This is a genomic window from Parabacteroides goldsteinii (assembly GCF_020091425.1).
In the GTDB taxonomy this organism is placed as follows: domain Bacteria; phylum Bacteroidota; class Bacteroidia; order Bacteroidales; family Tannerellaceae; genus Parabacteroides; species Parabacteroides goldsteinii.
Genome location: NZ_CP081906.1, coordinates 6574542 through 6689884, shown reverse-complemented (window position 1 = coordinate 6689884; position 115343 = coordinate 6574542). Strand labels below are relative to the sequence as shown.

At 48.2% G+C, this 115343-nt stretch carries 99 protein-coding genes and 3 pseudogenes (1 of these 102 only partly in view); 44 read left to right on the top strand and 58 right to left on the bottom strand.

Annotated features, from left to right (window positions below):
* The gene (locus K6V26_RS27430; protein ID WP_009859610.1) at positions 1-774 is read left to right on the top strand and encodes an ABC transporter ATP-binding protein; all 774 of its coding nucleotides are present in this window, start codon (positions 1-3) and stop codon (positions 772-774) included.
* Between the two features lie 119 nt (positions 775-893).
* Here the strand turns inward: K6V26_RS27430 and K6V26_RS27425 are convergent, their stop codons facing one another.
* The 23 genes from K6V26_RS27425 to K6V26_RS27315 all read right to left on the bottom strand — a co-directional run bounded on the left by K6V26_RS27425 (position 894) and on the right by K6V26_RS27315 (position 32799).
* The gene (locus K6V26_RS27425) at positions 894-3806 is read right to left on the bottom strand and encodes a M16 family metallopeptidase (RefSeq protein WP_224264347.1); all 2913 of its coding nucleotides are present in this window, start codon (positions 3804-3806) and stop codon (positions 894-896) included.
* Positions 3807-3954: 148 nt separating this feature from the next.
* Complete coding sequence (gene metK, locus K6V26_RS27420) at positions 3955-5241, bottom strand: methionine adenosyltransferase (protein ID WP_009859617.1); 1287 nt, start codon at positions 5239-5241, stop codon at positions 3955-3957.
* 247 nt (positions 5242-5488) lie between these two features.
* The gene (locus tag K6V26_RS27415; protein WP_009859618.1) at positions 5489-5680 is read right to left on the bottom strand and encodes a hypothetical protein; all 192 of its coding nucleotides are present in this window, start codon (positions 5678-5680) and stop codon (positions 5489-5491) included.
* 55 nt (positions 5681-5735) lie between these two features.
* Positions 5736-6185: a 2-amino-4-hydroxy-6-hydroxymethyldihydropteridine diphosphokinase gene (gene folK / locus K6V26_RS27410; RefSeq protein WP_046146293.1), complete on the bottom strand. Its 450-nt coding sequence runs from the start codon at positions 6183-6185 to the stop codon at positions 5736-5738.
* Positions 6186-6195: 10 nt separating this feature from the next.
* Entirely contained in the window at positions 6196-7245 is a 1050-nt protein-coding gene (queA, locus tag K6V26_RS27405; RefSeq protein ID WP_010800578.1) for a tRNA preQ1(34) S-adenosylmethionine ribosyltransferase-isomerase QueA, read from the bottom strand.
* 114 nt (positions 7246-7359) lie between these two features.
* Entirely contained in the window at positions 7360-8067 is a 708-nt protein-coding gene (truB, locus tag K6V26_RS27400; RefSeq protein ID WP_010800579.1) for a tRNA pseudouridine(55) synthase TruB, read from the bottom strand.
* 6 nt (positions 8068-8073) lie between these two features.
* Entirely contained in the window at positions 8074-8874 is an 801-nt protein-coding gene (locus K6V26_RS27395; RefSeq protein ID WP_009859622.1) for an undecaprenyl-diphosphate phosphatase, read from the bottom strand.
* Positions 8871-9113: a DUF3098 domain-containing protein gene (locus tag K6V26_RS27390; RefSeq protein WP_009859623.1), complete on the bottom strand. Its 243-nt coding sequence runs from the start codon at positions 9111-9113 to the stop codon at positions 8871-8873. The genes K6V26_RS27395 and K6V26_RS27390 overlap by 4 nt, the downstream gene beginning before the upstream one ends.
* A 13-nt stretch (positions 9114-9126) precedes the next feature.
* A complete protein-coding gene (locus K6V26_RS27385; RefSeq protein ID WP_010800580.1) occupies positions 9127-10005 on the bottom strand; it encodes a cell division protein FtsX in 879 nt (292 codons plus the stop codon).
* A 267-nt stretch (positions 10006-10272) separates the two neighbouring features.
* A complete protein-coding gene (locus K6V26_RS27380) occupies positions 10273-10788 on the bottom strand; it encodes a hypothetical protein (protein ID WP_046146291.1) in 516 nt (171 codons plus the stop codon).
* A 13-nt stretch (positions 10789-10801) separates the two neighbouring features.
* On the bottom strand, positions 10802-12115 hold the full coding sequence (locus K6V26_RS27375) for a hypothetical protein (RefSeq protein WP_224264346.1): 1314 nt from the start codon (positions 12113-12115) through the stop codon (positions 10802-10804).
* Positions 12116-12270: 155 nt separating this feature from the next.
* Positions 12271-13782, bottom strand: coding sequence for a RagB/SusD family nutrient uptake outer membrane protein (locus K6V26_RS27370; RefSeq protein ID WP_224264345.1), 1512 nt, complete (start codon positions 13780-13782; stop codon positions 12271-12273).
* 287 nt (positions 13783-14069) lie between these two features.
* Positions 14070-14378 (bottom strand): hypothetical protein, encoded by a 309-nt coding sequence (locus K6V26_RS27365; RefSeq protein WP_007657317.1) that lies wholly within the window; start codon positions 14376-14378, stop codon positions 14070-14072.
* On the bottom strand, positions 14375-15328 hold the full coding sequence (locus tag K6V26_RS27360; protein ID WP_010800681.1) for an IS110 family RNA-guided transposase: 954 nt from the start codon (positions 15326-15328) through the stop codon (positions 14375-14377). Before K6V26_RS27360 ends, K6V26_RS27365 begins: the two co-directional genes overlap by 4 nt.
* Before the next feature lie 115 nt (positions 15329-15443).
* Positions 15444-18401, bottom strand: a complete 2958-nt coding sequence (locus K6V26_RS27355; protein WP_173012309.1) for a SusC/RagA family TonB-linked outer membrane protein — start codon at positions 18399-18401, stop codon at positions 15444-15446.
* A gap of 657 nt (positions 18402-19058) precedes the next feature.
* Positions 19059-21320 carry an alpha-N-acetylglucosaminidase gene (locus K6V26_RS27350; protein ID WP_224264344.1) on the bottom strand — a complete coding sequence of 754 codons (2262 nt, stop codon included), beginning with the start codon at positions 21318-21320 and terminating at the stop codon, positions 19059-19061.
* Between the two features lie 140 nt (positions 21321-21460).
* Complete coding sequence (locus K6V26_RS27345) at positions 21461-22168, bottom strand: DUF4998 domain-containing protein (RefSeq protein ID WP_224264343.1); 708 nt, start codon at positions 22166-22168, stop codon at positions 21461-21463.
* Between the two features lie 21 nt (positions 22169-22189).
* Positions 22190-23371 (bottom strand): DUF5000 domain-containing lipoprotein, encoded by a 1182-nt coding sequence (locus K6V26_RS27340; RefSeq protein WP_224264342.1) that lies wholly within the window; start codon positions 23369-23371, stop codon positions 22190-22192.
* 27 nt (positions 23372-23398) lie between these two features.
* Positions 23399-25291, bottom strand: a complete 1893-nt coding sequence (locus tag K6V26_RS27335; protein ID WP_224264341.1) for a RagB/SusD family nutrient uptake outer membrane protein — start codon at positions 25289-25291, stop codon at positions 23399-23401.
* A gap of 11 nt (positions 25292-25302) precedes the next feature.
* Positions 25303-28734: a TonB-dependent receptor gene (locus K6V26_RS27330; RefSeq protein ID WP_224264340.1), complete on the bottom strand. Its 3432-nt coding sequence runs from the start codon at positions 28732-28734 to the stop codon at positions 25303-25305.
* A gap of 146 nt (positions 28735-28880) precedes the next feature.
* Entirely contained in the window at positions 28881-29954 is a 1074-nt protein-coding gene (locus tag K6V26_RS27325) for a FecR family protein (RefSeq protein WP_224264339.1), read from the bottom strand.
* A gap of 415 nt (positions 29955-30369) precedes the next feature.
* The gene (locus K6V26_RS27320; protein ID WP_149959086.1) at positions 30370-32031 is read right to left on the bottom strand and encodes an IS1182-like element ISBf3 family transposase; all 1662 of its coding nucleotides are present in this window, start codon (positions 32029-32031) and stop codon (positions 30370-30372) included.
* A gap of 162 nt (positions 32032-32193) precedes the next feature.
* Positions 32194-32799, bottom strand: a complete 606-nt coding sequence (locus K6V26_RS27315) for an integrase core domain-containing protein (RefSeq protein WP_009291525.1) — start codon at positions 32797-32799, stop codon at positions 32194-32196.
* 484 nt (positions 32800-33283) lie between these two features.
* Here K6V26_RS27315 and K6V26_RS27310 point away from each other — a divergent pair, with 484 nt between their 5' ends.
* The 10 genes from K6V26_RS27310 to K6V26_RS27270 all read left to right on the top strand — a co-directional run bounded on the left by K6V26_RS27310 (position 33284) and on the right by K6V26_RS27270 (position 46595).
* Complete coding sequence (locus K6V26_RS27310) at positions 33284-33748, top strand: beta-barrel fold lipoprotein (RefSeq protein WP_009040585.1); 465 nt, start codon at positions 33284-33286, stop codon at positions 33746-33748.
* Between the two features lie 87 nt (positions 33749-33835).
* Entirely contained in the window at positions 33836-36832 is a 2997-nt protein-coding gene (locus K6V26_RS27305; protein ID WP_009040584.1) for a SusC/RagA family TonB-linked outer membrane protein, read from the top strand.
* Between the two features lie 19 nt (positions 36833-36851).
* Entirely contained in the window at positions 36852-38456 is a 1605-nt protein-coding gene (locus K6V26_RS27300) for a RagB/SusD family nutrient uptake outer membrane protein (protein WP_009040583.1), read from the top strand.
* Positions 38457-38868: 412 nt separating this feature from the next.
* On the top strand, positions 38869-39273 hold the full coding sequence (locus tag K6V26_RS27295) for a hypothetical protein (RefSeq protein ID WP_005805232.1): 405 nt from the start codon (positions 38869-38871) through the stop codon (positions 39271-39273).
* The gene (locus K6V26_RS27290) at positions 39270-40550 is read left to right on the top strand and encodes a DUF3440 domain-containing protein (RefSeq protein WP_009040581.1); all 1281 of its coding nucleotides are present in this window, start codon (positions 39270-39272) and stop codon (positions 40548-40550) included. The genes K6V26_RS27295 and K6V26_RS27290 overlap by 4 nt, the downstream gene beginning before the upstream one ends.
* Before the next feature lie 5 nt (positions 40551-40555).
* On the top strand, positions 40556-41077 hold the full coding sequence (locus K6V26_RS27285; protein ID WP_005798034.1) for an IbrB-like domain-containing protein: 522 nt from the start codon (positions 40556-40558) through the stop codon (positions 41075-41077).
* 106 nt (positions 41078-41183) lie between these two features.
* Positions 41184-41516 (top strand): hypothetical protein, encoded by a 333-nt coding sequence (locus tag K6V26_RS28670; protein WP_009040580.1) that lies wholly within the window; start codon positions 41184-41186, stop codon positions 41514-41516.
* A gap of 97 nt (positions 41517-41613) precedes the next feature.
* A complete protein-coding gene (locus K6V26_RS27280; RefSeq protein ID WP_009040579.1) occupies positions 41614-43950 on the top strand; it encodes a TonB-dependent receptor in 2337 nt (778 codons plus the stop codon).
* A 41-nt stretch (positions 43951-43991) separates the two neighbouring features.
* Entirely contained in the window at positions 43992-45008 is a 1017-nt protein-coding gene (locus tag K6V26_RS27275; protein WP_007485339.1) for a hypothetical protein, read from the top strand.
* Between the two features lie 372 nt (positions 45009-45380).
* Positions 45381-46595, top strand: coding sequence for a tyrosine-type recombinase/integrase (locus K6V26_RS27270; protein WP_007485338.1), 1215 nt, complete (start codon positions 45381-45383; stop codon positions 46593-46595).
* A gap of 579 nt (positions 46596-47174) precedes the next feature.
* Here the strand turns inward: K6V26_RS27270 and K6V26_RS27265 are convergent.
* Positions 47175-48020, bottom strand: a complete 846-nt coding sequence (locus K6V26_RS27265) for an AraC family transcriptional regulator (protein ID WP_005805222.1) — start codon at positions 48018-48020, stop codon at positions 47175-47177.
* 493 nt (positions 48021-48513) lie between these two features.
* Here K6V26_RS27265 and K6V26_RS27260 point away from each other — a divergent pair, with 493 nt between their 5' ends.
* The 11 genes from K6V26_RS27260 to K6V26_RS27210 all read left to right on the top strand — a co-directional run bounded on the left by K6V26_RS27260 (position 48514) and on the right by K6V26_RS27210 (position 62985).
* Positions 48514-49125 (top strand): DUF3575 domain-containing protein, encoded by a 612-nt coding sequence (locus K6V26_RS27260; protein WP_005823195.1) that lies wholly within the window; start codon positions 48514-48516, stop codon positions 49123-49125.
* 55 nt (positions 49126-49180) lie between these two features.
* The gene (locus K6V26_RS27255) at positions 49181-50683 is read left to right on the top strand and encodes a hypothetical protein (RefSeq protein ID WP_009040577.1); all 1503 of its coding nucleotides are present in this window, start codon (positions 49181-49183) and stop codon (positions 50681-50683) included.
* A gap of 55 nt (positions 50684-50738) precedes the next feature.
* Positions 50739-52172, top strand: coding sequence for a hypothetical protein (locus tag K6V26_RS27250; RefSeq protein ID WP_009040576.1), 1434 nt, complete (start codon positions 50739-50741; stop codon positions 52170-52172).
* 194 nt (positions 52173-52366) lie between these two features.
* Entirely contained in the window at positions 52367-53281 is a 915-nt protein-coding gene (locus tag K6V26_RS27245) for a FimB/Mfa2 family fimbrial subunit (protein WP_100721775.1), read from the top strand.
* Positions 53281-54693 (top strand): DUF5042 domain-containing protein, encoded by a 1413-nt coding sequence (locus K6V26_RS27240; RefSeq protein WP_032536714.1) that lies wholly within the window; start codon positions 53281-53283, stop codon positions 54691-54693. The genes K6V26_RS27245 and K6V26_RS27240 overlap by 1 nt, the downstream gene beginning before the upstream one ends.
* Before the next feature lie 36 nt (positions 54694-54729).
* Positions 54730-57972 (top strand): fimbrial protein, encoded by a 3243-nt coding sequence (locus K6V26_RS27235; RefSeq protein ID WP_224264337.1) that lies wholly within the window; start codon positions 54730-54732, stop codon positions 57970-57972.
* Between the two features lie 211 nt (positions 57973-58183).
* Positions 58184-59017 carry an RteC domain-containing protein gene (locus K6V26_RS27230; RefSeq protein WP_008640868.1) on the top strand — a complete coding sequence of 278 codons (834 nt, stop codon included), beginning with the start codon at positions 58184-58186 and terminating at the stop codon, positions 59015-59017.
* A gap of 234 nt (positions 59018-59251) precedes the next feature.
* Positions 59252-59662 (top strand): helix-turn-helix domain-containing protein, encoded by a 411-nt coding sequence (locus K6V26_RS27225; RefSeq protein WP_008640869.1) that lies wholly within the window; start codon positions 59252-59254, stop codon positions 59660-59662.
* Positions 59625-61751 carry a bifunctional DNA primase/helicase gene (locus K6V26_RS27220; RefSeq protein ID WP_032573024.1) on the top strand — a complete coding sequence of 709 codons (2127 nt, stop codon included), beginning with the start codon at positions 59625-59627 and terminating at the stop codon, positions 61749-61751. Before K6V26_RS27225 ends, K6V26_RS27220 begins: the two co-directional genes overlap by 38 nt.
* Positions 61726-62085 (top strand): helix-turn-helix domain-containing protein, encoded by a 360-nt coding sequence (locus K6V26_RS27215; protein ID WP_008640871.1) that lies wholly within the window; start codon positions 61726-61728, stop codon positions 62083-62085. The genes K6V26_RS27220 and K6V26_RS27215 overlap by 26 nt, the downstream gene beginning before the upstream one ends.
* A 414-nt stretch (positions 62086-62499) precedes the next feature.
* The gene (locus tag K6V26_RS27210; protein ID WP_009040572.1) at positions 62500-62985 is read left to right on the top strand and encodes a dihydrofolate reductase family protein; all 486 of its coding nucleotides are present in this window, start codon (positions 62500-62502) and stop codon (positions 62983-62985) included.
* A gap of 136 nt (positions 62986-63121) precedes the next feature.
* Here K6V26_RS27210 and K6V26_RS27205 read toward each other — a convergent pair whose 3' ends face one another.
* The 7 genes and pseudogenes from K6V26_RS27205 to istA (K6V26_RS27175) all read right to left on the bottom strand — a co-directional run bounded on the left by K6V26_RS27205 (position 63122) and on the right by istA (K6V26_RS27175) (position 72523).
* Positions 63122-64252 (bottom strand): PDDEXK nuclease domain-containing protein, encoded by a 1131-nt coding sequence (locus tag K6V26_RS27205; protein ID WP_009040571.1) that lies wholly within the window; start codon positions 64250-64252, stop codon positions 63122-63124.
* A 239-nt stretch (positions 64253-64491) separates the two neighbouring features.
* Positions 64492-66469: pseudogene (locus tag K6V26_RS27200) on the bottom strand (DNA topoisomerase).
* An 89-nt stretch (positions 66470-66558) separates the two neighbouring features.
* Entirely contained in the window at positions 66559-68079 is a 1521-nt protein-coding gene (locus K6V26_RS27195; protein WP_009040569.1) for a DUF4099 domain-containing protein, read from the bottom strand.
* A 345-nt stretch (positions 68080-68424) separates the two neighbouring features.
* Complete coding sequence (locus K6V26_RS27190) at positions 68425-69612, bottom strand: clostripain-related cysteine peptidase (protein WP_009291509.1); 1188 nt, start codon at positions 69610-69612, stop codon at positions 68425-68427.
* Positions 69613-69729: 117 nt separating this feature from the next.
* A complete protein-coding gene (locus K6V26_RS27185; RefSeq protein ID WP_008760199.1) occupies positions 69730-69921 on the bottom strand; it encodes a hypothetical protein in 192 nt (63 codons plus the stop codon).
* 281 nt (positions 69922-70202) lie between these two features.
* Entirely contained in the window at positions 70203-70994 is a 792-nt protein-coding gene (gene istB, locus K6V26_RS27180) for an IS21-like element helper ATPase IstB (protein ID WP_224263458.1), read from the bottom strand.
* Positions 70991-72523 carry an IS21 family transposase gene (istA, locus tag K6V26_RS27175; protein ID WP_224263457.1) on the bottom strand — a complete coding sequence of 511 codons (1533 nt, stop codon included), beginning with the start codon at positions 72521-72523 and terminating at the stop codon, positions 70991-70993. The genes istB (K6V26_RS27180) and istA (K6V26_RS27175) overlap by 4 nt, the downstream gene beginning before the upstream one ends.
* Before the next feature lie 138 nt (positions 72524-72661).
* Here istA (K6V26_RS27175) and K6V26_RS27170 point away from each other — a divergent pair.
* The 4 genes and pseudogenes from K6V26_RS27170 to K6V26_RS27155 form a co-directional block, all read left to right on the top strand.
* A pseudogene (locus K6V26_RS27170) lies at positions 72662-72868 on the top strand (ParB/RepB/Spo0J family partition protein); the annotation flags it as partial.
* Positions 72869-72977: 109 nt separating this feature from the next.
* Positions 72978-73580, top strand: a complete 603-nt coding sequence (locus K6V26_RS27165) for a hypothetical protein (protein WP_009041241.1) — start codon at positions 72978-72980, stop codon at positions 73578-73580.
* Entirely contained in the window at positions 73577-73798 is a 222-nt protein-coding gene (locus K6V26_RS27160) for a DUF7688 family protein (RefSeq protein WP_009041240.1), read from the top strand. The genes K6V26_RS27165 and K6V26_RS27160 overlap by 4 nt, the downstream gene beginning before the upstream one ends.
* A gap of 377 nt (positions 73799-74175) precedes the next feature.
* Positions 74176-74619: a JAB domain-containing protein gene (locus K6V26_RS27155; RefSeq protein ID WP_009041239.1), complete on the top strand. Its 444-nt coding sequence runs from the start codon at positions 74176-74178 to the stop codon at positions 74617-74619.
* Between the two features lie 149 nt (positions 74620-74768).
* Here K6V26_RS27155 and K6V26_RS27150 read toward each other — a convergent pair whose 3' ends face one another.
* The 18 genes from K6V26_RS27150 to K6V26_RS27065 all read right to left on the bottom strand — a co-directional run bounded on the left by K6V26_RS27150 (position 74769) and on the right by K6V26_RS27065 (position 88201).
* Entirely contained in the window at positions 74769-75617 is an 849-nt protein-coding gene (locus K6V26_RS27150; RefSeq protein WP_009041238.1) for a hypothetical protein, read from the bottom strand.
* A gap of 34 nt (positions 75618-75651) precedes the next feature.
* Positions 75652-76473: a hypothetical protein gene (locus K6V26_RS27145; RefSeq protein ID WP_009291494.1), complete on the bottom strand. Its 822-nt coding sequence runs from the start codon at positions 76471-76473 to the stop codon at positions 75652-75654.
* Positions 76448-76909 (bottom strand): DUF3872 domain-containing protein, encoded by a 462-nt coding sequence (locus K6V26_RS27140; protein ID WP_009291495.1) that lies wholly within the window; start codon positions 76907-76909, stop codon positions 76448-76450. Before K6V26_RS27140 ends, K6V26_RS27145 begins: the two co-directional genes overlap by 26 nt.
* 22 nt (positions 76910-76931) lie before the next feature.
* Positions 76932-77513 carry a conjugal transfer protein TraO gene (locus tag K6V26_RS27135; protein WP_009041276.1) on the bottom strand — a complete coding sequence of 194 codons (582 nt, stop codon included), beginning with the start codon at positions 77511-77513 and terminating at the stop codon, positions 76932-76934.
* Between the two features lie 3 nt (positions 77514-77516).
* Positions 77517-78455 carry a conjugative transposon protein TraN gene (traN, locus tag K6V26_RS27130; protein ID WP_009041277.1) on the bottom strand — a complete coding sequence of 313 codons (939 nt, stop codon included), beginning with the start codon at positions 78453-78455 and terminating at the stop codon, positions 77517-77519.
* A 37-nt stretch (positions 78456-78492) separates the two neighbouring features.
* Entirely contained in the window at positions 78493-79869 is a 1377-nt protein-coding gene (traM, locus tag K6V26_RS27125; protein WP_009041278.1) for a conjugative transposon protein TraM, read from the bottom strand.
* 9 nt (positions 79870-79878) lie between these two features.
* The gene (locus tag K6V26_RS27120) at positions 79879-80049 is read right to left on the bottom strand and encodes a hypothetical protein (RefSeq protein ID WP_162470352.1); all 171 of its coding nucleotides are present in this window, start codon (positions 80047-80049) and stop codon (positions 79879-79881) included.
* Positions 80050-80334 (bottom strand): TraL conjugative transposon family protein, encoded by a 285-nt coding sequence (locus tag K6V26_RS27115; protein ID WP_009041279.1) that lies wholly within the window; start codon positions 80332-80334, stop codon positions 80050-80052.
* Positions 80335-80339: 5 nt separating this feature from the next.
* Entirely contained in the window at positions 80340-80963 is a 624-nt protein-coding gene (gene traK, locus K6V26_RS27110) for a conjugative transposon protein TraK (RefSeq protein WP_005647497.1), read from the bottom strand.
* A gap of 49 nt (positions 80964-81012) precedes the next feature.
* Complete coding sequence (gene traJ / locus K6V26_RS27105; RefSeq protein ID WP_009041280.1) at positions 81013-82017, bottom strand: conjugative transposon protein TraJ; 1005 nt, start codon at positions 82015-82017, stop codon at positions 81013-81015.
* Positions 82018-82066: 49 nt separating this feature from the next.
* Positions 82067-82696 carry a DUF4141 domain-containing protein gene (locus K6V26_RS27100; RefSeq protein WP_009291497.1) on the bottom strand — a complete coding sequence of 210 codons (630 nt, stop codon included), beginning with the start codon at positions 82694-82696 and terminating at the stop codon, positions 82067-82069.
* A gap of 4 nt (positions 82697-82700) precedes the next feature.
* Positions 82701-83063 (bottom strand): DUF3876 domain-containing protein, encoded by a 363-nt coding sequence (locus tag K6V26_RS27095; RefSeq protein WP_009291498.1) that lies wholly within the window; start codon positions 83061-83063, stop codon positions 82701-82703.
* Between the two features lie 216 nt (positions 83064-83279).
* Complete coding sequence (locus K6V26_RS27090; protein ID WP_224264336.1) at positions 83280-85781, bottom strand: TraG family conjugative transposon ATPase; 2502 nt, start codon at positions 85779-85781, stop codon at positions 83280-83282.
* On the bottom strand, positions 85778-86101 hold the full coding sequence (locus tag K6V26_RS27085) for a DUF4133 domain-containing protein (protein ID WP_005647508.1): 324 nt from the start codon (positions 86099-86101) through the stop codon (positions 85778-85780). The genes K6V26_RS27090 and K6V26_RS27085 overlap by 4 nt, the downstream gene beginning before the upstream one ends.
* 10 nt (positions 86102-86111) lie before the next feature.
* Positions 86112-86411, bottom strand: coding sequence for a DUF4134 domain-containing protein (locus K6V26_RS27080; RefSeq protein WP_005647510.1), 300 nt, complete (start codon positions 86409-86411; stop codon positions 86112-86114).
* Between the two features lie 18 nt (positions 86412-86429).
* Positions 86430-87017 carry a DUF4122 family protein gene (locus K6V26_RS27075; RefSeq protein WP_009291501.1) on the bottom strand — a complete coding sequence of 196 codons (588 nt, stop codon included), beginning with the start codon at positions 87015-87017 and terminating at the stop codon, positions 86430-86432.
* A 19-nt stretch (positions 87018-87036) separates the two neighbouring features.
* Entirely contained in the window at positions 87037-87441 is a 405-nt protein-coding gene (locus tag K6V26_RS27070; protein ID WP_009291502.1) for a DUF3408 domain-containing protein, read from the bottom strand.
* Positions 87422-88201 carry a ParA family protein gene (locus K6V26_RS27065; protein WP_014299615.1) on the bottom strand — a complete coding sequence of 260 codons (780 nt, stop codon included), beginning with the start codon at positions 88199-88201 and terminating at the stop codon, positions 87422-87424. Before K6V26_RS27065 ends, K6V26_RS27070 begins: the two co-directional genes overlap by 20 nt.
* Between K6V26_RS27065 and K6V26_RS27060 the strand changes: the two genes are divergently transcribed.
* The 14 genes from K6V26_RS27060 to istB (K6V26_RS26995) all read left to right on the top strand — a co-directional run bounded on the left by K6V26_RS27060 (position 88186) and on the right by istB (K6V26_RS26995) (position 104362).
* Complete coding sequence (locus K6V26_RS27060; protein WP_100721088.1) at positions 88186-88401, top strand: hypothetical protein; 216 nt, start codon at positions 88186-88188, stop codon at positions 88399-88401. The genes K6V26_RS27065 and K6V26_RS27060 overlap by 16 nt on opposite strands.
* 575 nt (positions 88402-88976) lie before the next feature.
* Positions 88977-89405, top strand: coding sequence for a conjugal transfer protein MobA (gene mobA / locus K6V26_RS27055; protein WP_009291504.1), 429 nt, complete (start codon positions 88977-88979; stop codon positions 89403-89405).
* Complete coding sequence (gene mobB, locus K6V26_RS27050) at positions 89402-90697, top strand: conjugal transfer protein MobB (protein WP_224264335.1); 1296 nt, start codon at positions 89402-89404, stop codon at positions 90695-90697. Before mobA ends, mobB begins: the two co-directional genes overlap by 4 nt.
* A 22-nt stretch (positions 90698-90719) precedes the next feature.
* Positions 90720-92726: a conjugal transfer protein MobC gene (gene mobC, locus K6V26_RS27045; RefSeq protein ID WP_009040563.1), complete on the top strand. Its 2007-nt coding sequence runs from the start codon at positions 90720-90722 to the stop codon at positions 92724-92726.
* A 340-nt stretch (positions 92727-93066) separates the two neighbouring features.
* Positions 93067-93426: a hypothetical protein gene (locus tag K6V26_RS27040; RefSeq protein WP_014299618.1), complete on the top strand. Its 360-nt coding sequence runs from the start codon at positions 93067-93069 to the stop codon at positions 93424-93426.
* Between the two features lie 459 nt (positions 93427-93885).
* A complete protein-coding gene (locus tag K6V26_RS27035) occupies positions 93886-96177 on the top strand; it encodes a collagen-like protein (protein WP_224264334.1) in 2292 nt (763 codons plus the stop codon).
* Between the two features lie 22 nt (positions 96178-96199).
* A complete protein-coding gene (locus tag K6V26_RS27030; protein ID WP_025813753.1) occupies positions 96200-97438 on the top strand; it encodes an OmpA family protein in 1239 nt (412 codons plus the stop codon).
* Positions 97439-98002: 564 nt separating this feature from the next.
* Positions 98003-99163, top strand: a complete 1161-nt coding sequence (locus K6V26_RS27025; protein WP_025813754.1) for an OmpA family protein — start codon at positions 98003-98005, stop codon at positions 99161-99163.
* Positions 99164-99248: 85 nt separating this feature from the next.
* A complete protein-coding gene (locus K6V26_RS27020) occupies positions 99249-99941 on the top strand; it encodes an MIP family channel protein (RefSeq protein ID WP_008766545.1) in 693 nt (230 codons plus the stop codon).
* Between the two features lie 82 nt (positions 99942-100023).
* Positions 100024-100446: a large-conductance mechanosensitive channel protein MscL gene (gene mscL / locus K6V26_RS27015; RefSeq protein WP_008760197.1), complete on the top strand. Its 423-nt coding sequence runs from the start codon at positions 100024-100026 to the stop codon at positions 100444-100446.
* 125 nt (positions 100447-100571) lie between these two features.
* Positions 100572-100859 (top strand): HU family DNA-binding protein, encoded by a 288-nt coding sequence (locus K6V26_RS27010; protein ID WP_008760198.1) that lies wholly within the window; start codon positions 100572-100574, stop codon positions 100857-100859.
* 176 nt (positions 100860-101035) lie between these two features.
* Positions 101036-101728: an SIMPL domain-containing protein gene (locus K6V26_RS27005; protein ID WP_008640895.1), complete on the top strand. Its 693-nt coding sequence runs from the start codon at positions 101036-101038 to the stop codon at positions 101726-101728.
* A gap of 313 nt (positions 101729-102041) precedes the next feature.
* Entirely contained in the window at positions 102042-103574 is a 1533-nt protein-coding gene (istA, locus tag K6V26_RS27000; protein ID WP_224263457.1) for an IS21 family transposase, read from the top strand.
* Complete coding sequence (gene istB / locus K6V26_RS26995; protein WP_224263458.1) at positions 103571-104362, top strand: IS21-like element helper ATPase IstB; 792 nt, start codon at positions 103571-103573, stop codon at positions 104360-104362. The genes istA (K6V26_RS27000) and istB (K6V26_RS26995) overlap by 4 nt, the downstream gene beginning before the upstream one ends.
* 99 nt (positions 104363-104461) lie before the next feature.
* Here istB (K6V26_RS26995) and K6V26_RS26990 read toward each other — a convergent pair.
* The 6 genes and pseudogenes from K6V26_RS26990 to K6V26_RS26965 all read right to left on the bottom strand — a co-directional run.
* A pseudogene (locus tag K6V26_RS26990) lies at positions 104462-105730 on the bottom strand (ParB/RepB/Spo0J family partition protein); the annotation flags it as partial.
* 143 nt (positions 105731-105873) lie between these two features.
* A complete protein-coding gene (locus K6V26_RS26985) occupies positions 105874-106422 on the bottom strand; it encodes an SLOG family protein (protein ID WP_009041244.1) in 549 nt (182 codons plus the stop codon).
* A 22-nt stretch (positions 106423-106444) separates the two neighbouring features.
* On the bottom strand, positions 106445-106639 hold the full coding sequence (locus K6V26_RS26980; RefSeq protein WP_008640960.1) for a hypothetical protein: 195 nt from the start codon (positions 106637-106639) through the stop codon (positions 106445-106447).
* A gap of 3 nt (positions 106640-106642) precedes the next feature.
* Positions 106643-106852, bottom strand: coding sequence for a hypothetical protein (locus K6V26_RS26975; protein WP_009041245.1), 210 nt, complete (start codon positions 106850-106852; stop codon positions 106643-106645).
* 42 nt (positions 106853-106894) lie between these two features.
* A complete protein-coding gene (locus K6V26_RS26970; RefSeq protein WP_014299605.1) occupies positions 106895-107545 on the bottom strand; it encodes a hypothetical protein in 651 nt (216 codons plus the stop codon).
* A gap of 71 nt (positions 107546-107616) precedes the next feature.
* Positions 107617-108591, bottom strand: coding sequence for an ArdC family protein (locus K6V26_RS26965; protein WP_009041247.1), 975 nt, complete (start codon positions 108589-108591; stop codon positions 107617-107619).
* Between the two features lie 163 nt (positions 108592-108754).
* Between K6V26_RS26965 and K6V26_RS26960 the strand changes: the two genes are divergently transcribed.
* From K6V26_RS26960 to K6V26_RS26945, 4 genes are all read left to right on the top strand, one after another.
* Positions 108755-109150, top strand: coding sequence for a hypothetical protein (locus K6V26_RS26960; protein ID WP_153257578.1), 396 nt, complete (start codon positions 108755-108757; stop codon positions 109148-109150).
* Between the two features lie 210 nt (positions 109151-109360).
* A complete protein-coding gene (locus K6V26_RS26955; protein ID WP_224264333.1) occupies positions 109361-111241 on the top strand; it encodes a P-loop NTPase fold protein in 1881 nt (626 codons plus the stop codon).
* Positions 111242-111586: 345 nt separating this feature from the next.
* Positions 111587-111880 (top strand): helix-turn-helix domain-containing protein, encoded by a 294-nt coding sequence (locus K6V26_RS26950; protein ID WP_008640965.1) that lies wholly within the window; start codon positions 111587-111589, stop codon positions 111878-111880.
* A gap of 1 nt (position 111881) precedes the next feature.
* A complete protein-coding gene (locus K6V26_RS26945) occupies positions 111882-112199 on the top strand; it encodes a helix-turn-helix domain-containing protein (protein ID WP_008640967.1) in 318 nt (105 codons plus the stop codon).
* Positions 112200-112290: 91 nt separating this feature from the next.
* Here K6V26_RS26945 and K6V26_RS26940 read toward each other — a convergent pair whose 3' ends face one another.
* The 3 genes from K6V26_RS26940 to miaB all read right to left on the bottom strand — a co-directional run.
* Positions 112291-113586, bottom strand: coding sequence for a site-specific integrase (locus K6V26_RS26940; protein ID WP_224264332.1), 1296 nt, complete (start codon positions 113584-113586; stop codon positions 112291-112293).
* Between the two features lie 277 nt (positions 113587-113863).
* Positions 113864-114466 (bottom strand): RNA polymerase sigma factor, encoded by a 603-nt coding sequence (locus K6V26_RS26935; RefSeq protein ID WP_224264331.1) that lies wholly within the window; start codon positions 114464-114466, stop codon positions 113864-113866.
* 269 nt (positions 114467-114735) lie between these two features.
* Positions 114736-115343, bottom strand: the end of a protein-coding gene (gene miaB / locus K6V26_RS26930) for a tRNA (N6-isopentenyl adenosine(37)-C2)-methylthiotransferase MiaB (RefSeq protein ID WP_046146288.1). 763 nt of this gene lie beyond the right edge of the window; only the last 608 of its 1371 coding nucleotides appear in the window; its start codon lies off the right edge, out of view; the stop codon is at positions 114736-114738.

The window sequence follows — 115343 nt, the reverse complement described above, 5'->3', positions numbered from 1 at the left end:
ATGATAGAAGTAAAAAACATAACGAAATCATTTGAAGGCCGCACAGTGCTGAATGATATCAGCGCCGTTTTTGAAACAGGGAAGACCAATCTGATCATCGGACGAAGCGGTTCCGGGAAAACGGTCCTGATCAAAAATATCATCGGCCTGATGAAACCGGATTCGGGTGAGATCCTGTATGACGGGCGCGACCTTACCTCCATGGATAAATTAGAATTGAACATGCTTCGCAGGGAAATGGGCATGCTGTTCCAGGGGTCTGCCTTGTTCGACAGCATGACGGTTCTTGAAAATGTGATGTTCCCGCTCAATATGTTCTCTAATGATTCTTATAAAGAAAGAGAAAAAAGAGCCATGTTCTGCCTGGAACGCGTGAATCTTTCGGAAGCGGAACATCTGTATCCGTCAGAGATCAGCGGTGGTATGATGAAACGTGCCGCTATTGCCCGTGCGATCGCATTGAACCCTAAATATCTTTTTTGCGACGAACCCAACTCCGGACTGGACCCTAAAACGTCCCTGCTGATAGACGACCTGATCCACGATATTACAACGGAATATAAGATGACCACGGTTATCAACACCCATGACATGAACTCCGTAATGAATATCGGGGAAAACATCATCTTCATCAAAGAAGGTGTTAAAGAATGGCAGGGAACAAAAGACCAGGTCATCACCTCCAACAACAAAGCCCTCAACGACTTCATCTTCGCATCCGACCTGTTCCGGAAAGTCAAGGAGGTGGAGATGCATCAGGATGATGGAATTTGAGAATTGAAAATTAAAAATTGAACATTGAAAATTATTCGATAGGAAAAGAAAGACGGTTGTTAAATCAAATGAGTATTTAACAACCGTCTTTTTAATTTCTAATTTTTAATTTTCAATTCTCAATATCCAAATATCTCTTCTTTACTCAGTTTCGTTACCGGTCCGTACTGTTCCAGGGACTTCAGATCCAGATCCTTTTCATCTCCCAGTACACAATAGGTATAGGTACGTCCTTTCACCCACTTCTCCTGGAAGGCTTTGATATCGGCAAGGGTCATGGAAGGTACTTTTTCAAACAGTTCCTTCCTGCTGTCGGTATTCAATCCCAAATCCTGTGCATTCAGATACGACCATAAGACTCCGGATTTTGTGATACGTTCCGTACGCATACGGGTTATCAAAGCTTCTTTTGCCAGATTGAACGCTTTTTCTGACTCCGGCATATTGTTGATAATATCATCAAAGGCTTTCATTGCGTCGATCATTTTATCATTCTGTGTAGCAATAAACGTACGGTATACATACGGATATTTCAATTTCGAAGGAGTGATAAGATATGCCCCTGCAGAATAAGCCAGTCCGCGGGCTTCACGCATTTCCTGAAATACGATCGCATTCATTCCGCCGCCGAAATATTCATTGTACATGTTTAATGTCGGCTCGATCGACGGATCGAATTTCTCGCCACGATTGGATACGGCTGAGAAATAAATCTGTTTGGCATCATATTGTGCCAACAAAACTTTATTTTTCGGTGTTTCCTGTTGCTTGAACTCCGTTGCGGCCGGAACAGGAACAAGTTTTTCCGGAACATTATGATACTGTTTAACGATATCCAGTAAAGCCTGCGGTTTTTCAGGCCCGTAATACAGTATCTTATGTTCATAAGTATTTATCTTATGGATACGGTCGACCAATTCCTGAGGATCCATCTGTTGTAATTCAGCTGTAGAAAGGACATGTGTAGCCGGAGATTGCGGTCCCCAGATAGCATATTGAATCAGTTTATTGAAATTCTGTCCCTGGTTCAATTTAGCATCCGTCCGTTTTTTCAGAATATCGTCAGCCAGATTACCGTAAGTATCCTTGTCCACTTGGGCATCAGCCAGAATCTCCTCAAAGAGAGCCATTGCTTTCGGCATATTTTCCTTTAGGCCTTCCAGCATAACATACGTGCGATCCGCTCCCGGGAAAACATTGAAGTAGCATGCCAAACGATAAAATTCTTCATTGATCTCTTTCAGGCTTTTCTTTGAAGTACCGAGATATTTCATATATTCGAAAGCCGTACCCATCGCCTTATCGTTGTTCGTTCCCATCTCAAAGACATACATCAGAGAAAAAACATCGTTCGTCATATTCTGTTTGTAAAGAACAGGAATATCCGACTTTGCTGTCAGCTTCTGCAAATCCTTGTCATAATCGAGAAATACAGGTTCTATCGGAGCGACCTCTACTGCCTGTATTTCCTTAAGGAACGCGCTTGAGCTGTCGCGGTTCATTACGATAGGAGTAATTTTAGGTTTGTCGATTTTCTTCTCATTCGGATCCTTGCCCTCTCTTTTGTAGATCAAAGCATAATTATCTCCGAAATACTTATTGGCAAAGTCGACGATCTGTTGTTTGGTCACTTTACTTAAACGTTCCAACTGAGCCACCTCGTCTTTCCAGTCAACACCATTTATAAAAGCAGAAACAAACATATCTGCCCGGCTACTGTTATTATCCAGGCGATACATTTGCATCAGTTTATAATTATTGATCGCAGCCTCCAGCAAACCTTCATCGAAATCTCCCTTTTTCAGTTTATCTATCTCTGCAAGGAAAAGATCTTTCACATCGTCCAGTGTTTGCCCTTGTTTCGGACGGCCACTCATTACAAATGCATTATAATCGGCCATACCATAAGTGCCTGCATAACAACTCAGTACTTTCTGCTGTTGAACCAGATCCACATCCAGCAAACCGGCTTTGCCGTTATTTACGATTTCGCCGGTGAGGTTCAGCAAATCTTCTTCCGGAGACGATGCGCCCGGGAAACGCCATCCCAAAGTCACATTTTCCGCATCCACGCCTAATACTTCTTTCACAACCGGAGCCTTGACGGGTGATTCATGGGTTACCGGCAACTTCGGTAAATTCGGGTTCGGTTGCAGATGACCGAAATATTTATTGATAACCTCAATTGTTTTATCCGGGTCAAAGTCGCCCGACATACAAATTGCCATATTATTCGGCACATACCAGGTATTATGATAGTTCTTTATATTGGTAATCGAAGGATTCTTGAGGTTTTCCTGAGTACCCAGTACTGTCTGGGTTCCATAAGGATGATCCGGGAAAAGAGCGCTCAAAACGGCCTCATATACTTTACGACCATCGCTGGTTAAAGACATGTTCTTTTCTTCATAAACGGTTTCCAGTTCCGTATGGAAACCACGGATTACATTGTTTTCAAAGCGGTCCGCCTGGATTTTAGCCCAGTTGTCGATCTGATTGGAAGGAATATCTTCTGTATAGACAGTCATATCAAATCCCGTATAAGCATTGGTGCCATTGGCTCCGATAGCAGCCATCAGCTTATCGTACTCATTGGGAATAGCATATTTGGACGCTTCATACGAAATACTGTCGATCTGATGATAGATTTCTTTCCTTTCGGCCTCATCGGTAGTCTTCCGGTAAACTTCAAACAGTTGTTCGATTTGATCGAGCAGCGGCTTTTCCATTTCATAATTCTGAGTACCAAACTTTTGTGTACCCTTAAACATCAGATGTTCAAAGTAATGCGCTAACCCGGTTGTTTCAGCCGGGTCGTTTTTTCCACCAACTTTGACTGCGATATAAGTCTGGATACGCGGTGTCTCTTTGTTCACTGTCAAATAGACTTTCAAGCCGTTGTCCAACGTGTAGATACGTGCTTTCATAGGATCGTTAGGGACTGACTCGTACTTAAACGGGGAGGTCTCCTTACATGCTGCCGCCAGTAATATAATCACGGCCAGCGAAAGAAACGAAATAATTTTACGCATAAGATTTAGATTTAGGAATTCTATGGCGCCAAATATAGGAAAATATACTCTAAAAAATCCTGTAAGTGATAAAATACTTAAGGTCTATATAAAAAAACCGGTTATGGCATTGTTCCATAACCGGTTTTACATTTTATATCTTCAGAAATCAGATTCCGAATGCTTCTTTCACTTTATCTACATAATCCAACTTTTCCCAGGTAAACAACTCTACTTCGCAGACTGTCGGCTGTGGGTTATAGCGGGATATAAACGTTTTGGTAACCGTTTCCGGCTTACGCCCCATATGACCGTAAGAGGCTGTTTCCAGATAGATCGGGTTACGCAGTTTCAGGCGTTCTTCAATGGCTTTCGGGCGCATATCGAAAAGATCCCAGATCTTTTCAGCGATTTCGCCGTCTGTCATTTTTACATTTGCACGGCCGAAGGTATTCACGAAGATGTTCATCGGTTTGGCGACACCGATTGCATAAGATACCTGTACCAGCATTTCATCAGCCACACCGGCAGCCACCAGGTTTTTGGCGATATGACGGGCAGCATAAGCGGCAGAACGGTCAACCTTCGAAGGGTCTTTACCGGAGAATGCTCCACCACCGTGAGCACCTTTTCCACCGTATGTATCCACAATGATCTTACGTCCGGTCAATCCGGTATCACCATGAGGGCCACCGATCACGAACTTGCCGGTCGGATTCACATGGTAAATGATATCATCATTGAACAAAGCCTGTACATGAGCCGGATACTGGGCTTTTACGCGCGGTACCAGGATACTCTTTACATCGGCTGCAATCTTCTTCTGCATAGCGATATCGGCTTCTTCCTGGCTAATGCCTTTCGGACCGATAAACTCGTCATGCTGAGTCGATACAACGATCGTATCGATGCGCAACGGCTTGCCGTTGTCATCATATTCAATAGTGACCTGGCTCTTTGCATCCGGACGGAGATAAGGCATCAGGTCGTTTTCGTTCTTGCGGATCTTAGCCAGTTCCCATAACAGGCTGTGTGAGAGATCGAGAGCCAGAGGCATGTAATTCTCTGTTTCATTGGTCGCATAGCCGAACATCATACCCTGGTCGCCGGCACCCTGGTTATAAGGGTCTTCGCGTTCCACACCACGATTGATATCGCCACTCTGTTCATGGATAGAAGAGAATACGCCACATGATTTCGCTTCAAACTGGTATTCACTCTTGGTGTAACCAATTTTTTCGATCACGCTGCGTGCAACATCCTGCACATCTACATAAGCACTTGATTTAACTTCTCCAGCCAAGACAACCTGTCCGGTTGTAACAAGGGTTTCGCAAGCAACTTTCGAGCTCTTGTCATACGCAAGAAACTCATCCAGCAAAGCATCCGATATCTGATCGGCTACTTTATCGGGGTGCCCTTCGGACACCGATTCGGAGGTGAATAAATAACTCATTACTTTTTAATTGAAAATTGAAAATTGAAAATTGAAAATTAGTAGGGACTAAAGAACGATGTTCAATTAACAACGGGTTATTAATTAATAATGAATTGATAACGGAAGGACCATATATGCCGAACGGCTAAGAAAAGTATCTTGTTTTTAGCATTTTTTCCTGTGGTTGCAAGCAATACAAATCTATCCACATCAATTCGGATGCAAAGATAAGAATAATTGACAATTCAAAATTGAAAATTGAAAATTATTTTTTCTTTTTAGTATTCCGAAGTGCTTTCTTGTACTTATACTCGGCTTTCATTTTGGCAGAGCCTGATTTATGGGTACCTCTCAGAAAGTCAGAATATTTGATTTTCTTGTCGCCGGTATTTTCGTCGCTGGCTTTTTTCTTGAAAACCATTCCTCCACCGGTCAGGATTTTTTCTATATCGTTCATTGCTTTATCTTTTATATTTATGTGAAAACAGTGCGAAGTTACAAAATGTTGCCTTTTATAACAGAGATATAACAGGCTTTTTAAATACGGGATGAATTACATTCGGGGCAATTTCGGCCAAAGGTTCCATCACGAACAGACGCTCATGCATCAGCGGATGCGGCAAAGTCAGCTCCGGAGTTTGCAGGACCAGGTCTTCATACAGCAGAATATCGATATCGATGATACGGTCATGATAGGCACCGTTACTTTTCTGCGTACGCCCCATCTCTATCTCGATCTCCTGGGTCGCTTTTAAAAGTTCAAGCGGAGACAGGGATGTATCAAGCTGTAAAGCTGCATTCAGGAACGTATTTTCGGACTGAAACCCCCAGGGTTCGGTTTCATAAAAACCGGAAAGGGCGAGAACGTCTCCCACCCTTTCAGCTAACAGCGCTGCGGCCGTTATCATATTCCGTCTTTTATTCCCTATGTTCGTACCTAAAGCCAGGTATGCGATAGCCATAAACCTTGTCTTAGATAATCAACATTGCGTCACCATAGGCACCGAAACGGTATCCTTCTTTCAGGGCTACCTCATAGGCATCCATAATCAGATCGTATCCTCCGAATGAAGCAGTCATCATCAGAAGAGTCGACAGCGGCATATGGAAGTTGGTGATCATGCTGGTAGCCACACTGAAATCGTAAGGAGGGAAAATGAACTTATTGGTCCATCCTTCGAATTCTTTCAGATGTCCGTCGGTACTTACTGCCGTTTCAATCGCACGCATCACGGAAGTTCCGACAGCACAGATCTGACGACCGTCGTCCTTACCCTCGTTCACAATACTCACAACATCTCCGTTCACGACCATCTGTTCGGAATCCATCTTATGCTTTGTCAAATCTTCCACGTCGATTTCACGGAAGTTTCCTAATCCGGAATGAACGGTCAGGAAAGCAAAACGGCAATCCTTAATCTCCAGACGTTTCATCAATTCGCGGCTGAAATGCAGACCGGCTGCCGGAGCAACCACCGCACCTTCTTCCGTAGCGAAAATGTTCTGGTAGCGGTCTTCATCATCGGCTTCCACCGGACGGTCGATATATTTAGGTAGCGGGGTTTCACCCAACGCATACAATGCTTTTTTAAATTCATCATGATTACCGTCATACAAGAAACGCAGAGTACGACCACGGGAGGTTGTATTGTCAATCACTTCGGCAACCATCGAATCGTCTTCTCCGAAATAAAGTTTATTACCGATACGGATCTTACGGGCCGGATCGACCAACACGTCCCAAAGACGAAGATCTTCGTTCAGTTCACGCAACAAAAACACTTCAATACGTGCACCGGTCTTTTCTTTGTTACCATATAAACGGGCTGGGAAAACTTTTGTGTTGTTGAAGATAAATACATCTTTTTCTCCAAAATATTCCAACAGGTCTTTAAATACTTTGTGTTCGATCTCCCCGGTGTTGCGGTGTACAACCATCAAACGGGACTCATCCCTGTTCTTTGCGGGATGAAGAGCGATCAGTTCCTGCGGCAAGTTAAATTTGAATTTAGATAGCTTCATAATGTTACTTTATTTATTTTCTTTTTATTCTTATCATTTATCAGACTAATTCCCGTGCCCGACACGGGATCGCATTGGAACAGACCATATCGCTTGTTCCTTTGCGGCCTCGCATCAAGTGCGGGGACAAGCCTCTTCTACCGCTTCATCCAGAAAAGCATCGATATCTTCCGGATTCATGCACTTATCCAATGTTATATCTCCGATCCGGGTACGTTCCAATCCGATCAGATGGGCACCCGAATTCAGGGCTACACCGATATCGCGCGCCAAAGCACGGATATAAGTACCTTTACTACACACCACACGGATCTTAATGACCGGCAGGTTGCATTCCAGCAACTCCATCTCATCGATCACCAGTGTCTTCGACTTCAACTCCACTTCTTCACCTTTACGCGCCAGTTCATAGGCACGTTTCCCATCCACTTTGCAGGCCGAAAAGACCGGCGGAATCTGCTGTATCGTTCCTACAAACGAATTCAGTACCTCTTCCACCCTCTCCCGGGTTATATGTTCCGTCGGATATACGGCGTCTATCTCCTTTTCCAGGTCAAAAGAAGGGGTCGTTTCTCCCAGCTTCAGGGTAGCGACATATTCTTTCGTCTGATACTGGAATTCGTCGATCCTTTTGGTTGCCCTGCCGGTACAAACGATCATCACTCCGGTAGCCAGCGGATCGAGCGTTCCGGCATGTCCGACTTTTATTTTTTTTACTTTCAGCTTCCGCGATAATTTATAGCGGAACTTGTTCACCAGATCGAACGAAGTCCACGTCAGCGGCTTGTTAAAATATAATACCTCTCCTGCAATAAAATCCATTCTAATTTACTTCATCAATGTGCATGCAATAGTAACCAGACCGGCTATTGCACAATAAATAGCAAAGTAGATCAACTTTCCTTTCTTCACGATATTGATCATCCACTTACAAGCCAGACAACCGGACAGGAAAGCCGCTACAAAACCGACAACCAGCGAAAGCGTCGGGATATCCCCGGCGATATCTTCACCTTTTACCAGCTTCAATACATCCAACAGGGCTTCTCCCAAAATCGGAGGAATCACCATCAGGAAGGAGAACTGAGCCAGTTTCGCCTTATTATTACCCAGTAACAAACCTGTGGCAATCGTTGTTCCGGAACGTGAAAGTCCGGGCAAGACGGCACAAGCCTGAGACAAGCCGATAATAAAAGCATCTTTCATCGAAATACTTTCTTTCTGCCGGGGTTTTGCATAATAAGAGAAGGCCAGCAACGCCGCTGTCACCAACAACATGCAACCGACTATCAGCAAACCCGATCCGAAAATAGATTCGACCGTATCTTTGAAAAACACTCCGACAATACCGATCGGTATCATGGAGATCAGGATATTGATCGCATAACGTGTCTCACTGTTCATCTGAAATTTGAACAAGCCGCGAAATATCCATTCGATCTCTTTCCAGAGTATAACTAATGTACTAAATACCGTAGCCACATGGACTACGATTGTAAATGCCAGATTCTCTTCTCCTTCAATTCCAAACAGCGCCGATCCGATAGCCAGATGTCCGCTGCTGCTTACGGGAAGATACTCCGTCAGTCCCTGTACAATCCCCAGCACCAAGGCTTCCAACCAACTCATTCTGCGATTTCTTTACCTTTGCTGTTTTTCAGGATTCCTACAATCATCAGGCCGAACCCGATCACAGTTACTACCGGAGCAACAACGATACGACGTGTACTGAATATTTCCGGGTTAAAACTGGTCGTATCACCAGAACCGCCGCCACTCATCAACATAAAACCCACAATGATCACCGCCACTGCAACCGCGATCAGAATAAAATTTTCTTTTCCGAAAGCAAAATCTCTCTTAGCCATCTCTCTTTGTTTATTATATATAATACAACTTATCAACACCCATACGGAGGTACTTGTTTACAGCAAATACGGTAGCCGTTACCGACAACAGGATTCCCAGCAGGAACACCGCCGCATATACAACCAGTAAAGCCTTCACATCCAATAGCTGGATAAAACCGTCCAATTCGTGTTGTAAATAATATAACGAACCGGTCAGCATTAATATTGCCAGGATGGATGCAAAAATACCGCTTACCACATTATAGCGCACAAAAGGGCGCCGGATAAACCCGGAAGTAGCTCCCACCAATTTCATTGTATGGATCAAAAAACGTTTGGAATAAATCAGCAAACGGATCGTATTGCTGATCAGGACAAACGATATAGCCATCAGCATAACAGCCAATGTGAGCAGGATAATGCTCAAGCGTTTCATATTATCGTTCACCATCTGCATCATATCCTTCCGGTAAAGCAGGTCGGATACAGAGGTATATGTTTTGATTTTCTTTTCGATATGCTGCAGGCTGTCCGGGTTTGCATATTCGGAATGCAGCTTCACTTCGATAGATGCCTGCAACGGATTAAAGCCGAGGAAAGTTTCCGGATTCTCACCCAATTCTTCTTCCAGTTCCTTCGCAGCCTGTTCTTTCGATATATATTCGGTAGATTTGATAAAAGGAAGCGCGTCCAGGCTCTTCTGCATCCTCTTGATATCAGCTTCTTTCTGATTGTCTTTCAATACAATAGAAAATGATATATTTTCCCTGACATAAACCGACAACTGGTTTCCAAGCAACCCCATCAACAAAATCAACCCGAGCAGGAAAAGCACCAGGGCGATACTTATGATGGAAGTAAGACGAGAATTAAAGAAAGAAACCGAGTTAACCTTATTATTTTCAGCCATCAGACGTAACCTTATTATTATTCAATAAATTGGGGAGATACGCACAGGGTGCATACCTCCCAATTTTTCTGCAAAGAAAAAAAGAATTTATGGAACAGCCTCTGGTTTATAATTATTTAACCAATTAAAGACAATTACCAAAAGAATTCCAAATGATTCTAGGCATGCAAACCTACCGATTAAAAGCATATAGAAACTTGAAAAAACGGGAAATGGCGAGATTCACATCTGACCATTCCCTTATCAGTGTGTTTATAAAAATGTATGTCACTTTCTTTCCCTGTATCGTATAGCAACCCAGACATGCACTGCTCCCCAGGTAAAAGTCTCCTTATCTTTTTCCTCTATTTCAAAATAAGGGCGAAGATCCATTTTCATCAATTCCTCCCCAAAACCTTTAAGATACTCTTCAGACATTTGCGTAAATACCTCCGGCTTTAACATAATGCTATACGCAAATATCTTCATGTTCTTATCGAAATAAATTGAATAAGATGGTCCATATTTCTTTAACCAATCTCTTTTATCACTCCAATCCCGATCCGTGAAATAAGATTCCAGCATTGAATGCATTTTCTTGCCAAACAACCCATGAATGTCAGATTCAGGTGTGCTACGAAAACTTCCGGAATTACCTTCCGGTTTTGGAAAAGACGGAACGCGTAGAACAATACGTTTTTCAAACTTCTTAGATACCTCAAAATATCTCAAATCAGGAATATTCTGAGCATTCATACTACATATTCCGATCAAACAAATTAATATAAGATTAAGTCTCTTCATATTTTCAATATATTTAAAATAATACACTATACGTAATCAATAATTGCGGCAGAATAGATTTATCTACAATGCCAGGATAACCTGTCCATCGCTCCAAAAAATCGAAATAGAGTTGAATATCTATATCAGATATAGATTTTCGATCACACATATCAAGTATAAAATCCTGATATTGACCCATAAACTGGTCATCCATATTAAAACTACCAATAAAAGCTCCACCTTCTGCACGATGTGCCACCAAGTCCCTTAACACTTTTGCTTCAAACTCAAAATTCTTATATTTATTCAACATTCGATCACCATACTCTATCGCTTGAGCCGCATGTATAAGTTCTTCATCAAAATATATATTGAGTATATCTGTCTCCGTTCTATAAGAAATCGTATTTGTTGACTTATCATATTGTGCATTCACACCTATCATAGGATCCATTTTTATATACAACGTTTTACGACTAAGAAGAAAATACAGTCTTTCAAAAACAGGAGTTGTTGCAAACTTATCAACAACAGATATTATTCTGTCCCGTTCTTGATCTCTAACTTCTGTAACAATTTTACAAGTCCTATTAAATCTCTCGGTCGGGGTATTACCCATCGGATGAGTGTCACCGCCTCCTCCCCCCCATGCTTGTTGATTTGATACATATATATCATCAACAACGACATTTGCCGGAGAATCTACATGATCTATAAACTCAAATTCATGAGTTCTATAGTATTCATTCCAACAATGAGTGCCGGAACTGGTAGCCTTTTTCCCTTCAAACTCTATTTCGATTGTATAGTTTACACAATATGTAACTAAAACACCAGAGCGCGTTTGTAAATCATCACTTAGTTCATGAAAATGATATTGATAATTCATTTCTTCCGAGAACATTTTTTGATTAAAATAATCAAATCCCCATTCTAAATCCATTTTAGTTTTAGAAAGCATCTCTTTAGTAAGAACTATATTGGAAACGATATTATTATGAGCAAAAAACACCCAAAGCGTATTTATCTGTTTCTGCTGTCCTAATTTAATCGGTGTAATAATTATAGTTTCTTCTTTATCAATAGTAACAACTATAGATTCTTGCCACACAGGTTGTCCATAATTAGCTATAAATGCTGAAGAAAAGTTCTTTTGTTCATTTAGGTCTTTCAGTCCCAGTGTAATTTCACTAATAGCAGGTGCTGTTCCGCTATATGTAAAAAAAGCGTTTTCAGCAACTGTTCTCAAATTTATATCCTCTTCATTTTTACATGTTAACATCAATCCTAATAGAAGCAGACACTTGATGAAAACAAATAATTTTAAACTTTTTATTTTTTTCATAACAAACTCGATTTAGGTTTACAACACTTAAAAATAATCTTGTAACTTTTATTACAAGAAAAAACACGAACAGCCAACAAACACTTTTTAGATATTCTATTTTAATCAGTCTTATCGGAAATTCATTTCCAATAAGACTGACTCCAATTTATAACTTAATACCCAGCATTCTGCTGCCCTTTGATCTGCGGATTCGCATCGATCTCATCTTTAGGGATCGGCCATACCCACATATGATCGTCGGCAGACTTTACCATATCCGTACCTAAAGCAGGCAGGTAAGAAATATCCTGAGCTTCGCTTGAAGAACGATTCAGCCCTTTCTTCCAACGTTTCAGGTCAAAGAAATAAGGCTGTTCACCGAATAATTCGCGTACATACTCATCCTGAATTTCTTTTATCAAAGCATCCCCTTTATAAGATTTATCGCTCCATCCTTTCACACGGGCAGTCTTCAGTTTATTCAACATCGCGGAAGCGTTCGTTTCATCTCCCGACATCGCATAAGCCTCAGCCGCAATCAGATACATTTCAGAAATACGGAAAGCCTTGGTCTTATTTATGTTATTGCTCTTTCCTTCATATAATTCAGGGTTACCCGGCCATTTCTTACAATAAGTAATCATAAAATCCGGAACAGTCTGGGCATCGATTGAATCATACGTAAAATAAGCGTTATAACGAATATCATTGTCTTTATCATACAAATTCAATACTGTGTTAGTCGGCAAATAAGAAGGGCGGGGTAATTTATCGATAATACCGCTGAATGCGCTACCCAGGGCGTTCGGTCCTGTTTCCTTGGCTTTCACCATGGCAAACTGCCAGATGGCTTCCGTTCCGTTGTCATGCAACCACATATCGGCATAAGCATCTCCATCTGTCATCAATGGATAGGTTCCACTGTTTATCAGCGCAGTAGCTGTAGATATAGCAGTTTGGTAGTCCTCTTTTTCTAAAGCAATTCTGGCTTTCAATGCTTTTACCACATCAGCCGTGATATAAGCGGAGTTTATCTCTCCTGCTGTCGTTACATATTCTTCTGCTTTTGCCAGATCGCTGTCGATCTGTTTATAAGTCTCCTCCAACGTGCTACGCCCCGGATATGTTCCGGCAATAGATGGTGTCGAATTATATTCTTCAACAAGGGGAATACCATATTCGTTAGCAGCGGAGGACGGATCATAATTCTTACAGAAATGGAGAGCCAACTCAAAATAAGCATATGCTCTTGTAAAATAAGCATGCCCCATATAAAGCCGGATTTCTTTCCGATCGTCATCCGATAACGAATTATCAGCTAATAAAGCTTCTGCCCCCTTCAACAGGACGTTAGCGTTTGCTATAAAATTATAATTATCGCTCCAGCAACCGGAAAAAGCGCCGTCTGTAATGGTATAGTCCCAGCGGTAAAAAGCACCATACGTATTTCCGTAATCAGCCGTAGCCGTTATCAGTCCGGACTGTACCAACGCATCCATAGTATAGCTATTTTGCACATAGCCACGCCATTCCGCATGAAACAAATTACTATATTTTCCACAGTCCTGGACAGACTGAACAGACTGATTGGTAGGTATGCTTGTTTCCGAAGCCAAATCCATATCGCAAGCTGTAAAAGCAGCAAAACAACAGGTAGCAACTGACAATATAATAGATTTTTTCATATGTAAATAAATTGCGCTCCCTATCTCAAGAGAGCCGTTTAAACCATTAATAAATTGATTTTTTTAGAGTTCAGACAAAACAAAAGAGAGCACTTGTATAGATACAAATGCGGTTGGCTATTATCTTTGGGCATTTTATAATTTTACAACAGCTAAGAAAAAAAATTTCATACACGCGTTAAAGGACTCGCAGTCTTGACCGCTTAGCAGTTGAGATCAGTTTCATGAGCGACCTCTTGCTGTTTCTTACGACAACAAGCCAGTAAAAATCGACCTTCTCTATGTTTTTAACCTACTTCTGGGATTGGACCATCATCACGGCTGATTTTAACTTTATAGCCAAGTGCTTCCAGCTCTTTCTTCAAGTAATTTTTCCGTTTCTGCTCCATCCTTTGGTTGAGATATTCCGCACCGAGTTCCTTATACTCACAAGCCTCTTTCAGTACATGCCATACCGATTTCAGGATCGAGTGTCCTACTGCTACTAAAGCCCTCTTTTTCCCTCGACGGGCGGCTAAACGGTGATAACGTGCACTGTAAAAGGTGTTCTTGGTACGGGTGGCTGCCCACGCAGCCTCCGTGATTACGGCTTTCAACTGTTTGTTGCCATGGGTGGTTCTACCACTTTTTTTTTACCTGCGCTCTCGTTATTGCCAGGACAGACACCGGCCCACGAAGCCAGGTGCTTTTCGGTTGGAAAGGCTTCCATATCCACACCTATCTCTGCTATCAGGTCTTCAACCGTTTTCCGGCTAAGTCCGGGGATCTTCTGCAAGAGTTCCATCACATTCTCATAAGGAGATAAAACCTCTTTTATACGGCAGGTAAGGTCAGCTATGATGGCTTTCGTCTGTTCCATATCTTTACGGATGGTCTGCAACATATAGATGTGATGCGGTTCTATAAAGCCTTCACAAGCCTGATAAAGAAGTTCCGGACTGGCTTCAAGTTTTTTATGATAGATGCAAGTTATGTCATCCATTGTTACATGACCCTTATCGATCAACATATCTATCAGCTTGTTCGCCACGACTCCGTCCAGGCTGCACACCACGCTGGAAAGTTTGATGTTACAATCTTCCAGGATACGAACAATACGGTTTTTCTCAGAAGATACATGCTGGATCAACTTGTTACGGTAACGGGTTAAATCACGAAGCTCACGTTGTTCACGCTCCGGGATATAACTCGGTTTCAACAAACCTGCTAAAAGCAGTTTGCAAATCCAGGCACTATCCTTTTTATCCGTTTTGTGCCCGGGAACATACTTGATGTGCCGTGCGTTCACGATCCAGACTTTCATATCAGGACATTCAAGAATCTTATAGACCGGCTTCCAGTAAACACCGGTACTTTCCATGGCTACATGCGTAATGCCACTGGATAATAACCATTCTTTTAATTCTGTCAAAGAACTACTGAAGGTCTTGTAACTGCGGGTTTCAGTTTTGAGACCTTCGCCACTTATCGTAGCAACTACCATGTCCTTGTGGACATCTATTCCACAACCCCGGAGGATGACTTGTTCAAAAGGTACTGTTTTCATTGCATTCGTTTTTTCGAGTGAATGACACTAAAGTAAACAATACCCCCCTATTTACATGCTCTTGGACGAAATTTATTTCATGGATGTTTCATGATTTTCTTCTTTTTACAAATTATTAGAACGTAAATTCAGCACCAAATGAGAACTGGCGGGTATTCGGATATTTACCCAACTGCAAGTTAGAATCCACTTCCGGGTCTGCTCCCTGATATTTTGTAACAGTCAATAAGTTACGACCTACAGCAAATACCCTGACACCACGGATAAAACCTGTTTTTCTCAACAAATTATCCGGCAAGTTATAACCGATCGTTAAATTCTTCAAACGCATAAACGACGCATTTTCAATCAGATGAGTATCAAATTGAATGGCAGAATTCGCAGCCGGAATATCCGTTATCTGCCCTGGTGTTGTCCACATATTTTCCATTACGACAGCCTGGTTTAACTGTCCGACGAAATTCGGATTTTCAACGAAGTACCGGTTATTGTCGATCATATATTTACCCAACATGAAAGAAAAGTCCGCATTCAGCGTGAAGCCCTTCCAGGAAAACTGAGTATTGAAACCACCTACCCAGGGAGCAAACTGATTTTTACCGGTAAACACGGCATTATCCTCGGAGTAGGTTTTTGTTTCATTCCCGTCTTTGTCCAGCCATATTTGCTGTCCGTCCTGCGGATCAACGCCTTTCCATCTCACATAATAGAAATCGCCATACGTTTTACCCACTTCATATTTAACACCGGTATTGGCTACAACATATTCATCACGTCCGCCAAACAATTCTGTAATCTGGTTCTTGTTATAGTTTATATTGGCCGAAACACTCCAGAAGAGATCCTTATTGGAGATTATATCATAAGATGCGGTAAGTTCGATACCACGATTGAACATACTGCCAATATTTCCCCATCCTGAGCCATGTCCGGTTGTATAAGAGAACGGGATCGTCATCAACATATCCGTCGTCACCTTATTATAGAAGTCAAAGTCGACGCTCAGGCGATTAAAGAAACGCGAATTGAAACCGATATTCAGTGTTTTTTGTTTTTCCCAGGTCAGATCGTCATTTTGCACGGAAGAAACTCCGAAACTCTGGTTTCCGTTGTAAAGACCTGTACCGATCAATCCTAAAGACGGGTAATACGGGTCACCATCAAATGCAGAGTTACCGGTTGTACCATAACTGGCTTTCACTCGCAATTCGTCCAGCCATTCTACATCCGCCAGGAACTGTTCTTCCTTCATATTCCACATAGCCCCTACAGAAAAGAAGGAAGCCCAACGTTTGTTTACTCCAAATAAAGAAGAACCATCCGTACGGTAAGAGGCATCCAGATAATATTTTTCATTGAAATTATATTCTGCGCGTGCAAAGAAAGAGTTCATCGTTTTCTTTTTCAGACTGGCACTCGGCGCTTTGTAAGTGGTACCATGACTTACCATCGACAAACGAGAATCCGTTATACCGTCTACACTGGTTCCGAAAGAACTGCCATCGTATATGATCGATTCCTGTCCGACCAAAGCTGTAATATTATGCAACTTATTGATATCAAACTTATATTCAGCCGTATTAGTCAACGTAAAAGAAGAATACCGCTGGAAAGTTTCGGCAGCGCTACCCGAATAATTATTATATCTGGCCGGCAAACTTTTATAGCGATACCTGTAATCAAACGCATCCATAGCTTGAGCGGCACGAATTGTCAAGCCCTTAACCGGAGTCAGTTCTTCGAACATATTTCCATAAAGACGAATTTTATTCTTTTCTGTCGGTTGATTTTCCAATAAATAATAGGGATTCCAGAGTCCCAGCACATCCAGTAAATCTTTTCGTTTACCATAAGAAATGCTGCCGTCGGCATTTTCAATAATTTCATAAGGAGTTTCATAAGGGACAGCCCAACGGCTCAAAGTACCCACATTATACCAGCTATTACCGGTACTGGCAAATCCGTTTGTTTCAAAATCTTCATAAGACAAACCTAAATTCAGCCCTACCCGCAGCCAGCTGAACACTTTTGAGTCGATATTACTACGCAAAGTTTCACGACGCATACCGGAAGCCGGTTCCACACCATCTGCATCATAATGACTGGCCGAAATAAAATAATTTGTATTATTTGCTACCCCTGTGATACTTGCATCCAATTGCCATGTCGGGGCATTATCATTCAGGAAATAATCAGCCCAATCGGTAGAAATCCCCATATTCATGTATTTTTCAACCGTAGAAAGATTTGCTCCGGGTTTAATTGTTTTCCATAAATTATAATACTGTGTCGTATTCATCATTTCCGTAGTAGGCAATGCCGGCTGTGAAAAGCCATACTGTCCTTTAACACTAACGGTAGGTTTTGAACCTTTACCACGCTTTGTTGTAATTATCACGACACCGTTTGCCGCACGTGACCCGTAAATGGATGTTGACGATGCATCCTTCAAAACAGTGACATTTTCGATATCACTCGGGTTCAAAGCAGTAAAAACACCGCTGGAAATCGGGGAACCGTCCAAAACGAATAAAGGCTCCGTAGAAGAATTGATAGAACCGACACCACGCAAACGCATTGAAACATTTTCGCTCGGTTCGCCGGAAGAGGTATATACCTGTAAACCGGCAACCTGTCCTTGTAAAGCATCAGCAAAGTTCGCACTCGGACGGTTAGAAATCTTTTCTGATTTAACAGCTGCAACAGAGCCGACCATTGAACCTAATTTCTTTGCCGAACCATAGGTTCCTGTAACCAGCACTTCATCCAGCATCTCTGAAGAGTTTTTCATCCGGATTGTCAGATTCGGAGCGATTTTAACGGTCATCGTTTCCATTCCGACAAACGAGATTTCCAGAACCTTAGCCGAATTAGGGACATTACTCAAATTGAAAAAACCATCAGCATCAGTTACAGTACCGATAGTTGTCCCTTTCACCATCACAGTCGCTCCAATAATCGCTTCTCCATCCTCGTCGGAAAGAACTTTACCGGTTACCTTAGACGACTGAGCCATCACCAAACCTACACCCATTATACAACAGGTAAGCAATAACATCATTCTTCTTCTCATAATTTTACATTTAGATTGTAGTATTAAGTCTATAATACTAAGTTCTCGTAGGACTTATGTAAATCATCAGGATGGCTTACTTTGCGGATGGCACATAATACAATATAAAACAACATGTTAGGTTTCTTGATTTAAGGTAAGGAAAATAAACACCGATCAAGTCTTTTAATATATTTTATTCAACAAATCACAATTACAAAGAATGGGACAGGAATGATGAATATGCATAAATCAGGAACAGAACCGTATATCAAGTAAATGCCAAATCAATAAAATCATCTAAAGCAAAATTTACACAACAATATAACCAGTAGAAAAGGAATATATGTTATACGGCAGTTTTACTGTATTTTTCCATGCTATTTAATTCATATAAATAAATATATGTATAAATTTGCATTTACTAAGAACGTAGTCCTACGAGAACTCTGTTAATTTATCCTTCTCCCATTGAATATCATTTGACTCGGGTTAATCGTTTCATTTAAAAAATCAGACATTATTCTACTCTGTAAATCAATACAATAACATATAAAAAAAGATATAAACAAAAATTCTTACTTCCAGATGATTTTCCATAATAAACAATTCGGGTGTCAGTTAAAAACAAACCGACATCCGAATAAATAATAGAAGGAACAAATTATAATAATCAGATCATTCGCCCAAATTCTCAAAAATGTCACCTTCCTGAATATTATCAGCTTTCATTTCATCCTGATAATATTCCCTGGCCAGGGTTGCATATTTTTTATACATCTTCAGAGCCGTCTCTATTTCGTCACCCTGCGTGATCGGAGTACGGGCTTTATTGGTCCGGGAGACGAACTCCAATTCCCAGTCGCCAAGTTCACTATAGAAATCATTCGCGCGAAAGGCTTCACGGCCATGAGTCATAGGAAGACCTTTTTCCGAATACTCATTTCCTTCATCCAAATGTTCCTGTAACATGGCATAAAACTTTTCCCAACGTTTCAGGTAATAGCTATCGATCAGGCCGGTCCACTCACGCCAGGAGTAATCGAAGATCAGCGGATCGCCATCAGCTCCCCAGACAGTCACTAATGCCGTGGCATCTTTTTCGAGCAAGTCTTTTTCCTCATTCGTAGTGCCCCAACTACGGGCATCGGTCAGCCATTTATCGAAATTGAATTCCGGACGTGTACGCAGCAAAACATCTACGTCACGAAGCATTTCTAGAAAACGGTTACTATGTAAAGTGAAAGCCGCTTTGTCTTTCTTTACAAATGCTTCTGCCGCTTTTTTGTGAATGGCCTGTCCCAGGTTCGACATTAATTGCCGCTGAATATCGACCACATCGAAACGATATGGAGTAGAAGCATTCAGCTTATCGGCATCTTTCAAAAGTAAGCCCTGTGCCTGGATTACCAGTAAAGGAGAGTACGGAATGCCTAATCCGGCATTCGGACCTGATTTTTTTACATTCAATGCCGGACGGGCTGCAATAATAGAACTACGTTCCGTACCATTCGTACCGGGACGATACGGACCTTCAAGCAGATGCAACCAAGCCTTATGCGCATTTTCAGAAGCTGCACCATAACGACGCTCCGCATAATCATCCAGCCATTCTTCGATATCCACTTCATCGGCATGAAGCGGCATTTCAAAAGCCAGGTCATAATAAACCGGATTTTGTTCAATCGATTCCATAAACAAACCGGAACCGCAAACATTAGGTGATTTCTGTTTGGCAACAGCATATTGATTAGATGCCAGCAAGCGTAAATCGCCATGCAAGTTGATACGGCCTCCGAAGTTATGCAGGTTACCTGCAACTACGGGGTACCCCCAACAAGTATTTTCCTGTCTGCTTCTCCCCCCGTTCAGGTCGAGTATCAGAAGATGTTCTTTGGGAACAGCTTTCACGATCGGCTCACGAAGGCTCCAGGCCTGCATCGCCCAGATAGCAGAAGGGTCGAAATCCTGAAATAATTTATAGATGGAATTTCCGACGGCACTCAGGTATTCCGGGGTATCGATCGGCGGCCGACTTTCATGAAACGGATCGGCAGCATACACGCCATGCGCACCGAACAGTTTCTTTTCTTCTTCCAGGAAATCACGACCGAAAGCACTGAACAACGAATCGGTCGGATCCAGCTGCGCGGCACCGGTAAAATCACACCAGGAAGGTTGCAACTGTATTTTTGCATCAGGATATTTATTTTTCAGTTCACGCGGTACATAACCGGAAAATCCTTGCTGTATAGGCTGCATTCCCAATTCCAATTGACGGTTGATGACCTTTTTTCCCAGTTCCGCATGGCTGTCTATCCAGGATTTAGGTAACGGGCCGCCATAGCTTTGCAGATTTTGCATCCATTGCCAGGCAAAATGTCCGGGACCAGCCAGGAAGGCACGGGCTTCTTCATCAGTAAAATTGTATTTCAGCAATGTATTATACCAGACCGCTTCAAGTCCGACAACCGACAGCGGCATATTAATGGAGTTCATCGCCATATAATCCAGCTCCTTCTGCCAACGCTCCCAGTCCCACCAGGAGGCGGTATAACTGACGGTACAATAATTCATATACACTCTATACTTGCCATTAATCGTATTTTTTATCACCTTTTCCGGAAGCGGCAATTGTTCCGGTAAATCAAGCTGGCTGCCAAACCAGGAAACATGTGCATTGCAAGTATATTTCAGATATTGATTGTAAGCCGTTGCCAGGGAAACGGTGTTGTTACCCCGAAGAAGTATTTTTTCATCAGCGGATGCGATCTCGTAAGCGTCCTCCCCGTTGACAGGTTCTATCAATTCCAGTTTAAACTGTTGGCCGTAGCCGGGCGTAACACGCTCGATCAAATCATAAGCGGCCTGAATCTGCGGATCTTTTGTACATCCAATACAGAGTAATGTAAGAATAAAGAATGCTATTTTCTGTTTCATTTCGAATATCTTGTTTGTTATCTCATTTATACATTCTACTATTTAGAATAAACGATCTCCGAACATACTAATGGTATGCAAAATAACACCTCTCGAACGTATTATCTGCATACCATCAGTTCATAATCATCTTTCAGTTACTATTCCGCAATCGGGACATGATAAACCGTTGCACTCGCTTCAAAGGTATCCAGAGAGCCAAATGGTTGATAAACAGACACCACAGTAAATCCATCTCCTGCTTTCAAGTTTGAGAGAACAGTCTCCGATGTATCATTCTCCACTTTCTCCTCAACCATTTTAGGATTAGACGGATCAGTATTATCTGTATAAATGATCATGGTATACAATAAAGTCTCGCTCTCTATTGAACTCCAGGTCAACTTAACGCTATTACCTTCCTGAGCTACTACTGTTCGTATTTCCCTGTTTCGCAAAGTCGAAACATATTTGGAACCGTAAATATCTGCTGTTTTTTCTACATTTAACGATTTATGCCCTTCGTCATCTTTTGTCACAAATTTAAAAATATAGCTATTCTCAGGCAGATTCAAATTTGTTTCCATCCGCATAACACCTGGTTGAGTACGATTCACTTCTACAACAGCAGAATCTCCCCCGTCATTCCAGTAAATTACTGTTTTAGTAATACGAGGATCCGCATTGATCATCCAGGTAAATTTAATACGCCCATTTCCGGGATAGGCCTCCAATGAATCTACAACGCCAGTATAGATTTCTTCTCCCCATTTCAGATACTCCTCATGTACATCATTGATATTTTCACAACTGCTTAATCCTATGATGATACAAATAAACCCTACAATGTTTTTTATTATATTTTTCATTCTGATTTTCATTTTAATAGTTTATTGATCATTACCCCAGAAAGTCAATTCTGCAATATGCAAATAGGCAGCTCCCGACCATGTACTTTTCACAACAAAACGCAGATAACGTACTTTTTTCAGGTCCAAAGGTGCAGAATACTCGAATCCCTTAGAAGCATACTCCGCATCTTCATTAGTGACAGTTCCGTCTCCGGAAGGTTTCAAAGTAACATAATCACCAACTTGTACCCAGTCCTTTTTCCACTCTTCCGTCCAATACTCATCATCCATTCCTTCTTTATAAGCATCGGTAGCCCATACTTCGAATGTTTTAGGGTTGTAATGTTTATAGAACCAGGACGTGCCGTCACGATGATACAGCTTAAAACGACTCAATTTTGCATCGACACCTAAATCCACTGTAAAATAGATTGGTATAGTTCCATCTTTCTCTGTCGTATGCCACATAGTAGAAAGACTATTATCAAACATTTTTTCGAATGTCATACCTGCACTATAATTGGTGTTACGATCTTTCGGTAAAAGAAGTCGTTTATGCTTACTCTTATCCAACTGCATTTCATAATACGGAGAAACCTCCTGTTTAATGGTATCAGAAACATTTCCCCACTTATCAGTCAGATATAAGGCAAACACTCGTTTGATATCATCATAACCTCTAAAGGAATAATCACCTTCTTTCATATTCGAATAATATGTTTCCCCATCTTCCAATTCACCTTTACTGTTTGTCGCCATTATAGTTAAACCTATCTCAGAGCCTAATTCATTGTCCCAGGTAGCATTGACACCTCCAAAGTCTGCCTGCAATTTTACAGAGCTCAATATAAGATCGACTATCGGCGTTGACGGGTTGATGGTCACCACGAACGGTTCAGAAACATTCTCACTATGATCAACGACATATAATGTGACATCTAATGGGTCCGTCGTTCCCAAACCTTCAATTTCCAAACTGTTTTTATAAATCGAAGACCTCACCACATGTTCCCGGTTATTAACATAATAAACACCCTTCACATATGAGATATCGGTTTCTTTAGGTATTGTATACGATATCTTAGCCCCACCGGGTGTACTTTCTACCTCCACTGCCGTGATCGTTGATGGGGCTGTACCATCCGTTGGAGTTTGTCCGATATGATCTTCTGCACATGAGATCAATACCAATAAGAAAAATGAATATATTAACTGTTTCATAACGTTCTCTTTTATTATTTCTAGATATTACTCCCAGCCAGGATTCTGTACCAGATTCGAATTAATTGTTATAGAATTTGTTTTAATTGGCCATAGATAATCTTTAGTCTTAAATATACGGTTAGCATAAGTAACCACCGTATAATAAGAGTCGACTGTTTCTCCTTGATAATTCCAGCCTCTGACCGGTTGATTCAAATAATCCATGGCTTCTTTCCAACGGCGCAAATCACCGGCTCGAACCCCTTCACAAGCCAGTTCATTCAGACGTTCCTGATGAATGATCTCTCTCATTCCTTCCTGTGTATTCGGTTTATTAGCCAGTTTAGATTTCTTCCAGGATTCAACAACACCTTTTAATCCGGCACGCTCCCGAACTTTATCAATATATCCATAAACGTCCGCCACAGGAGTAGAGTTTGCTTCATTCAAAGCCTCGGCATATAAAAGATAGAGATCGGACATACGAACTAGCGGAAATGAATAACGAACTCCGTTATAAGTATTGGAAGCCGTCCCTGCAGTTGTTTCATAATTGATCAACTTCTTAATAAAATAACCGGTCGGAATATGTTCACCCGTACTTCTGAACCCGGATATTTCACTCTTACGAGCATGCAGATACCATTTATCATTATCCGCAATTTTACCGGCACCTTCAAAAACAGATCTGTCAAATCCCAAGGTCGCATAAAAACGAGGTTCTCGGTTAAAATGAAGCTTGGCTGTCACCTCACCCGGTTCCAGATAAAACTTATCCTTATCCGTAACCTTTTGCGTATCGTATCTGTTTTCGTAGTCCCATGAAGGATCCTCGTCGATAGGAATACCGTTTTCAGTATAAAACTGTTCTGCAATCTTCAGAGTGGCACAAATTTCATTTGTTCCGTTCCCCAGATTGTTTACGACCAGGTGAGGCATACAATATTTTTGTAAAGCACCCACATCATGTGTCGATCCCCAAACAACCTCTTTATTCCATTTTTCAGAAAATGCAGAACGAAGTGTCAACTTTAATGCAGTTGTATCAGATATAGAAGTGGTCGGTCTAAAAGTATACAATTGATGTCCTGCCAGCTCACAAGTATCTATCGCATTTTTTAGTGCTGTCGCCGCACGTTGCCATTTCTCCACTTTAAATTCTGTGTCTATCAGTTTCCGTCCCTGATTATCTACAAAATGTATATAATCTGCATTACCGTTAAATAACGGGCTGGCAGCCCAAACTAAAGCTTTTGCTTTAATAGCAACGGCTATAGGCTGCGTGATACGTCCGGCTTCATTTGTCTTATCAGCAATTTCAAGCGGAAGGTCAGGGATAGCCTCATTTATCAAATTCACAATATATTCCACAACATCATCCACCGGTTCCCGATATACACGAACATCTTCCGGAGAAGCCGAAACCGGTAAGTTCTCATCAATGATTGGAACAGGTCCGTATAAAGTCATTAAATAGTAATGATAATAGGCTTTCAAAAATTTGACTTCCGAAATCCAACGGTTTCTTTCATAATCCTCCATATCATGTACCCGGTCAATATTTTCCAGAAAAATATTGCAGTCGCGTATTGCCACAAACAATTTCTTTCCACTTTGTTCGCCGTCCCAATAATTCAGGTACGGGTTATTGGCATTCTGGCTCCCCTTGGCAATATAAGTTACCGGATTAGTAACCCAGTTAGGCTGATCAATATCCCACCATATCTCATCTCCGGTCATCAGCTCCGTACTACTCCAAATATCCGTCGGATTCGGAAGATAACTGTAACAAGTAAAGAAGAAACGTTCTGCTGCCGCCCTATTATTAAACGATTTCTCTATCGTTGCAATATCATCCGGCACAATATCCAGATAATCTGCACATGAGGTAGAGAAAAAAGTCAATGCAATTATGATCAATCTCGAAAAGTATTTCATAATATTCTGATTTATAAGTTAATATTGACTCCAAAATTAAATACACGCTGTAACGGGTAATTAAAAGCATTACCAGCCAACTCAGGATCCCACATTTTAAATTTCGACCAGACACAAAGATTGTTGCCGGTCACATAAAGCCTCACATTTGCCAGATTTATTGCTTTTACCCATTTCTGAGGCAAAGAATAGCCTACTTCTACCGTTTTTAAACGAATGAATGCACCATCCCGCATAAACCAGGTACTGGTTTGCTCATTATTTTTAACCTGACTAGCCGATAGCCTGGGCCACAAAGCGTAAATATTTTTATTATCTTCAGACCAATGGTCATCTGCATAATATTGTAACAAGGCCCTCGGAGCTGTATTTCCTACAAATGGAGCAGTTTTTGCTGGATCAATCCAGAAAGAAGAACGAGCCGAACCCTGGAAGAAACAAGAAAAATCAAAACTTTTATAACCCGCGGAAAGACCGAAACCATAATTTATCTCCGGAGTTTTCGGGAAGCCGATAGGTACCATATCACGGTCATCAATAATCTGGTCACCATTAATATCCTTATACTTGATATCACCGGCACCATAATCACCAAAAGTTTGTCTTGGTGAATTTTTGACCTCTTCTTCATCCAGAAATAAACGTTCAGCAACCAATCCCCATGTCTGGGATATTTTCTTTCCTTTACGTGACAACCAGGGGGTATCACTGTAATCGGGTTCTTCATATTCCACATATTCACTACTTGCATAAGTGAAATTACCACGCATAGATGCCCATAAATTTTTTGAGAAAGAATGATTATAGTCAAGAGAAATATCTATACCTCCTCCTTTTGCCTTACCGACATTAGCCTGAGGAGTAGCCTGCAATCCCATTGTAGTCGGAATATATGCACGTTCCTGTAGAATATTCGAACGATGTTCTGTAAAGTAGTCTACCTGCAACTCCAAACTATTCCACAAATTCAACTCAAGTCCCAAATTCATTTTCTTTCCTATTTCCCAGGTAATAAAAGGGTCTTCATAACGGGATATAGAAACACCATTTCTGGTATAATTAAAATATTCACCGAAAGTAAATCCTTTCCCCGAATCATTTGCATTTACTTGGGAAAGATAAAAGAAACGGTCTTTATCCTCACCGATCTGGTCGTTACCGACTAATCCGTATGTAGCCTTCAATTTCAATTTGCTCAACCACCCGGAATAAGGTTTCATAAAAGACTCATTGGATACTATCCAACCTAAACCGATAGAAGGGAAAAATCCGAAGCGTTCATTTTTAGCAAATCGTTCAGAACCATTATAGCCAAAGTTACCCTCCACAAAATAACGGCTATCGTATCCATAGGTAAAACGTCCGGCTAATCCTATATTACGATGCGGAAGAGCCAACTGCAATGTCTCCGCATTACTATCTACATAATCGCGCATTGTATAAACTAACATACCGGACACATTATGCTTATCATTAAATTCTCTCTGATAAGCAAGCGCACCTTCAAAATACAAGGTACTGGTTACCTCCCGGGCCCCGGTTGCAAACTCCAGATATTCCGTACCGCCATCCGGATTCAACGCTGTCAATTTATATAAGTCCGGACTGTCCGGATTGGCAGAATATGAATAATAAAACGGTTTATATGAATTTGAATTACCCAGTTTAGAATATCGGTTCACATTAAACAATGCTCTTGCAGATAATCCTTCTGTAATAAAATCCAGTTTCTGTTTTGCCTCAAATTGAGCTAACATGGTCGAACGGCTATATTCCTGATAGCCTTTAACCATATCGGCATAAGGATTCGAATAATTACCTTCCCCATAATTACCGAAAAGAATATGGGAAGTATATTTATTTGATTCGTCAGCCGGATAATAAGGTTGGAACAATACAGGACTGGCATTTACGGCCTTACTATATAAAGACGATCCACCGTCTAACGGACCGGAATAATCATCAAAGGCCCCATGCAGACGGACAACGATTTCAGTCGATTTTGTCAGGTCTATATTAATATTCGAACGCAATATATACTTATTAATACTGATATTATTATTAAAATTATTACGTTTATCCATCTTAATGATACCATTGTCCTTATTATAAGCTGCTGCTACATAATAACGGGCTATTTTACCACCGCCGCTAATACTCATGTTGTAACGTTGATTGAACGTATGATTGTTGAATAACATATCACGCCAATCGATAGCCGGATATTGGAGAGGATTTAATCCTTTTTCCGTATTTACTATTTTTGATGTAGAATAAGGTAAGGCAGCCAACGGGTCACGTGTACGCACAGCTTCATTGTGCATACGCATATAAGTGACCGGATCAGCAATCCCCACTTGTTCAGTCGGAGAAGAGAACGAACCTTCCGCACGAACGGAAATGCTGACCTTTCCCTCTTTACCTTCTTTGGTACTGACAAGAATAACACCATTCGCACCACGAGCCCCGTAAAGAGCGGTTGCATTTGCATCTTTCATAATAGAAAAACTGGCTATATCATCTGTTGTCAAACGGGCCAGATCCTCTGTAGTCATCTCTACTCCATCAATTAAGATCAATGGATTGGACTTTCCGGTACCAAAAGTCGTCACACCACGAATAAAGAAATCCGAATTATCTTCTCCAGGTTCCCCCGTACGCTGATAAGAGATCATACCTGCAATACGCCCGGAAAAAGCATTCGTCAAGTTACTGGAAGGGACCTTCAGGTCAGAAGGTTTAATCGTTGAAACGGAGGCAATCACACTTTCTTTTTTCTGTTTGGCAAAAGCAACAACCGTTACCTCTTCCAATTCATCCACCTTTGCTTTCAGAGTTACGATCAATTCTTTCTTGCTTGCTACCGGAATTGTCTGAGGTTCCATTCCCAAATAAGAGAATGTCAGCTTATCGGTATTCTTCACTTCTATACTAAAAGTTCCGTCAATATCCGTTGTTACCCCACGTGGAGAACCTTCAACTACAATAGCGACCCCCGGTAACGGTTCCCCTGTCTCATCCATGACCTTTCCCGTCACATTCTTTTGCTGCTGCGAAGTCGATGTAGAAACAGGCAAAGGCCTCTCTTCTTTCTTTTTTAATACAACCTGCCGATCTTTAATCTCATATGTCACCGGAGTATCCTTCAATAACTTATTCAACACCGATTCTATGGATTCATCTTTTACGGAAACATTCACTTTACGATTCGTGTCCAACACTTTTTCGTAAAAAAGGAATACAAACTCACTATTTTGCTCTATATAATTAAAAACGTCTTGTATTCTACTTTTCTCAAAATGGAATGTAAATTGTTTTACTTGAGCATAATTCGATATCGAAGCAGCATCAAGATTTAACGAAATTGTCAAAAAAAGATTAACAAAGAAGAGGATTTTGATTTTTTTTATCATCCACTTCATTTTAAATGTATTATAATTCATATCTTTGTGATTTAAGGATTTAACCTTTATGCTATTGGTTCAATCTGAGATTCCGGATAGTACCGCTAATACTATCCGGATTTTTTATTTTCTGTGTTCTTATATCATAGGCTTATCATTTTATTTAAGGTTAAACAATATATCATCTATCGCTCTTTTTTATGAATGGAATACCCCGTATCTGTCTTCGCCCACACAATCGGGGCTGTAGAAGAAATCAGGATGATCAAATCGTCCAACGACTGTTTCAAATCGACTTTACCGCGCATTTTCAATTGGCTAGCCTCAGGAGATACATCGATCGTTACTCCATAGAAACGTTCTAACTTCTTAAATACATTGGATAAAGGTTCGGATTGGAGGATCAGCAATCCATCTGTCCAGGCGATATAATCTACCGCTTCGACTTTTTTTACCGCTCCTATTTTTCCATTATTAATAGCAGCTAACTGATCCGGCTTCAATTCAATCTCATTTTTATTCCGGTCGGATAAACGGACAGAACCATTAACCAGCACGACTTCATTATTCCGGTCATTCTTATATGCACTCACATTAAATGTTGTGCCCAATACCTCTACATCAAAGGAAGTCGTTTTAACAACAAACGGGAGTTTCTCATTTTTTGTCACATTCAGACAAACTTCTCCCTCCACATATATCTCGCGGTGATTACCCGAAAACACACGAGGATAGACCACACGCGTCCCGGAATTAATATGCACGGTTGAACCATCGGATAGAGTCAGGTGGGTATATTTTCCCTTCGGTACCACAATCTGGTTATACTCTTGTTCTACTACATCTAAAGAGTCAGCTTCTTGTTTTTCTTCATTAATTAAAACACTTCCTTTAGAAGAATATGTAACCGAAGCAGTCTTTTCTTCAACAGTTATTTTATCCTGAGAAGATAAATAGACTTGAATCTGGGAGCTATCCAAAACAGGCTCCTCCAGTAATGCAACGTATTTGTCCAAAGAATCAGAATTGCCGGGTTGCTTATATTCAATAAGGAAAAATAAAAATATAACCACAGCAGCTACAGCTGTTATCCCCATATAAATACGCCGTTTCAAAGAAAAGACTTTCTTTGAAACAAGTCCCTTCTCTATTTTTTCCCATACTTCATCTTCACCCTGCTTACGTTCATTATCACGAAAGCGGAGATAAGTAATTAATCGGTCTGTAACTCTTTGAAATTGTTTATAATTCTCTTCCATGTTATTATCTTGACAATAGTATAACTGGAAAAGAGATTTTTACTCCTCACTTTTTGTGTAAAAACTAAGATTTTCTTTTAATCGGCTGATTGATAAAGCGTAAAGAGCGATAAGCCTGGTAATTGGTAGCGATTTGGTAGCGGTGCTAATTTCAGTGCATTGCTTTGCTTCACTTTTAGAACTGATACAAATATACTAATTTTAACCGAAAAAGAAAAAAACAGGAGATTTTTAGTTTTCTGTGTAAACGGAAAAACAAGAAAAGTGTAAGTAACAGAATAAGTGCAAAAAAGGATTTGCACCTATTCTTGTTACTAAAAATGTAAATCATTGATTTTTAGGATGTAATGAGGTTGTGTCAAAACGTTGGCACAACCTCTTTTATATTTTACAGTTCTGCTATATTTTCTTTTGGCTATGCTGCTTTTTCCTCATGCATTTGGCAACAAGTTGCTATATTCCAATTATATCGGGTTATAAATAGTCCCATAAACATATATTTGGCAACTGTAATGAGCCCCTTTCCTTCTTTTATCAGTTTAGCACACATTTTTTTGATATTAAAGGCTATAGCAAAGAAAGCAAAGTCCATTGTAACCTTGTCTTCTCCCACATGCCGGAATCTTCTGTATGCCATGTTGTATTTTATTTGTCCAAACACAGCCTCTGGTTCTATACACCTCCTGCCTCTATGCTTGATACCTTCTTCTGAGAGCAACCTTTCCCGTGCCTGCCGTTTGTATTGATTTAATCGGTGGTTGACTTCTATAATACGGTTCCCCCGAGCTTTAAAGCAACTGCCACGCAAAGGGCAACCTTCGCATCTTTTTGCTTTATACCGGGCACTTTCGGTGATGTATCCGCTCGCTGTCTTGTCACGTTTGGTTCCTATACGGTTCATGTGCTGTCCCATAGGACAAACGTAATAATCCTCTTGGGCATTGTAATGGAGACTTTCGGCATGGAACGGGTTGGGAGTATAACGGGGACGCTGTTCTTTATGGAAGTAATTGTACTTGATGAAGGCTTCTATCCCATTCTCCTGCATGAACCGGTAATTTTCTTCCGAACCGTAACCGGAGTCTGCCACACAGATATTCGGTAAACGGTTATAGCGGTACTGGAAAGAGTGGAAAAAAGGTATGAGGGTCAGTGTATCGGTAGGGTTGGGAAACAGACGGAAGTCTGTGATGAATTGGTTTTCAGTACCTATTTGCAGATTATATCCGGGTTTGGTCTGCCCGTTCTTCATGGCATCTTCTTTCATGCGCATGAATGTGGCACCAGGATCGGTCTTGGAATAGGAGTTACGTTCTCCAAGGGTATCAAGGTGATTATCGTATTCTATCAGCTTGTCACGATACCCTTCAAGTTCCATGACCTGCTTCTTCTTTTTGCGCAGGGCTTTCTTTTCTTCCTTATCCTTTGTTGCAGGCTGGCGTTCCAGGGCTTCTTTAAGTTCATCCACTATGTCAGAGAGCATGCAGGGAGTAAACTCCACGGATGTGTCTTTTATAGAGTTCTCCTGTGCAATGGCTTCATCCACCTGCTCCAAGAGAATACGGATTTTATCCATTAGTCTCGTACGGTTCCGTTCGACTGTCTTGCGCCAGACAAAAGTATATTTGTTGGCTTTGGATTCAATCTTGGTGCCGTCGATATACTCCACATCAAGGCTGATGAAACCTTTATCGGCAAGGACAAGAACCAACTGGGTAAATACATTATTTATTTCCTCCTTTACACGGTTACGAAAACGGTTGATCGTGATAAAATCCGGATGCTCATTACCGGCAAGCCAAATATAATGAATGTCACGAAGGAGGTGCTTCTCTATTTTACGGCAAGAATAGATATTATTCATGTAGGCGTAGATTATCACCTTAAGCATCATTTTAGGATGATAAGGACAACGGCCCGTTTCCTTATAAAGCTTCTTGAAACTCTCAAGATTGAGATTGTCAATAACAGCATTCACGATGCGGACCGGGTCGGTCGCAGCTATGTTTTCATCAATTCTTTGTGGAAAAAGAACGGTTTGGTTGGGAATGTAAGGACGAAAATGCAACTTTGCCATAACGAAAAACTTTATACCTAAAGATACGAAAACTTTGGGTAATAACAAAGCCCGGGCTTGAGAAAGTCTGGGCTTTGCGCATAAAAAAAAGGCTGTGTCAGCGTTTTGACACAACCTCATTATCTTGTCCTAGAAAAACTTTACAGATTATATTACTTTGTCCTATATGAGCTTGACATTATCAGGAATTGAGTGTTTTAGTCCTGCTGTGCCTTTACACTTCGGCTCAAAGATAGAGACTTCTTCATTAAGTACATTCCTCTTTCGATAATAATTCTTCCATTTGCGTTCCGTTTTAATATTTGTTTGATGAACCAAGGCAGGAACCATATAACTAATACTCTGATGCGGTCTTTGATTATTATATAAATCAATAATTCGACTAATGAAGTTAATAGTTTCCTGCCATGATTTTAGCTTAACATCGTATATCCATTCTGTTTTCAGAATGCCATTTATTCTTTCTGCTATTGCATTTTCAAGTGGATCGCCACTTTCCGTCATGCTAATTTGTACCTTATGCTGCGTTAGCAAATTAACATAACTGGCGCTGCAATATTGGCTTCCTCTGTCTGAATGATGAATAAGCCCGGAATATCCTTCCGGTAAACTATTTAAAGCCATTTTCAAGGCAGCAAGAGCATTGCAAGCACGAAGTGATGGAGCAAGCTCCCAACCAACGATCTTATGAGAATAGGCATCTGTTACAAGTGCTAGATAAGCAAAACACCCTGCCATCTCAATATATAAGTAATGTCGCTTACCCATAATTGATTGGGAGCCTTTGGTATATAATCCCTTATCAAATTGGGGTATTTACGCATCCAATGATTGGAAAAAGTCGTTTTTCTCTTACTTCTCACCCTGACTTGTCCTAAAATAACCTTACAGCTCCTCTCTATTTCTCTTATTATACTTTGACACATTACATGAAACATAGAAATTTGCCATAATCATCTCCTTTGTAATATAAATCTAAGGTATTTTTATTTGATGTATTTATCTTATTGTATAATATTTTGTTTGTATATTCCAAACTATTAGGCCATATTGATAAATTATAGGGCTAAAATGATAATCAATAATATTTTATCTTGTTTTTTCTTTGCGCAATGAATAATGGGCTGCGTATTATATTCAATAAATATATTGTTGTTAAATTAGATAATTTGTTTGCCTTAGATGATTAATATTCTTCTTGGCAAGATTTATAGATATATTATTTTTATCAATTATTGTTGTAAATATAAATATGAAAAGTAAATTCACATTATGGAGTGTTGTATTGCTCTTGGCCGGATTTATATTTGTAGGATGTGACAATGAACGAACGGAAAACGCATCTGATTTTCAGACAGGAATTCATAAAATTGTAATCCAACAGTCCGGTGACACAGATTCATTTGAAGTGAGTGTAAGTATCGGTGGTGCTGACAAGGGTGGTCCCGCCAAGTTGTACAATGACAAGGGAGAATACATTGGTGATTCCTATTCTGCCCAAATAAGGACGGCAACTATGTCTTGTCGTACAAATGGGAATGCGTTTTTCATGACCTGTGCCGGTTCGGTTTCCAGTATCTCGGAGGCGGGTAAACGGCTTCATATAACAGTAATAGGCTACATTGACGACAAGGAGGTTAACCGTTTGGAAAAAGAATATATAACAGATGGTAATACCCTTATTGAAACTTTCAGCGTTTCAACCAAGGAGATATGATCCGGGTAGAATACAGAACTTGTATTGAAAAGAGCATAACGCCTGAACATGTTTCTTATCGAACTTTTTTTCCTAACTAAATAATTTATGAATACACTTCAAAAAACAGCGGGAGCAATTCTGTCGCTCTCGCTATTGTGTGGAATGCAGGTTTATGCGTTCCCTGACTACCCTTCCCTGAGGGGACAAATTATCGAACAGAGTGATATCTGTCAAGGAGTTGTCAAAGATGCCAATGGCGAAAGCATTATCGGCGCATCCGTACTTGTCAAAGGGACGACAAACGGCAGCATTACGGGACTTGACGGTGATTTTTCCCTTAGGAACGTAAAAAAAGGGGATATAATTGTTGTTTCTTATGTCGGCTATCAGAGCCAGGAAATAGCCTGGACAGGTGAACCGTTAAACATCGTTTTGAAGGAAGATGCCGAAGTCCTTGACGAGGTGGTTGTTATTGGCTATGGTGCTGTAAGAAAAGCGGATATGGCCGGTTCCGTAGCCGTGCTGGACAACAAAAATTTCAAGGACCAGCCTATAACCCAGGTTGCAGACGCTCTTCAGGGGCGTGTCAGTGGCGTTCATGTTGAGAACAGCGGCGTCCCCGGGGGAAGCGTGAAAATCCGCATCCGCGGTGCTAACTCCATCAGCAAAAGCAACGACCCTTTGTATGTGGTTGACGGAATCGTCCGCGAAAGCGGTTTGGACGGTATCAATCCTGAGGACATCCGTTCGATGCAGGTTCTCAAAGATGCATCGTCCACTGCCATATACGGTTCCAGGGGTTCGAACGGGGTCGTTCTGATCACTACCAAGAGTGGTAAGGCCGGTGTGCGTGAAATTATGTTCGACGCATCAGTGGGAGTTTCCAATGTATATAAGAGATACGATATCCTTGGAGCATACGATTACACTCTGGCGCTCAAGGAGGTCAAAGGTATTGATTTCTCAAACGAAGAGATGCAATCCTATCAGAACGGAACGGCGGGCATCGACTGGCAGGATGAGATTTTCCGTACGGGGATCACCCAGAATTACAAGTTGGCTCTTTCCAATGGTAGCGAGAAGACCCAATATTACATTTCCGCCAACTACATGAGCCAGGAAGGTGTGGTCATTGAATCGAAGAACGAGCGTTATCAGGCGAAGGCGAATCTTTCCTCACAGCTTACCGACTGGCTGCATATCACGGCTGACATCAATGCTTCCCACGGTGTGCGTCGCGGGGGATCTTTTGCCTCCGGTAAGGATAATCCGATCTGGATTGCTTTGAACTATTCGCCTACCATGACGATGATGGCCGAAAACGGGAACTATAACACCGATACTTATAATTCCATAGCTTCCAACCCGGTCGGTATCCTAAAGTTGCAGTCGGGAGAGACAATGACCAATGTTTTCAACGGACGTGTTGATTTGCGCCTTGATATAATGAAGGGGCTGACATTCACCACAACCAATGGCGTGGACTATTATGACGGGAAAAGTTATAGTTTCAGCTCCAAACGAGTGGGGACCAAGAGTGGTATGGGCAACAATGACACTTACCGCCTGATGCTGCAGAGTTCCAACAACCTGACATATACGGGTTCTTGGAACGACCATCATCTGACAGCCACGGCCGTATATGAGGTGACCTCCTCCGAAACCAGGACAATGGGTATAACCGGTAACAACCTGCTGACCGAGGGTGTGGGCTGGTGGAATGTGGGTATGGCTTCCTCTCGTGATGCAAACAATGGTTACGAGCAATGGGCGCTGATGTCGGGAGTGGCCCGTGTCATGTACAATTTTAAGGATCGTTATATGCTTACCGGAACATTTCGTGCCGACGGTTCTTCTCGCTTTGCCAAAAAGAAATGGGGGTACTTTCCTTCTATTGCCGCAGCTTGGACGTTGAGCAATGAGGATTTCATGAAGGATGTTTCCTCGGTTCAGGACATTAAACTTCGCGCCAGTTATGGTATTGTGGGTAGCCAGGCCATCAGTCCTTACGCAACCATGGGCCTTATGAGTGCTACTGCATACAATTTTGGAACCAACAGTAATTTTACCGGTTATTGGGCAAATGACATAGCAACTCCCGAGCTTACGTGGGAGAAGACCAAGCAGTTCGACCTGGGCCTGGAGTTCTCCCTGTTCGACAGGCGGCTGAATTTCAGTGTGGACTATTTCTATAAGCGTACTACAGATGCGTTGCTTAAAAGAAGTATCCCCGGATATGTCGGCGGTAACTCTTTTTGGGTGAATGACGGCGAAATCAGTAATCGTGGTATTGATTTGAGCGTGACCGCCCGGATTATGCAGAATGACCGGTTCCAATGGACCTCCACCTTGAACGGTACTTATTTGAAGAACCGCGTGGAACGCCTTTCCGGTGGTGAGAATGATTTCATCAACGGCTCCAGTCCGGCTGCCGGTATGGTTGATTATGCCACCATTATCAAGCCGGGTGAGGCCATCGGTACTTTTTGGGGATATGAATGGACCGGCTTGGATGAAAAGGGACATGACACTTACACGGATGTAGATGGAAATCAGATGATAGACGGTGGCGACCGCAAGGTCATCGGCAAGGCCAATCCCGATTTCACCCTGGGATGGAATAACTCCCTGTCTTATAAAAACTGGGATCTGAACCTGTTCTTCAACGGATCTTTCGGAGCCAAGCGTTTGAATCTTGTAAGATATACTATGGCTTCGGCCGAAGGGAATTCCCGCTTTGTAACTCTGGCAGACGCCTATCTGAAGGGATTCGACAAGATTGGCTCTTCGGCAACATACCCGAGCCTGACCGAAGGTGGAAATAATCTGCAGCCGGTTTCAACCAAATGGCTGGAGAACGCGGACTTCCTTCGTTTGGAGAATATCAGTCTTTCATACACTTTCCCCAAAAAGACAACGGGATTCGCTGATTTGCGGCTTACTTTCAGCTGTCAGAACCTTTTTACAATAACCGGGTACAAGGGGATGGATCCGGCCGGTACTACCTTCTCGAACAGCAGCGTTGACGTTGACGCGGGTATTGACATGGGAGCCTATCCTTCCCCAAGAACATTCACATTCGGTCTCCGGATGAATTTTTAAATCTAAAATAGAAGAACTTATGAAAATAAAAATAATAGCAGGCACTATGGTTGCCCTGTCATTTTCACTGATGTCGTGCAGTGATTTCTTAACGGAAGATCCCAGGGGAAAACTCACTCCGGAAAACTTCTTCTCTACCCAGGATGAATTGAACATGAGCATATATGCCCTTTACCAGAAAGTCAATCTTTCACAGGTATATACGAACATGCAGCTGCCCCAGTGGCAGGGGGATGATATAACGACCAATCCGGGGAGCAACAAACAGCCTGCCGCAGAAATGGACAAGTTTGCCGCAGCAAACAACAACAAGGGTGTCAAAGATGCGTGGAACATGCATTATGCCATTGTAAAGGCTGCCAATTTGATCATACAGGGGGCCTCTAAAACACCTACCACTCAAGATGAGATAAATATCGCCCTCGGGCAGGCTAAATTCTGGAGGGCATACGCTTATTTTACTCTGGTGCGACTTTGGGGACCGCTGCCGATGAATCTGGACAATGTCAACGATGATTATACCAAACCTCTATCCCCAGTGGAAGAAGTGTATGGTCATATTGTGCAGGACCTGACCGAAGCTGAGGCCGTATTGCCTACGGGTTACAGTGGGAGCCCCCGCTTTCTGAACGGAGTGAATGTGTATGTAACCCGGCAGGCAGCCAAATCTACTTTGGCAGCAGTGTATATGGCTATGGCCGGCTGGCCGATGAACAAAACGAAATATTACGCAAAGGCTGCTGAAAAGGCGAAGGAGGTCATTGAGGGTGTGAACAGAGGTGAATACGAGTATAAGCTCGATAAGGAGTACAAAGATGTGTATGCTATGAGCAATAACTATAATAATGAGACGGTGCTCGGCATAAACTATTCACCGTTCGTGGATTGGGCACAGGATTCGGAGCTTACTTCATGTAACCAGTTTGAATCGCTGGGCGGTTGGGGAGACGCCTGGGGTGAAATTCGTTTCTGGAAGGAGTTTCCTGACGGTCCGAGAAAAGATGCGACTTATGATCCCAAGATTCGTCTGAAAGACGGAACGTTGGTTGACTGGTGGGAGTTGAAGGAGGACGGTACCCCTGTCGTTCCGGAACATCACCCCATGTTCAGTATATTCTCCGTCAACTGGGATCCTGCGTCAAAAGTGAATACCAGTGCCCCGTATGATTATACAAAACCGGCCAGTCAGAACATGTGTAATGACCATCGGCATAGAATCATTCGTTATTCGGAGGTTTTGTTGTGGTATGCGGAGGCCAAGGCCAGGACGGGGCAGACGGACGAGTTGGCATTCAAGTGTCTGAATGATGTCCGCGAGCGTGCCGGACTGGAACCGCTCACCGGACTTTCTGCAGATGACCTTGCCGAAGCGGCTTATAAGGAGCATGGTTGGGAGGTGGCAGGCTACTGGGTGGCCCTTGTCACACGCCGTGCGGACCAGTTCCGTATGAACAGACTGAAAGACACCTTTAAGGAAAGAGCGGAGAACACGGCTGTTGAAGTCGCCGACGGGATCCTAGTAAAGGAGTCTGTAGAATATACGAACAGGACATGGAGTGACAATCTGATGTATCTTCCATATCCTGATATGGATTCCCAGAAAAACCCGAATCTGGTAAAGTGATTTTTTATTTTAAGCCAGAGGGCACCCGCCAATCACCAGTTGATTGGCGGGTAGCTCCTCTGATTTTCAATGTATAATTTTTTAATATCATGTACTAAATTTTGAATTGTTTTTTCCGTGTTCTCTGCTCCTGCCTTTCCGGTCATATGTTTTCGGAAAGAAGAGTATGTGACCTGCACGTGACTTTTGAGCTGATAGGGGAATGGGGTGTGGAGATCGTTCCCGTGGCATTATTGTTCATTCTTATGTTTTTCTCCCTTTTGGAAACTCAGGAGGTATCATTCCCGTCCCCATTGATATCCATGTTTGCGGATAGTCATTTGTAACGTGCTTGCGGCATGATAATGTCGGAAATCATGGACAAACGCATAATAGGTACACATTCGATTTTTAGTAATAACGGATTGGAATCATGAACATTCTGAAGTTACAAGGATTGGACGGTCGGCTTTTTGACCTTGTCGCCCCTTTGGTAATGAACCCGGCCGTATTGCGGCAAAATAATAATTACCCTTTCAAAACGACGCGTAACCATGTCTGGTACATTGCCATGGATGAGCAAAGGGTGTTGGGATTCATGCCCGTGAAAATGACCTTGACAAACAATTGCATAGATAACTACTATATTAGCGGGGATAACTCCTCTGTAATAGAGATGTTATTGGACCGTATTATCCATGATTTTTCTTCTGATGGTTCCCTTGTGGCCGTTGTACACGAACGCCACGTGGAAGACTTTTCAATGAAGAATTTTATCCCCTGTGTCGAGTGGAAGAAGTATGTCAAGATGCGTTATCATGAAGGAGGTGGGGCATGATGCGCCGGATGGATGTCCACGAGGCCGCCAACCGGAGATTGAAGATCATCTTTGACTATTTTGATTACGTGTATGTCTCTTTTTCCGGAGGCAAGGATAGCGGCATCCTTCTCCATTTGTGCATGGATTATATCCGCATGCATGCTCCCGGTAGAAAACTGGGTGTGTTCCACATGGATTACGAGGTGCAGTACCGCCAGAGCACGGAGTACGTGGAAAGGATGTTTTCCAACAACCGGGATATCCTTGAAGTGTTCCACTGTTGTGTCCCCTTCAAGGTACCCACATGTACTTCCATGTACCAGCAGTACTGGCGTCCCTGGCAAGAGGGGTACCAGAATATCTGGGTTCGCCAGATGCCGGGCACCGCTCTTACCGTGAAAGATTTTGATTTCTGGAACGACAGCCTGTGGGATTACGACTTCCAGTCTCTTTTCCCTTCTTGGATACGTCGTAAGAAGGGATGCAAGCGTGTTTGCTGCCTCGTGGGGATCCGTACGCAGGAGAGCTTCAACCGGTGGCGGGCGATTCATTCCGACAAGAATTACCGTAAGCTGGCCAACTACAAGTGGACTCACCGTGTAGGATATTACACTTATAACGCCTACCCGATATACGACTGGAAGACAACGGACGTGTGGACGGGGTATGCCCGGTATGGTTGGGATTATAACCGTTTGTATGACTTGTATTACCAGGCCGGGATTCCCTTGTCCCGCCAGAGGATGGCCAGCCCGTTTATCTCACAGGCCGTTTCGACCCTGCATCTTTATAAAGTTATTGATCCGGATACCTGGGGACGCATGGTCAGCCGGGTCAACGGCGTCAGTTTCGCCGGAATGTACGGGAACACGGTTGCGATGGGCTGGCGCTCCATCAGTTGTCCGGACGGGTTCACGTGGAAAGAGTACATGTACTTCCTCCTTGACACGCTTCCCCGGGCGACAAGGGAGAACTACCTGGAGAAACTGAGGGTGAGCCAGAAATTCTGGAGGGAAAAAGGAGGCTGCCTGGGAGAGGAAACGATCGGGAAGCTGCGTGCGGCCGGTGTACCGTTCACGGTGGAAGAATGCACGGCATACCGGACTGACAAGAGGCCCGTCCGCATGGAGTATATAGACGAGATAGATATCCCTGAATTTCGTGAAATACCCACTTACAAACGAATGTGCGTCTGCATCCTGAAAAACGATCATACCTGCAAGTATATGGGTTTCACGCAGACCAAGCGGGAGAGGGAGATGAAAGAGAGAGTTTTGAAAAGATATAAATTGTGATTGTCATGTCAAGTTTTAAAAGTCCGGCGTATAACGTCAAGGCCGTGCCGGTCGAGAAAATCGTGGCCAACAGCTATAACCCGAATGTCGTTGCTCCCCCGGAGATGAAACTGTTGGAACTGTCCATCTGGGAAGACGGTTACACGATGCCCCTCGTGTGTTATTACCGGGAAGAAGAGGATATCTACGAGCTGGTTGACGGTTACCACCGCTATCTGGTTATGAAAACATCCGTCAGGATTTACAAGCGCGAGAACGGATTGCTGCCTGTAACGGTCATAAACAAAGACATCTCGAACAGGATGGCCTCGACTATCCGTCATAACAGGGCCAGGGGAATGCACTCGCTGGAACTTATGACAGGTATTGTGGCGGAACTGTCAAAATCGGGTATGTCCGACAGCTGGATCATGCGCAACATAGGCATGGACAAGAACGAGTTACTCCGTTTCAAACAAATCTCAGGTCTGGCTGAATTGTTTCGTGACAGGAGTTTCGGGCTCTCAGACGACTGGTTGGAGGAATAAAACGGTCTGTCTGGTATCCGTAACAAATATACATGGTGTTTATGCTTGCAAATCATTATTTGTAGGTATTGCGAGTGATGATTAAAACCGTTAATTTTGCAAACTAATGGATCATACGAAAAAAAGACAGAGACAGCGGGCTGTCATAGCATGTATGTTGTTGCTGACATTGATGCCCTTTTTCCTCGTGAAAGCTTTTCATGTTCACGGGGAACATTCGTGCGTATCCCATAACGAACAGGGACACTCCCGTCACGATTCTCCTGAAAATTGTACCATCTGTCTCTTTACGCTCTCCCCGTTTGTCGAGGCAGGGATTTTTATATACGATTATATTCCGACTGGCAGGCCTGTAAGGTATCTTATCTCCGGGGAAACAGATGTCATCGTCATTCTTTTCCCGCATTTCCTCCGTGCACCCCCTGTGTGTTTGTCATAACTCCCTTGAGGGATTCGCATGCCATCACTGTGATTGCGTGCAGGGGCTTTTCATGTCCTGTCTTAACAGATTATAACCCGTTTATATTTTTTCAAGTATGACATTTCATGCATATCTCCAGTATGTGTGCCTGCTTGTTGTCTGCCTATGTACCCTCCCTTCTCCCATGGAAGCACGGGTACAGGCTGACCGGCAATCGACGGGTACACGCGATACTCTGCTGGTCATTGACCAGGAAAGCGGGCTTCCCATTGAAGGGGCCTATATCCTGACCAGGGAACGGTTACTTGTCAGCTCCCCCCGTGGAATGATTGTTTTCGGTCATGGAACGTGTTTCATGGATACGGTCCTCGTGCAGTGCCTGGGTTACGGTTCCCGGCGTGTGCCTTTGAACGAGGTATTCAAAGAAAGCAGCATACATACCGTATGTCTCTCCCCGGACATACAAAAACTCGGGGAAGTGGTCGTGACCGGTGAACGTGCCGGGGCGTCACCCAACGTGGTGAGCCGGCGCCTTTCATCTCCCGAGATCAGGAACGCGCTGGGAACCTCGCTTGCCACCCTGCTCGAACGTGTCAGCGGGGTAAGTTCCATCAGCACGGGAACCACTGTATCCAAACCCGTTATCCAAGGAATGTACGGGAACCGGATACTGATCATCCATAACGGTGCCCGCCAGACTGGGCAGCAATGGGGAGCCGACCACGCTCCCGAAGTGGACATGAACGGCAGCTCCTCTGTTTCGGTAATCAAGGGCTCCGATGCGGTAAGATACGGTTCGGATGCCCTTGGAGGGATTATCGTCATGGAGCAGTCTCCGCTTCCTTTCAGAAAACGCTCCCTTCAAGGGGGAATCTCCGCACTTTACGGAAGTAACGGGCGTCGCTACGTGGCTACCGGACAGCTCGAAGGTGCTTTTCCCGGTGATTTCGCTTGGCGTCTGCAGGGAACCTGGTCAAATTCCGGGGACCGTTCCACTGCGCACTATCTTCTGAACAACACGGGAACCAGAGAGTATCACGCTTCCGCCTCTCTGGGCTATGACCGCGGACGTCTGAGAGTGGAAGGTTTCTACAGCCGCTTCTACAGCCGGACAGGGGTGATGCTCAGCGCCCAGATGGGTAGCGAGGACCTGCTGGCGGAACGTATCCGGCTTGGTCGCCCCCTGCACACGGATCCCTTCTCCCGTGGTATCAGGGCTCCCTGCCAGGAGGTCACCCATCAGATCGCATTCGGCAGGATGCGGCTCGGCATGAAGAAGGGGGGAAGTATTCACTGGCAAAGTACCTGGCAGAAGGACGATAGGCAGGAAAACCGTGTCCGGCGGCTGGATTCTAACATTCCGGCGGTTTCCCTGCACCTGAATTCATTCCAGCATCTTCTGCGTTGGAAGCGGGATTACCGCTCCTGGCAAGTCGAGGCGGGAGGTCAGGTCATGTTCATCGAGAACCACAGCCGCGCGGGTACCGGATTCGTGCCCGTTATCCCGAACTACACGGAGACACAGGCAGGGATATACGGAATCGGGAAATATCACCTGGCCAGGGGAGGCGTTGAAGCAGGCCTCCGCCTGGATATGCAGGAAACCCGTGCCAGTGGTTATGACTGGACGGGAGGCCCCTATGGCGGGACAAGAAAGTTTAACAACGTGTCCTACAGCCTGGGAGGACACTATCAACTTTCCAGACGCTGGAGGCTCACCTCCAACTTCGGTCTGGCTTGGCGTGCCCCTCACGTGTATGAACTGTACAGCAACGGGAACGAGCTCGGGTCTGGGATGTTTGTCAGGGGAGACTCTGCGATGCACTCGGAAAGAAGCTACAAATGGATATCTTCCCTCCGTTACGGCGACGGGATGTTCAGCGTCTGTCTGGACGGTTACCTGCAATGGGTGGACGGCTATATCTATGACGGGCCGGAGAAAGAGACAGTCACCGTGATTTCGGGAGCATACCCGGTCTTCCAGTACAGGCAGACCCCGGCTTTCTTCCGCGGTATGGACTTTGACCTGCGTTTCACTCCGGGCGGTTCATGGGACTACCATGCCGTCGTCTCCTTTATACGGGCAAACGAACGGACAAAGGGTAATTATCTTCCTTATATTCCCTCCTTCCGTTTCAGCCATGAACTTGCGTGGATACACGAGACGAAATCGCATCTCAGGCTGCGTCTGAACATCAGGCACCGTTTCACCGCAAAACAGAGGCGGTTTGATCCGGACACGGATCTTATCCCGTATACTCCCCCGGCGTACCATCTCCTCGGGTTCGACGCTGCTCTTGAACTTCCCGTGAAACGGGGACACCAGGTCCGGTTCATGCTGTCGGCAGACAACCTCCTGAATCGTGAGTACAAGGAATACACCAACCGCTCGCGTTACTATGCGCATGATATGGGACGTGATGTGCGTTGCGGTGTAAACTGGATTTTTTAATTTATAACAACTATAATCAACACTAATAAATAAAAAGAAAAATGAGAACAATTGCATGTAAAACCGTGTGGGCACTTCTGATAGGAGTGTCCCTTGTCCTGTCGCTGAACTCTTGCAGCAAGGATCCTGTAATACCAGAAGACGAGACGAAGAACAAACTGCATGAGGACCCGGCAAAAATGACCGTCCGCCTCGTTGAATGCCACCTGCACGCTGACTGGAACGAGATACAGAAGGCCGGAGGTCCCCACCAAAATCCGGAATCCCCGGCCAGGTATATGAAACGTGTCCAGGAGATCACTTATGAACTGAAGACCGGCAGTGGATGGACCCTTGCTGAAGGAAGCCAGGGCAAGTTTTACGTTCAGAAAAACGGCGAATATAAAAATGGAAACAACTTTACCCCGGCCCCGGTTTACCTGATGTTTATCTATTACTACAATTCCAAAGGAGAGTTAATGAACGGCCAGTTCGTGGAGAACGGGCAGGAGAATATCCACCAGCATTTCTTCACCCCGGAGAACGTGAGACCTACCTTTGACGGGAAACCGGAAGCTGACGACAATGATCCGGAGGCACTGGTGGATTATCTCTATGTGGATACCACGCCCTGGGACAAGACCAAACATGACAACGAGGCGGAAATTACGGGAGGCACTAACCCGGTAGGATTAAAAGGAGTTATCCGGTTCCTGAAGGACCGCAAGGAGTTTGACCTGAAACTCCGCCTGTATCACGGCTACAATTCTAAAAAGAACCCGCAGACAAACGGCTTTGACCCGTTCTACAAGCCCTCCGGGGTATTGATCCAGCGTGGAACATGGGATATTAACCTGAGCATCCCGGTAGTGGTGTTTTGGAGCCGCGAGGAGTTTGTTGATGTGGACCCGGAGGCAGATGTGAACCTGATCGGGGAGGATAGCCTGGATGAAGACAGCAACCGCACGCTACACTCCATCATGAAAACCTTCAGTCTTACATGGAAGGAGGCGCTTGAGGAGTTCATCTCCTATACCTACCAGGCGGGGGATGTGGAAGCTGGATCCATATGGCTTTGATAATCTTGCGTAGGATGGAATTCTCTCTTTATCAATCTACAGGCGGCAGGTGGGGCCGCCTTTTTTGTCTTGTGCAGCGAAAAATCCCATCTGCTATGCTTAATCCCCGTGGTTTACTTGGGGATGTATTGGGACATGCTTTACCATCTCACCCTGTTCCATTTTTCATGTTTGGCAAGTTGAAAAAAATCCTATACATACAAGACGTACCGTTCCCTTACCGACGGGTCTGGAACCGACTTCCCGTCTTTCGTGCAATTTTCCCGCTTGGTTACTGAACTTTTTTGGTCTTTTTCCGATTTGATGCATATAAGTTTATGCTTCCTTTCCAGGAAACAAGGAAGCGTCAAATGTCTAACTAATAAAAAACTTATGGCAACAGTTAAAACAGTATTGGTAAAAGGAAGGAGCAACCGGTCCGGCAAATTCCCGTTAGTCGTGCAGGTTCTTCACAAGCGAAGGAAAAAGGTTGTTTATACAGGATTCAGCATCCCGGATACCCTGTTTGATCCCGTAAAAGGGAGGGTTATCGACGGCGGGGAAAACACCCCGGAGTCGATTCGGAGGATCAACAACAGGTGCGAAAGTATCTCAAGGGTACTGTTAAAGTGTATTTCAATGATAGAGAAGAAATCCCGGGAATACGAAATAGAGGACGTATTCAGGACTTACGGCGTGTTAACCCGCGAAGCCGGTTTTTATTTCTATTTTTCACGGAAAATCCGAGAGCTTCGTGAATGCGGTCATGAGGGAACAGCCCGGGCATACGCCTCCAGCCTGCGTTCCATGCAGAGGTACCTGGGAAAAAAGGATTTTCCTTTCATAAAACTCTCTTCCCGGATCATTTCCGACTACCAGGGGAAACTACTCGCTTCGGGTATATGCGATAACACCATTGGTTTTTATCTGCATAATATCAAGGCTCTTTTCAGGAAGGGATGTCGGGAGATGGGCCTGGAACTTCCTTGCCCATTTCGCGATATAAGCATTAAAACGGAAAAAACTCTCAAACGCTCCCTTGATCCGGTTGTGATTAAAACACTATCCGCAATTGAACTGGAAAAGGACAGCCCATTATCTCTTGCCCGGGACATTTTCATGTTCAGCTTTTACACGCGTGGAATGTCATTCGTCGATATTGCATTGCTAAAAAAGAGGCATGTTTTCCCGGGTGAAATCTGTTACAGGCGTCACAAGACCGATCAATTGATGCGGGTAGGTATAAACAAGGAGATCAGTCGTATCCTGGAAAGATACAAGAATGTACCGGGAGAATACATCTTCCCGTTGTTTCCGGCAGAACGGGATCCGTACGCTGGTTATAGAAGTGCCTACCATAGGATTCGTTACTCCCTGGGAAAGATTTCCCGGGTCATTGGTTTGGAATTCCCGCTGAGACTTCATGCGGCCCGCCATTCATGGGCCACGATAGCCAAGGTGAACGGTGCCTCGGTTCATGTTATTGGTGAGTGTCTGGGGCATACGTCGGAAAAAACGACCCGAATCTATCTGAAAGAACTGGATCATTCCGCACTGGATGCGGTTAATAATCAAGTGGCTGACTTCATTTTAGCGGTGGATGATTGACCGGGCCCGACCGCGAAAGATATCAGCTCAAATTCTTCAGTTCCCGTCTGGACGATGGACGGCGGTTAACCACTCCCAAAGAGGCTTTTACCACCGATAATTTTACCATTCCCGGATGTTTCTGTAAATCCCGCCTTGGTGCACGTGGCGGGATTATACAGGAAAAAAAGGAACACCTTATTTAGCTAATTTATCTTATACCGTCTTCAATTGAAAGATGGCTACGAGAGGGATTTACATGTTATGGTATCTACGTTTTGGACCGGCATCTGTTGGGTAAACAGATGATTTAATGGAATAATAATATTTTTCTACATTAGTTAAATTCTATTATCTAAGATATTTTTTTCACTTTAATTATAGTATATTATCACAATATACGTATATTTGTTCCTGTTTCTTCACTCTCTCCCGTAGAGAGTGGAAAATCAAAAAAAAACTTACAGTATGTGTTAAAAAATAGCGTAATCCTTTTTTTATTTGGATTACGCTGCAAATTTAAAGACAATAATTTTGTTGGCTGTTTCCGTTTTGGCTCTATTATTTATCAATTTCTTATCTCCCCCATTCAGAGATTGTTTAACCGCCTTTTATCTGCTGTCTTAACTCTCTGGGAGAACATCCCAGACATCTTTTGCAAAATCTGGAGAAGTGTGCAAGAGAGGAAAACTCCAGTTCATTGGCAATGGTTCCCAACGGCAGGTCTGTAACTGAAAGTTTGTATTTGATTTCTCCCAACAACTGTTTCTGCATCCATTCGGCTGGAGCCTCTCCAAACTCCGCGGAAAACTGTCTTTTGAAGGCGGAAAGGGAGATATCACAGGCCGATGCGAGTTCTTTTACGGTCCTGCAACTTTTGTAATTGTTCAAGACCTTATTTTTGAAGTCTTGCGAACGGCCTATAATCATATAGAAAAAATTCGCAAGTTCCTGTCTGGAATAGTAAAAGCGAATGTTCCAGAAAAGTTCCTTGAGTTTTATTTCGTGAAAATGGATACAGTTCGCTCCATCTTCCAGATAACACACCAGTAGTTCAAGAAATTTGCATAACCGATCCCTGATTTCAAGAGGTTCCATACGATATTCGACAATTTCCCTCAGGTGGTATAACTCTGAAAAGGAGGCCCTTTGACAGGGCCATACTCCCCCCTCGAACAGGGCAGCCACGACTTCACATTTTTCCAGTGATTGGGTGTTAAACAGGCTGTCACGGCAAAAAAAGACCATCTCTCCTGATGAAACAGTGAACTGAAAACCGTTGCAGGAGAATTGCAGACTTCCCTTGAGTACGAACAGGATACAATCTTTTACCAATTCCTCCTCGTGGTTCAATCCTTCGTCAAATTTATAATACCGGAATCCCTCCTGCATAGATTTTGAGTAATTATAACAAGACGTGTGCTCGTTCAAATAAAAAAGTTCCATTGTTTCTGTTTTTGTTGCCTAATGAAAATATTAGTAATCTTATTTTCAGTTAGTTATATGATAAAATCTGTCCATGTTTCATCTTTTATTTCTTTTTGGCATCTATAACCGCTTTCCAGAGCGGATTTTGAAAAATTTTCCACTCTCTACGGGAGAGAGTGGAAAATAAGAAAGTCATCGAATAAAGGTTTACATTATGCGAATGAGTCATGAGATATTCAACATGGAATGGTCCAACAGGGATTCGATTTACCTGCATACTCGGGACGGTGTCCTCTATTCGGCTTTCGCCGGATCGGCTGAAAGACTTTTAAGTCTCGTGGGCGGGTTGCGTCCCTGCAGGTCCTTCTGGTGCGGGCAGGAGTTTCCGGCCGTCCACTCTATACGTGCAAGAAAGATTCTGGAGTTTTTTCCGGGAAGCTGCATTTTTATTAATGATTATTACATAAGGATAACTTTGGCTTGTCCTCTTATAAAATAAAGTAACGAAACAATGAATAACAGTATGATGAAACCGTTTTTTCTTCTGGTGTTTTTGCTTTGTTCGGCTGGTGCCTTCTCTCAAAAGGTTGCCTTGAAGAACAATCTGGCCTACGATGCCTTGAAAACTCCCAACCTCTCCTTGGAGTTCTCCATGGGGCGTAAATGGACCCTTGACACACAGGTGGGTATGAATTTCTTTTTCTACACGCGGGACGCCACGTCTTCCCGGTACAAGGCAAAGAAGTTCAGTCACTGGCTTGTCCAGCCGGAGCTCCGTTATTGGACCTGTGACGTTTTCAACGGCTGGTTCTTCGGGTTGCATGCCCATGGCGGCCAGATGAATATCGGAGGTGTCGATGTCCCCTTCGTGCTTCAGAAAGGGGACGGAAACATGAAGGACCACCGTTACGAGGGTTATTTCTGGGGAGGCGGGTTGAGCGCCGGTTACCAGTGGGTGCTTTCCAACCGTTTCAATATCGAGGCCTCCTTGGGTATCGGTTACGTGCACGCCCGTTATGACAAGTACAAGTGTACCACCTGCGGGCAGAAGCTGGGCAAGGGGGATGCGGACTACATAGGTCCCACCAGGGCCGCCATTTCAATTATTTACATGTTGAAATAACTCCCTGAATCCGGGGACACAATTTTTTATTCTATCATGCTAAAAATGTATATCAATGAAACCTTACCATATTAACAAGAAGCAAATCCTTATCATGGGCTGCCTGGGAATGTTTCCCTTGTTTTCTTCCGCCCAGGACATTTTATCAACGTCAGGTACCTCGCGTTGGGATTATTCAAACAGCCGTGTGGAGCGTGAACCGGGTAGAGATGCGTTGGATATTACTTTCAGTGTCTTCCCTCTGGCAGGGCTTGGAAGCCAGGAAGTCGCTTACCTGTTCCCCGTCTATGTCTCGGCTGACGGGCGTGACAGCGTCCGCCTCGAACCGGTCTGCGTGGCCGGCAAGAGAAGATATAAGGTGATCAAGCGTCGAAAGGCGTTGGGCAACCTGAAACCCGGTAACCCCGGATCCGGCGAGGTCCGTTCCGCCAAGGTGCTGGAAAGTTCGGGCCTGACTGTGAAAAGGAGCGTCCCTTTTGAACGGTGGATGGCTGACGGGCGTCTCGTTGTCAGGGAGGTGTCGTACGGCTGTGCCGAGTGCGGCACGAACGAGAGCGAGGATATTGCCTTTCAGGCCGGTATCCCCCTCTTCGGGGAAAAGGATTATGCTTACAGTTTCATCGAACCGGAAAAGGTCATGATCAAATGCTACAAGGATTCCTTCGACTGTAAGGTGGTCTTTCCTGTTGCACGCCACGACCTGCAGGAAGATTTTGCAGGCAATGCTCAGGAGCTTGACAGGCTGAAGAAGTTTCTCTCGGAGAACCTGAATATTCAAGGAACGTCACTCAAGGAGGTACATATAAAAGGCTATGCCTCTCCCGAGGGGAGCTTCGATTACAACAGGTCCCTCGCGCAACGACGCACCCAAACCCTTTCAGATTATATTTCGCGTCAATACCCCGCCTTGAAAAATGCACCGGTTTATCGTACCGAGGGTATCGGGGAGGACTGGGAGGGTCTTAAATCGATGGTCAGCGGCTCCACCCTCGTCAACAGGGACGAAATTCTTTTTATCATCGGACATAACGAGCGTGACACGGAACGCGAGGAGGCCATCCGTGCCTTGGATGACGGCAGGAGCTATCGCCTCCTCCTCGAAGAGTTCTACCCGGGACTGCGGCGCACGACTTTCGGTCTCAGTTTTGACGTGAGACCTTACACGGTGGAGGAACTTCCCGAAATTTTTGAAACGAAACCCGAGTGTCTCAGTCAGCACGAGATGTACCAGCTGGCCGGACTGTACGCTTCCCGGGGGATGTCTCCCCTTCCGGTGTACGAGAGGGCCTACGGGCAGTTCCCGGATGACGCCGTGGCAATCCTGAATTACGCCAACGCCCTGTTGAAATACGGGCAGGATGCGGACGGCGCGTTGCGGGTGTTGGAACCGGTAACGAATGACAGCCGTGCTTTCTTTCCCATGGCCGTTGCCTATAACATGAAAGGTGACTGGAGGAAGGCGGAAGAATTGATCAAGAAAGCCGGTATGGCCCAGGGCAAACAAAAACTCTCAGGGGAGCCCGGGGACGGTGGAAACAATCAGCAGATAGAGATGTAACTCAGACATAGTTATATATAGTATTAGTAATCTTAATTTAAAAACAATTCGAATTATGAAAGTAATGAAGTATTTTGCAGTGGCCTCGTTGGCGTTGTTCGCTGCATGTAACAACGAAGAGAATCCGGTAGCGCCGGAGAGTGGCAACCAACCGGTTGATGTGGTGATGTCAGTGGCATTACCCGGTCCGGGCACACGTGCCGCCATGGGCGAATTGCAGAACACCGCCAACGACCAGGATGCGGCATCGGTTGAAAAACTGCATGTGTACTTGGTGGCTGGGGAAGACATTGTCCTGTCGAAGGAATTTACAAAAGATACTGATGATTTTACCAAGCTGACTTCGGCTACTGCCGTGGGTGCAGAGGCAACGACGGGAGGTTATAAATTCCTTGACGTGGACAATGGCGTGACAAAGGCACTTGTTATCGCTAACCCTCAGGGAGCGTTGGTTGACGGTGAGGGAAAGACTGTTGCTGAAATCAGCAAACAACAGCTGAAAGCCCAAATTAATGAAGTGATTTATGCCGGTTCTGAAACACTTACCACTGTTGGCGCCGAGCCTTATGGCGTCAATCCTCAGGAAGACAAACGTACCGTGAAGAAGGCCGAGCTCACCTTGACCGCCAGCATGAACCGCTTCCAGGTGACCGGTACCAAGTTTGTCAAGGTTATCTGGAAAGACGGGAAAAAGACCGAGGCTGAACAATGGTGCACGACTTGGCTGGCCAAGGATGAAAATAAGGGAAAGAGCAGTGCCGAAGCGTGGGCCGCTTTCAAGGCTGATGCCGCAGGCTTCAACGGCCAGACATGGGACGGCAAGTCCGACATTGCCCAACAGGCCAGCCTGAGTCAATGGCTGCAGGTTGTCGAAGTGACCACTGCAAACCAAGGTATCCTGATGAACCGTTTCAGCAGAACGCTCTCTGTTCCTCAACTTACAGTGGAAGAAGAGGCAAACTGGTTCTGGGCCAAGACCTACGCCGGAGACCGCTATAAATTCGAAGACGGCACGTTCAAACCCGACGGTAACACGGACTTGTCGGAAGTGGCCTCCTATTTCAATGCAGCGGGTTTCGATTTCGCACAGGGGGCAAAGGCCGCAGCGTTTAACTTCTTCGTGAACGGCATTACGGGTTACGGTAAGGAAAACAACGCTCCAAAACTTGCTTTCGTTTTCAAGACAGGTGACGACGGCGTATCCGCCGACAGACGTTTTGTCGTTATATCCGGTTACGCGAAGGCAGAAGGTGAAACTGCAGGCACGACGGATCTGGAAGCCGGCAAGGGCGGTTACCTGATCAATCTGGATCTCGCTGCGCTGAACGGGGGCCAGGGTATCCTCGTGGATGTTGACCCGAGCATTCCTGAAGGTGTGACTCCCGAACCGGGCGGACAGGGGGATTTGGAGGACGAGAACGTGAACGTCATCGTCCGTGTCGAGGTGCAGCCTTGGACCGCTGTGAACGTATTCCCCATCCTTGACTGATACAGATAGAGAGTAATAGCCGCTTGCCGGAGCGCTTTTCCCGTATCGGCCCTGACAGGCCGGTACCGGAATCCGCCCCGCACTCTCGGGGAGGGGAAAGTTTGTCCCCTCCCTTTTTTATTACCCGCGGGAGGGAAACGTGTCCTCTCTTTCGGGAAAATTACAGTATTGATTTATAATAATTAGTGTAAAGTATGAACATAAGAAACATACCGACCTGGCTGGGCCTGTTGGCCGCTTTATACCTCGTGACCGCATGTGACCGGGTGTATGACGACCTGAGCGGCTGCCTTGGCAACACGATCGTCTTCTCCTACCTGGCCGATGACAACCAGGAACATCTGCAGGAATACGTGGATGACATTGACGTCTTCATCTTTGACGTCGGGAACGGGGCCTTGGTGGAGAAACACCACCTGGAGGGAGAACAGCTGCTTTCACCGCTGGAGGTCAGGCTCCCGGAAGGTGATTATAAAGTAGTGGCCGTGGGCAACGCGTTGAACGAGACGGTTATCGGGGATGGTGCTTACGGTGAAGCGTCGGTTTCCCGGCCCGAACTGGCGGAAAAGGACGGATCGGCGGCCGGCACGTTTGACAGGCTATACCTTGGGGAAACCACCATCACGTCGAAGGTCATGAACGACTCCCGTGACGTGGTAAGACTTTATTCCCAGCACGTGAAAATCCATGCGGTAGTCCTTCCCGACGACGATGAGAACGCCGGGACCTGGTACGAACAGAACAAGGGGACGGGCTTCCGCCTGACGATGGAAACGCTCTCAGCCCGTTTCTCCTTTTCCGGGCAGCGTTCCGGAGAAACATCCTTCGACCTTCCGTTTTACACGGGAGGAAAAAACGACCGTTTCGTGCTTGATTTCAATACCCTGCGCTTCAAGGACGGGGACCCGCTGACGATCCGTCTTATGCAGGGAGATAAGGTTCTCTGCACGGTAGATGTCGCGGAATATATCGCTCTGTATCCCGACCAGATACGGATAACGGGGCGGCAGGAAGCGGTGCTTCCACTGTTCTTCCGCCAGAATCCCCGTTCTCTGACAGTAAGTGTAAAACCCTGGGAAGCCGTTGACGTGGTTCCCATAACCGATTGATGAATATTATGCTGAAAGATACTAAATATACTCGCACGGTAAGGGCCTTGAGGAACTTTGTGATGACGGTGTTGCCGCTCTTTTTCCTTGCCCTGACAGGATGCCGGAACGAAGAAGATATCCCGGAACGGCTTTCCGGAGAGGATGACGTGACCGTCAGGCTGAACCTGTCAACCCGTGGCGTAACAGCCGGGGGAAGTGAGATGCTGGACCTTTATTCCTCCGATCCGGCCAACTGGTATAAAACCGGCACACTGTTTCCCCAAGCCCCCGCACAGCCCAGAATAGCACTTATGGTTTTCAACAAGGAGCAGAACCGGTATGTGTACAGTCGCCTGCTTCCTTTCAGTTCGGGCAACGCGGAGGGGGAATATCAAACCAAGATACGCATCCCCAAAGGCGAGAGTGAATTCTATGCTTTCTATGCCCCCAACCAGACAGGAAAGGACCTGCCCTATTATACGCCCGGAGGAATCCTGCAGAACGCGGTTCCATGGGACTTCCTCGGGGAAGGCATGGAGGAGGTGGACAGGGAGGATATTGTCGAAGCCGCATTCCCTGCCATCATCAGGGAGCAGGATGATGGCAGTCTCGGCATTCCGGTGGACAACCCGTATGATGGTGTGACTCCTTCCCCGTCGGATGAGAAGATTATAGATTGGACAACAACTTCCAATATCTCTTGGGATGACGCTCCCGGAATATCCAACAGGTTGCATATGGGCATGCTTTCGGGAAAGCTGTCCACGGCCGTCCAGCCCGCTTCCGGGGAGCAGGTGCAGGATATCACAATCCCGCTGTTCCGTGATTTCTCCCGTGTCAGGATATACATCGCAAGCATTGCACCCTTTGAGCAGATCATTTATAATTATAAAAGGATTGCCTTTTTGAACTTTCCGGTACTGATGTCTCCCTCTTTCAGGGAGAATGACTCGGACGGCGGCCAGCTTGCAGGATCCACCCCGGGAGCGGGAAAGAACACGGAGCATACGGGCACGTATTCCTATGGAATAAAAAATGAAGCGCAACTGACCATCTACGAGGCCCCCCTCAATGCCGGCGGAGAGATTGACTATACGAAAATGGACGCCCAAAAATACGAGCAGTTCTTCCTTCCCCAGTACCTGGCCCCGTATATTCCGGAAGCCAATTCCTGGCAGGAAGGACACCCTCACCCGAAGATACAGCTGACAGTGGAGTATTATACAGGAGGAGACATCTCACAGACCAGGACAAGGACCTTTTTGCTTGACATTGGCGAGGAAAGTTCTCCCGGGGTGTATTCCGGCCCCATTTACCCGAACCGAGATTATAAGGTATTCATGGTCTTGCCGGAAGCCGCGGACAGAGAGATTATCTACCGGGTCGAATCCTGGGAGCGGAAGGATGTGGAGTTCCCTCCTTTTCAGTGATGTTCACGATTTTGTCATTATAAATTTTTATTATATATGAAAGCATATAGGCTGAAAATAACTTGTTTCATTCTTTTGTTACTGCCCGTTCTTACCTGCTGTACGGACGAGGAGCTGCTTCGGGGCAGCGGTGTCCCGGAAGGCGTGCCCACGACGGTAGATATCAGCGTGGGTACGGCAGCCAACAGGGCCAAGACACGTTCGGGCCTGCCGGAAGGCGAGGAGAGAAAGATATACGACCTTTACCTGTGGGTTTTCGATTCCCGCGGCGGCGTGGAGTTCTCCCGGGAGTATCCCCGTGCGGAGCTTTATCAGGCCGCTGCTGCCTTGGAAACGGCAACCGGCGAGAAGGACACGGATGCACCCACGAGCATGGGATTGCTGAAAAACATCCCCATTACCTCGGGAGAGAAGACGCTGGTCCTGCTGGCGAACTATAAATCGGATGGTGACGGGCTGTTTCAGGTAGAGCCCGGGATCCTGGCTGGCGTGTCGTCCCTTTCGGACATTCAGAGGGTCAAGGCGGAGATGACCGCCCGTACCCTGTTCCGACCGAACGGGAACCTGCTGATGTCAGTTACCAAGACGGAGGAGATCAGTCCCGACACCAGGCGCCTCGAGGTCTCCCTGAAACGTGCGGAGGCGAAAATCACGATCAACCTGAAAACCGGAGAGGGGCTCACGTTCGTGCCCGGGACATGGAGAGTCGGTAACGTGCCGGCTTCGACCTTTGTCACCGAGCATGTCAAGGGCAGTGACGCCGGGGCTCCCTGGGATGCCGGCGGGATGGAGATGGATTCGTACTGGTTGTCCGAATTATTCCAGTTCGAGGGCGACGCTACTACTACGTTTTACCTTCCGGAGAACCGGAAATTGGCAAAAAAAATGATAACTCCCGCCTCTCCCGGTTACAATGCGGAGAGGAAGGGGTATGACCTGCGGCAGAAACAAGTGAAGTCTCCCGTTCCCGATGCTACGGAGAAGCCGAACGTGCAGAACGGAGCTACAGAATACGCTCCGGATCTGGCTCCCTACATCGAGTTCACGGGTGAGTTACGCCAGGATATGACAACCGGTGAAGTCTCAACGGAGCGTTTCGGGAGGGTGACCTACCGCGTTTATCTGGGATACACGGCGGAGAATGATCCGGTCAACGATTATGATATAGAACGTAACGTGCACTATACCTATAACGTGACGATCAAGGGGATGAACGACCTGGTAGTGGAGGCGATGTCCGACAAGGACCGGGAAGAGGAGCCCGCTCCCGGGGTGGAAGGCCTTGTATATGACGCTCACCGCTCCTTCAGTTTTGACTGCCATTATGAACAGGGCCTGATGCGTTTCAACAAGGACGAGCTTGCCATCTTCAATCCGGATGGCAGTTTGAAGGACGACGCGATGATCTCCTTTGCCATACGCACCCCGTTCTGTGACAAGATAGTCTCTTACACGAGGGCGGAGCTGGAACAGCTGGAGGATAACGGATACGTTCCTTCAGGGGAGAAGAAGGCAGACACTGGTTGGCTCGCGTTCTTCATCCACCCGAGCACCCTGTCTGACAATGGAAACGAAACCATGGAATATTACTCCAACACGGGGGCGCATCTGCTTTCGCTGGAACAGTTTCTTTACCGACTTGTCAAAGAGCCCGATTATGTATTTAATGCCTCCACGGGGCTTTACAAGGTGACGGTTTACGCCAACGAGTATTTCTACGAGCGGAACCCCATGCGGGATGGCGCCCCCGAGGACAAGAACTTGTGGAAAACCTTTGCCAACGCCCCGGATCGGACTTTCGACCTGCTGGTGAACACGTCGCATGAAATCTCCCCCGACGGGCAGTCACGTTATCACCAGGCTGTCGTTTCCATCCGTCAGATGTCCATCAAGACGGTGTTTACGGAGGGACCCGAAGGCATGCGTGTCTGGGGGGTGGAAAACGTGAACGAGACACCGGACCTGGACTTTATGGTGAAGGCTCCGGGAGAACCGGATGCTTTTTATAATAAATATACATCCAACGGCTGGTCGAATACTTGGAAGGTGATGGCAAGGTCGGGCGACTTCAGTCAAGAGGTCATGATTGACCCGATGAGAAGAAGTAAACAAGACCAGTTATGGCAGGTCATGACGAAGGTGGACAACGCGAAGCTGACTCTCAGCAGAGACCATTATAATTTGGCAGCCAAGAATTACCACGCCGAATATGCCTGTTTCACCCCGTTTTTACGGAACCGGGATGATAACCGTGATGGCCGGATGCAGGCCGCCGAGATGAAGTGGTATATTCCTTCGGTGAGCGAGAGCGGTATGCTTCTCGTGGGGGAACGGGCGTTGCCGTTACATTCCAGGCTGCACGGGCACGCCCCCTCGGACAACGCCACAGCATTTTATATGTCAAGAGCCTTTATGGCAAGTACAAACCTTTCTTTATACTCTTCCAACCCCTATATTTGTATCTTGGAGTCCCGCAGCGTGACTCCCATCGCAAACTTTGATTATTACAAGGGAGGGAACTCACCCGGGGACCGCACCCCCTACTCGGAAGTGAGGTTGATCAGGGATCTGGGGATGCTGGAGTCTGGGGAAGAAAGCTATCACATCGAGGAGTTGGGCAAGGAACTGAACAAGTCTCTTGTCAATAACAGGACGAAAGAGGAATATCTGGTCTTTAGGGCAGATAACCTGCCATACAGCATGACGCGTGGAGTAAGAGCCATTTACGAGTTGCCCGCGCATGATGAGGACTCCCAGAGCAACACCATTTACAAGAACGGGTTTGAGGTGGCCAAGTATATCGCCAATAAGATAGATAAGCCCAAGGATTTGAATAATCCTGACAGGAAGAGCGAGTATTACTTACAGGATTGGAGCACGCTGATGGCGGACATCGAACAGGGAAACAGCCCGTGCGCCTATTATTACCAGGAGGCGGACAAGAGCGACCTGGGAACCTGGCGGGTGCCCAACGAGGTGGAATTGATCATCATGTGCGGGAGCCTGTTCGACTGGCATAACCCTGAGAAAAAGGAGGTTTACGAATTCGGTAATGACCTTCCTTCTCTGGGAGTAGTAGAATCTGAAGTTCTCCATTCTCGGACGGGATTTTCCAAGCGTAGCATGAACGGGGCAAGATCGTTCAGTGCCGGCTACCAGATGTATCTCCATGGTTATCTCCGATGGGTCACGACCGTGGATACCCAGTGGGCGGGTGACAATGACAGGCTTGTGAATAACAGGAAGGGATACGTGCGTTGCGTGAGGGACCTTGAATAGTCTGGTCCCGGGGATTGGGGAAGGAATTTCCCAGTTTTGCAGGTGTGACCGGAGGAAGCCGTATCATGGCTTTTCTCCGGTCTTTTCGATATGAGGAAAAGTTTTTTCATCGTAAAGGGCCGAAAGGAAAACCTGCGATCGAATCAAGCGAGGCATAAAAATAAATCGGGTAGCGTGAAGGTACTCACGTGCCCCATAATTAAGGAATAACATGATAGAAACGTACTTTAACAACTTGATGCAGGAGGTCGAACGTAAGATGGGCATTGAATCTTCCCGTATGGAGGGAGAGCAAGTGATACGGACTTGTCAGGAGATGGTTTCTTTTTTGAGGGAGCGATCCCGTGAGTTGAAGGACTATGTCCTAAACCACCCATTCTCCAACGTGGAAGAGGAAATCTGCTTTTTCAAGTATTACAAGCCTGCCCTGACGGGACGCCTGCTGTATTATTACCGGGTATACCAGATCGAGAGCGGTTGTTCATGTTGCCCGGAGATTGCCCGGATGCATTACCGCAAGGCTATGAAAGAATACCAGCGGAAACTGGAACGATACCTTCCCTTTTACCAGTATTACCGGAGCGGGGCGACTTACCGGGACCATTACTATTTCCGCCGTGCCAAAAAGGAGCTGAGCCCGGAAAGCGGAAGTTTTATGCTGGAGGAGGATTCGGTGATGTCAACCGGTTATGACTTGTTGGCCGCAAGACTGATAGCGGCGGAAATGTTACTTGGTTATCTGAACCGGAAAGTGCTGCTGGCAATGGAGGGGGCGTATGCCGTGCAGGAAAAGGAGCACCATTGGACGGACCGGAAGGCGGCTGCCGTGGAACTGATATATGGCATTTGGGCGATGGGTAGCGTGGATAACGGGAGGGTGAGCATTGTCGAGCTCGTGATGCTGTTCGAACAAATGTTCCATATTGACCTGGGAGACGTGTACCACACGTTTATCTCCATGCGTAACCGGAAGAACAGCCGGACAGCTTACCTTGATCAAATGAAGGAACGTTTGTTGAAACGAATGGACGAAACGGACGGATAACCTTTTGTAAAACAAGGAAGAGACTGGCAGGTTCATAGCAAGTTGCCAAATCACCTTTCCCGATACGCCATTTGGTGAAAATACAGTATATAGCCACCGTAGAGAGCCCGAATAAGGCTCCGCGGCGGTTTTTTTGTACCAGAAAAAAAACTTTGGCAGCTTGCTACGAACGTGAAAAGAAAAACGGTCGAACAGACTGACCTTTGTAACCGGAAACCAAATTATTAAAAGATTATGGAAATAATAGCAATCGAAAGCAAAGCGTTTGCTACCCTCGTGGAGAAGATAGAGGGGATAGCGGCATACGTGGAGGCGTCCGGAACAAAGGAGCGGGAGCAATGGCCGGTAGCGGATAAGAAGGGTACGAGGAAGGCAGGGCTATGGATGACGGGAAAGGAAGTGTGTGAACAACTTGAAATCAGTCCCCGTACTTTGCAGCGTTACCGCACGAACCGTATCATCGCTTACTCTATCTGCGGGAGGAAGATACGTTACCGCCGTACGGACGTGGAACAGTTCCATGAGCGTTGGATACGGGAAACGCCTGACAAGCTGGTGGACCGAATGATTGAAGCGTACCCTTTACACCAATGCAAAAGCAGATCATATGGTAAGAAAAGAGGAAATACTGGCAAAAACAGGTAACGGGCTGGAGGTGTTCCGTCATTATCTGCCCGTAAAATGGCGGGTGGGTCGAAATTTCCTGAATCCGCTGTACGCTGATGGCAGGGCCTCGTGTAACGTTTATTATGATCGCCACAGCGGGATGTACAGGATGAAGGACTTTGGTAACGGTGAGTATTCGGGAGACTGTTTCTTCCTTGTGGCGAAACTGAAAGGACTGGACTGCCGGAGTGCCGCTGATTTCGTGGAAGTGCTGCACACCATTGACCGGGAGTTGTGCCTGGGGTTGGATGGGGCCATCCCTTCCGGTACCAACAATCGGGAGGGAAGCTGCCGGACGACACGGCCCGTAACGGGTGCACGAGAGAAAAGTGAGGGGGAAAATACCGGGGAGAGCATTCCCGGGGATACTGTCACGGGCACGGAAGGGAAAGATTTATCCCGCGAGCGTCCTGGACCAAGCCCCTACCAAGTAGCTGAAAAGTCTTTCACAGAGAGAGAGCTCGCCTACTGGGGCATATCGGGCATCACGGTAGAGGTGCTGCACCGTTACGGGGTGGTGTCGCTCGCCGAGTACCGGAGCGAGACAAGGGAAGGCAAGACGTTCGGCTTTACTTCAACCCCGGCGGAACCGATGTTCGGCTACAGGGGGAAATGGGGCGTGAAGGTGTACCGCCCGTTATCGGAAGTGCGTTTCGTCTATGGCGGTCATACGGGCGACAACTACTGTTTCGGTCTGGAACAACTGCCCTCGAAGGGCGACCTGCTCTTCCTCACGGGTGGCGAGAAGGACGTGATGACGCTTGCGGCTCACGGTTTCCAAGCCATCTGCTTCAACTCGGAAACCTCGGTAATCCCGGCGAAGACCGTCCGGAAGCTCGTCTATCGCTTCAAGCACATCGTACTGCTGTACGACACGGACAAGACGGGGCTGGAATGCTCGGAGAAGCACCGGGTACAACTGTCGGAGTACGGTGTTAAACGGCTGGTACTACCGCTGCCGGGGACGAAATCAGAGAAAGACGTGACGGACTATTTTAAAGCCGGACACACACGGGAGGATTTGATGGGGCTGTTCCTGAAACTGCTCGACACGCTGTACGGGGACACGATGGCGGTACTGAAATCGTGTGAGATCGATTACGACTGCCCGCCGGAGCAGGCAGTCGCTATCGTGACCGCCGGGGACGTGCCGTTAGGCTCGGAAGAGAACATACTCTGCATCACGGGCGGAGAAGGGACGGGCAAGAGTAACTATACCGCCGCGTTGGTCGCCGGGGCAATTATGGAACGGGAGGAGGACGCGGACCTTCTTGGGGTGAAGGTGGAACCGAACCGAAAGGGGCGTGCGGTGCTGCTGTACGACACGGAACAGAGCGAGCAACAGCTCTACAAGAACACGGGGCGGCTGCTGCGGCGTGCCGGTCGGGAGAAAATGCCGCCTTACCTGCACGTGTACTGCCTGACGGGGATGTCGAGGAACGAGCGGCTGACCGCCATCATCCAAAGCATGGACAAGTACCACTACCTGCACGGGGGCATCCATCTGGTCGTCATCGACGGAGTTGCCGACCTGATCCGTTGCGCCAACGACGAGGCGGAGAGCGTGGCGCTGGTTGACGAAATTTACCGCCTGGCGGGAATTTACCGCACGTGCATCACCGCCGTGGTACATTTCGTGCCGAACGGGTTGAAGTTGCGGGGACACTTGGGCAGCGAGTTGCAGCGGAAGTCGGCGGCTATCCTCTCCATCGAGAAGGACGAGAACCCGGAGGTGTCGGTGGTGAAGGCATTGAAGGTCAGGGATGGAAGCCCGCTGGATATCCCGCTGATGCAGTTCCGCTGGGACAAACAGGCCGGGATGCCTGTCTATATGGGAGAGAAACCGAGGGTGGAGAAAGAAAGGCGCAAGGAGAAGGAACTATCTGAAATGGCACGGGCAGCGTTCGTCACGCAAAAAAAGTATGGCTATATCGAGCTATGCGAACTGATACAGGAAACCCTGGACGTGAAGGAACGGACGGCGAAGGGGTACATCCGTTACATGCGGGAAAAGGAAATTATTGAAAAGGAGGGCGACTGCTATGTATATGGACAGCGAAAAATTTGAGAATTGGATGGAGCGTATCATGGAACGTTTCGACCGGACGGAGAAGTTGTTGGAAAGAGTACTGAAGAAGAGCAACGCGCTGGATGGAGAGGAGGTACTGGATAACCAGGACCTGTGCCTGCTGCTGAAGGTCGGTATTCGCACATTGCAACGTTACCGTGCCATTGGGATACTGCCGTACTTCACTATCAGTGGCAAGGTCTTCTATCGGGTGAAAGATGTGCACGAGTTCCTCCGCAACCAGTTTGCCGCTGTGGAGGAACGGGCTGCAAAACGGAAGGAGAAGGAAGTCCGGAAAGAGGAAAGGCGCAGGAAAAAAGGCTTGTTTCCGTAAAAGTGATATTTCCTTTATGATTTCTGTTAGTGGACGGGGACTTGCCGGATCGTGAGATTAGGCAGGGCTATTGTTTTGTTATTCGGGAAGTTTCCCGTACCTTTGTGACAAAGTACGGCAGGTGGTACTCTACCGGGGTACGGTTGCTGTCATGACATGAAAGATTCATACCCGGCTTGGAAGCAAGCAGGGATTGATATACATATTGTACGTTCGCTGAACGTCTTGGAATAGAAAACTGGCACTTTTCAAAAAAGACAAGATGTATAGCGCAATGTTCATGCTGTATGCTTATACGGCGTGAGTTTGCCTATTCTGTCTTTTAGGTATGCCAGTACCTCTATTCCGGAATAGTGTGAGTTCACGCTGTTCTTTTTGGTGCGAGGCGGGCATAATCCTTAAAAACACATTGTTATGGAACAGATTACCTTGCACGTGTACCAATCCATCGACGGCTGTCCGGTCATAGCGGACAAGTGTTTCAATGCGGTAGTGGACGCCTGTGCCTACGTGCTGATTGACGAGGAAACTTACCTGCGTATTTACCTGAATGATCTTGACTGGCCGCTTGAGGCAAAGGAGACCTTGGTCGTGACGAACGGCTGTATAGACTTGACAGAGACAGAACGGGTACGTTTTGTCAGGGGGAATGTGGTAACGGAACTGCAACGGATAAAGGAGAATGGCGACGGTATGGTGGTGGCTTACGGAGGAGAAACCGGAGTTTTACTCTTGGACAACGGGCTGGCAGATGAAATCGTGATGACAACCGTGCCGGTGCTGGTCGGTAACAGTGAGAAGGGGCTGGAGTGCGGACCGAACGACGGCAGGATATGGGCTGTACGGTCGAGCGAAGTGCTGGAGGACGGGAAAATCCGAACGGTGTACGGGAGGATGTAATAAAAAAGCAACCCGCCGATTTGGGCATTATTAAAGAGGCTTGGCAGGTTCTATTGATTGCAAAGATAACGGAAATAGTTGGAACGACAAATATTAGAATACTACAAATGCGCAACTATGTGTTGCGCATTTGTTATTATTGCCGGATTGTCTTTAAAATCAACTCTTTTAATTGTTGTTCAGTCGGAAGTTGCAACTGGTATTTGGAAACGAATATCTGTTCATCCAATCCGGTTGTGGTGTACCGCACCAACGCATCGTTCTTGTCCGTTACCAGCAAAATGCCGATAGGCGGGTTATCGCCCGGCTCCATCACTTCGGCTTTATAATAATTCAGGTATGAATAAAGTTGTGACACATGAGCGTGGTTGAAAGTATCAACTTTCAATTCGCACAAAATATGACATTTCAAAATCCGGTGGTAGAAGACCATATCAATGAAATAAAATTCGTCACCGATAAGGATTCTTTTTTGTCTGGCTTCGAAACAGAAGCCGTTTCCGAGTTCGATAATGAAGTCTCGCAAATGGTCGAGCAGAAGTGTTTCGAGTTCCTTCTCCTTTAGCAAAGAAGCCCGTTGCTGCGGAATGTTCAGGAACTCGAAGAAATAGTCATCCTTGACGGCATCGGTTACAGTTTGTGGGTGAATCTTCTGCTGAATGGCAGCAAGTGCATTTTCCATGTTGCCGGATAAGCCGACACGTTCATAACTCAACGCTCCTATCTGCCGTTTGAGTTCACGGACAGAAAGCCCGGTTTGGATGGTGAGCATTTCGTAATACATCCGCTTGATAGGATTGTCGATTTTTACCAGTTCGATAAAGTGGGTAAAAGAAATAGAGCTGAGTAGTTTCTGAGGCTCTATCGTATTAACTATATCTTGTTTGTTTTCAGCATTTTGTAATAAGTGCATCAGTGATGCACTTTTTCCAAGACCCTGCATTTCCAATAAGTGCATCGTTGATGCACCTGTTGGAGGCAATATCGTTTTTATTACAGTTGCCAACTGGGGATATACCATATAGAAGACTCGTGAACGCTTGAATAATGTAATATTCAATCCTTTTAAATTAACTTTTTGTTCCAAGTTTTTCAATAAGAATTCCCCATATTTGGCACGGTCTTCTCCGTTCTGCTCGAACTCCACGATATAAAAACCGATAAGCCAGTTACGCATGGTCTGGCACTGGTTTACGGCTTTGACCGCACTCTGTTGTAATCGTTGGTGCGTGTCGGCTATGATGGTTGCTAATTGTTCAAAATTCATGTTATGCTATTGTTGAATGTTGATTAAAGCCGTTCGGGTATTGTGCCCGGAACGGTTGCCATCCGGCCACAGAAAAGAGCAATCCCGCCTTTTCTATGTGACCGATTGGCAAATATAGGGATTATTGCCGGGATTACGGATATAAAAACTTGAATTCCTGTGGGCTACCATTGTCTATCAAGAGCCGTTCGTGCTGCAGAGCCGGGCGGCTTCCGCTACGGAGATCCAACCGATGCCGTTCATCGCCTGTGCTCCTTTCCTTTGGACTTGTCCGTGTGAGGCGGGAACCCGTATACGATGCGGAAGTCCTTGTCGAAAGTGAGGTATGCATCGAAGGGCTTATCCTCCCTACTCCTGAATCCTTTGATCAGGGCAGTCCTGCCTTTGGTCACGAGGTCGGTAATCTGGCTGTCGGTGAGCTGCTTCTCCCCCTTGTTGCGGAAGACGGTAAGGGAACAATCGACGTTGCTGCACTTGGCGACCTTCGGGTAAAGGAGGATGCGACCGGAACGGCACTTGGGGCACGGGATATGTCCGCCGTCCGCCACCGATACCTGCACTTGCAGGAGTTCTTCGGTAATCTGGGCGGCATAGACCTCGATGGCCTTGCGGAAGCTGTCGGGATTCATCTCCCCGCTCTCGATCTTGGCGAGGGCGGTCTCCCACTGCCCGGTCATCTCGACATCGGCGATGCGCTTGTCCTTCACTATCTGATACACGGCAAGCCCCTTGTCCGTCGGCACGAGGCTCTTCTTCTCCCGGCGCACGTAGTCACGGGCAAAGAGGGTCTCGATGATGGAGGCACGGGTGGCGGGCGTGCCGATACCGTTCCCTTTCAAACTGTCTCGAAGCTCGTCGTCCTGCAACTCCCTGCCGCAATGCTCCATCGCCGAAAGGAGGCTGCTCTCGGTGTGCAGGGGACGGGGCTTGGTCTGTTTCTCCACACACTCCGCCGATTGCAGGGGGAAAGCCTCGTCGGTCTGCAAAGTCGGCAAAGCGGCTGTTCCCTCGTCGTCCTCCTCCCGCTCGTTCCGCACGGCACGCCATCCGGCGGATCTGACGACCGTCCCCTTGGCGGTGAACACGCTGTTCCCTGCCGTGAAAGAGACGGTGGTAGCGTCCTTGAGGCAACGGGCGGAGAAGGCTTCGAGCAGGCGGGCGGCTACCATGTCATATACCGTGCGTTCGTCGGCGGACAGCTCGCCGGGCAGACACTCGGTGATGATGAGCGCATGGTGGTCGGTGACTTTCCCTGCGTCCACGCTGCGGCGGTTGAGCGAAGCTCCTTTCAGGGCGGCGGCATGGGCGGCGAAAGCCGGGTACCGCTCCAGCAGGGCGATACGATCGGGTATCTCGTCGAACACATCGTCCGATAGGTAGCGGGAGCCGGTACGGGGGTAGCTCAACACCTTCTTCTCGTAAAGCGACTGGGCGATGGAGAGGGTCTTGTCTGCCGAGAAGCCGTACCTGCCGTTCGCCTCTTTCTGCAAGGCGGTCAGGTCATAGAGCAAGGGAGGTTCTTGGCTCACCTCCCTGCGCTGCAAGTCGGCAACCTCCACCGTCCCCGTTGCGGTTACAGCGCCGAGAGCGGCATTTGCCGCCGGAAGGGTTTCGTAACGCAATTCAGAGATGGCGGCGAAGGGCGTGCCGTCCTTTTCAGCCGTGACCTTCAGCCGGTAATAGGTCTGCGGGGTGAAATCCCTGTTCTCCAGATAACGGGAGCAGATCATCATCAAGGTGGGTGTCTGTACCCGTCCGAGGGAGTAGATGCCCTTCCCGGATGGCACGGTCGGTCAGCGAGGAGATCCAGAGGCGCAGGCAGGGTTTGCGGCAGCCAAGGTAATTGTAGATGTACCGATGAATGGCTTCACCCTCACGCCCGGCATCGGTCGCCACGACGATACGATCGGAACGGTCGAAAACCTCCCTGATGACCTTCAACTGTTTGAGTACGCCGGGGTCGGGCTTGTACTCCTTGCCCTCCCGTATCTGGCGGGGGATGTACTTGAACTCCTGCGGCAGAATGGGCAGGTTCTCACGCCGGAAGCCCGCATAGCCGTATGCTTCGGGCATGGCAAGCTGGACGAGATGGCCGAACGCCCAGGTAACGAGGTAGCCGTTACCTGAGAGGTAGCCATCGTGCCGCTCTCGGACATTCAACACGTTTGCTATATCCTTCGCTACGGAAGGCTTTTCAGCGATAACTGCTGTAATCATATTTCTTTAAAATTTAACGGTTTGACAAAAGTTATCCCGTCGTCCGGACGGGATAACCGTGTAATTCATTTACAGAGTGGCGGGGGAAATCAGCGGCGGACACCCCGGCTGCGCTTGGGCTTGTCGGGCTGTTCCTGCTTCTGTGACTGTTTCCGTTCCTCTTTCTGCTCCTGCTTGCGCTCCTGCTGCTGTTTCTGCTCCCCGGTGGGGCGCTGCTGTGCGGATTGCAGGGCTTCTTTCAGGTTGCGGGTCGCCTCTACGGTCTTGCCCTCGGAATTGACCGCCACCTGCACCTCGTTCTCCACGGCGGGCTTGACACGCCCCTCTTCGAGTGCCGCCTTGTAGTCCTTGGGAAACATGAAGGCGGGCTTCTCGCCGGGCTTCCATGTGATGTAGCCTTGGTAGGCTTTTCCTTTCTTGTCCACCAGACCGGAGACCTTGACCGTTCCCCCGGCTTCGAGTTCGAGGCGGGACTTCTCGGTAAGCTCCTGCTTGCGGAAAGTCTTCGGCACCTCCTGATTGGCGGTCTGTTTCAGGTTCGTCTTGTACGCATCCATCGCCAGCTTGCCCCGGTCGCCGAAGAGAAATTCGAGCTGCATCTTGGCTGCGCTGAACTGTACGGGAGCCGGGTAGATCTTGGGTTGCTCCCCCTCCTTGGCTCTGGAAAGGAACTGGCAGACCACCGCCTCGCCCTGTTTGAGCCGGGCTATTTCGTCCGGGGTGAAGGTATGCCCGTTCTTCTCCGCCGGGATATTGACCTTGGAGAGCGGGAAAGCGACCAGCTCGTTGGTCTTGAGGTTGCGGCTGACAAGGGCTTCGACCTGCTCGCCCGCCCGGTTGGTGACGGTCGCCGGGTGCCCCATGTTGCCCGTCTGCCGGAGCACCTGCTTGTCGGAGTCGGTGATGTCGTAACCGAAGAACTGCTTCTGCATCTTCTCCGGGTCGAGGATGCCGTGGCTGCAAACGGTCAGCCTGCCGTCCGTGCCGGGTTTGAGCGAGAGCTGGCTATCGTTGCTGTGCGAGATGCCCTCGAAGTGGAAATGCACCCGGACGGTCTTGTCGGTCTGGAAGCCCCGGAGCATCTGGTCGAGCATCCCGTTGCCCTCAATCTGTTCCCGCTGCACGCCGAGGGCAGCGAGGCTGTTCCAGTCGATGTCCTCCGGGCGGTACTTGTACTGCGGGTTCTGTTCGGTCTGCCCGGCGGACTGCTGCGGCGCATCCTCCGGCTGTTGCTGCTGCCCGGCTTGGGTCTGCTGCTGTGCCTGCACGGGCGGCTGCACCTCGTACTGTGCGAGGAGCGGCTCACCTGTCTTGACCGACCGGCTCTCCCGCTGCCGGAAATCGGCGGCTACCCGCTGCACCTCCTCTTCCGGCACACGGAAGAAATGGAAGCGGGTCGGATCTTTCAACTGGCTCCAGAGGTTGGAAAAGAAATTTGAAAACATATCGCCGTGGCGATCCACCCGCAGGAGGTCGTTGTTGTCCTCCAGTGGGTTCTTGGTCTGTAACTCGCCGTCCTTTACTCCGCTGACGGCTTGGAGCGTGCCTTTCTCGTCCATGACGAGCAGGATGTCCATTAACTGCTGGCTGCTGTCCGGTTGTTCGTCCATAATCTGAAAAAATTAAATGGTGAATATTTTTAAGGTTCCGATTGAAACCGGACGTAAAGATATGGGATGAATGCTGGAAACGTGCAATTTACGGCTTAGGTATCCTCGTTTGTCCTCCTGTTCGTAGATTTGTCACATTCCGGTTCGAGAGTAATTGAAGTTTTGATTTTCTCGTGACCTTTTTACCCCGAATAAACTGTAAATAAAAATATCACTGCAAAATTATATATGGTACATACGTGTAGAATTATTTTCGATGCTGTCCGAACTTATCGGAAATTTTATGAAGAAAGGGGAATATTTGCGTCATACGCGGGTATTTTCATCTGTCCGTTTTCCACGGGGTTATTCGTGTGTGGCCTTGTACCAAGAGGTCGTACCTTTCAGTAAGGCCATGGGATTGGTGCTCGGGTCCGAGATCGTTATACCCGAGAAAGTATGTATGGGAAGGGGCCCTTTGGTCCTGGAATAAAATTTACCCGTATGGGTTTTATAGGGAACAAGCCGCTCCAGCTGTTCCCTGAAGCGGGCTGTCAGGACAGGGTCAGAGCAGAGGGTGAGGACATAATCGGCAAAGTCATAAAAGATGACGGGGGTGTATCCGTCCAGTCCCTGGAGTTCTCCTTGTAGGGAATCATCGAAAACATACCTGTCATTGATACTTTTCATGATAGCAGCCATATTATCTAATTCAGAGCAATCTGTCACAGCCAGTGTCCCGCAGGGCATCATTTCATAGGTTGAATAAAAGTCGTGGAATCCTTCGCAAAGGGATCCGTAATCAGGATTTCCCAGCAGGAACTCCCCCACAGTGGCGTAAGGCATTCCGTATGCCATCATTTCACTGGTAGAGGCTATAAGAAATCTTGTGGCTTCTTTCAGTTCATAGGCAACCTCTACGGATGACATATAGCAATCGTCAAACAGGATATACTCCATTTTGACGCCCGCGCCTACAATCCCCCGGGCCAGGGTACCCACGTCCGTTTGGAACTCCCGGGTCAGTCCCCCGAAATAGCGTGTCAGCGGCTGCTCCTGATACTCCCAATGCTTTTTCATCCGGAAAAGGGAATCCGCCTGTGTACCGTCCACGGGAAGCCATCCCATGCCATGGGAACCTATGATCATAGCGTAAACCGGAGCAGGAGCAAATTCCTGCACGTCGTTCAATATCCCCGTTATGCCCTCCACCGTAGTAAACCCCGAAGTGCCATACCTTTTCAGCGTTTTACGATCGCACTTTCCTTTGGAATGTATGATCTCAAACATCGTGGCTTCCGTAGAGCTCGTGGACATAAACACGAGAATTCTTTCATGCTCCAGCCCCCTTCTGCTTACACACGCCTCCATATCTGCGATATTGGTGTAAAAATAGCCTGTCAGGTCAGTGGACCACGGCAGAAACATGAATAACGTTTTCCGATTTTCCATGGCTTCCCCGAGCTCTTCCTTTTCACATGAAAGAAAAATAAGGGAACAGCACACGAAAAGCAGGATACTGGTCCATGTATAAATTTTCCGTGGAGCTTTCATCTTGCGTATGCGATTAATCGGTGAAAAAATGGTTGACACTGCCCGATTTTACAACCAGATAAGGTCCCTTTACCGCCAGGCTACGGCAAAAAAGGCCCCCGGATCCATGTCATATGTTCAAGAGAAATCTCCGGGGCATATTTCCCGGAATTCCTCCGGAGCGGAAATATCTTCCTCGGATATTTCCACGTGTTCCACGCCGTCCTGTCCTCTTATCATGCAGGAAAACATCTCCGCCCCGTCCAGACAGGAAAATACCTCGTGCCTCGGTTCTCCGTTTTCAAACCAATAAACGCAATATTCCTTCATCGTAGTAAAAAATCAGTATTTACCGGCACGATCTCAAGTTCGATACCGAATTCTTCCATCTGCTGACGGATATTCCCGCAAGCCAGTTTCTCCCTGGCCGCTTCAATCCCCGTGAAGGCATCGTATCCTTTCGGTGCGGATACAATTTTCCCTTCTAATACCGCATGGGTGATCTCCCCTTGTAATAAGCAAATTTTAAATCGTCATTTTTCGGTAAAGTTAAATCACCATCTAATAATAGAGACTATCAGTTTATACTATTGATTACATTTTAATGTCGGTCATCTTTGGCTGGGGGTACCCCCAGCCAAAGATGTGTCTTTTTCCTCTTCAAAAATGGATTTTCGGTTTCCCATCCGGTAGCTTTGCCCGGTGAGTTTTATGACCTCGCAGTGATATAACAGCCTGTCCAGTATTGCTGAAGCCAGCACTTCGTCATCCAGCGTTTTGGCCCATTCGGTGGGTGCCTTGTTCGTGGTAATTATCAGTGAGGCTTTCTCGTGAAGCGTGTTGATCAGATTGAAGAATCCTGCGGCATCCTCTTTTTTCACCGGGAAGAGCATTATGTCATCGATGGCTACCAAGTCGGCTTTGAGCAGACGGTTGTATGCGCTCATGGCCGAAGGCATCAGCGTTTTCATCTTGATGGTGTTTATGACATCCTCCATCGTGACCATATACGCCTTGTATCCCTGCCCCACAGCTTCGTACACAAGTCCTGCGGCGATAAAGGTCTTACCTGTTCCGGAAGGTCCCATGAGTATCAGGTTGTAATTCTGTTCGAGCCACCCCAGCCGGCGCAGTTCACGCAATCTTGGTGCGGTTATACCTTGCGAGTAGTTGTGGTCGAAAAGGTCGAGGTCGTGTCTTGCCGGCAAGGCCGCCGCTTTCAGCCGCCGTTGGAAGTCCTTGCTGTCTCTTTCCTGAACCTCGCGGGAGAGCAGGTCATGCAGGAACTCGACATGGTTTTTTCCCTGCTCCTGCGCCAGATGAGCTTCTGATTCCAGCAGGCGTGGCAGAGCGTACAGGCGCAGACGCGAGCACAGGTTTTTGATTTGTTCGTTTGTTATCATACGAAAAGGGTGTTAAAGGTGGATATGTCTGTTTTCTCGGGGATCATGGCGGATGTATCAGCCCCGGGAACCGGCTCGGTTTCCGTCCGGACCTCAATGGGGGGTTCTCCTTTACGGATCCTGAGGGTCTCGGCTACCTCCATCAGGCTGCATCCGTTGAAGACACCTGCTTTAAGGCACTCGTCAAAAGCTTCGGTAAGCGTGATGTCCGAGTATGCCGCGTGGCGCCGGACTATAAACTGGAGGTTGTCGCGGTAATTACGGGCCTTATGCACACGTAGTTGTAATAAATATGTATCAATCACCGTGCTTGCGGGAAGTTCTTTGCGTACAAAAGCCTCATAATCATCCAGCGAGGCTTCGCGGTCACGCCGGTGGGAGGTATTGCTTACCAGACGCCCCTTATCTCCGCTTATTTTGTGAACGGCAAGGGTTTTGCCTGTCTCATGGCTGTAGATATATAGCCGGCCTTCTTTTTCTTCGATATAGACCAGCGTCTGATGGCCGTGGTAGGTGCCTGTGGGAACGCTGTAATAATTGCCCCGGTAGGTTATCACGTTGTCCTTTCGCACGTGATGCGGCAAGAGGGTTTCGCAAGGAACAGTCGGGACTCCCTTATAAGGCATGAGGTGTCCTTTTTCCGTCTCAAACTCCTCAGACGGGACACGACGTATGCCGTGATGTTCCGTGCCGTTGGCCGTGCGTTCCAACCAGCCAAGGACTTCCTTGTTGAGCAGGTCCATGTCAACCAACTCGCGGCCGCGAAGGAAGTTGTATTTCACATATTTGACGACATTCTCTATCTTACCTTTGCTCTGGGGATCGGATTTGCGACAGAACACGGGTTCAAAGCCATGTTCACGGACAAGGGTGCGGAAAACGCGGGTAAGCACCAGGTCACCAAGGTTTTCATTGACAAGAAACACCTTGTCCTGGTCATAAACTATTTTTCGGGGTACTCCCCCGAAGAACTCGAAAGCCAGTTCATGGGCATAAACAGCAAGAGCGGTGGTAAACGGTGTACGGCTAAAGTAGACGAACTTATACCTGCTGCGGCTCAGACACATCGCAAAGAAATACACTTTTAAAGACTGTCCCTGAAGTGTCTTCATCCACCGTTCACCGAAGTCGCATTGGGCGTATTCGCCATAGGGAGTCTCGGGTTGCTTCTCGTAGGGGCGGTAACTCTTTTCAAACTCCTTGGGAAGATGGTGCGTTAAACGCAACCGGTTGACGAAGTTGAAGACCGTTTTGGGGGTTACGCAGGGAAGATCCGAAAAATGCTCTTTCAAGCGGTCATGGAGTTGCGGAGCGGACAAAAAAGGCCACTTGCGCAACTCATTGACTACATAAGATTCATAGCCGTCAAGTTTATGACCGTAATGACGGTCATAGCTCTGGCTGGAAATGAACTCTTCTTCTGTCATGGACAGATACTTGGCCACCGTTTGACGGTGAAGACCTAAGGATTGACCTATTTGTGTCTTATTTAGGCCATCTGAAAATAATTCGTTAACTTTGTACCACATCAGATACTTCTTTAATTGGGAAGTCTCGGTCATAGCATTGTAATTAGTAGTTCGCACCACAAAATTACAATGCTATTTTTTTTAGAATCATGTCGATTTTACTTTTCCGATTTTTGACGAGACAAAGTTACCGATTACACCGTGGCGACCCTCTTGCTTGACTTCGCACGCAGGCACATGCCGGAGGAACTCGCCAACATCGAAAGGGAGTACAACGGGGTGTACGAGAAACGTCACCAGCGCATCGAGGAAAAGAAAGCCGTCCTATTAGTGCAGGAACGGGCAAGGGAGCGCAAGGTAACGCAACCCGAGGAACAACCGCAACCCGAAGAGATTGCAGCCTAAAGACAAAGGGCAGGGCGGAGAAATCCGCCCGCTACTTTCTTTCGTGAGCCGTAGCGGAAAAGAAAGATCGCAAAGAAACCGATTTTTAAACTTTCAAATTTTCAAACTTATGCGAACCGTACAGAGAACCTATACACTATTCGGCATTGCGGAACTGGAGGACGAAGCCCGTCAAAAAGCCTATACCGACTGGCTTGCCAAGGGAAACGATTACCCGTATGCTTCCGAGAACTGCGACACGCTCGAAGCCTTCTGCAACCTTTTCCGCATTGCCTGCACCAACTACTGTTACGACAGTTGCACATACGCTTACCGTTTCCATACCGGACACGAGGAGGAGACCGAAAGGCTTTCGAGCGTCCGCTTGCTGGCTTACCTCTATAACAACTTCCATGCGGAGCTGTACAAGCCCAAGGTCTATTGGACGAAAGACCGCAAGAAAAGACGCAGGAGCCGTATCTCCGTCACTTGCGAATGCCCCTTCACGGGGGTTGTGTCGGACGAAATCATCTTGCAGCCCCTCATGGACTTCATGCGCTCGCCCGACACACGGAATTTCAAGGAACTCATGCGTGACTGTCTGGAAAACTTCTTCCGCTCGTGCCGTGACGATTGCGAGTATTGCGAGAGCGAGGAATATTTCACGGACGAGAGCCACAAGAATAATTGGGAGTACCTTATCGACGGGACACTTTTCATAGAAACGGCATGAAGCAGGAAATCAGACAGAACGGGAAAACCGTCCTTTACAGCGAGGACGGTTGCAGCATCCCCATGATATTCAACAACCTTGTCGGGAAGAACCTCAAAGGCAGGGAGTATTCGGACTATATCGCTTTCGTAGCCATTCCCGACATGGGATTTACCTACGGGAAGATAGCGTATTATTCGGACGGGAATTTAATCGCAACGGGGGAAATCAAGCCATAACATTCCCCCTCTATGTTTCATCGCCGGAAGTCCGGGACGGGTAGCGATCCGCCCGGACTTCTTTTTTTACCCGCCCGTGGGAAAGGATTGACCCATTTTCGGACGCACTTCTTTTTCTTTCGGTGAGCCGTGGGCGGGAAAAGACAAAGAAGCAAAAAGAACCCCCTCGACTCACCGGATTTTTTAGCCAAGCTCCACACTCATTTTTTAGCAAACCTACAGGGAAAAACGGACAAGTAGCAAGGCTGAACCTGCTGGTTTTGCGCACAATCTCCACACCTTCGGGTCGTATTCCACGCAAAAGCCTTGCATGAAGTCCGTTCTTTCCCCGTGCCCCAAAGCAAAAAATAAATGTTTCACTTTTAATTTTTTGCATTATGAATACACTGTCTTTCCCTCAAATCACCGTAAGTTACAAGGACGCTGACGCATCCAAGAGAGTTAGAATCCACTCTTCCAAGGAGTCTTACGACATCCTCAAGACTTTCTACGAGGACTGTATGCAGCACCACGAGGAGTGCTGGGCGATGTACCTGAACGGCGCAGGCAGACTGCTGGGCGTTTCGTGCGTCTCACGCAGCGGCATGAACAGTACGGTGGTGGACATACGCATCGTCCTCCAGACGGCTCTCGTCTCTCATGCCTCGGGAATCATCCTCTCGCACAACCACCCTTCCGGCTCGACCGTGGCGAGCACGCCGGACAACAACCTGACCAGCCAGTTGAAGAAAGGCTGCGAGGCAATCGGCATACAGCTTTTAGACCACATCATACTGACCGAGGACGCCTACCTTAGCTACATGGACGAGGGGATGCTTTAAGCGTCCCTTTTTTTGTTCGCTATCCGTTTCGCACTTCTTTTCTTTCGTGAGCGGGGCGGGAAAAGAACAAGAAGCAAAAGAAACCGGAAGGCGGCAGGGCGGATATGGAAAGCATCCTGAATGATGCTTTCCATTTCGTCCGGCTCACGCTACATCTTCAATCCCCGTTTTCGCTCCTGCCGGATGTCGGAGAAGGAGAAGCCTCCCGTCTCCTTGTCGAACTTCACCGACTTGTCCTTCTGCACGCCGCCCGGCGTTTCCATCCGTTTCACATTCAGCGGCTTCCCGTTGTAGAAGTCCGTCATTTGCCGGTAGCTGAACTTTTCCCCCGTCAGGCTTTCCATCAGGCTGTTCAGCGTGTAGATGCTGTCTTGGTTATGCACGCTCTCCGGCACGAACTCCGGGTGATTCTTCACTATGTCCGGGTACAGCGTCTTCGCCATTAGGCAGACCTCCGGCGAGCGTTCCGCCCACGGGATCATCATCAGCGACTCCCGACTGTGGGCGGCGCACCTGACATACACATCGGGCGTGAGCAGGCTTTTCGGCACTCCGCCACGCCCGACGGCGGACATCCCCGACGTTTCCACCGCCACCCGCACCCGCTCCGGTGTTTGCAGGTGCACGGGCAGGATGCTGATACACCTGCCGTCCAGCGGCAGCAGGAAGTCCGCCATTTCGCCATTCATCACCTCCGGGCGGATAGCCACCGCCACCCCGTAGAGTTCTTCCGGGTTATTCTCCCGGCACTCCTTCAGCACCTCCATGCACACCTCCGCAAAAGGGATATGCTGAACCAGCCCCCGGTGGAAGTCGTTCCCGAATCCCGCTTCCGTTTCCAGCGCCTTCCGGCACAGTTCCGGTGTCTTCATCTCTTCGGGCACGTTCTCCAGCTGCCAGCCGTCCTCTTCAACGGCGGCACGGCACACCTCCGCCGTGCGGTCGTGCCTGCATATCATCTCCAGAGGTACCTGATACATTCTTTCTTCTTGTTCCATGTTTCTGTTTTTTTAGATAGGTTGTCTCATATTTTCATTCCGTTGCGCCTCTTGGGTGCGTCGTTCCGTTCCGGCTCTTGCTGTTCCTGCTGCCTCTGCTCCTGCCGCTGGCTGAGAGGGGCGATGCGGAACGTCTCTTTCTGCCGGTCGAAAGTACCTCACGGTCTTTCAGGAAACCATCGGGCACCTCGATGCACTTGACCGCCATCCGCTTTCCCCCGTAGAAGTCCGCCATCTGCCCGCAGGTGAATTTCTCGCCCGTCATCTGCTCCATCAGGCGGCACAGCGAGTACACGTTGTAATAGCTGTCCACCGGTTGCGGCACGACATGGGGATGGGCATGGATCATCCTGGGATAGTTCAGGTACGCCGTCAGGCACGCTTCCAGCGACCGTTCCCTCCACGGAATCATCACGAATGACATCCAGTTATGTTCGGCGCATTTCCGCCACAGCTCCGGCGTTTGCAGGTGGACGAGCAGCAGGGACAGGCACCTGCCGTCCTCCGCCACCAGAAAATCCGCCATCTTCCCGTCGAACACCTCCGGTCGGATTGCCGAAGCCACCTCGTAAAGATCGGCTCTGCCCTCGCCGTACCAGTCCCGTATGGCTTCCATGCAGACCTCTGCGAACGGGATATGGTGCAGCAATGCCAGATGCCCGTAACCGAGTTCCGCACTCGCTTCCAGCGCACGGCGGCACATCTCCGGGGTTTTCATGTCCTCCAGCACATGTTCCAGCGACCATCCGAACTCCCTGACGGTATCGGCGTACCGCTCTGCGGTGCACTCGTGCCGGCACAGGTCTTTCAATTCCGCCAAAGCCGGCACCTCACTCTTTCCCAGTTCCACTTCCATCCCCGTCCTCCTTGTCGTTGTCCGCATTGAAGTCGTATTCCAGCTCGACCGCCTGACCGTCCGAGTCCTCCACCCAGACGGTGAAGCTGCTCTGCTCGTCCGACAGCCGGGTGTAATAGAGCCGGAACGTCTCTTTCTCCAGCGGGTAGCGGTCATTGGGCAGCAGCACCGTGCCGTCATCCAGTTTGAGCGTGCCTTCCCCGTCGAAGAGGAACCAGCGGATCGTGTACCGGGCGTCCTCCCAGCGTCCTTCCCGTTTCAGCTCGCACCGTATCTCCGCCGTCTCGTTCACTTTCAGCTCCTTCGGGACGGGCATCGTCTCCACCGTGAACAGGTATTTCGTCTGAATATCCAGCCCGTCATTACAGGCTGCGACCAGCACGAGGGCGGCCACGATGTAGCAGCCCGTGAATATTCTATAAATCATTGTCCTCATATACAATTATATTATATAGCAGTTATCGAATCATGAAGCGGATTCCCACGCCGACCTGCGTGTGGAATTTCCCGCAGTCGCCGCCGAACAGCACCCGTTGGCGACCGTTTACCAGCAAGACAATCTTGTCCGTCACGTAGGCGGACAGCTCCAGCGTGAGCGCACCCCCGTAGATGAAATTGTCCTCATCCGTGAGCCGGGAGCCGTCCGGCAGCAGGCTCTCGCCCCAGTTCACCGTCTCGTACCCGGCAAGGGCGGACAGTCCCAGTGCGGCGAAGAACGTCTTCTTCCGGTCGGAAAGGAAGTTCAGGTAATAGCCGCCCTCGCCCGTGAACTGGCTCGCCGGATAGAGGCAGTCCCGGTAGCCGTACCGCTTCTCCAAGTATTCCACACCGACCACCCAATGGTGGGCGTTCTTCGTGTAGGTGCTCACCGCTATCCCGGCGTGGTAGCCGAAGCCGTCGCCGTTTTTCCAGCGCATGTTGTCCGACAGCCCGCCCGTGAGCTGTATGCCCCTCATTCCGGGCAGGCACCGTTGGGCGTGTGCCCGGTTCACATGCAGGCACACCCCGAAAAGCAGGATAATGAACAGTAACCTTTTCATCGCTTACTTGATTTTCAGTTCGTTAATCTGTTTTGCCGCCACGAGGTCGGCGTTCTCCACCCGGATGGTCTGGTGCCTACCGCCGTCCTTCTCGAACAGTTCGATGACCAGCAGCTTGTCGTCCGGTATGGTGAACTGCGGGACGGCATACACCGTGCGCACGTCGCTTTTCCCCTCCGTCACCAGCACCTCGTTGTAGCTGCGCACCGGGTCGATCACCCGTTCCTGAATGGCGGTGCGCTTCGGCACTTTCTTGTCCACGACCTTGAACCGGATAAAGTCCGTCCGGAAAGCCACGTTCGACCTGTTCCTCGTTTCCGTGTGGAAATAGAACAGCCCGTTGTGCGAGTGGACGGATTTCAGGAGGAACTGCACCCCGAAGCGTTTGCAGCCCAAGTGCCGGATCTCCCGCCTGTCCTCCTTGTAGATGCTCTGCATGATCAGCTTCACCAAGAGCGGGCTTTCGCCTGCCAGTTCCCGGAAATGGAGGTTCATGCGGGTATGCGAAAAGTCCGTCGTGTTCCCGTTCTCCAAAAAATCCTTCATCTCGATGTTCAGCATCTCCGGCTCATGCGCATACCGGGCATTGAACGAATAGAAACTTCCGTCCTCGCAGATAACGGAAAAGTTCGTTTCCCCCGGAAACCCCTCGGTGGTCGCCTTCACCCGGATCACGTTCTCCGCACCGTCCGCTTTCCCGGCGATAATCCAATTGCTTCCCAAGTCCACGTACCGCACCGCCGAGGGGAAGATGATATGCACCGTCTTGGCGAACGTCACCTGCACCCCGTGGGGCGTAACCATCTGCCGGTAGGGTAGCTTCCGTGTAATCCCCTGATACAGGTCGTTGCCCGTAACCCGCTGTATCGTATCATTCACTTGTGCGTTCGCACCCGTCACCATGCCCATAAGCAGGGCGACCCATCCAAAAATCTTTTTCATTTGTCCTTTCTTTTTAATGGTTTTATAATCTGTCGATCTATTGTTGTTTGGCGTAAAGCATCAGCTCATACCCCGCTTTCAGGTGCACCTTTACCGTGCGGAACTTCTTGGCAAGGTACTGGCTGCCGCCCTGCATCAGCCCACGGGTGATGTCCATCGCCACCTGCTGTCCGGCGCTCCGTGCGAACGAGATGCTCGTTCCCAACCCGCCGCCGATGTTCGCCATCGCCTCCTTTGCCGCTTCCTGTTCCAGTGATGAAGGGACAGACAAGCCTTTCTGCCCGTCACTGTCATACACCGCCAGCTCCACGGGCAGCAAGTTCCCCCGGTATTCGATGGACGACACCACAATATCCAGCCGTTCTCCCTGTACCTTTCCCGTACCCGCAACGAGCGTGTTCTGCGGAATCACAAGGTTTCCCGCTTGCAGCGGTTCGAGCAGCCTGAGCTTCACCGTCTGTCCGTCCATAATCGTCTGATCTCCGTGGATGCACGCCCGTATCGTGTTCTTCCCCATAGTGTACCCGCTGCCTACCGCCGTGTTGAAGCCGTAGTTCCTCGGCTGGCTGTACCGCCGCATGAACTCCGCATCGCTCAGGGGCTGTTGCAGCCCCGATACCGTCCGCTCCCGTGCCACCTGCACCGCCACGGCGGGCTGTCTTGGACTGTTGTCGTTCTGCACGGCTGCGCCGTCCTTCCCGTTCTGTCCCATGTACTTGGCGGCAAGCTCGTAGCTCTTCTCCATCAGCGCCACCTGATCATCGATTCCGCCCGCCTGCCGTTCCCTTTCTTCCAGCTTGGCGGTCAACTCCTCCACCTGCCTTTTCAGCTCCTCCTTTTCCCCGTCCACCTTCGGTTCCTCGTAGAACGAGCCGAGCTGACGGTTGATGTCCCGGTAGGCGGTAACGGAAGAACGGCTGCCGCCGCCATTGTCCGAATAGTCCCTGAACGGTTCCCGTTCCGGCTCGCTGTCCGGCAGTTCCATTTCCACCCCGTCCATATCGCTCTCTTCGGAGAAGGCGAAGTCCTCCAGCGAGCGCACCTTCTCCGCCTGCTGTTTCTCTGCCTGCGCCTGCTCGTAGGCTTTCCGCTTGTCGCCGATGATCCCGTCATTCTCCGGCAGGGGGATGTCGGCGTTGAACGCCCCCACGGTGTCCCGGTTCACGTCCCGCTCCTCCGAAGGTGCGAATATCAGCCACATCGAGCCGAGGAACAGCAAGCCCATCAGCGGATATACCATCAGCTTCTTCCGTTGCTGCAACTGTTTCGGCGTGAGCGGCTTGGCTGTCTTCTTCTCCTTTTTCCCGCCGCCCTTGTCCTCCTTCTTTCCGTTCCCCGTCTCCGGGGCTGCGGCATCCGCCACCGTCACGTGCTGCGTTGCCGTTGCTTTTTCTTGGTTCTGTTCTTCCATCATGTCAAAAATTTATGGTTGTCCTACATTCTGATTCTCCTCCCCGGAGGCTTCCTTCTGCCTGTCTCCCCGGTTTGCCGCTTGCCAGGCGGTTCCTTCCGTTCCCGTTTGAGCGATGCCGTGGGACTTGCCCGGTTGTCCGCCCGCAGGTGCGCAGCCTTCCGTTCCCGGCGGAGCAGCCACTCACTCAACTTCTCCACCAGTCCCATACCGTCCGCTTTCAAAAGGGTTGATAATACTGTCATTGGGTAATTGCAGGCGCCTAATATGCTCTATCCCCAGTTCCTTCCCGTCGTTCCTGCCGATGCGGTAGATGGAGGAGACGGTCATATAGACCGACAGTGAGCCGAACGCCACCAGCGTCACGAGGATGATTGCCACACGCATGTCGGGCGAGATACGCCCGGCGAGGCGGCGGAGCTTCCCGTCCGCCCAATCCTGCGCCTTTGTGATGAATTTCCTTATCATAGCCGTCAGCGTTTGAGGGTCTGCAAATCCTTGTTCTCCGTGATCTCGAACCCCTCGATGATGAAGCCCTGCGGGTTGTTGTCGCTCCTGACCGCATCCAGCAGGCGGCAGCGGGTCACAAGGCTGCGCTCCGTAACAGAGCTTTCCCGCAGGATGATCTGCCGGGCGAACGTCCGCACGCTGTACGGGTACTTGTCGAAGTCGCACCGCAGGCTGTCTATCTCTATCATCTGGTTGATGTTCCCCGAGATTATCCGGTTGTAATACCCCTTTTCCGAGAGGTCCTTGTAGTAGTTGAAGGCGCTCTTGTCCGCCAGCAGCAGCGAGCGTTTGATATTGCCCTCGATAGCCGACTTGTCGGGCGAGAGCGTGAAGAACAGCTCGTGGAAGCGGCGCACGTGCTCCCGTGCCTCCACCGGGCGGTTCTGCCGCACGTCCTGCGAGAGCGCCAGCATCAGGCTCTTGCCGTTGTCCAGCACGTAGATCTTCTGCCGCTGCGCCTCGGCGAAGCTGTACGACTTCCACAGGGCGAAGCCCGTCACCACGGCGCACAGGCAGGCGAATACCAGCGTGAAGAGCCGTATCTGCCTGAAGCTCGTTTCGATATTTTTCAAACTCTTAAATTCCATGTTTCCGGTTTTTTATTCGTTATGACTCATTTTCTTGGGGCATCCGCCGCTACTTGATGATTTTTCCGGCGATGTTCCCCACGGCGGCACCCGCACCCGCTGCGGCGACGTTGCCGACCTTGTTTGCGGTTTGGTTCATCGCACGGTTGGCTTGGCTCACCCCGCCCGCCATGATGATCCAGTTGGCGACCGTCGGGATGGTGAAGTACCCGAATATCCCGATGATTAAAAAGATGATGTACACCGTGTTCGAGCTGTCCGGGATGAAGGTCGGGTCGCTCATCGCCTCGATGTCACGGGTGAGCATCAGCACTTGGATGCGTGCCAGCACCGAGCTGAACAGGTCGCTCACGGGCAGCCACATGTAGATGGAGATGTACCTCGTTATCCACTGCGTGAGCGTGCTCTGGAACCCGTCATAGACCGAGAGGGCGAACGCTATCGGACCGAGGATGGAAAGGGCGATCAGGAAGAACGTCCGTATCGTGTCGATCACCAGCGCAGCCGACTGGAACAGCAGTTCGAGCAGTTCTTGGAACCACAGCCGGATGTTCCGCTTCATGTTGTATTCCGTCCGGTCGATGTACATCACCGCCATCGTCTTCAAGTCCTTGGGCGACCAGCCCAGCTCGTCGAGCTTCTTGTCGAAGTCCTCCTTGCTCGCCAGATATGCCTTCTCCGGGTCACGGCGGAACGCCTCCCTCTCCAGCGTCTCCTTCTGCTCCCGGTATCGGTTCATGTCGAAGGTCTGTGATTCGAGCATCCCGTGGCAGCCCTTCACCACGGGCGAGAGCACCGTGTTGATCGTGCCGATGACGAAGGTGGGGAAGAAGAGGATGCACAGCCCGATGGCGAACGGGCGGAGCAGCGGGTACACGTCGATGGGTTCGGCACGGGCGAGCGCCTGCCACACCTTGGCGGCTACGTAGAACAGCGCACCCAGCCCGGCAATTCCCTTGGCTACCCCCGTCAGCTTCTCGCAGAGCGGCATCATGTCCTGATACAATACCTGCAATATCTCATGCAGGTTCGTGAAGTCTATCGCTAACAACATAGTCCTATATTATATTTATGTACGTGAACATTATTATATATTGCCACTCTCACCAGTAACGGTCTTCCGCATCCCCGTAGAGAGCCACCACCCGGTCGGCGTCCTTTTTCTTCTTCGCCCGCAGGTAGCTCACCGAGATGTTCTTGTCCGTATAATACTGCACGAGGTTGCGGTACTCCAGCAGCCGCTTGTAGCTCTGGTCGATGATAGCCAGCCGTTCGGCATCCGAGAGCGACATCCCCGTCACGTTCACCACGTTCTTCAGATCTTGCAGGATGTCCGCACTCTCGCTCAACAGCTTGGCGTACCCGAACGAGATGGTTTCCAGCTCGTCCGGCGTGTAGTTCGGGTCGCCCAGCATCTTCTGGTAGTTGCGCACGTAGATTTCCGAGATGTCCGCCACCAGCCCGATGGACTTCTTCACCTTCACTCCGCCTTTCACCACGTCATGCACCGCCTTTAGCGCATTGTAATACTTCCGCCCCTGCTCGAATATCTTCGCCGTTTCCCTGAAGCCGTCCAGCGTGTGCTGTGCGGTGGCGGAGGTCTCCACGATCTCCTTAGCTGTGTTGATGATGCCCTGCGCCAGATTGCCGGGGTCGTGTACGACCCATTGGGCGTTGGCCGCACCTGCCGTCAGGCACGCCACGCCCAGAATGATTGCCTTTATTGTTCTCATGTCCTTACTGTTTTAGGGTTCCGTCACTCTTTCTCCTGTACTCTCCGCCCGGCGACAGCCGGATGTGGTCTTTCTCCCGGTCATAGTCCATCATCACGGCGAAGCCCGTCTCGATGAACAGCACCCCTTCCGTTTCCCGGACGAGGTAGGTCTCCGCTTCACTGTCGCCCTTGTGGTTTCTGTGCATGACCGTTACACGGTACTTGCCGTCCTCTTCCCAGAGGGTGAAGGGCGGCTTGCCGCCCGTGCTGACCCACTCGCCGCACATCTTTTCCAACCGTTCCGCATTTGTCTCCTTGCAGGAAATGACAAACGCCAGCGCCACCGTCACCGCCGACAGCAGCAGGATTAAATTCAATCGTCTCATCTTGATTCCGTTTTTTTTAAGTTTTACAAAATTTTATTCTCTCCATTCCGTTTAGCCGTTTGTACATCCAGCCGTTCAGCCAGCCAGCCGTTTAACTGTTTAACCGTTTGACCGTTTAGCCGTTTGGTTAATCGTCCGACCCTTTAGCCGTTCGTCCGGTCAATCAACCACCCGTCCGGCAGCCTGTCCGCCGCTCCCAGTTAGCACATCGGTACATTATTTATACTTCGTCTCCGCCAGTCGCTTGATGGCAAGCTCCAAATCCCCGCCCAGCTCTTCCGCCAGTGCGAACACCTCCGTCTTCTCGCTCTCTTCGGTGGTATAGGTCAGGTACTCGGCAGCCGATACCTCCGTGGCATACACCGCCGACTGCACCCCGTTCAGACCGATCCACACCTCCTTGTACTTCCGTCCGGGATGGTTGGCGAGGTTGATGGAGAGTATCTGCGACTTCTCCTTGTCCGTCAGACCGAGCATCGACTGGATGCCGTCGAACTTGTTCATGTACTTCTTCTGGTCGAGCAGGATTTTGCAGTCCGAGTTGGTGATGATAGCCTCCTTCACGATGGGGGACGAGATGATGTCGTCCACCTCCTGCGTGACGACAATCGCCTCGCCGAAATATTTCCTGACGGTCTTGTACATGTATTTCAAATACTCACTCATACTCGGCGAGGAAAGGGCTTTCCAAGCCTCCTCGCAGATCAGCATCTTCCGCACCCCTTTCAGGCGGCGCAGCTTGTTGATGAAGGCTTCCATGATGATGATCGTAACCACGGGGAACAGCTCGGCATTATCTTTTATACTGTCAATTTCAAATACGATAAACCGCTTGTGCAGCAGGTCGATGTTCTCGTTCGAGTTCAGCAGGAAGTCATAGCGTCCGCCCTTGTAATACTGCCTGAGTGTGGTCAGGAAGTTGTCGATGTTGAAGTCCTTCCGGCTCACCTTGATGTCCCTTGCAGCCAGCTCCTTCCGGTAATCGTTCAGCATGTACTCGTAGAAGGTGTCGAACGAGGGGACGATGTCCCGGTTCTGCTGTATCCGGCGGATGTACGCCGACACCGCACTGCCCAGCTCGCCGCTCTCCGTCTTCGTGATTTTCTCGTCCTCGCCCTTCCACAGCGCCAGCAGCAACGTCTTGATGCTGTCCTTCTTCTCCACGCTGAACTTGTAGTCGTCCGTGAAGAAGGGGTTGAAGCTGATGGGCTTCTCCTCCGTGTACGTGTAGTAAATCCCGTCCTCGCCCTTGGTCTTGCGGTGTATCAGCTCGCACAGCCCTTGGTACGAGTTGCCCGTGTCGATCAGCACGAGGTGGCTGTTCTGCTCGTAATACTGGCGCACGAGGTGGTTCATGAAGAACGACTTGCCGCTTCCGCTCGGACCGAGGACAAACTTGTTGCGGTTCGAGATCACCCCTTTCTTCATCGGCAGGTCGCTGATGTCCAGATGCAGCGGTCTGCCCGTCATCCTGTCCGCCATCTTGATGCCGAAGGGTGAGAGCGAGTCCTTGTAGTTCGTCTCTTCGGTGAAGAAGCACAGGGCTTGCGGGATGAACGTGTAGAAGCTCTCCTCGAAGGGGAAGTCCCCCTCGTTGCCCGGTATCGCCGCCCAAAAGAGCGTGGGCACGTCCACCGTGTTGTGCCTCGGCTTGCACTCCATCAGGGCGAGCTGGCTGCCCACCTCGTTCTTGATGCGCCTGAGTTCCTCCCTGTCGTCGCTCCATGCCATCACGTTGCAGTGGCAGCGCACCGAGGTCAGCCCTTTCGAGTGCGCCTCGTTCAGGTATTCCTCGATCCAAGCCTTGTTGATCTGGTTGGAGCGGGAGTAGCGGGAGAGCGAGTGCATGTTCCGGGCGGTCTGCTCGAAGCGTTTCAGGTTCTCCCCGTGGTCGTCGATGAAGATGTACTGGTTGTAGCAGTGGTTGCAGTCCAGCAGCAAGCCCACCGGGGCGGCGAACGACAGCCGGCAGTCCGAGCGGTCGGTCGAGAGCCGCTCGTAACGGCTGTCCGTCGCCACCTTGCCCGGCAGGTCTTCCGTGTCCGAGAGGGTGTGCAGGCAGAGGATGTCGTCGCCGATGCGCATCTCCTCCGGGTTCAACTGGATGTCCTTCAGCACCGTCGTGTCGTGCTGCGAGAGCGAGAGGTACTTCTCCACGATGCCCGCCGCCGCTTCCGTCCCAGTGATCTCGTCCGTCGTGAGGCGGCGCAGCGTAACAAAACCGCTGTCGTTCATGATCTTCTCGAACTGCCCGACGGCTTCGAGGAACCTCGTAACCGTCTCCCGGTCCTCTATCTCCTTGGGGACAAGCCTGCCCTTGCAGAGGGTGGAGAACGTGCTTTCCTGACGGCTCCGCACCTTCGTGGTCTTTGTCAGGAACAGGTAGCAGGTGTGCGATAGGAACGGGCGTTCGTTGAAGTGCCTCTCAAAGCTCCGGCTCAGGAAGCTCAGGTCGTCCCTGTCCGTTTCCGGCCGGTACTTCTCCTCGATGAAGAAGTCCTGCTTGTGTACGATGGAATACTCCGGCAGCACCTTCACCGCCTTGTGCCAAGCCGAGTGGATCGCCTCGTACTCGCTCCCTGTAACGGAGAACAGTTCCGGAAGTTCCACCCTGAAGGCGACCGTCACGTCCGCCTCCTTGCTCACGACGCAGCCGTTCTCCACCGCCAGCAGCGGGAACTTGCTTTCGAGCGTCGCCGCTTTCATTACGTTTTTCATTCTTGCCAGTGTTTAAAAATAAATAATCGGGGGATTTTCAGCCGGTTCACCACGTATCTCGGATGCCTCCTGCGGGCGGCTGCCTTCATCAGCCCGTGCGTGCCGTACCGGGCGTTCAGCCGGAAGGTCAGCCATACCAGCAGCGTAGCCGCAGCCACGCCGAAGCCGATGCATACCCACTGGTTCACGCCCGCCATGTACAGGATGACGAACACCACGAAAACGGCGAGCAGACCGCCGCAGAAGATGAAGAGGTACTGGCTTTCCAGCCCCTTGAACTCCACGTTCCTGCCGATCCCCTTGTTGATTTCCATGTCCATAGTCGCTGTTTTACAGGAAGAACGAACGCAGGATAGTGGCAGCTACTATCAAGAAGATGCAGGCTCCGAACCAGCTCGCCGCCGTCTTCGACGTGTCGGGGTCGCCGGAGCTGAACTTCCCATATACTTTCACCCCTCCGATCAAGCCGACCACCGCACCGATGGCGTAAATCAGTTTCGTCCCCGGTTCAAAATACGAGGTGACCATCTGCGTGGCTTCGGTGATACCCGCCTGCCCGTTTCCCTGCGCCATTGCGCCCACGGCAGCGAGTATGCAGGCCGCCGTGAATAAGATTCTCTTTTGTCTCATTTGTCTTTAAAATTTTAATTAAACATTATGGTTGTCCATCAGCCGGGCGACACGCTTACGTGCGCCCTCGAACTCGTCCAGCATCGCCTCCCAGATGTCCGATCCCATCACGGACGGCAGCACCTCACGGGCTTCCCGCTCCGCCTTTTCGTCCGCATTGTCCGACACCAGTACCCGGCGCACCTTTTTCAGGTCATCGAAGGAGTACCCCGTGGCGAAGTCAGGGTTGCCGTCCGGGTAATAAGCCCCTAATTCCTCTTCCTCCTCCAGTTCCCGGATCTCCTCCGGCGTGGGTTCATAGTCCGTTTCCTCCTCGTCCTCCTCCGGCTCGATGTCGGAGTAGTCCGCCCCGTCGTCCTCCGCTGCGAGTTCGTCCACGGCTCCGGCTACCGCTTCCTCCCCGTCCTCCGCTCCGAAGGGCAGGTAGGTGCTTTCTCCCATGACCGTGTACGGCTCACCCGGTTGCCCCGGTTCCTTTCCCGTTCCGTCCGTGTCTTCGTCCGTCTCCGCTGTCCCGAATATCCCGGCGATGTCCTGCCGGTAGTATTTCCACAGCACGGCGAGGTAATAGAGCAGCAGGACGGTGAGCGATAATTTCAGTATCATGCCGTTTCCTCCTTCCTTTTTAAAAGAGGTTCTCCAGTTTCCCGGCGTATGCCGCCTCGATCTCCTCCCGGTATTGCTCGAAGTGCTGTGCCAGCACGTTGTCGATGTATGCCGAGAGCGACACCTTGCCGCCCGTCAGCATCACCGAAATTTTGGCGATGCGCTCGTGGTACTCACGGCGCACATAGACCGGCTTGCCGTAACGGGCGGGGATGTCCATGCCTTTAAAGAAGGTCGTCTCGTAGTCCGCCTGCCTTCCCTTGCGCCGTCTTGTGTCCGCCGCCTTCCCTTCCTGCGCCTTTTCCACCGGCACGGCAGTTTCCCCCTTTCCGGTTCCCGGTTCTCCCGTTCCCGCCGCCTCGCCCGCCATCATCCGCATCAGCAGCTCCTCGTCGATGGGCTTCTCATTCCGCTGCTTCTTCATAGCCTTCCAGTTTGAGGATGGTTGCTATCTCACGGGTCAGTTCGGGGATGCCGCTGCCTGCCAGCATCCGCCTGTCGGGAGCCAGCAGCGTGGAGCGGAACACCGTCCGTCCCGTACTGTCCGCCTCCTTGCGGAAGCGTTTCGTGTCGGGGATGCGGGTTTGCAGCATCGGCAGCCTCATGTCGGCGACTACCTGCCCGTACTTCTCGTACAGCCCGCTCGTTTCCCGCTTATCGACTTGGTTCCAGAAAAGGTAAAGCCCCTTCAGGCGGCTCGTCTCTTTGCCCAGCATCATCCGTTGCAGCACGTCGAGGAAGGAGAGCGTGCTCTCCAATACCGCCTTGTCCGCACTCACCGGGGCGAAGATGTAGTCCATCTGTGCGATCGTGCGCAGGATGCCCGCCGAGTTCACCGTGCCCGGCAGGTCGAAGAAGAGCAGGTCGTAGCAGCCTTCCGCCGCCAGCTCCCTTGCCGTGTCGGGGGCTTGCTCCACCCGGCACTTGCGCACCGGATAGGCGGCACGCCCCGGCTGCCGCATCTGTTCGTAAGCCGCCCGTTTCAGGTATTCGTTCTCCAGTACCGCCCGGCTGTCCCGTTCCCGCATCTCGTACAGGCTGTACTGCGGGAAGTCGCAGTCGATCACCGCCAGCGGACACCCCAAGCGGTAGTGCAGGTAGCCCGCCACCAACACCGTGATAGCCGTCTTGCCGCTGCCGCCTTTCTGTGTGGCGAAAGCCACGTTCAATGTCTGTCTGTCCATATCGTCATTCTGTTGGTTATTCATCCGGCCGCCCGTGCAGCCGCTTCTCTGTTCACTCAATCAGTCAGCTTTTCAGCCACTCTGCCGTTCATTCATTCGTCCGTTCATTCGTTCAGGCATCCGGTCATACATTCAGCCCGGCATCCGGCTGTCCATTCAATCATCCGGCTGTCCAACCGTTTGACCGTTTAGCCGTTTAGTTATTTAGCCGTTTGGTTGTTTAGCCAATCGTCCGGCTGGTTATCCGGTTGTCCGTCCTTTTGTCCAGCAAGACCGTCAGCCGTTCGGCTGTCCGTCCGGTCGGCTATCCGGTTGTTTCCTTGTCTATCCGGACAGTCGTTTCACCGCTTCCACGGCGCAAAGGAATATCAAAATACCGGTAGTTTATCCGTTTGATTATCAGTGTGTCGTGCATTGTCTTTCCACCCGTAGGTTTGTCGCATCCGGGCATGGTGTCCGGACGGGAAAAGGGCTGTTACTTTGCAGGCGGAAACCAAAATAGAGTAAGAATGAAAAAGAGCGGCAACCGCCCGAGGGAGTGCCCCGGCACTCCGCAGCAGGCAAGGGCATCCTCAATCTGTCCGGCAGGACGGATTTTATTTTCAAACGAAAATGGCAAGTTGTGTGCTGCGGCACTCGAAATGAATTTCGTGCCTCACCACCACCTTGCCCCCTCGATGTGGCATTCCCCTCCGGAGTCGGGGGATGCTCACGGGGGAGAGCCGTAGGCATACGGCGTTTTCAGACCATGTTTCACTTAAAATTTTACAGGATGATGGACAATCAGAAGAAGTATGCGGGCAACCACGGGCGAAAACCCAAGCCCGACAAGATGCGCCACCGCTACGTATTCCGTCTGGATGACGGGGACAACGCCCGTTTCCTCGCGCTTTTCGACGAGTCGGGCAAGGCGACCAAGGCGGAGTTTATCGTTTCCGCACTTTTCGGCAAGGAGATTAAGGTTATTAAACTGGATAAGGGGACGCAGGATTTCTACATGCGCCTGACCACTTTCCACTCGCAGTTCCGTGCCATAGGCACGAACTACAACCAATGCGTGCGTGCGCTCAAATCCAATTTCTCGGAGAAGAAAGCCCTCGCTTTCCTCTACAAGCTGGAGCGGCACACCCTCGAACTGGTCGAGTTAAGCAAGCGGATTTCCGCACTGGTGGAGGAGTTCCAGAGCAAATACCCCGTCCGATGATAGCCAAGATCTCGCACGGCAGCAGCCTGTACGGGGTGCTTGCCTACAACCAGTTGAAGGTGGACGAACGGCACGCCGACGTGCTTTTCACCAGCCGGATTATCGAGCCGCAGGGCGATAACCCCTACACGATAGGGCATCTTTCCCGCTCGTTCGGTGACTACCTCACAGCCAACCGCAAGACCGAGAAGCCCGTCCTGCACATCTCCCTCAATCCCGACCCGAAGGATTGCTTGAGTGAAGAGCGGTTTGTCAGCTTGGCGGAGGAGTATATGCGGCGCATGGGCTTCGGCGACCAGCCCTATATCGTCTATCGCCACAACGACATCGGGCGGGAGCACCTGCACATCGTTTCCGTCCGGGTGGACGAAACCGGGCGGGCGATTTCCGACAGCTACGAACACGGGAGTTCGATGAAGGTCTGCCGGGAGCTGGAACGGCAGTTCGGTCTTGTCCCGGCTACGCCCAAGCAGTGGAAGGAGGGACTACCCTTGTCGCCCGTCGGTTACGGGGACGGCAATCTCAAGGGACAGTTGGCAGGAGTCATCCGCCCGCTCGCCCGGGAGTGGCGTTTCCGTACATTGGGCGAATACCGTGCCGTGCTTTCCCTTTACGGCATCACGGTGGACGAGGTAAAGGGGGAATACGGCGGGCGGGAGTATCACGGCTTGACCTATTCGGCAACTGACAGGGAGGGCAACAAGGTCGGCAAGCCCTTCAAGTCCTCCGTGTTCGGCAAGGAGGCGGGCATCGCTGCCCTCGAAAGGCGGATGCACAACGCTGCCGCATGGGAAAAGACCCACAAGGAGGTCGCCGCCGCCACCGCCGGAAAGGTTGCAGCCGCCATGCAGACCGCAGGGCATGACCGGGCGCAGTTCGAGCGGGAACTCATGCGGCAGGGAATCGGCGTGGTATTCCGTCAGAATGAAGCCGGGCGCATCTATGGGGCGACCTTCATCGACCATGCCGCCAAAGCCGTCTTCAACGGCTCCCGTCTGGGCAAGGAGTTTTCCGCAAGCGTGTTCAACGACCTTTTCGCCGGGCAGGAAGGCATTCACCTGCCGCAACCCTCCGCCGGAGTGGAACATCCCACCCGGCAGCAGGAGCATACGGGCGCATCCCAATGGGACGGACATACCGGCTATCGTCCTGACCACAAGGACGGCACTACCCAAAACGTGGCGGCCTCCTTCAACCTCTTTGCCCTCGTACCCGGCGGAGCGTCCGGTGACCAGCCCGTACCGCCGCAGCGCAAAAAGAAAAAGAGGCGCAAGTACGGCAGGCAACAATAATCAACTTAAAATTCAACGAATTATGCAAAACGAAGACGATTTGCGTGGACTCGCCAAAGTCATGGAGTTCATGCGTGCGATAAGCATTTTATTTGTAGTCATCAATATTTATTGGTTCTGTTACCAGTCCGTCCGGGAATGGGGCATCGACATCGGCGTGGTCGATAGGATATTGCTCGGCTTCCAGCGTACCGCCGGGCTGTTCTCCAATATCCTCTGGACGAAGCTCTTCGCCGTGCTGTTCCTCGCCCTTAGCTGCCTCGGCACAAAGGGCGTGAAGGAGCAGAAAATCACGTGGCGCAGGATCATCCTTTGCGGCGTGTCCGGCTTGCTGCTCTTTTTCGGCAACTGGTGGCTGCTCGCCCTTCCTCTGTCGCTTCCGGCAGACACCGTGCTGTATATCGCCACCCTTACCGTCGGGTATATCTGCCTGCTCATGGCAGGGCTGTGGATGTCACGCCTGCTGAAGACCGACCTGCTCGAAGACGTGTTCAACGTCGAGAACGAATCCTTCATGCAGGAAACCAAACTGAAGGAGAACGAGTATTCTGTCAATCTCCGCACCCGCTTCCGGTTCAGGGGAAGGGCGTATGACGGATGGATTAACCTTGTCAATCCCTTCCGTGCGACGATGGTCTTGGGTACGCCCGGTTCGGGCAAGTCCTATGCGATAATCAACCAGTACATCAAACAGATCATCGAGAAGGGCTATTCGCTCTTCCTGTATGATTTCAAGTACCCCGACCTCGCCGAGATAGCCTACAACCACCTACTCGCCCACTTGGACGGCTACAAGGTCAAGCCCAAGTTCTACGTGATAAACTTCGACAATCCGAGGGAAAGCCACCGCTGCAACCCCATCCATCCCGACTTCATGACCGACATCAGCGATGCCTACGAGAGTGCCTACACGATAATGTTAAATTTGAACCGCACATGGATTTCCAAGCAGGGCGATTTCTTCGTGGAATCGCCTATCATTCTGTTAGCCAGTATTATATGGTATCTCAAAATCTACAAGAACGGCAAGTATTGCACCTTCCCCCATGCCATCGAGTTCCTGAACCGCAAGTATGCCGACATTTTCCCCATCCTGACCTCGTACCCGGAGCTTGAGAACTACCTTTCTCCCTTCATGGACGCATGGGAAAGCTCGGCGGTGGAGCAGTTGCAGGGGCAGATTGCCAGTGCCAAGATACCGCTTTCCCGCATGATCTCCCCGGCTCTCTACTGGGTGATGACGGCGGACGATTTCACCCTCGACATCAACAATCCCGAAGAGCCGAAAGTGCTGGTAGTCGGCAACAATCCCGACCGTCAGGGCATCTACGGGGCGGCTTTGGGATTGTACAACTCCCGCATTGTCAAGCTCATCAATAAGAAGAAACGTCTCAAATCCTCCGTGATTATCGACGAGCTGCCCACCATTTACATACGTGGGCTGGATAACCTCATTGCCACCGCTCGAAGCAACAAGGTAGCCGTCATGCTCGGCTTTCAGGATTTCTCTCAGTTGAAGCGTGACTACGGTGACAAGGAAAGCGCCGTAATCTGTAACACGGTCGGCAATGTATTTGCAGGTCAGGTAGTTGCGGAAACCGCCAAGACGCTCTCCGAACGCTTCGGAAAGGTCCTGCAGAAACGGCAGAACATGACCATCAACCGGAACGAGACTTCCGTCTCCATCAACACCCAGATGGACAGCCTTATTCCGGCAAGCAAGATTTCCAACCTCACGCAGGGCATGTTCGTGGGGGCGGTAGCCGACAACTTCGACGAGCGCATCGAGCAGAAGATTTTCCATGCCGAGATTGTAGTGGATAACGAGAAGGTCAGGCGGGAGACCGCCCGCTACGTGAAGATACCGCAGATCATCGACTTCACCGACAAGGATGGCAACGACACCATGCAGCAGCAGATTGATGCCAACTACTACCGCATCAAGAGCGAGGTTAAGCAGATTGTCGCTGACGAGATCGAGCGCATCAAGGCGGATCCGAAACTCTCACACCTGATCAAAAACGGATAATAAGCGTAAATTTCTACCTTAGTAGTAAAACAGTTGTTTTTATATAGTTTTACCAAGTTGGTTGAACAGCGCAAATTGTTGAATAATAGCGAATTTAAGCAATTTTTCGCCAAGAGCGCAAACCGAAAATTACGCAGCCATGGAAAATAGCAGGGAAAAGGATAACTGACCAAGGAGCAACTTGATATAATGTGGCAGGCTGTCTGCATCTGTCTAGGAAAGACACCGCAGGCGGTCAGGACGTGCTGGAAATGCATAAAACACTCCAGGCGAACAAAGTCCTGTTCAGGATGACGGATGAAAGAACAAGGGTGCAGCAACGGACGAGTACCTGCAACAGTTGAGCCGACAGATAGACCGGTTGGAAGGGTTGAAAGTAAACCACAGCCATAGTTTCAACGTGACATATTCCAGGTCGTATCTTGTTCAAGTCACCATCGTGGAATTGTTTCTTTTTTCGCTGGTGCATAACGCATGGCAGCTTAAAAGGGGCTGGCGGCTCAAATACCGCTACGTTCTGATGTCGGGAAATGCGGACGCCAAGACACTTGACAGGCTGGAGAACTGCTTCGAGTGGAACAGGGACAGGAAGCTAATATGGAAGATCAGGAAAGAGGTGGAGGACTTCGAGCGTTGGACGGAAAAGAAAGTGGCAGAAATGCTGCGTGCTAAAAGACAACAGCCGGGAGTGGGGAAATAACATACAAGAAAGAAAAAGGTCCAAAATATACCGTACTTCCTGATTTTTAAACGCTTCAAGTTATTGATTACAAGAACGGATTGTCTGAAGACGAAATTGTTAGATGATCAAAGTGACCATAACAACCGTATGGTATTTCTTGTTATAGTCGGTTGCATCTGATTATGCAGGAATTTTAATGTACATATTCAAATATAAATATTGATATAGGCCAAAAATACGGTTTATTTATTAATAAAATCATGATTACTGAACAAATTGTTAAAAAATAGAGCTAAATTGATAAGTTAAAAATCAAAACATTCATCTTATTTTGCAAAAAATATATTATTAATATTAATAACTATAACAAGTATGGTTAATTTTTACTGCTCGTTTTTCCGTAAATCAAGGAATTATTTTAGGTATTGATTATATTGATTTATTCCTCATTTTATATATTTAAAATTAAACAATTACATGAATTTATTCAAATCATCAGTTCTGTGCGGCATGGTCATAGTGTCATTCATGACATCCTGTACAGACGTGGATATCACCATGCCCAAGGGGCCCAAAGGTGATACGGGGCTTTCAGCCTACGAGTTTTGGAAGGAAAAAGTTGCGGATGGAACCGTCAACTGGCCGAAGGATCAGACAGAAGTCGCTGACTTCTTCAAGTTTCTCAAGGGAAAAGATGGCAAAGACGGGAAGGATGGTCAGAGTGCTTTCGAGCAGTGGAAAGACATGATTGCCAGCGGTAGCGTGGACGACCCGCATAATCCCGGCGAGAAATGGCCCTCCGAAAACAACACGGTACAGGATTTCTGGCGTTTCCTGACCGGAGCCAGCGGAGAGGACGGACAGACACCGCATATAGGTGATAACGGCAACTGGTTCATTGGGAAAGAGGATACCGGTATCGGCGCACGTGGGCGTGACGGTCAGGATGGTAAAGACGGTAAAGACGGAACGAATGGTCGTGATGCTATACCGCCGACAGTCACCATTGGCGATAACGGCAACTGGTATATTAACGGAACGGATACAGGCAAGCCTGCTTTCGGTAAGGATGGCAAAGATGGAAAGGACGGAAAGGATGCCGTGCCTCCTACGGTCACCATCGGCGATAACGGCAACTGGTTTGTGGACGGAACGGATACCGGGAAAAAGGCCGTTGGGCAGGACGGGAAATCTCCCGAGGTTGCCATTGGCGATAACGGCAACTGGTATATAAATGGAACGGATACAGGCAAGCCCGCTTTCGGTAAGGATGGCAAAGATGGAAAGGACGGAAAGGATGGAGCTAACGGAGCCAACGGTAAAAGTGCCTACGAGCTTTGGAAAGAGTATATCTCGTCCGGTGATGTGGACAACCCGCATAATCCTGACCAAAAATGGCCGGCGGACCGGAACAAGCAGACTGATTTCTGGGATTTCCTGACCGGAAAATCCTCTGTTATCGAGATAGAAGTTGGAAAATACAATGTTATTCCTGAATACTGGAACTCTTCCCTGAAAGAGTATGTTGTACCTTCGGACGGTTCGGTTCTATTTACCGTGTATGACAAGACCGGCAAAAAGGTCACAGCCGGAGTAAAGGTGAGCGACTTACCCGGTGTATCTTCTACGGATGCATTTATCACAAACGAGGAAGGGCAGTTCAAGGTCACATGGGATAAATTGCCAGACAATAAGGGTTTATCAGAAAGGAAAGGAAGTGTGACTGTAACGGTTGATGGAACGCAGGAAACGAGTGCGGGCAACACGTTGGTGCCGAATAGGATCAATGTTAGAGCTATCATTACAAGCGCATATCTGTCTAATTATTCTAATACGTCGATAGATATTTATAGGACACTAAATGTATATTACAGCTTCGAGCGTCAAGTGGATGGAGAATGGGATAAGTATCCGACGTCCATTACTACTCCTTATAATAGTATGAAATCGGCCAGGGTTAAAGATATAAACCGGCCTGTCAACGAAGGAAATGTGGACAAAGATCAGTTAGTCCGCTATAGCAATGGAAACTCATATCTCCACATCATTCGTCCGTTGGTTTTGACAGAGACGGAGAAGGCAAATGTGGCGAAGAATGATACTGTCGGCAAGTTGGCGAAATATGAATGGGACCAAACAGACAATTATGCGGCACTGTATTTTGGTGATGGTACGGGAAGTTATAATGACTATGGACAGACTGTATATTTGCAGGACAAGATACATGTCCCGGAAGTGTATCCGGCCCCATCTTTTAAAGAAAACAGTGTGTTTATTGAAATCAAGCAGGGTATTACCACCATGTGGGGAGAGATTGACACGGATAATTTACAGGATTTTTATAAAACATACGCTTACCCGATAGGGCAAGATAAATTTACAAAAGAGGAAGGAACCAATGTTTGGAAACATCCGGAAGGCAAGTTGCCGGCATCAGAGCTGGAAGAAAATCGGGCTGTATTTATAGAAATGCGTACTTTCATCAATGGAACGGGAGGAACTGTACATACCGGATCCAAGCCGTTGTCAACGGGAGGCAAGCGCTTTAAACTGACAAGCACTTATCCCAATAACTGGATTGGTCTGGATATCAGACGACGGACAGAAAGCACTGATAAAATAACATATAATATATCTAACGAGTACCGTGGGCGTTACGCTTACTATCTGTTAAAAGAGGAAGATAAGTACTATTTAGTTGATTTTGCGGACTGGTCCAAGCGGATGCCCTTGCCAATCAAGGATTGTCCTGTCGACTGGATGAATTGATTTATTTATTGGATAATTGAATATGAAGAAAAAAATAACGATATGCTTTGTGTGTCTCTCCTTGCTGTTGGTCTCTCTGGCGGTGAGAGGACAGGACACGAAAACGACCCGTCGTGTGCCTCTCCAGGCAGAGGTGACGCATGACGGACTGTCAGAAAAGGAATCAAAAGCCTGGGAGATCGGTCTCGGCGGTTCGCTGATAAACTGGAGTCGGGTGTCAGTCACTGGTTTCCGGAGTACGCCGGACAACTACTTTTATAACCTGAAAGCGAATCATCTGATGGGAGGGGCAAACTTGTACATCGCACGGGAATTGAACCGGTGGTTTTACCTGGATTTGCAGGGAAGCGTCGGTTTGACGAAAAACAACAACCGTACCGCAGGTGATGACAGGAAACGTGATTTACTGTACATGGGGGGACTGGGGCTACAATTCCGCTTTACTCCCCTGCTCAGATCCCAATGGGTTGAACCTTATCTCAGGGTAGGTGTGAACTATCTGCATAAAGACTTTGCTTCCGTATATGGCGGCAACTTTGAGGATGATCCAACCGGACAGGCATATTGGGAGTCTTCCGACATCTGGAATCCTGACGGGCGTTCATCCGACAAAAACTCGTTTGTTCCCCTGTCTTTCGGGGCGGGTGTGAAAGCCTGGTTAAGCAACTCGTTCGGGCTGGGGTTACAAGGTGAATACCTTCTGCCCGTGCAGAAGGGGCTTCCCCACTTCGTTCAGGTTTCTGCCAGTGTCATCTGGCGTATTGGCGGAAAGAGCAAACATGCGGCTCCGGTGGTACGATATGTGGAGATAGAGAAACCCGTGGAAAGAATCGTCGAGCGGGTGGTTGAGAAAAAGGTGGAGGTTCCGGCCATTATTGACACTATGGCGTGTGATCTCTTGGAGAATATCCATTTTGAATTTGACAGGGATGTCATAACAGCCACTTCGGAAAGAACGCTTGACAGGCTGGCAGAGCTACTGAAAAGCTATCCGGACAGCCGTTTCCTTATCACGGGCTACACGGACGCCAAAGGAAGCGACTCCTATAACTTGACCCTTTCCGCACGGCGTGCTGAAAAGGTGCATGCCGCCCTGATCGGGCGTGGAGTTCCCGCCCGGATGATTAAATGGCGTGGCGTGGGTAAGCGTGCGGCCATTATCTCCGCCACTGCTGCGGACAATATCCGTGAAGGGGACAGAAAAGTCCTGCTGGAACGGGTTACCAACATGGATTATTGGAATGCCCTGGATAGCAAATAACCCGAATGTTCAGATAGTGATGAAAATGGATTGAAACAGTGCGGGAATCTCATCCGCATCATTCTATTCCCAGGTCAGGAGGAGTAATACGGGGCATTTCTCCGCCAGGCCTGGGAATTTTACTTTACATGACTGGATGGACGTGCAACAGGTTTAGATGATTATCGAGAATGATTAATAAGCATAAAACCGCTTATGCTATGATTGTATTGCTGCAAAATTATAAATATAATTGTCCATGTTTTTGCATTGCTAATAAACAGATCGACACTGTTTTTCATGGGGAAGCAGGCAGAATGATCGCTCATGATAATACTTGTGATTCACATGAATGGAAAAAACTTGTGTCTTTGTAGTTTAACAATCAAAATATTAAAACTTATGAATACTCTTCTTTTGAATGCCACTTCTTCCAAAAGAAAAAGAATCACTTCTGAAGGTCATCCATACAGCCAGTTTCTTTGCATTAAAGAGCTAAAATGACAAAAAAAAGAGCTGGAATGAAAACATGTGTTTTTGAATAAATTTCGATTTTTGCAAAATAATTAAAAATTAAACCTTATGATGAAGAAAATTTTTATCAGTTTGTTTTTGTCTGGTGTTTTTATGTATCACACAAATGCCCAGACTGCAGTAGAGGGTAACAAGTTTCTGGACAACTGGTCCATCGGGATCAGTGCGGGAGGAACAACCCCGTTAACACATCATTCTTTCTTTGGAAACATGCGCCCGATCACGGGGATAGAACTGAATAAACAATTGACACCGGTTTTCGGTTTCGGTCTGGAGGCGGTCGGAAGCTTTAACACCTCACAAAGCAGGACCATTTTCGACCGCTCCAATGTCAGTCTGTTGGGGTTGGTGAACCTGAACAATCTCCTTGGGACCTATACCGGGGTTCCCAGACCTTTTGAAATCGAAGCGGTGGCCGGAATCGGGTGGTTGCATTATTATATGAACCGGGAAACGGGTTCCGATCAGAACAGCATGTCAACAAAACTGGGCCTGAACTTTAATTTCAACCTGGGAGAGAGCAAGGCATGGACATTGGCACTGAAACCTGCCCTGGTCTATGACATGAATGCTATGGGTTCCGAAGCCGTACGTTTCCATTCCGGACGGGCCGTATGGGAAATATCCGTTGGTCTGAAGTATCATTTCGGATGCAGTAACGGGAAACACCACTTTACAAAAGTGAGAGCTTACGACCAGCAGGAGGTGGATGTCTTGAACGCAAAAATTAATGAACTTCATACACAGGCCGGTAAAGATGCCAAGGCATTGCAGGAGGCAGTGCGAAAGGTAACGGAACTGGAGGCCGCACTGGACAAATGCCGCAACCAGGAACCAAAAATTGTGAAAGACACCATTGACAACACTAAAAAGACGCTGGAATCCGTCATAACTTTCCGCCAGGGCAGGACGACAGTTGACAACTCCCAACTCCCGAATGTCGAACGTATCGCTACTTATTTAAAGAACCATAAGGGAGCAAGTGTGCTCATCAAGGGTTATGCCTCTCCTGAGGGAAGCGTGGAAGTTAACGAGCGGATCGCCCGACAAAGAGCGGAGGCCGTGAAAAAAATCCTGGTGGGCAAGTATGGAATTGCAGAAGAACGGATTGTAGCCGAGGGCCAGGGAGTAGGGAACATGTTCGAGGAGCCCGACTGGAACCGGGTAAGCATCTGTACGATCAACGCGGGAACGGAATCCAGTAGCCGTTAAATGCGATCCGGAAAATACCGGAAAGATGCATTCACTTGAACAGAATGTATTAACTATATTTATTCTACACGTAATTTGAAATGCTATGAACAGGTATGTATCTGAAATGATCGGGACAATGGTCCTTGTTTTGATGGGATGCGGAAGTGCTGTTTTTGCCGGGGATATGCCCGGTGCGGTCACCACCGGGGTGGGTACCCTGGGAGTTGCCATAGCCTTCGGGCTGTCGGTGGTCGCCATGGCATACGCTATTGGCGGAATATCCGGATGCCATATAAATCCGGCGATCACACTGGGCATGTACTGCTCGGGAGGAATGGGGGGCAAGGATGCCCTGTTATACATTATTTTCCAGATAATCGGGGGGATTCTCGGATCAGCCGTACTTTTCATACTGGTATCTACGGGGCCACATGCCGGCCCTACCATGACAGGGAGCAACGGCTTTGTTGAGGGGGAAATGTTGCAGGCCTTTATCGCTGAGGCCGTCTTTACGTTTATTTTCGTTCTTGTGGCGCTGGGAGCCACGGATAAAAAGAAAGGGGCCGGTAAACTGGCGGGCCTGGTCATCGGGCTGACGCTTGTCCTGGTGCATATCGTATGTATTCCCATCACCGGAACATCAGTAAATCCCGCGCGCAGCATAGGACCCGCACTTTTCGAGGGAGGAGGCGCGATCTCACAGCTTTGGCTATTTATCGTCGCTCCACTGACAGGAGGTCTGGCCAGTGCCATAGTGTGGAAAGCCATTTCTCAGCATAGCGACAGACAACGATGAAGGGAAGGTGGATGACCCCGAGACACGTTTCTCTGTTATCCACCTTTGTTTGATACATTATTATCAACTAAAATAAAAAAAGATGTCAAAAAGTAGTTTTTTACTGGATTTTAAGGCGTTTGTCATGCGTGGAAACGTAGTAGACATGGCCGTGGGTGTGATTATTGGCGGTGCCTTCGGGAAAATAATATCTTCAGTGGTGGCAGACATCATCATGCCACCGATAGGGTTGCTGGTAGGCGGAACCAACTTCTCGGAACTGAGATGGGAATTGGAACCCGCCAGGGTAGTTGATGGAGTCGAACAGGCGGCCGTCACGATAAACTATGGAAACTTCATACAGACCATGCTGGATTTTGTGATCATCGCTTTTGCCATTTTCTTGTTCATCCGCCTGCTCTCCAATCTCAGGCGCAAAAAAGAAGAGACACCCTTGCCCCCACCTGTCCCGAGCAACGAGGAAAAGTTACTTTCAGAAATACGTGACTTGCTGAAGAAACAATGACGTTTATTCAAACGGTATGGACGGTATCGGGCAGGAACATATCTGAGGAACAGGCTACTCCTTGGCGGTGGAAATTTTCCTTTGTCCCTGAATGATAAAAATAGTGTGAACATTAAAATTCAGATATGACTAAAGCAGATATTATAAACCGGGTCTCTGAGGAGCTTGGAATCGATCGCAGGACCGTTGGCCTGGTAATCGAGAGTTTCATGAAATGCGTGAAGGATGCACTCGGCAGAGAGAGAATTGTATTCCTGCGCGGATTCGGGACCTTTTCTTTGAAGAAAAGGGCGGCAAAGAAGGCACAGAATATCCAACAGCACACAACCATATGCATCCCGGCTCGCAAGGTCCCTCATTTTAAACCCTCGGAGTCTTTCTTGGTTCTCCGGAAAGAAGATAATCGAAAATAGACCGGGAGTGAATCTACCCCTTCCATTGTCAGGGAGGGGTGGATTTTAATGTGTTTTATGGAAATTTATCAATCATGTTTTACTCCTGTTTTCCAGCCCCGTTCAGATATGGACTACAGGATCATAGATGACCGGACGATCATGTAGATTCCCGGTAAACCTGTAAATAGACTGTTATGCGTGTTTTCAATCTTTTATTGTTGATCTCCATGTTCATTCCCTTTCCGCTGCCCGCTCAGGTGGGCGAACGTTATATAGAGGTAACCGGTACTTCCGAGATAGAGGTAGTTCCTGACAGGATTCATTACGTTATCGAAATAAGGGAGTACTTCGAAGAAGAGTTTGATGGCGTATCCAAACCGGAAGAATATCGGACGAAGGTTCCTCTTACCAGGATAGAGGAGGAATTGAAGCAGGTTTTGAAAATAGTCGGAGTGCCACGGGAGGCAATCCGCACAAAGGATGTGGGTGATAATTGGCGTAAGCCGGGACAGGATTTTCTGGTTTCCAAATCATTTGATGTCACGTTACGTGACTTCACACTGATTGATGAAATTTTAAAACGGGTGGACACAAAAGGAATTCATACGATGTATATAGATAAACTGGAACATAGGGATATCCTGTCCTATCACAGGAAGGGCAAGATAGAAGCACTGAAAGCGGCACGGGAAAAGGCGGTTTACCTGCTGGAGGCAATAGGTAAGAGGCCGGGTGAGATCATCCGCATCGTGGAAGGAGGGGATGCTGGAAAAGAGATGTTTGCACAAGGTCATATCTTATCGGTTGCCCCGCCCCCATTTGAGAGAAGCCGCACGATAAAAAAGAGATATTCGATGCTGGTCCGGTTCGGGATCGTGGATCGATGAACCGTTATTATAACAAATCCCGGAATGGACTTGCAAGAGAAGATAACGGGCATTCGGGTTTGCGGTGAAATATCCGGCCTTTTCTCTGACCGGTAAATAGATTAATAGATTCAACTCACGATAAGATGAAAGATTATTACTTTATTATGAATGCCGGGGTAAAAGCCGGAGGGGTGTAATCGGTAACTTTGTCTCGTCAAAAATCGGAAAAGTAAAATCGACATGATTCTAAAAAAAATAGCATTGTAATTTTGTGGTGCGAACTACTAATTACAATGCTATGACCGAGACTTCCCAATTAAAGAAGTATCTGATGTGGTACAAAGTTAACGAATTATTTTCAGATGGCCTAAATAAGACACAAATAGGTCAATCCTTAGGTCTTCACCGTCAAACGGTGGCCAAGTATCTGTCCATGACAGAAGAAGAGTTCATTTCCAGCCAGAGCTATGACCGTCATTACGGTCATAAACTTGACGGCTATGAATCTTATGTAGTCAATGAGTTGCGCAAGTGGCCTTTTTTGTCCGCTCCGCAACTCCATGACCGCTTGAAAGAGCATTTTTCGGATCTTCCCTGCGTAACCCCCAAAACGGTCTTCAACTTCGTCAACCGGTTGCGTTTAACGCACCATCTTCCCAAGGAGTTTGAAAAGAGTTACCGCCCCTACGAGAAGCAACCCGAGACTCCCTATGGCGAATACGCCCAATGCGACTTCGGTGAACGGTGGATGAAGACACTTCAGGGACAGTCTTTAAAAGTGTATTTCTTTGCGATGTGTCTGAGCCGCAGCAGGTATAAGTTCGTCTACTTTAGCCGTACACCGTTTACCACCGCTCTTGCTGTTTATGCCCATGAACTGGCTTTCGAGTTCTTCGGGGGAGTACCCCGAAAAATAGTTTATGACCAGGACAAGGTGTTTCTTGTCAATGAAAACCTTGGTGACCTGGTGCTTACCCGCGTTTTCCGCACCCTTGTCCGTGAACATGGCTTTGAACCCGTGTTCTGTCGCAAATCCGATCCCCAGAGCAAAGGTAAGATAGAGAATGTCGTCAAATATGTGAAATACAACTTCCTTCGCGGCCGCGAGTTGGTTGACATGGACCTGCTCAACAAGGAAGTCCTTGGCTGGTTGGAACGCACGGCCAACGGCACGGAACATCACGGCATACGTCGTGTCCCGTCTGAGGAGTTTGAGACGGAAAAAGGACACCTCATGCCTTATAAGGGAGTCCCGACTGTTCCTTGCGAAACCCTCTTGCCGCATCACGTGCGAAAGGACAACGTGATAACCTACCGGGGCAATTATTACAGCGTTCCCACAGGCACCTACCACGGCCATCAGACGCTGGTCTATATCGAAGAAAAAGAAGGCCGGCTATATATCTACAGCCATGAGACAGGCAAAACCCTTGCCGTTCACAAAATAAGCGGAGATAAGGGGCGTCTGGTAAGCAATACCTCCCACCGGCGTGACCGCGAAGCCTCGCTGGATGATTATGAGGCTTTTGTACGCAAAGAACTTCCCGCAAGCACGGTGATTGATACATATTTATTACAACTACGTGTGCATAAGGCCCGTAATTACCGCGACAACCTCCAGTTTATAGTCCGGCGCCACGCGGCATACTCGGACATCACGCTTACCGAAGCTTTTGACGAGTGCCTTAAAGCAGGTGTCTTCAACGGATGCAGCCTGATGGAGGTAGCCGAGACCCTCAGGATCCGTAAAGGAGAACCCCCCATTGAGGTCCGGACGGAAACCGAGCCGGTTCCCGGGGCTGATACATCCGCCATGATCCCCGAGAAAACAGACATATCCACCTTTAACACCCTTTTCGTATGATAACAAACGAACAAATCAAAAACCTGTGCTCGCGTCTGCGCCTGTACGCTCTGCCACGCCTGCTGGAATCAGAAGCTCATCTGGCGCAGGAGCAGGGAAAAAACCATGTCGAGTTCCTGCATGACCTGCTCTCCCGCGAGGTTCAGGAAAGAGACAGCAAGGACTTCCAACGGCGGCTGAAAGCGGCGGCCTTGCCGGCAAGACACGACCTCGACCTTTTCGACCACAACTACTCGCAAGGTATAACCGCACCAAGATTGCGTGAACTGCGCCGGCTGGGGTGGCTCGAACAGAATTACAACCTGATACTCATGGGACCTTCCGGAACAGGTAAGACCTTTATCGCCGCAGGACTTGTGTACGAAGCTGTGGGGCAGGGATACAAGGCGTATATGGTCACGATGGAGGATGTCATAAACACCATCAAGATGAAAACGCTGATGCCTTCGGCCATGAGCGCATACAACCGTCTGCTCAAAGCCGACTTGGTAGCCATCGATGACATAATGCTCTTCCCGGTGAAAAAAGAGGATGCCGCAGGATTCTTCAATCTGATCAACACGCTTCACGAGAAAGCCTCACTGATAATTACCACGAACAAGGCACCCACCGAATGGGCCAAAACGCTGGATGACGAAGTGCTGGCTTCAGCAATACTGGACAGGCTGTTATATCACTGCGAGGTCATAAAACTCACCGGGCAAAGCTACCGGATGGGAAACCGAAAATCCATTTTTGAAGAGGAAAAAGACACATCTTTGGCTGGGGGTACCCCCAGCCAAAGATGACCGACATTAAAATGTAATCAATAGTATAAACTGATAGTCTCTATTATTAGATGGTGATTTAACTTTACCGAAAAATGACGATTTAAAATTTGCTTATTACATCTGTTTCTTGGTGTCCTCCACCGTGCGTTCGAGTGCGATTTCCTTATTGCGCTTGTCCTGCTTCTCCAATTTCTCCACGGGAGAGAGCGGTGCGGGTGCGGGCGTTCCGTCCGCTGTCTCGGTCTCTGTCACGTTCTCCACGTAACAGAATGTAATCTCCTTCTGCCCGATTTTGGCATAGACGGTGATTTCCCCCGCTCCGCTCCTGCGGGTGATTTCCTCCTCCTGCTCCATGTAGTCCGCCCATTGCTGCTCGTAGCGGGTGCGGGCTTCCCCGTAGCGTTCGGGGTCGTTGAAATTTTCGGCTTTGGGTTCTTTGGGGCAGCTTGGAAAGGCGGTGTACCTGTCAAGGGTCTCCACCTCGTAGCCCGAAGCGGTTAGCCGTTCTACTACCGTCTCGTTGGCGGTGTAGCAGTCACGGCAGAGCGACACCTCCGGCTGGTTCCGCATGATTTGCACAGCTCGCTCCATAAGGAAAGAGGCGTTCATCTCGGCAAGACACGTGCGGTTGGCGCAATGCCCGCACCCGCCGTCATGGAACAACAGCAAGTTATTGGTGTTGTGTGCGCACGTGGCGCACTCGGCCTTGTCGAAGTGGTAGTATTGCAGGTCGGTGGTGAAGTTCTGTTCAATGCGCCTTGCAACATCGGCGGCTTTCAGTCCCCGCCAACTGTTATACGTTCCCTCGTCCTGCAAATGTTTCTCGTACACCTCACGCTGAATGTCCTCCCCGTATCGGCAGATTTCAGCCGCCACGCTGATGGTGATTTCATCCGCATCCAAGAGGGCGGCGATTTCGGGGATAAGGGCGGTGAATTTCAGCCGTGTGCGGATGTAGTTCTCGTTCTTTCCGAAGAGTACCGCCAAGGTCTGCACGGTGTGGCGTCCGCTCTCGATAAGCCGCTGATAGGCTGCGGCTTCCTCCACGGGTGTCACGTCCTTGCGCTGCAAGTTCTCAGTAATCGCCATTTCCTCGGCTTCCTCGTCCGACAACTCGGAAACGATTGCGGGAATTTCGTCCCTGCCCGCAATGACGGACGCACGGTAACGGCGTTCCCCGAAAACAATCCCGTAACGGTCTGTCCCGTCAACGGGGCGCACGGTGATGGGCTGCAACACACCCTGCCGCTTGATGCTCTCGGCAAGCTCGTAAAGGCTCGTTTCATCGAAACGCTTGCGTGGGTTGAAACCGCTCGGCTGAATGTTTGCCAATGCTACCATCGTGATGTTTCTCTCTGCTGCTGATTGATTTGCTTTTGTCTTCATAATCCGTTTGTTTTTAAGTTGATTGTTTATTCTTGTTCTTTTTGATAATTTTTTCCGGTCGGGAAATCGGTTTCTTTGCTATCTTTCTTTCCCCGCTCCGGCTCACGAAAGAAAGTAGCGGGCGGAAAGTCCGCCCTTGCGGCTTACCTGCGGTTATAGCACACGTTCGCGAACTTCTTTTTCTGCTCTACCGCCCGTTTGAGGATGTAGAACGTGCCGCCCACGGCTACCGAATCGTAATAGACCATCAGAAAAGCGGAGTTTTCCAAAAGGTAGTCGTTACGGCGTAGGAAACAGCCCTCGGTATATCCGTCCTGCAAGGTTACCACTTCATCGGCTTGCGCCAAAATGGTGTCATAACGCCGCTTGTCGGCCTGGGTGTACCGCTCGGCTTGTCCCTTGAAGGGGAGAACGCATTTCAAATGGATATGCGGGTATTCCTTTTTGAGGTTCAAGACTTCCTCTGCTGCGATAAGGTCGAAGCCCTCGCACATTCCCGACAAAAAGGTATGGTAGCCTTTTTTGATACAATAACTCTCGATGGCTACAAATGTATCGAACGCCACCTCTCTAAAGAGTTTCTCACGGTCTGCCGTGAACTTGGCTATACGGTTGGTGCGGTGTCCCGAAAAGGCTACCGTCTTTTCTTTCGTAACGGGTGTTCCGTTTTCTGCCAATGTCCTTGTTTCCATATTGATATTTTTTTATCGGTTATTACTTGCCTTCTTCCTGCCACAAACCACGCTCTTTATCAAAATCAATGTCGTAGTAGTAGGCTGTCTTTGTTTTGGGCTTCCTGCGCCCGCCCAAAACTTGGGTTTCCAAAACCTTGTACCCTTTTCGGGTGGCTGCCACGACCACGCAAGTGAGGTACGGCAGATACTTGTGTTTAAACTTCTTTCCTTCCATGATTCAGATGATTAAAAGAATGATTATCAAGATGAACATGAAGCCGACAAACAACCGCCACGCAAGGGCGAAAACAAGCCGTGCCACGAAGCCTAACAGAAGCAAAGTAGCGGATAGGGCAAAAAACTGCCCTGCGGTGGTGGTGAGGAAGTACACCGCCGAAGCCCAAAGGATTAGGCGGTAAACCAGTCTGTAAATGAATGTCGTTTTCATGTTCTCGGGTATTGTCGGGCGGAGGAATCCGCCCGTGGTTGTTTAATAGTTTCCTTTCGGGATATAGCGGTTATCGGCTATCAGCCGGAACGTGTCGTAATCAGCCGTTCCCCGATAACTTAGGGACAGTTCAAAATAGAGGTGTCCTTCCTCTATGTAGAAAGTGAAGCGCAAGCCGTTGCGGATTATCGTCCCTTTTGAATGGTTGTTCCCTTCCCATCTTACGGGTTCATTCTCGATACTTTTCAAGAAATCGGCGACCTTTTTCGAGTTCTCCACATTTTCTTGCTCCACCTGCCTGTATATCTGCGTGTAGTAGTTTATCCAATCGTTTATTTTCTTGGCGGTGAACACGCCGATATTGCACGGCTTTTCGTATTGGTTGCCCGCCCTTTCGATGTCGTAGCGGTTGACATATTCAAAATGCTCCATGTCGGCGGCTATCCTGTATTTGTTCTCTTTGTATATCTTGCACACATGGAAACGGATGCCGTTATACGTGAACTCTATGCGCACGCCGTAAAATGCGGGATATTCACCGCTCTCCACGTGGTAGCCGTATTCCGCTTGGGGTATGTACTTCCTTATCTCCTGCATGAGTGGAGACAGCTCTTTTTTCGCCCGTTCCGCTCTTTCGGTAAACATCGCATTAACGTTAAAGCCGTTAAATTCCTTTTCTGATAATGTTTTCATCGTCTTATGTCTTTAAGTGGGGCGGATTGCTCCGCCCGTTGGTTTATACTCTTGTTCCTTTGTTGTCCCGCTTAGGCTGCTGCGGGTTCGTTTACCGGTTCGGTTACCTTGTCGGCAATCATCTTCGCCGCCTTGTTCACGTCCCCCAATATCTCCACCAAAAAGGCGGGTTCCTCCCTTAGCTTGGTGAGCCAGTGTTTCAGATAGGCGGCGTTGTTCTCCTGCGGTGCGGTTGCGTAGCCGAAGAACGCACCGCAAAGGGCTGCGGTAAGTTCGGCGACAAGTTCCTCACGGGCATAGAGCGCATCCCCGAAGAAGCAGCCGAACGTGCGGTTCAGTCGCTGGGGGCTTCCCGTGCTGTGCGCCATCTCGTGCAGGAGCGTGCCGTAAAACTCCGCTCCCTGCGGGAACTGCTCACGCTGCGGGCAAACGATATGGTCGGAAGAGGGCGAATAGTAGGCACTGTCCGAATACTGCACCTTGATAGGGCAATACCAATTTTGCAGATAGACAAGCTCGTCCAACGCCTCGTAAATCATTCTGTCCGAATAGTCTTCGGGCTGCTCTCCCTTTTTCATGCGCTCGTAGCGTTCGGGGTATTTCCCTGCAAAATCGGTCTGGTCGATGTTGAAGACGTTGTAATACTTCATCTGCGGGATGACCTTGTAATTTTCCTGCTCGGTTGCGGGCAGCTTGCGGTATTCCTCGTACTTGATTGTCTTTTTCGTCTCCTTGTGTACCACGAACTTGAACCAATAATAGACGGGAAACGATCGTGCGCCCTTGCTGACGCTCAAGTCCTCTTCCTTCGCTTGGTTGAACGTGAGGAACACGGGCAAAGTGAATTTCATGAACTCGGTGTAGAACAATAACATCAAGACATTGCCGCCATTATAGAGCGTCCCTCTGATGTTGCGGGGCAAACCTTGTTCAAGGCTCGTTATCCACGGTTTTTGCCAATCCGTTTTCAGGCACTCGATTTTCTTTATCAATAACTCGGTGAACATCGGTGCAATTTTTTCGATGGTGCTGTTCGTTGTTGCCATAACTCACAAATTTTAATCGTTATTACTCTGTTTTCATCGCTTGTCGCCCCAACCAATTTTTTTCCCTTGGCTGATTGGGAAGAACATTGACAATCATTGATAGCGGAAAAGGTGAATTGCAATCATCTGAAAAAATGGTAAATACTACCCGCAGGGTGGAGATTTGGCATTTTTTGCGGATTTGCTTTCACCTCCGCCTACCTTCGTCAATGTTTTCCCAATCAGCTTAGGGAAAAAATGCCCTGTCAGTCATTCCAGTCAATGGTCAGTTACTTGCCGGGTGCGGGAAAAAGAAGCCTTCCGGAGAGCCGGGAACGCCCGTTTCCCGAGGCAAGGACATACGTGCGGGAGAAGTATATGGGAAGACGGTCAGCTTCCGGCTGCCGGACAAACACCGGGGAACTCTTTTGGGCGGGACGGGGCACAGGAAGTTTCGGCGATAGCCGAAGCCCCGTGTTCCGTTTGTCCTTCCGCCCCGATGTCCGGTTTCGGCCATGCAGCCTCACTGAGTGGTCGGCAGCGGACGCCGGGACGGGACAGCCCGTGCGCCAAGGTGTAAGCGCAAGACAGTGAAAACCCTTTCACCCACGTTAGGGATTGCAGGGGAAAGCCCACAGCATAGCGAGGACTTGCAGCGGAAAGCCCGACCCGAAGGGGAACGCTCCGACAATCATCTGGAAACACGAATTGACCGTAATAACTTATTTCTTAAAAGTTATCAGAATTATGCCTCTTTTCCGTAATTTTGAAACCTCTAATGAACATGGCTATGAATAGAAACATACTCACCTTTTTAAATGAATATGCGGAAATATCCGATCCGCAATATGCCATCATGCTGCGAGGTGCCTGGGGATGCGGCAAAACGTTTTTTATCCGCCAATGGATAAAGCAACTGAAAAACGATAAAGATGCGGACAAGTTAAAATGGCGGCCCATATATGTGTCTTTATATGGTTTGACCACTACCCAGCAAATCACAGAACAAGTCAACAAGGAAATATCCCCGTGGCTGTACAGCAAGGGAATGAAACTTGCCAAGAATATATTAAAAGCCGCCTCGAAAATCGCTTTGAAATATGACATCGACGGTGACGGAAAGGATGAAGGGAGTGTAACCTGTGACTTGGACTCCATTTTGTTGTTGAAAGAAGAAAATTCCGAAATAAAAGGAAACAAGATTCTGATTTTTGACGACCTTGAAAGATGTGATGTAAAACTGGAAACCTTGTTGGGATACATCAATTACTTTTCGGAACATTGTAAATGCAAGGTCATCATCATTGGCGATGAGAACAAGATTTCCGAAAAAGAGGACGATAAGTGCAAGTTGAAATTCAAGGATTTCAAGGAAAAGACTATCGGGCGCACTTTTGAGATCAAATTAAATATAGGGGAGACACTCGATTTCTTCATTGGCGAGATATCCACCAACAACAGGAACCTCTTGTCTGAGAACAAAGAGCTTATCATCAAGATATTCCATGCCTCTAAATTCGATAATTTAAGAGTCCTGCGGCAATGTCTAAACGATTATCACAGGATAGCCATGGCTTTGCCGGAGCATTATCATAAATCTCCCAAGTACAAACTTGTCATAACATCGTTGTTGGCAAATTTTGTCGCCGTTTACTGCGAGTATAAGGGTGGGAATACTCGGATCGGAAGCCTATTCAACAGCCTGTATGACATGTTCCCGGATAAAGAGAAAGATGAGGAGCGTGAAAAAATCCTCTCCAAATACCGTTTTATAGAGATAGGTAAACAGTTGGATATTTTTGATAGATTCATCGTTAATGAAATTGTCTGCTATCTGGAAAGCGGGTATTTTGACACGACCTACCTGCAACAATATTTTGCAGCCGAAGACGCAAGTTTGAACAGTTGGGATTACCTGTACGACTATTGGAGACTGAATAACGGGGAATACGAGAAACACTACGGGGAAACGGTACGATATTACTTTGCGGATGAAAGCGTTGATCTAAAAGAATTGTTTGTCATTATATCTGTACTATCGGTTTTATATAGCGACAACCTTGTTCACGTATCCGAGGAAGACATCATAGCCCAAGGCAAGCACTCCATAGACAGGCTGATGGAAGGTATCAGCGACATGGAGGGTTTGTTGAATTGTAACTCAAAGGTACATGCGGGTACAAGAAGGAATCATTCTAATATTGGTTCAGATCGAATTTTGAATGGACTGGTTGCGTATTTTCAAAAACTATTCGGGCAAAGATTGAAGAAATGCCCTAATAAAGTGTCTGTCATGCTGGAAAATCTGACGGATGAAACTTGCGAACGCCTGAATCCGGCATTGAATGATGTAGTCCCGGTCAAACAGCGTCTTTATAGGGATACTTCAATATTCCAAGAGGCTGATGCGGATAAGGTTTCAAAAAGTATTTTGGGATTGTCCAACGAATCACGTAACACCTTTCTGCATTTTTTACAGTTCCGTTATAAATATACCTCTTGGGGCAGTGAAATAGAACACTTGAGCAAATATTGTCAATCAGATTTGCCACAACTAAAATTAATCAATGAAAGACTAAAGGCAGAAGCGGCAAACAGGAGATTGATAGAAAAGTATTCCATTGAGAAGATCACGAACCTGATAGATGAAATTACCGCAAAAGTAAAATAACTATTCCAGTCCGTTTTCGAAAGAGATGGCTTTGACAAGGGGCAAGCCGGTGACGAAATTTGCCCCGTGCCCCATCAACTTGCATCGTGGCTGGATGAGGGTGAAGTCGGTGCGTAGTACACATTTTCCTTTGAACCATCCGGAATTGGTGCTATGGATTCCGTTCTCGTGCGTACCCTTGAACTGGGTACGTTTATGTAGGACTTTTCCCCGCCTTTCATCGTTTGGGGTACGACAAGGCTACGAACGTGAAGCAAAACGCTGACAAGCTATACGGTTTTGATACATAGTTTTATATGAATCCATATATTTGCAGGGAAGTATAATGAAAAATGTATCAGAACGATGGAAATAGTAAGTATTGAAAAGAAGACCTTTGAGGAGATGAAGGAGCGGTTCGGCTGCTTCTCACGGCACGTGAAGGAACTTTGCGCCCGTTACCGCCCGCCCGGGAAGATGAACTGGATGGACGGGGCGGACGTGTGCGAGAAACTGGGGATCAGTAAACGGACGTTGCAGACCTACCGTGACCGGGGACTGCTGCCGTACAGCCAGATCAACCATAAGATTTACTACCGGACGGAGGACGTGGAGGTATTCGTGGAATCCATGAGCCGGGAAATAATGGAGGACGAGTGACATGGAAGTGATAACAAAAGACACGGAAGAGGTACGTGCGTACTTCGAGGCTCTGGAAGAGGGCATGAGGTATATTGATACGGTGACGGCGCATTTCCGTCCGGCGATGAACGGCGAGGTCTATTTCACGGGTGAGGATGTGTGCAGAATGTTACATATCACGTCAAGGACGTTGCAGGGCTACCGCACACAACGGTTGATCCCGTACATATCGCTGCCAGGCAAGACGCTTTACCGCCAGTCGGATCTGCTGCGTATGCTGGAAGAAAATTACGTGGACATGAGACAAAAGCGCAAACGGGGGAAAAGTCCAACATAAACGCACGGGGATATACATCGGAAAATGCAGCAAAGGCAGGAGCACTGTATCGGGGTTCCTGCCTTTGCCGTGTTTCGCATGGAGAAAGGTGTCAAGCCGTTTCCCGGAGGGACCGGTGCACCTGTTTCCTGCCTTGCTTCCTGTCCCTTTTCTCCAGTACGCTCCGCTGCATGGCGGCGAGGTTGCCAGAGATTGCCCGGAAATCTGAACTTACCATCTTGTTGGTTACTTCAGCGTAGATCTGCGTGGTGCTGATGTGCTTGTGACCGAGTATCTTGGAGAGCGCCTCTATCGTGCCGCCGTTGCAGAGATAGACGGTCGTGGCGAAGGTGTGGCGGCCGGCGTGGAATCCGATCTCCTTGCTGATGCCGCAGGCTTTGGCTATCTGTTTGAGATGCTTGTTGCATGTACCGTTAGAGGGCATGGGAAATACGAAATCGCCTCCGGCAAGTCCCTTGTACCTTTCTATCAGTTCCTTGGCTATTTCCATAAGGGGAACGTTGCTCGACACACGGGTCTTGGTGCGTCGGGTTATGATCCACTCCTCGCCGTCGAAGTCCATGCGCTGGATCTTGTCATGGGTGAGTGTCTTTATATCAATGTAGCTAAGTCCGGTGAAGCACCCGAAGAGGAACATGTCACGTACGAGGTTGGTCTGTTTTTTCACGAACACGGCGTTAGCCAGGGTGCGCAGTTCCTCTTCCGTGAGGTAGCCCCGGTCTGTCTCCTGCATTTCAAGGCTGTACTCACCGAAAGGGTCGGAACGGACGATACCACGCCGCCATGCCTTGTCTGTCAGGCTGAGCAGTGGCATGGTGTATATCCAAAGAGTGTTGTCACTCAATCCCTTTTCCACGCGCAGGTACTTATCGAAATCGGTGATAATCTCCTTTGTCAGTTCCTTGTAAGCCATATCGGTTCGTTTCTTCTTCTCCCAAAGGAAGGTGGCAAAATGGTTGTACACGGCCAAGTACTTGTTGTAAGTGGATTTGGCACGCTGTCCTTTCTCCACCATCGCCTCAAATTCCCGGTTCATGTTCTCGAAATCTTTCAGGATGCAGTTTTCCATCACACCGATACCCAGAAAGGCGTTACGCAGCTTTTCGGCGGTGACAAAATCCTCTTCCCGGAGGATGCGGTGATAGTGGTTGGTAAGCCGGGTACTGACTTCTTTGAGCTGCCCGTTTATCTCTGTCGCCTCGGCGGACTTGCCTTTTGCCTTACCATTCTCCCATAAATCCGGCGTAACGAATAGTTTGGTTCCCAATGCTTTGTCATCCCCATCAATGGAGATCTTCACCATGATGGGGGCTTTTCCGTCCCGGTTTCTCACTGCCGATCTCTTGATGTAGAACGAGGTTGCAAACGTACTTCTCTTTGTTTTCATAACTCTAAAATTTTCGTTTCTAAAGGTAGTTAATTATTTGTTACCAAGAGTTATGCAAAACAACGCAAAGTTATGAAACAGAACTTGTTATATTCCATATATCCTCTTTAGGACTGGTAGCTGCTTAGTAGCCGAACTTTGTCTGAAAGGGGGATTTTCAAGCGTTTTATGCCAAAGCTTGTTTCAATCCGTCCTACATACAAAATACTGACCTCCAATTATTTAAGTAGAACTTTGCTTTTCTTTGCGTCTTATGCCGATTTTTTAAATAAAAAATTTATTTTTTTTTCTCTCCTACCACCATCCTTTGCAATTTGGCAACAGCACGGGCTACCAAATTCATACATGAATGTGGATTAATATCTAAAGACACAGCCATTTCATCCCACGAAAACTCTTTGATAAAATAAAGATATATTGCATTCCTTTGGTTCGCCGATAACTGGTTATAGGCATTCATCAACAATCTACTTTTCTCTAGATAGTCATCTTCCTTTTCAAACAATCGTACCAATTCTACATCTTCCACCAGAAAATCAGCAACCATATTTTCTTCTAAACTAACACTACCAACCACCCTACTCGATTTGTCGAGTAAAAGATTTCTAAGTGATTTATACAAATAGGCCCTAATATATTCAATCGAAGATAATGTTTCTGAAACAAACAACTTTACAAATAAATCCTGAATGCAATCTTTTGCCATATCTTCATCATTACAGAAAGAAAGAGCATATGCCAATAATGGAGAATAATAACGCCGGTAAAGTTGTTCAAACGCAACTTTATCCTTTTCAATTATCAATTTCCACAATTGAGCATCAGACAATTCTACATACCTCATTTCACTCTTCATTCCATCAGAAACTATATATTTCATGTATCTACAGACAATACAGAATGCATTAGTTCTGATAGAACTGAGGTATTTATATCTTTTTAGAGACTGATTAATAAGGACTTATAAAACAGAGTCAAATATCGTTTTTCTTTAATAATAGAGCTAACTTGTTTAAAATAAACTATATTTGCGTGTCATAAATGGGTTAGTTCTATCAGAACTAATTACTTATGAATAAAAAAAGACACAGCTTTTATCAGAATCTGACATAAAGCCGTGTCTTATTATCTACTTGATATACAATTCAATTAGTCTATCGTTTCACCAAATAACGTTGCTGAAGACGCACGATTGATCCGTACTTTCACAAACTGACCGACTTTATAATTCTTCTTATCAAAAATAACCACCTTGTTCTGGCTGGTACGGCCAAATAACTGTTCACGCGAACGCTTGGAAAATCCTTCGATCAGCACTTCAAACTCTTTACCGATATCACGCAGGTTGCTTTCCTCGGATAACTGATTCTGCAAATCGATCATACCCTGTAAACGGCGTACTTTCTCTTCTTCCGAAACGGTATCCGGGAGATGTTTGGCGGCATAGGTTCCGGGACGTTCCGAATATTTGAACAGGAAAGCGGCATCATACCTCACTTCACGCATCAGCGAAAGTGTTTCCTGATAGTCTTCTTCCGTCTCCGAATGGAAACCACAGAACAGGTCGGTAGCAATAGATGCTTCCGGCACGATGCGACGGATAGCAGCGATACGGTCCAGATACCATTCACGGGTATATTTACGGTTCATCACTTTCAAAATCTTCGAACTGCCGGATTGGGCAGGAAGATGGATATACTTACATATATTATTATGGGCGGCAATCACACGAAGCGTATCGTCGCTCATATCTTTCG

Excerpts from the sequence above, each read along its gene's own strand:
- K6V26_RS27430 (WP_009859610.1), top strand. The coding sequence starts at position 1 with ATGATAGAAGTAAAAAACATAACGAAATCATTTGAAGGCCGCACAGTG.
- K6V26_RS27425 (WP_224264347.1), bottom strand. The coding sequence starts at position 3,806 with ATGCGTAAAATTATTTCGTTTCTTTCGCTGGCCGTGATTATATTACTG.
- metK (WP_009859617.1), bottom strand. The coding sequence starts at position 5,241 with ATGAGTTATTTATTCACCTCCGAATCGGTGTCCGAAGGGCACCCCGAT.
- K6V26_RS27415 (WP_009859618.1), bottom strand. The coding sequence starts at position 5,680 with ATGAACGATATAGAAAAAATCCTGACCGGTGGAGGAATGGTTTTCAAG.
- folK (WP_046146293.1), bottom strand. The coding sequence starts at position 6,185 with ATGGCTATCGCATACCTGGCTTTAGGTACGAACATAGGGAATAAAAGA.
- queA (WP_010800578.1), bottom strand. The coding sequence starts at position 7,245 with ATGAAGCTATCTAAATTCAAATTTAACTTGCCGCAGGAACTGATCGCT.
- truB (WP_010800579.1), bottom strand. The coding sequence starts at position 8,067 with ATGGATTTTATTGCAGGAGAGGTATTATATTTTAACAAGCCGCTGACG.
- K6V26_RS27395 (WP_009859622.1), bottom strand. The coding sequence starts at position 8,874 with ATGAGTTGGTTGGAAGCCTTGGTGCTGGGGATTGTACAGGGACTGACG.
- K6V26_RS27390 (WP_009859623.1), bottom strand. The coding sequence starts at position 9,113 with ATGGCTAAGAGAGATTTTGCTTTCGGAAAAGAAAATTTTATTCTGATC.
- K6V26_RS27385 (WP_010800580.1), bottom strand. The coding sequence starts at position 10,005 with ATGGCTGAAAATAATAAGGTTAACTCGGTTTCTTTCTTTAATTCTCGT.
- K6V26_RS27380 (WP_046146291.1), bottom strand. The coding sequence starts at position 10,788 with ATGAAGAGACTTAATCTTATATTAATTTGTTTGATCGGAATATGTAGT.
- K6V26_RS27375 (WP_224264346.1), bottom strand. The coding sequence starts at position 12,115 with ATGAAAAAAATAAAAAGTTTAAAATTATTTGTTTTCATCAAGTGTCTG.
- K6V26_RS27370 (WP_224264345.1), bottom strand. The coding sequence starts at position 13,782 with ATGAAAAAATCTATTATATTGTCAGTTGCTACCTGTTGTTTTGCTGCT.
- K6V26_RS27360 (WP_010800681.1), bottom strand. The coding sequence starts at position 15,328 with ATGAAAACAGTACCTTTTGAACAAGTCATCCTCCGGGGTTGTGGAATA.
- K6V26_RS27355 (WP_173012309.1), bottom strand. The coding sequence starts at position 18,401 with ATGAGAAGAAGAATGATGTTATTGCTTACCTGTTGTATAATGGGTGTA.
- K6V26_RS27350 (WP_224264344.1), bottom strand. The coding sequence starts at position 21,320 with ATGAAACAGAAAATAGCATTCTTTATTCTTACATTACTCTGTATTGGA.
- K6V26_RS27345 (WP_224264343.1), bottom strand. The coding sequence starts at position 22,168 with ATGAAAAATATAATAAAAAACATTGTAGGGTTTATTTGTATCATCATA.
- K6V26_RS27340 (WP_224264342.1), bottom strand. The coding sequence starts at position 23,371 with ATGAAACAGTTAATATATTCATTTTTCTTATTGGTATTGATCTCATGT.
- K6V26_RS27335 (WP_224264341.1), bottom strand. The coding sequence starts at position 25,291 with ATGAAATACTTTTCGAGATTGATCATAATTGCATTGACTTTTTTCTCT.
- K6V26_RS27330 (WP_224264340.1), bottom strand. The coding sequence starts at position 28,734 with ATGAATTATAATACATTTAAAATGAAGTGGATGATAAAAAAAATCAAA.
- K6V26_RS27325 (WP_224264339.1), bottom strand. The coding sequence starts at position 29,954 with ATGGAAGAGAATTATAAACAATTTCAAAGAGTTACAGACCGATTAATT.
- K6V26_RS27320 (WP_149959086.1), bottom strand. The coding sequence starts at position 32,031 with ATGGCAAAGTTGCATTTTCGTCCTTACATTCCCAACCAAACCGTTCTT.
- K6V26_RS27315 (WP_009291525.1), bottom strand. The coding sequence starts at position 32,799 with ATGGGTAAGCGACATTACTTATATATTGAGATGGCAGGGTGTTTTGCT.
- K6V26_RS27310 (WP_009040585.1), top strand. The coding sequence starts at position 33,284 with ATGAAAAGTAAATTCACATTATGGAGTGTTGTATTGCTCTTGGCCGGA.
- K6V26_RS27305 (WP_009040584.1), top strand. The coding sequence starts at position 33,836 with ATGAATACACTTCAAAAAACAGCGGGAGCAATTCTGTCGCTCTCGCTA.
- K6V26_RS27300 (WP_009040583.1), top strand. The coding sequence starts at position 36,852 with ATGAAAATAAAAATAATAGCAGGCACTATGGTTGCCCTGTCATTTTCA.
- K6V26_RS27295 (WP_005805232.1), top strand. The coding sequence starts at position 38,869 with ATGAACATTCTGAAGTTACAAGGATTGGACGGTCGGCTTTTTGACCTT.
- K6V26_RS27290 (WP_009040581.1), top strand. The coding sequence starts at position 39,270 with ATGATGCGCCGGATGGATGTCCACGAGGCCGCCAACCGGAGATTGAAG.
- K6V26_RS27285 (WP_005798034.1), top strand. The coding sequence starts at position 40,556 with ATGTCAAGTTTTAAAAGTCCGGCGTATAACGTCAAGGCCGTGCCGGTC.
- K6V26_RS28670 (WP_009040580.1), top strand. The coding sequence starts at position 41,184 with ATGGATCATACGAAAAAAAGACAGAGACAGCGGGCTGTCATAGCATGT.
- K6V26_RS27280 (WP_009040579.1), top strand. The coding sequence starts at position 41,614 with ATGACATTTCATGCATATCTCCAGTATGTGTGCCTGCTTGTTGTCTGC.
- K6V26_RS27275 (WP_007485339.1), top strand. The coding sequence starts at position 43,992 with ATGAGAACAATTGCATGTAAAACCGTGTGGGCACTTCTGATAGGAGTG.
- K6V26_RS27270 (WP_007485338.1), top strand. The coding sequence starts at position 45,381 with ATGGCAACAGTTAAAACAGTATTGGTAAAAGGAAGGAGCAACCGGTCC.
- K6V26_RS27265 (WP_005805222.1), bottom strand. The coding sequence starts at position 48,020 with ATGGAACTTTTTTATTTGAACGAGCACACGTCTTGTTATAATTACTCA.
- K6V26_RS27260 (WP_005823195.1), top strand. The coding sequence starts at position 48,514 with ATGAATAACAGTATGATGAAACCGTTTTTTCTTCTGGTGTTTTTGCTT.
- K6V26_RS27255 (WP_009040577.1), top strand. The coding sequence starts at position 49,181 with ATGAAACCTTACCATATTAACAAGAAGCAAATCCTTATCATGGGCTGC.
- K6V26_RS27250 (WP_009040576.1), top strand. The coding sequence starts at position 50,739 with ATGAAAGTAATGAAGTATTTTGCAGTGGCCTCGTTGGCGTTGTTCGCT.
- K6V26_RS27245 (WP_100721775.1), top strand. The coding sequence starts at position 52,367 with ATGAACATAAGAAACATACCGACCTGGCTGGGCCTGTTGGCCGCTTTA.
- K6V26_RS27240 (WP_032536714.1), top strand. The coding sequence starts at position 53,281 with ATGAATATTATGCTGAAAGATACTAAATATACTCGCACGGTAAGGGCC.
- K6V26_RS27235 (WP_224264337.1), top strand. The coding sequence starts at position 54,730 with ATGAAAGCATATAGGCTGAAAATAACTTGTTTCATTCTTTTGTTACTG.
- K6V26_RS27230 (WP_008640868.1), top strand. The coding sequence starts at position 58,184 with ATGATAGAAACGTACTTTAACAACTTGATGCAGGAGGTCGAACGTAAG.
- K6V26_RS27225 (WP_008640869.1), top strand. The coding sequence starts at position 59,252 with ATGGAAATAATAGCAATCGAAAGCAAAGCGTTTGCTACCCTCGTGGAG.
- K6V26_RS27220 (WP_032573024.1), top strand. The coding sequence starts at position 59,625 with ATGGTAAGAAAAGAGGAAATACTGGCAAAAACAGGTAACGGGCTGGAG.
- K6V26_RS27215 (WP_008640871.1), top strand. The coding sequence starts at position 61,726 with ATGTATATGGACAGCGAAAAATTTGAGAATTGGATGGAGCGTATCATG.
- K6V26_RS27210 (WP_009040572.1), top strand. The coding sequence starts at position 62,500 with ATGGAACAGATTACCTTGCACGTGTACCAATCCATCGACGGCTGTCCG.
- K6V26_RS27205 (WP_009040571.1), bottom strand. The coding sequence starts at position 64,252 with ATGAATTTTGAACAATTAGCAACCATCATAGCCGACACGCACCAACGA.
- K6V26_RS27195 (WP_009040569.1), bottom strand. The coding sequence starts at position 68,079 with ATGGACGAACAACCGGACAGCAGCCAGCAGTTAATGGACATCCTGCTC.
- K6V26_RS27190 (WP_009291509.1), bottom strand. The coding sequence starts at position 69,612 with ATGAAAGCTCCACGGAAAATTTATACATGGACCAGTATCCTGCTTTTC.
- K6V26_RS27185 (WP_008760199.1), bottom strand. The coding sequence starts at position 69,921 with ATGAAGGAATATTGCGTTTATTGGTTTGAAAACGGAGAACCGAGGCAC.
- istB (WP_224263458.1), bottom strand. The coding sequence starts at position 70,994 with ATGATAACAAACGAACAAATCAAAAACCTGTGCTCGCGTCTGCGCCTG.
- istA (WP_224263457.1), bottom strand. The coding sequence starts at position 72,523 with ATGTGGTACAAAGTTAACGAATTATTTTCAGATGGCCTAAATAAGACA.
- K6V26_RS27165 (WP_009041241.1), top strand. The coding sequence starts at position 72,978 with ATGCGAACCGTACAGAGAACCTATACACTATTCGGCATTGCGGAACTG.
- K6V26_RS27160 (WP_009041240.1), top strand. The coding sequence starts at position 73,577 with ATGAAGCAGGAAATCAGACAGAACGGGAAAACCGTCCTTTACAGCGAG.
- K6V26_RS27155 (WP_009041239.1), top strand. The coding sequence starts at position 74,176 with ATGAATACACTGTCTTTCCCTCAAATCACCGTAAGTTACAAGGACGCT.
- K6V26_RS27150 (WP_009041238.1), bottom strand. The coding sequence starts at position 75,617 with ATGGAACAAGAAGAAAGAATGTATCAGGTACCTCTGGAGATGATATGC.
- K6V26_RS27145 (WP_009291494.1), bottom strand. The coding sequence starts at position 76,473 with ATGGAAGTGGAACTGGGAAAGAGTGAGGTGCCGGCTTTGGCGGAATTG.
- K6V26_RS27140 (WP_009291495.1), bottom strand. The coding sequence starts at position 76,909 with ATGAGGACAATGATTTATAGAATATTCACGGGCTGCTACATCGTGGCC.
- K6V26_RS27135 (WP_009041276.1), bottom strand. The coding sequence starts at position 77,513 with ATGAAAAGGTTACTGTTCATTATCCTGCTTTTCGGGGTGTGCCTGCAT.
- traN (WP_009041277.1), bottom strand. The coding sequence starts at position 78,455 with ATGAAAAAGATTTTTGGATGGGTCGCCCTGCTTATGGGCATGGTGACG.
- traM (WP_009041278.1), bottom strand. The coding sequence starts at position 79,869 with ATGATGGAAGAACAGAACCAAGAAAAAGCAACGGCAACGCAGCACGTG.
- K6V26_RS27115 (WP_009041279.1), bottom strand. The coding sequence starts at position 80,334 with ATGATAAGGAAATTCATCACAAAGGCGCAGGATTGGGCGGACGGGAAG.
- traK (WP_005647497.1), bottom strand. The coding sequence starts at position 80,963 with ATGGAATTTAAGAGTTTGAAAAATATCGAAACGAGCTTCAGGCAGATA.
- traJ (WP_009041280.1), bottom strand. The coding sequence starts at position 82,017 with ATGTTGTTAGCGATAGACTTCACGAACCTGCATGAGATATTGCAGGTA.
- K6V26_RS27100 (WP_009291497.1), bottom strand. The coding sequence starts at position 82,696 with ATGAGAACAATAAAGGCAATCATTCTGGGCGTGGCGTGCCTGACGGCA.
- K6V26_RS27095 (WP_009291498.1), bottom strand. The coding sequence starts at position 83,063 with ATGAGACGATTGAATTTAATCCTGCTGCTGTCGGCGGTGACGGTGGCG.
- K6V26_RS27090 (WP_224264336.1), bottom strand. The coding sequence starts at position 85,781 with ATGAAAAACGTAATGAAAGCGGCGACGCTCGAAAGCAAGTTCCCGCTG.
- K6V26_RS27085 (WP_005647508.1), bottom strand. The coding sequence starts at position 86,101 with ATGGACATGGAAATCAACAAGGGGATCGGCAGGAACGTGGAGTTCAAG.
- K6V26_RS27080 (WP_005647510.1), bottom strand. The coding sequence starts at position 86,411 with ATGAGACAAAAGAGAATCTTATTCACGGCGGCCTGCATACTCGCTGCC.
- K6V26_RS27075 (WP_009291501.1), bottom strand. The coding sequence starts at position 87,017 with ATGATACTGAAATTATCGCTCACCGTCCTGCTGCTCTATTACCTCGCC.
- K6V26_RS27070 (WP_009291502.1), bottom strand. The coding sequence starts at position 87,441 with ATGAAGAAGCAGCGGAATGAGAAGCCCATCGACGAGGAGCTGCTGATG.
- K6V26_RS27060 (WP_100721088.1), top strand. The coding sequence starts at position 88,186 with ATGTCTGTCTGTCCATATCGTCATTCTGTTGGTTATTCATCCGGCCGC.
- K6V26_RS27065 (WP_014299615.1), bottom strand. The coding sequence starts at position 88,201 with ATGGACAGACAGACATTGAACGTGGCTTTCGCCACACAGAAAGGCGGC.
- mobA (WP_009291504.1), top strand. The coding sequence starts at position 88,977 with ATGGACAATCAGAAGAAGTATGCGGGCAACCACGGGCGAAAACCCAAG.
- mobB (WP_224264335.1), top strand. The coding sequence starts at position 89,402 with ATGATAGCCAAGATCTCGCACGGCAGCAGCCTGTACGGGGTGCTTGCC.
- mobC (WP_009040563.1), top strand. The coding sequence starts at position 90,720 with ATGCAAAACGAAGACGATTTGCGTGGACTCGCCAAAGTCATGGAGTTC.
- K6V26_RS27035 (WP_224264334.1), top strand. The coding sequence starts at position 93,886 with ATGAATTTATTCAAATCATCAGTTCTGTGCGGCATGGTCATAGTGTCA.
- K6V26_RS27030 (WP_025813753.1), top strand. The coding sequence starts at position 96,200 with ATGAAGAAAAAAATAACGATATGCTTTGTGTGTCTCTCCTTGCTGTTG.
- K6V26_RS27025 (WP_025813754.1), top strand. The coding sequence starts at position 98,003 with ATGAAGAAAATTTTTATCAGTTTGTTTTTGTCTGGTGTTTTTATGTAT.
- K6V26_RS27020 (WP_008766545.1), top strand. The coding sequence starts at position 99,249 with ATGAACAGGTATGTATCTGAAATGATCGGGACAATGGTCCTTGTTTTG.
- mscL (WP_008760197.1), top strand. The coding sequence starts at position 100,024 with ATGTCAAAAAGTAGTTTTTTACTGGATTTTAAGGCGTTTGTCATGCGT.
- K6V26_RS27010 (WP_008760198.1), top strand. The coding sequence starts at position 100,572 with ATGACTAAAGCAGATATTATAAACCGGGTCTCTGAGGAGCTTGGAATC.
- K6V26_RS27005 (WP_008640895.1), top strand. The coding sequence starts at position 101,036 with ATGCGTGTTTTCAATCTTTTATTGTTGATCTCCATGTTCATTCCCTTT.
- istA (WP_224263457.1), top strand. The coding sequence starts at position 102,042 with ATGTGGTACAAAGTTAACGAATTATTTTCAGATGGCCTAAATAAGACA.
- istB (WP_224263458.1), top strand. The coding sequence starts at position 103,571 with ATGATAACAAACGAACAAATCAAAAACCTGTGCTCGCGTCTGCGCCTG.
- K6V26_RS26985 (WP_009041244.1), bottom strand. The coding sequence starts at position 106,422 with ATGGAAACAAGGACATTGGCAGAAAACGGAACACCCGTTACGAAAGAA.
- K6V26_RS26980 (WP_008640960.1), bottom strand. The coding sequence starts at position 106,639 with ATGGAAGGAAAGAAGTTTAAACACAAGTATCTGCCGTACCTCACTTGC.
- K6V26_RS26975 (WP_009041245.1), bottom strand. The coding sequence starts at position 106,852 with ATGAAAACGACATTCATTTACAGACTGGTTTACCGCCTAATCCTTTGG.
- K6V26_RS26970 (WP_014299605.1), bottom strand. The coding sequence starts at position 107,545 with ATGAAAACATTATCAGAAAAGGAATTTAACGGCTTTAACGTTAATGCG.
- K6V26_RS26965 (WP_009041247.1), bottom strand. The coding sequence starts at position 108,591 with ATGGCAACAACGAACAGCACCATCGAAAAAATTGCACCGATGTTCACC.
- K6V26_RS26955 (WP_224264333.1), top strand. The coding sequence starts at position 109,361 with ATGAATAGAAACATACTCACCTTTTTAAATGAATATGCGGAAATATCC.
- K6V26_RS26950 (WP_008640965.1), top strand. The coding sequence starts at position 111,587 with ATGGAAATAGTAAGTATTGAAAAGAAGACCTTTGAGGAGATGAAGGAG.
- K6V26_RS26945 (WP_008640967.1), top strand. The coding sequence starts at position 111,882 with ATGGAAGTGATAACAAAAGACACGGAAGAGGTACGTGCGTACTTCGAG.
- K6V26_RS26940 (WP_224264332.1), bottom strand. The coding sequence starts at position 113,586 with ATGAAAACAAAGAGAAGTACGTTTGCAACCTCGTTCTACATCAAGAGA.
- K6V26_RS26935 (WP_224264331.1), bottom strand. The coding sequence starts at position 114,466 with ATGAAATATATAGTTTCTGATGGAATGAAGAGTGAAATGAGGTATGTA.